We start from the raw sequence: 111,708 nt of genomic DNA on the forward strand, positions 1-111,708 counted from the left end.
GCTCCGGGGGTGCCGGCGCTTGGTGCACTGAGGTTGTCTTTCCGGGGATACGTCAGGCGGGCTGGACTCTGCTGCTGTGGGTAGAGCCCGTTGGCGACGGGTGACTCCTGCGCCTCGTAGTGGGTGGGCAGGGGCCCGTCCAAGAGTCCTTTGGGCGCGAACAGCCAGCCCTTGCCGTCGGCCTGCATGATGAACGGATCGTCTCCGCTGAGGGCGGCCGGACCACCGAGCGAAGGGTCAGGTCTTGTGCCCGGCGCGAGGTTGAGCGGGAAGTCGGGCACGTCGTCGCCGATCCATTTGCCCTGTTCCTCATCCCACCAGATGTACTTCTTCCGTTCACTCCACGGCTTGCCGGCCGGGTCGGCCGACGCACGGTTGTAGAGGATCCGGCGGTTGGCAGGCCAGGCCCAGCCCCATTCCGGGGCCGCGGGTCCCTGCTCCTGACCCGGTTTGCGGTTGGCGGCGTGGTTGGTGCCGTCGGCGTAGACGCCGGTGTAAATCCAGCAGCCCGCGGTCGTGGACCCGTCGGCGCGCAGCTCCGTATACGCGGAGAGGGGTTTGCCGGCATCCGGGCCCTCCAGGTGGCGGCCGTTGATCTCGGCCAGGACCGCCTCGGGATCCGGATCGCCGTGTTCATCGGTGGGATAGTCCCATGTCAGGTCCAGCAGCGGACGGTCCCGCTCTTCCTCGGAACCGGCCAGCTTCTCCCGGATCCGCTGGCCCAGTTCGAAGAAGAACTGCAGCTCGCTTTGGCACTCACCGGGCGGTGCCACCGCCTGGTGCCGCCACTGCAGCAGCCGCTGGGTCTGCGTGAACGACCCGGCCTTCTCCACGTGGGTTGCTGCCGGCAGGAAGAACACCTCGGTTTCAATGTCCTCCGTGCGCAGTTCCCCGGATTCGATCTCCGGGCCGTCCTTCCACCAGGTGGCCGATTCGATCATGTTCAGGTCACGCACCACCAGCCACTTCAGATGCGACATGCCAAGTCGCTGCATCCGGCCGTTGGCCGAGCCCACGGCGGGGTTCTGCCCGAGCAGGAAGTATCCCTCCACCTCGTCCTCGAGCATGCTCATGACCGTCTCGTAGGTGCCGTGCGCTCCCGTCAGTCTCGGGAGGTAGTCGTAGGCCCAGTCGTTGTCGGCGGTCGCGGCGTCACCCCACCACGCCTTCAGCAGGCTGATCGTGTAGGCGTCGGCGTCGGCCCAGAAACCCTTCTGCTGCTTCGACGCGTTGGCCTCCAGGTACTCCCGCAGCGTGTCGTGCCGGCCGGCGCTGGGCATGGGCAGGTAGCCGGGCAGCAAGTTGAAGAGGGTCGGGATGTCCGTGGAGCCCTGAATGCTGGCGTGGCCGCGCAGGGCCATGATGCCGCCGCCGGGGCGTCCCACGTTCCCCAGCAGCAGCTGCAGGATGGCCGCAGCCCGAATGAACTGCGCCCCCAGGGTGTGCTGGGTCCAGCCCACGGCGTAGGCAAAACAGGTGGTCCGGTCACGTCCGGAGTTTTCCGTAATGGTTTTGGCCAGGTACTCGAAGTCGGCGACGCTGATGCCGCACATGTCCCGGACCATTTCCGGGGTATACCGCGCGTAGTGCCGCTTGACGATCTGGAAGACGGTCCGGGGGTCCTGGAGCGTGTCGTCCCGCTGCACTTCTGCGTGCTCCAGGGACGGCCCGCCGCTGCCGAAGAGGTCTCCGGCAGCCCGGGCGCCGGCATCGGCGCCGTGTTCCGGTCCCGCGGGCTCACCAATGGTGCCGCCCCCTTTTTCCGCGTAAGACCACGACGACGTGTCATAGGCTCCCGTTTCCGGGTCGAACCCGGAGAACAGACCGCCCAGGTCTTCGGCGTCCCGATAGTCGGTATGGACCAACGTGGCGGCGTTGGTGTACGCGCCGACGTACTCCTTGAACCAGAGGTCATTGCCGATGACGTAGTTGATAAGGGCACCCAGCAGCACGACGTCGGAACCGGCCCGAACGGGAATGTGCTTGTCAGCTACCGCCGAAGTCCGCGTGAACCTGGGGTCGATGTGGATGACCTTCGCGCCGCGCGCCTTGGCTTCCGCCACCCACTGGTATCCGACGGGATGGCATTCGGCCATGTTGGAGCCTTGAATGACGATGCAGTCGGCGTTGGCCATGTCCTGCAGTGATTGCGTTGCACCACCGCGTCCAAACGAGGCTCCCAAACTGGGAACCGTGGCGGAGTGTCAAATGCGGGCCTGGTTCTCGGTCTGCACCGCCCCGGCTGCCGTGAAGAGCTTTTTGATCAGGTAGTTCTCTTCGTTGTCGAGGGTCGCCCCGCCCAACGACGCGATGCCCATGGTGCGCCGCAACAGGCGTCCCTTGTCGTCTTCCTGCTGCCAGGTCCTGCGGCGGGTTTCGATGAACCGGTCCGCCACCATGTCGACGGCGGTTGCCAGGTCCAGACGTTGCCATTCCGTGGAGCGCGGCGCGCGGTATAACACCTTCGTCTGCCGGCCCGGAGAATTGACCAGCTGTTCGCTGGCGGAGCCCTTCGGGCACAGCCGGCCGCGGGAGATGGGCGAATCAGGATCGCCCTCGATCTGGACTACTTTCTCGTCCTTGACGTAGACCCGTTGACCACATCCGACGGCGCAGTAGGGACACACACTCTGAACGACGCGGTCTGCCGTCGCCGTCCGCGGGACGATGGCCTGGGTCTTGGCCGAGGTGACCGACGGACCACGGCCCAGCAGATCGCCGGTGCTCAGCTGCCGGACGACCGGCCATTGAAGAAAACTTCGCGGTGCCATCTTCGGAGCATATCCCAGATCACATCGGGCGCAACAGGACGGCACTCCGCGTTTTGCCGCTCGCTCATCCCGGGCCGGTGCTCCCGGTTCGGGGCAGTAGGAACCAGGCAGCGCGGTGCGCGGCAACTAGCGGGGGCGGAGGTTCAGCGTTCTTTGCGGTCTGTGAATTCGTCGTCCATCACGTAGTGGCGGAACTCTGTTTCGCTATTCGGTTCGCCGTCGACGATGATCTCGCGGTCGAGCTGGCGCTGGACCTTGCTGTCCAGTACCTGCAATTCGTTGTCGGACATCCCGTTCAGGTCCTCCGGGAACGATTCCTCCGGGGTGAGATACAGGTTTTCTGACATGCGGCCGTCGTCCTTCTCATGCAGTGTCTTCAGAATTGATGGGCCCATCATAACGGCGGTGGGTCTGTTGACATCCGTGCAACCGTCGGGGACGTTCTGAACAAACTAGAGCCCGGTACCCGGGGTTCACCGGACCGCGCCCGCCGTTAGCAGCACTCGTGTCGCCTTCGCCGCCGTCGGGCGTTCTTTCACTTTGCCACCTACCCCATCCGTCGCCTCCGGTACATAGTTGGAGTATGGAGTCGATGACGTACGAGGGGTGTGCCCGATGAAGGAGATCCAGGCGGAACCGATCATTGCCGAAGTGCAGGATCTGCTCCTCGAGACCCAGGATGTGGCGGACTTTCTCGACGAGCTGGCCTGCTACGCCGCAGCGAACCTATCGTCGGAAACGAGCGAGGTATTCTGCGGGATTACGCTGCTTCACCACGGCTCTGCGGGCACTGTGGCGAGTAGCGGCCACAAGGCACTGATTCTGGACGAACTGCAATACGAATTTGATGAAGGTCCGTGTCTGATGGCGAGCAGGCGGCAACTACTCGTACATATTCCTGACCTCACTGGGGATGACACCTTCCCCGAGTACAACGACATTGCGGTAGCCCATGGCATCCGCTCCGTGCTTGCCGTGCCCTTCCATTTGCCGGACAACTCCACCCAGGCTTGCTTCAACTTGTACTCGGAGAAGGCCAGGTCCTTCGATGCCGTGGCATTGGAGCGGGCGCAGACGTTCGTCTCCCAAGCTTCCAAAGGCCTGAGGCTTGCCATTGTTCGCACACTATTCGGCAATCGCATCCAGCGGTTACAAGTCCCTGGACGAAAACCAGAAGGTTCAGTTCGACATCACCCAGGGCCCCAAGGGCCCCCAGGCTGAGAACATCCAGCCGCTCTAGCAGTCCCCGAGAGACTGGTCAGCCGATGCGGCCGGCCAGTCTCTCGCTGTGTCCGGGGCGAGGGTAAACATGTGGCACGGACGTTAATCCGGGCGGTAGCCGCCTCACAGCCTTCGGACACGTTGCGACAAATCAGTCGACACTAGGCTGATGCGGTGAATCGGCATTCAGCACCACATCCTCGAGCTGCTGGAAGACTCCGGGAATCCCGCCATTAGGCTGTTCTCGAGGACCGACGTCTGCTGATACGGACCAGGCTGATGACCTTTGCCACGAGCCAAACCGCCGCTCCTATCCATCCGAGGACCGGGATCAGACTCAGAATGAGGAGGCCAAGAATGCCGAAAAGCCATCAGCAGACCACACTCACCCAATTCCTGTCGACGCTTGCGCGACCGTCCGCCCACAAGGGTGCCGAATCCAGGCCATAGGCATGGACAATGGACTCTGCCTGCCCGATCGTTAGATGTTTGATGCCCGGTCGGATCCCCGTTTCGTAGGCCACCTCGCTCCGGACGTACCGGCGCTGGGTGGTGAGGGCTTTCGCTGTTCCATCGGCCAGCAGCTCCCGTCAACGGGCATCCGGAACTGCCTGGCGATTCTTCTTTGCGTCGCGAGACGGGCCGCTGACAGGACATCACGGTGTGCCTGCTTGGCCGCCCTCTCCGCAATGAGGAGTGCCGCCTTTTCAGCCTGTCTGGCCCTCCCCAGGTTGCATTGCGCGCAGCGGAGGGTGGCGCCGCTGGCACCAATTTCAGCATCAGACTGTGGGCGGTCTTGAGAGGAGGGGTCCATGCTCCGAAGCCTAACCGCAACATCGCCTGACCGAGGACGGGGGAAGGCGGATCGTCGTCGGTTGAGAGTCACCAACGGTCTAGTGGTCTTCGTTCGGACCACACGGCCGTAGGGTGGTTATCGGGGGAAGGAAGAAGGTTTAGGTGAATACCGCACTCTGGACAACCAGCCGCCTGCTAACTACTGCCGCCCGAATGAACCAACAGCGTCAAAACCTACGGTTGAAGACATTGAATGTCACCCATAGTGGTGCGACCACGCTGAGAGCGCTCTCCGACAGTGGCCCCATCAACCAAACCCGCCTTGCCGCCCTGGTTCATATCCAGACTCAAACCATGGGAAAAGTCCTCGAGAATCTCGAGCGCAAAGGGCTGGTGTCCAGACGCTGTACTACCCACGACGGGCGATCAAAGCGCACCCGCATCACGGAGCGTGGAAACAAGGTACTCCGGCGCATTGAGCACCTAGCCGGACCGCCAGTCGAACCTGCAGATCAGCTTCTACGGAATGCACTCATCTCCATCATCGCTCGTCTTGAAGCTGCTCCGGCCTAACCACTAGTCCAGCACACGGGCCGCCGCCTCAGCATGCAGGAAACTCCGCCGTACAACGCCGCCGCTACACCTTGCTGCTCACACGTGTTCCGGAACTGCGGTTCGCAATAGCCATTGCTGCCAGAGCCATCTGAGAACGGATGCCGTTCCTGAGGGATTCCCTTGCCTCTGACCAGAGTTCGCCCAAGGGCTCAACCCTGTCAGTAGTTCGCGTCTGTGAACGTGGGCCCGTCCATGACGGTGGCCGTGGGAGGTCCGGTATCTTGTTTCCGAGCTGACCGCCGCTGCCAGCCGCTCCAGCGGCCCCTGCCGGATGGAAGTCAGCTTCAGGGACGGTCAGCGGGAATCAGCGGCGGCCAAAAGACTTCCGCGCTGCTGCGAGGACGAGCTCAGAGTGATCAAGGAGGTCCACGGGACGGGCCTGGTCCAGATTCACTGAAGGAGTAATCAACCACTTGATCATGGACTGATCTGCCCCCGCCGACCCGGCTGTCTGCCGCAGATCCCGGATGACGGTGTACACAGCGCCGGTGCCGCGCTGGACCTGGAAACCAGGGAATAGCATCTGGCCTGCCCGGTGCATGGCAATCAACTGCCCTTCCCGGTACAGTCCGTGGACGAGCACGGGATCCTCAATCCCTGGTCCGATCCGCAGTGAGAGCTCGGTCGCAGTCAACAAACCGAATTCAGCCCTGACGTCACCCCAAAGGATTTCGGTCGCCTGCAGCGACCATGCTTTCGGGCGGGGAACGCCCGATGCGGCCGTATGTTCCGTCTGGTTCATGGTCTGTCTCCCTTGGGTTCTAGTAGCCAGATTACGGCCATGATTCCCCGACCTCGGGGACCGCACCCGCTGAAACTGACTTACATCAGCGCGCTTATCGCTCTTGAGTCCCCCGGTAGCAGGAACCGGTCGGTAACCCCCCGCCTTCGCGGCTACTCTGAGTCATGACCGACCACCAAAAAACCTGGCACGAGGCGCACAGAGCCACCCTCACCAGAGGCCAGCGCGCCGCCGACGTCATGCGAAACGGGATGGGAAGCTGGCCTTTCGTGGGTAGCTTCATCGGTTTTATGCTTATCTGGGCCGCCATCAACACCTGGGCCCTGGCCACAAATTCGTGGGATCCGTATCCCTACATCCTTCTGAACCTCCTGCTATCGATGCTGGCCGGGCTCCAGGGCGCCATCTTGTTGATTGCCGCCAAACGGCAGGACGCCATTGCCGCCGCGATGGCCCAGCACGATTACGACACGAATGTGAAAGCCAAGGAAGAGATCGAGCTGCTGATGGCGATCAACAGCCAGCAGCTGCAGATTCTGAAGGAGCTAAAACAAATGGCGACCATTGGACGTCGCGGCGTGGTCGACGGGGACCGCTGACGGTTCAGTGGTCACAAAGATGTGAACGCCGACAGCGCATTAGTCCCAAGAGGGGGTTCCTACACGAAATGCACGGCGTTCCACTCGAGTATCCGCGGGTCCGCAAGCCCTTCGGTGGTGAACGGGTCACCGGCAATGAAGCGCTCGGCATCTTCCCGCGAGGTGAAGATCCCCATCGACCCGGCGGCCGGATCGGGGGTCTGAAACGGCCCTAGAGCGACAAGGCCACCGCCGGAGGCACGGAAGGCCTCGTAATAATCCTTGTGGCGGGGGTACGTCTGCAGAATGCGCGAGCGGTCAACGTCTTCGCGCAGGCTGTATAACACGACAAATTCCATGCCCCCGAGCATATCGGCCGGCGGTGGAAGGGGTAGTCGATGATTGCACCGATGAGTCTCATCCCGCCGTGCAGTGGGATGGGCCTCGGAACAGTCGTCCGGCAGCCGGGCTTACGACCACACCCCGTTGTTGGATGTCCTTACTCAAGTCAGAGGACTCTTTGAGCACCTGCTCAATGAGCCGGCCCATTGTTGGGCAGCGATGTAGCTGCTGGTTGTGATTTAGTCGATAGGTACGGGCACGGATGCCTCCGCGTGGACGTATCATCCTGGGCCCAACTAGATCTCTCCCTTACCTTCAAACGCAGCGTTTTCGCCTTTCAATGAGTGAAGCATTCGGGAGGGATTCATGAGAGAGTCAGCAAATTGACGCGTAGGAAATATCCTACGTATCATATGCCTGTGCCAGTCAGAACGAAGGATTCCCCCGCGGACCAGCTCTTCGGAGCGTTGGCTAACCCCACCAGGCGAGACATTCTCATGCTTCTCCTGGACGGTCCCCGAACCGCCGGTGAGATTGCGGAACGATACGAGATGGCCCGGCCCAGCGTCTCCGAGCATTTGAAGGTGCTGCTCGACCGGAACCTCGTCTCGGAGGAGCGGCGGGGACGGACAATTCGATACCAACTGGCTCCCCAGCCTCTTGCCGCCGTCGCCTCGTGGCTGTCGCCGTTTGAGAAGTACTGGCGCGCACGCCTGAAAGACCTGAACCATACTCTCGAGAACATGAAGGACACCTGATGCCACTAACGTTGACCGCTATAAAGCTCGACGAATTCCTCCCCCACCCGCCCGCAATGGTGTGGCGGGCACTCACCGAACCCGCCCTCATCGCGACCTGGTTGATGGAAAACAACTTTGAACCCGTCGTTGGGCACCGCTACACCATGCGCGGGACTCCGGTTCCGGCCGTGGGGTTCAGCGGTCTTGTCGCCAGTGAAGTGCTCGAAATCGTTCCAGAACGGCTTCTGCGGATCTCCTGGCGGGACGCAAACGCCGGAAACAACTTGAGCAGCACCGTCACTTGGACTCTGGTTCAGGAGGGCACGGGCACGCGGCTTTTCCTGACCCACGAAGGCTTCGACCCGGAGGAGCCAAGCCACGTAGTTGCCCACCGCATCATGGGCGGCGGCTGGCGCGGACAGATCCTCAAGAAACTAACGGAAATGTTGACCCGGCTCGGGGAGTAAGTACTCATCAGGGTGGACCTTGGCTCTGATCACCCTGTTCACGCCACCTCGTGGGAGGTGGGCGGCTGCTGCCGGCCGTCAAGGAGCCAGGCCAAACTGCAGGCAAAGCGCCTCAAGACCCGACTGAGTCAAACGTCTCAAGTTCTACCCGAAGACCCCTGCTTCCGGGTGGCCATGACCCCAAAAGCCACAGCCCCTCGAGCTGGCAGCCAGTTGTGGTCCTGACTTGTGATTGGGAGCGACACCTCCAACGGACGGTCAAAACGCTCCCCCATGCCTCCAGACCAACATTGATATCGATCTCGAATTGTGACAGTGATGCTGCCAACGGTCCCTATGGGAGCGTTGGGGGTGCTTGGCGCGGATCGCACCAGGGATTGTGCCGCACGGAAAGTCCGGCGCGACGCGGCCCGTATCTAGCCATGACAGCAGGGGCCGGACGAGCCCCTCCTGCTTTTGGAGCTAGCGGTTCCCGGCGTCGGCCATGATGAGCACGATTACCAACAGCCGGATGAGTTCGCGAGACTCCGGGGGTCCACCGGGAACGTATGGACGCGGGTTGCGCCCGGGTGTATACCAGCCTTCAACAGCGACTTGAAGGTGGGATCCGATGATTCAGCGGAAACCTGTACGTTTCATTGCGCTCATGCTTGCCGGCTTCCTGTGCGTCGGCACTTCCTGCAGCGGCGGCGGGGAGACTGGCAGCGCCGTCACCGCACTAAAGAGCGCGGCAGAGGAGGCCATGGGGCTCCTGGCCGGCGAGGGCAAGCCCGCCGAATACTCCGCCCTCTCCGGCCGGCTGAAGCAGATGGCCGCCGAGGTGCCGAACCCGGGCAGCCTGAAAGCCGACGACAAGGTAATTTTCGACACGGCCGCCCAACGCGCTCAGGCCCTTCAGGAGGTCGTCGACCTGTTTGGCGCCACGGCGGAGATCAAAGCGCTGTTCACCTCTGACTCGGTCGCTCTGGTTCGCGGTTCGTTCCTTCGCCAGCGCAGCCCGGAGCTTGAGGCAAAGCTTGATACGGTGGCCGAGAAGATCCTCAAAGACACCGAGTGCGGCCAGTTTTCCGACGAGATGAACAGGCTGACCGCCACGCCCCGGTGCGGTACCGGTGCTGCCCCCCGCCAGTGTCTACAGTGCTCTCACCAACGCCATCACAGCAGCCAACCTCAACCTGAGCGCGGTCCAGCAGTACGCGAACCTCAGCGGACTGTCGAGCCAGATCCTGTCTAAAGCCACCACTTATGTCGGCAAAGCCAAGAAGACGGTCACTGCAGCCTCCTGGCAAAACGGCGCGGCCGCGCGCGCCTACCTCCAGGTCTGCGTCTACCAATAGGCCACCGGCCGGCCCCTGACGTCTCAGCCCAGCAGGAACTCGCAGCAGGGCGGCGGGTGGGGTCCGAGGTCCGCCAGGACACCTCGCTGCGGGTCAGGCCAGGGAAGACGTGCGGGACGAAGTCAAAGGTCCCGGCTCCGGATCGGTAGCCATGTCATGCCGTTCGCCCCATGCGATCGAAAGAACAATCAGCAATCATGTTGTACGCGGCCCCAACCACCATGAAGTGCTGATCGAGTAAATCCACCGGAAGGGACGAACGAGGATGAAAGCCCACCAAAGACACCACAGGGCGATACCGCCGTAAACGGCCGCTCCCACACACAACCAAATAGGCCGCCCGGGACACCACGCACCCGAGCCACAGATCAGAGGCGGGAGTGTGCACAATGTGCACACGAAAAAACACCAAGAAGCCCCTGAACAGGGAAAACACGTGCCCGAGGTGGGACTCGAACCGGGTTCCAGCCCCTGCAAACACTGGACTACCGCCTAAAAACAGGGAATCCGGGCCAGTCCGGCACCGGTACGGCCCAGTCCGTGACCCAAAGTGTGGACACTGTCCACACCCCAAATTCTCCCCACCAAAGGCCTCCCCCAAACCGCCGCACCCCGCATCGCCAGAGCGCGGCGCTCCCTTGCCCTGAAACACACCTGGTCCTGCCGTGAAACGTCCGCCTTTTCAGGCGTTGGCGTCCTCGTCGGTGGCCGGTTCCCCATTGGCCCGCTTTGTGGCCGAGACGTACAGGTTCTCTTCGTTGGCGTAGTGCCCTGCCTCCTCCACGATGGTCTTGCCCTGGGCTTCCCGATGGTCCATTTTCCTCGCTGGACGCCGGCCGCCTGGCGTGACTCGTCGCCCACCTGGCGCGTGTGAACGCTGTTTATTCCATAATGTGTCCACCGGTTCAGGACCAGCACCAAGCTCGTTGAGCCTGTCGATGTGTTCGCCCTGAGTCGTGTTGGACGCGCCGCCTAACCGCGTATCGCTGCACCGTCGGGGCTTTCAACAAATGACCCCTGGCCAGAGATGTTGCGCCGCCCACTACAGTGAAGTCATGCTGCACTCAACCCGGCAAGGCTCCGGTAAGCCACTCCTGCTGATCCACGGGCTCGGTTCCAGTATTGGCAACTGGAACCCGATAATCCCGGCGCTGGCCGCTGAACGCGACGTCATCGCCATCGACCTCCCCGGTTGCGGCGAATCCGCGCCGCTGACCGGCGAAACCACCATTGCCACGCTGACCGATGCCGTCGAAGCCTTTATCCGCGACCGGGAACTGGGTGACCTTGATCTGGTAGGCAGCTCCATGGGCGCCCGCATGGCGATGGAAATGGCACGGAGAGGGCACGCCGGCACGACAATCGCACTCGACCCTGGGGGATTCTGGAATAACCGCCAGGCAGCGATCTTTGGTGCAAGCATCAAAGCATCCGTCGCACTGGTGCGCCGCATCCAACCGGCGCTCCCCTTCCTCACGGGCAACCCCGTAGGCCGCACGGCCCTGTTGGCTCAGTTCTCCGCCCACCCATGGAAGCTGCCCCAGGACCTGGTCCTACATGAACTTCGCGGGTTCAAGACATCAACCAGTCTGGACCCGGCCCTCAACGCACTGATTCACGGACCCCGCCAGGAAGGAGCACCGGCCGGTTCACTCAAGGGCAAACTGGTCATCGGATGGGGGCGGAAGGACAAGGTCACCGCTCCCAGCGAGGCGGCGCGGGCCACGGAGCTGTTCCCGGATGCAACGCTCCACTGGTTCGAAAACTGCGGTCACTTCCCGCACTGGGACCAACCAACGGAGACGGCGCGGCTGATCCTCGATAGCACCGCCTGAGCTGCGGCTGAACGCCGGAGCGAGGCCATCTACGTTGAGCTGGCTTCAGAAAAGCGGAACCTGCAACGGCCGGGGATGATGCCCCAGTCTCGGGAGGCATCGACGTCGCCAGTCCCGAAGTGGGGAACCGGCTTCACCTGGACCGCCGCCGCTAGGGCGTGTCTCCCAATAGGGTGCTCCAGATGACGACGGCGTGCAGGGGGTCCCCCGGCACGCCGGCGGGGATGTCGAAGGAGAGCATGGTCGTTTCGGTGACCAGCATGTGACATTGGACGACTTTTGTAGTTCACATGGTCGACGTTTGTCGCGTAACTTCCGGACCGCAAGCGATGATCAGCTCATGCGGGTCCTTCTTACAGGAAGGGCCCGGATGCGTCGCGAAGCGCGGCAGAAAGCCGGAGGAGATCCCTTACGGGACCTCGCAGCAGCCCGCGACCCGCCGACACCGCCAGTAAGTGCACGAGGAAGAGACTTAAGCCCGAGCAATTTTCCCCGCCTCGCGCTGGAAACATACCCCTAGTCTTAATTCACCACCCCGCTGTTATCTCCGTCACATCCTCGACGGAGCCGCCTGGTCGGTGTCGCGGCGCCACGGTTACCGCCACACCGCCGGCCGTAAGAAGGAAAGAAGCTCATGTCTGAACGCACCATCTCGGAGACCAGGACCAGCGCCTCCGAACACAACCACGAACCACATCTCGCCCGTGCCCTGGGGAACCGCCATATCCAGTTGCTCGCCATCGGCGGCGCAATCGGCACCGGCCTGTTCATGGGGTCGGGTAAAACTATCTCCCTCGCCGGACCGTCCGTGATTTTCGTCTACATGATCATTGGTTCCATGTTGTTCTTCGTCATGCGGGCCATGGGCGAGATCCTGCTTTCGAACCTGAACTACAAGTCATTCAGCGACTTTGCCGGCGACCTTCTCGGTCCGTGGGCAAGCTTTTTCACCGGCTGGTCCTACTGGTTCTTCTGGGTGGTCACCGGAGTGGCCGACATCGTGGCTATTGCCGGTTACGTCGACAAGCTCGCGCCTGGCACCCCGCTCTGGATCCCGGCCCTGATCACACCCCTGGTCCTGATCCTGCTGAACGTGCCCGGCGTAAAAGCGTTTGGTGAAACGGAATTCTGGTTCGCCATCATCAAGGTGGTCGCGATCATCGCGTTGATAGCGACGGGCGTTGTCATGATCGCCACGCATTTCACGTCGCCCAGCGGCGCTGTGGCGAACCTGGCCAACATGTGGAACGACGGCGGGATGTTCCCGCACGGCGCATTCGGCTTTATCCTCGGCTTCCAGATCGCCATTTTCGCCTTCGCGGGCATCGAACTTGTGGGCACCGCGGCCGCGGAAACCAAGAGCCCGGAAAAGAACCTCCCGCGGGCCATCAACTCCATCCCCATCCGGGTATTGCTGTTCTATGTGGGCGCCCTCGTGGTCATCATGGCCGTCAACCCCTGGCGCAGCATCGATCCGGCCAGCAGCCCGTTCATCGGCATGTTTACCTTGGCCGGGCTGGGCATCGCCGCGGTGGTGGTCAACCTTGTGGTCCTGACCTCCGCGGCCTCCAGCGCCAACTCCGGGATCTACTCCACCTCCCGCATGGTCTACGGCCTCGCCCAGGACGGCAACGCGCCGAAGGTATTCGGGAAGCTGAGCGTCCGCAAGGTCCCGCAGAACGCCCTGCTGTTCTCCTGCATCTTCCTGCTGGCCGGATTGGTCCTGCTCTATGCCGGCGATTCCGTTATTGGCGCCTTTACGATCGTCACGTCCGTGGCCTCCGTCCTGACGATGTTCGTTTGGTCCATGATCCTCGTCAGCTACATCGTGTTCCGCCGGCGCCGCCCGGCCCTGCACGCCGCCTCAACGTTCAAGATGCCCGGCTCCGCCTTCATGCCCTATGTGGTGCTGACATTCTTCGGCTTCATGCTCGTGGCACTGGCCCAGGCAGATGACACCAGGATGGCTCTCGTGGTGGCACCTGCTTGGTTTCTTCTGCTCGGCGCAGCCTGGTACCTCAACCGCAAGGCGCCGCTACAGCAAGCCCGGATCGAGGAATGGAAAGCTTTGTCCATCTCCGAATAGGCGAACGTTGCCCGCTGGCCGGGTAAGTTCATCAACAAACTCGACGCATCCTCCGTCGGGCCACGACGGAAGCTCCCACACAGAGACCTCGACAACTTCGGCAGAGCCAATAGTGCCCGTCAGCCTGCGCCGCGCCGCCGCCAGCCGGCGGATCGCATGCGGGGCACCGTCGTTACCGGTCCAAGGGATTTTCCACCTCCGGCGAAGCTTCTGTAGGATCGATCACATCCACACGGGTGCCCTTGCAGGGGCTGAGATCGGGCTGATGCAGTCTGCGACCGTTGAACCTGTCCGGGTCATGCCGGCGAAGGAAGTAGGAAACCACCGATGAGCTCCATGAATTCGCATTCCCTCGCGTACGCCCGCGACCCGGAACACGGCATTAGCGTCCCTGTCACGGCGATCGCCTTGGAGGACTCCCCGAACGGGGTGAAGAATCCACCGTTCACGGTGTACCGCACCGCCGGTCCGGGCAGTGACCCGGTGGTCGGGCTGGAGCCTTTCCGGTCTGCATGGATAGAAGCCCGGGGCGATACCGAGCCCTACGGCGGCCGGGAACGGAACCTGCTCGACGACGGGAAGTCCGCAGTGCGCCGGGGTGCCGCTTCTGCTGAATGGAAGGGTGCGCAGCCGGTGCCCCGCCGCGCCCTCGAGGGTAAGACCGTCACCCAGATGCACTACGCCCGCCAGGGCGTGATCACCCCCGAGATGCGGTTCGTCGCCGTGCGGGAAAACTGTGACGTCGAGCTGGTCCGCGCCGAGGTCGCTGCCGGGCGGGCCATCCTCCCCAACAACATCAACCACCCCGAATCTGAGCCGATGATCATCGGCAAGGCCTTCCTGGTGAAGATCAACGCCAACATCGGCAACTCGGCCGTGACCAGCTCCATTGCCGAGGAAGTGGACAAACTGCAGTGGGCGGCCCAGTGGGGAGCCGACACGGTGATGGACCTCTCCACCGGGGATGACATCCACACCACCCGCGAATGGATCATCCGCAACTCACCCGTACCGATCGGCACCGTGCCGATCTATCAGGCGCTGGAGAAAGTCAATGGTGAGGCCAATGACCTGACCTGGGAGATCTACCGGGACACCGTGATCGAGCAGTGCGAGCAGGGCGTCGACTACATGACCGTCCACGCCGGGGTGCTGCTGCGCTACGTGCCGCTGACCGCCAACCGGGTTACCGGGATCGTTTCCCGCGGAGGGTCGATCATGGCCGGCTGGTGCCTGGCCCACCACCAGGAGAACTTCCTTTACACGCACTTCGATGAACTCTGCGAGATCTTCGCCAAGTACGACGTCGCGTTCTCCCTCGGTGACGGCCTGCGGCCAGGCGCGACGGCCGATGCCAACGACGCCGCCCAGTTCGCCGAACTTGACACCCTCGCCGAACTTACCAAGCGTGCTTGGAAGTACGACGTGCAAGTCATGGTCGAAGGCCCCGGGCACATCCCCTTCCACCTCGTCCGCGAAAACGTCGAACGCCAGCAGGAACTCTGCGACGGCGCCCCCTTCTACACTCTGGGGCCGCTGGTGACCGACATCGCACCGGGCTATGACCACATCACCTCTGCCATCGGCGCCACCGAGATCGCCCGCTACGGCACCGCTATGCTCTGCTACGTCACGCCCAAGGAACACCTCGGGCTGCCGAACAAGGACGACGTCAAGACCGGAGTCATCACCTACAAGATCGCCGCCCACGCAGCCGACCTCGCCAAAGGCCACCCCGGCGCCCACGAACGCGACGACGCCCTGTCCAAGGCACGCTTCGAGTTCCGCTGGAGGGACCAGTTCGCCCTCTCCCTGGACCCGGAAACAGCCGAATCCTTCCACGACGAGACCCTGCCCGCCGAACCGGCCAAGACCGCGCACTTCTGCTCCATGTGCGGACCCAAGTTCTGCTCCATGCGGCTCTCCCAGGACATCCGCGACCAGTTCGGAGGCATGTCCGAACAGGAAGCGATCGCCGGAATGAACACCAAGTCCGCCGAATTCCGTGAATCCGGTGGGAAGGTCTACCTCCCCGAACCCGTCCGCCTCAACCCCTAGAAACCCCCGGGCCTGCAGTCACCGCAGCAGGCCCGGGCACCACCCCCGCCCCTAACACAGCCTGGCTGAGGGCTCAACAGTGGCAAGGCGCAGCAGAGCCGTGGGGGAACATGCCCACCAGGCGACCTCACAATGGCCGCACAGGATCGATTGTCTCCACCGTGCTGCGGTCACGAGAAGACGGCGCGGGCAAACGTCGTGCCCAGGGCCGCACGGCCGCCGAGCCGGTAGCCCCGTCCCCCAGCTCGAGTCGAACCTGTCATTGCCGTTGGCGTCCTGAAGCCGCTGATGCTGCCAAAATGTCAATCCAAACGCACTCCGGTGCACCGGCTCACCGCGCCGGATGTACCGCATCCAATCAAGGTCCGACACTGACAAGCAACGGACGCGCGCGAGTGCACGACTGCCCCGAGAGAAGCAACATGAAGCCAGCCCGCCACGACGCGATTGACATCCCGGACGTCACCTCGCATCTCGCTGGCTCCTCAGCCTCCCCCGGACCATTCCCGCCGGAACCGTTCAGCGGGCCAGGCCACCGGCAGGTGAACGCCCGTGTGCTCCGGGACCGCGAACTCACCCGGGTTCGCCCCCTCTCCGCCCTGGCCCTGCCCTCGAGGATCACCAATGCCCTCCTGCGGAGCGGCATCAATTCCGTTGGACAGCTGATCAGCCGGTCAAGGGAAGACCTCATAACCGAAATCACCGGCCTCGGCGAAAAATCGTTAAAGATCATCGAAACCGCCCTCGCCCTGGAAAACCTCGCGCTCGCCCCACCGGAGACCCTGCCCTCCGCGTTCACCCGCGCATCAACCAGCCGAGCCCTGAGCAGCGCCAAGAACCACCGCCATATCAAGAACCACAACACTTGGGTTACCTCCACTGACGCCAGTCCCGGCCCGTAACGAACCCAACCCTGTCCTCCGTAGAGTGAGCACGCGACACCAACAGCCGCATCGGACCCGGCGCCCCAGCGACCACATCTCACTGGCGGATAATCCGAGGGACGGCTCAGGATCCGGCAGTTTCCCGGGCGACGGGTTCGTCCGCCAGAAAGGCCAGGCCGGGGCAGGCAGAAGCCCGTTGCCGGCCGAGTAGCCGGCCGCCCCGTGTCCGGAAATTCCCATGGCGGCTCCGCCCGAGACATACAGCCCAATGATGGGGTCCCCGGATTCCTGAAGGACACATGCGTCCCCGTTTACCCGCAGCTCACCTTGGATGCGGAAGAGGGCAGTGCGAACGGCGATGGCTCCCACCCTGCCGGCCAACAGCGCTCCCCAGAACGTGCGTCCACGGACATCCTTGGCCTCGCCGTTGGCATAGCGGCGTGTTTCGGTCAGTGTGCCCTCAAGGCCCGCGGGGTCGATACCGGTGGCGGCGGCCAGCTCTGCCACGCTGTCAGCCCAACGAACCCCGCCGGAAGCCTCCGTGTCGCGGAAACCCTGAACGCTCATTCCGGCCCGTATTTCAATACGCCAGCCCAAACGGCTCGGGGCCGAGATCTGCTTCCTGCGGGTCGACCACGCGGAATCCGTTCGCTTTGAACGTCTCGTAATCGAAGTTTTCGCACTCGATATAACCGATCTTGTGGTACTCGTGGAATCCTTCCCAACTCTCGTAGCCGTCACCAAGCGTATGTTCAAGAAACGCGTCCGCCATCGCGCTGGCCAGCCGCGGCGCCGTGAAAAACGCTCCTATGGCGAGCACGTTGGCGTTGTTCGCGGTTGCGGCTCGAAGTGCAGTGGGCACGCTCTCGCACACGGCCGCGTGTACATGGGGGCACTTGCTCGCCGCGATGTGAATACCCATGCCCGAGCCGCAAAAGATAACGCCCTTTTCGAACTCCCGTTCCGAGATCCGGGAGCCAACCAGGAAGCCGACCCGATGATACATGGGCAGGTCATCGTCTGTTGGAGTCAGATCGGTGACCGTCCAGCCACGCTCCTCGAGGTGGCGCTTCACCCCTTCTTTGAGTCGGAAGCCAGCGAAATCAGCCCCGACGACTACGTGCTTTTCGCCCGTGGTTTTCATGTCAATGCTCCTAGGAATCGTGAACGGTTGAAAGGCGGAACTTCGGCGTGAGAGTGTGCCTCGTGTTCGGAAGGAAGTGGTAGGAGCGCGAGCCCACCCTGCATCCCATCGAACCCGTTTGATACTCCGCAGCCCGGGCCGAGCCCAGCAAACGTTTGCCCCCGGGCTTTGCGCGACTTCAGCGCTACCCCTTCGATATCCGCGTTTCTTAGGTGGAAGCCGTCCATGGGGACTACTGCTGCGTAACGAACTGACACTTCAGAAGGATCTCGTTCGTCCTCGAAGCCCAGATCGTTTCTGTGCGTACGCACCTGTGCACGCCCAACGGGGAGAACTGCCTCAGCCGCGCGGAAGAGCGTTGCCGTCGGAATCTAGGTAGTCGCGCCAGGACCGCTTCGGCGTCCAGCCGAGCATGCGCTGGGCCTTCGCGCTGGAAATTCCTGAGGAGTCCGCGCGCGCGGTGGGGCGGAGCTCGATCTTGTCGCCGTAGTAGGTTTGCACGATCTCACCGAAGTCTCGTCCACCAACGTTGTCCGGCGATGCGATGTAGAACACCTCATGTCCGGGCAGCTCAGACTCCGTTGCCAGCACAATTGAGTCCGCAAGGTCATAGGCGTCAATGTAGCTCCAAAGGTTCGGGCTGAGGACCGAGGCGTCGCGAATCTGTGGGCCGAGGTTCTGCTCATAGTTTCCCTCGTACTGGACCCAGCTTGGCCGCAGCGAGATGCAGCGGATGTCGGATCGCCGGATTGCCGCGTCCATCAGCTGCTCGCCGAAGTGCTTTGAAAGTGCGTACGGATCCTGTGGGTGGATTGGGTGTGCCTCGTCTACGGGAGCGTACTCCGGTAGGAAGTCGCGCTCCGGGAAGAAGAAGCCGGGGACGGTCTCGCTCGAGATATTGACAAAACGCTTCACGTCGAATCTGACGGCTGCCTCGATAACGTTGAAAGTTGCCATCATGTTCGTCTGGAACACAACTTGAGCTGGGTTTCCGGTGGGCTCGGGAATCGCGGCAGCGTGCACAACCGCGTCTGCGCCACGTACAACGGCGTATGCTTCTCCGGCGTCTGTGAGGTCTGCCTTCTGGTAGCTGGCGGTTCCGTTAGCACGACGTTCAAACCCCGGAAGGGTCAGGTCCACTGCGAGCACATCGTGGCCTGCATCCAGTAGAGCCCGGGTCGCTGGGCGACCGACTTTACCGTGGGCTCCAGTAATTACGACCCTCATGATTACTCCTTTTGTTGTTCGCCCCCAACGAGGCGCCGGTTTCGCGTACTAGTTACGTCGTCTTCGCCATGTTTTTAGTCCAGCGGCTCGGAAAATGATGAAGCCGCTGAATGCTAGCCTCCACTATGTGGACCGTTAGAAGAATTAGCGGCTGGTTTGGTCCACTAGGCTGATGGAGTGCATGAATAGGAAGACCAACGAAACGGCCATATTTGCAGTGTGACTCCAGTCCTGCGCAACTGCCGCACCTGCCGGCGCGATCGTGCAACGACAATGGGATGCTGGGGAACGCCCCCTTTATCTTCGAAGCATCGATACAGGAACTTGACGAACCCGGCACGCCCCCTGCCGTGTACGTAGAGGGGCTGGTTAATGCCGAACTGGCTGCCGACTCATCGAAACCAAACCCGAGCGATGTCCAGAAACTCCCCCAGTCAGTGCGATGCGACTCCAACGAATCTGGTCGGGCTGATTATGGGAGGGCGTTCAACCTTGTCATGGCGGGTTGCTCGTCTTCCATGTGGTGGCTCATTTTTGCGGTGAATTGTCGCCGGCATTCGGAGGTGATGTGGGATTCGAAGGCCTGCTCATCCAAATACCTCTCGAAGATAAGGTATTTCTGCGGCGCATGGTCGAGAGTGTAGGCAGCGCAGAGGAGTATTCCTGGTTCTAAGATGGCGGCCAAGGTGAGTTCGTTTATCATTGCAGTTACTTGTTGCTCGTGTCCGGGTAGCGCCGTGTACTCCGTATAAATGTCTTTGGGCATGATTCCTCCTGAGCTGTTCTTACTGCTCCTCGGGCCAGACAAAGTGGCTTTTTTGGTTTAGCGACAGGCGATTGTGGTGTCGGCTCAGGGTGCAGGAAACCCAGCGTACCGCCGCGCATAAACGTTTTGCTTGGACCGGGCCGGCAAAGCTCTGTTACACGGCTCCATCGCCTCGGCAAACGTGTCATCGGACCGGACGCTTTCACCGTCGACGTGCGTGCCGGCACTACCGCCTGCAACATCACACCGTCCCCAGCAGCATCACCGGCGTATGTGCCTAGAGCGCCACGTCGCCGCAGAGGTGGACCTCCACCCCCAGCTCAGCGAAGAAAGCGGCCTTGGCTTCCAGCGCCTTGTCTGCCGTGCCAGCGTCCGGAGCGTAAACCACCTGGGCGTGGTTGGCCTTGTGGCGGGCCATCATCTGGTCTCGGCTGACGCCGTCGAGGACGGCGTGCATGATCGGCCACTGCGAGTCGGTCGCGTCCAGCCGCCGTTGGGTCTCCTCCGTCGGGAGTTCGACGACGTGGCCGCGGCCCAGGTCCACGTGCAGCCGGTCGTCCATGATGAAGACCCGGGACCAGACGATCTCCCCCGGCTTGGAGACACCGCTGAGGGTGCCGCCGCCCAGCGGAAAGAACATCTCGGGCTGGCGCATGGAGTAGGACTTGTCGTAGCCGCCGTTGTGGGAGGCCGGCACGGAGCCGGAGATCTCGAAGACCCAGACGAACTCGCCGTCGTAGTCGGCGCCCCAGCGCACATCGTGCAGCGTGGTGGCAGGATCGAGCCCCATCGCGGTCCAGATCCGGTTGGTGATGAGGGCGTCGACGGCGACCCCCTCGTCCACCTCGTTGAAGTGCGGGAGCGCCTTTCCGGCGAAAAGTTCGCGGCCGCCGTCGCGGGAGTAGACCGGCGGGCGCTGGACGTTATTGAGCAGGCCTTCGGCCAGGTCGGACGCCGGGACGGTGTCCTTGAGGCCTTGCTGGTACTGGATGCCGACGGCGTCGACGCCGTAATCGTCCGAGATCCTCAGTGCGGCGATGTACATCTTGAGCTGGCTGTGGACCTGGTCGGGGGTCAGCTCCCTCGCCGGATCGGTGCCGAAGTGGAAGGTCAGGCCGGCCTCGTCGAGCCAGCTCTTCACCCCGTCCGCCTCGGCGTCCGGGACCTTCAGCATCTCGGCCACGAGGGCGCTCTGCGAGAGCCTCTCCTTGTAGATGCCCAGCGGATTGAGCATTTCGTCGTCGATTATGGCGTTGTACATGCCCATGCAGCCCTCGTCGAAGACGCCGATGATGGCCTTTTCGGCCATCAGCTGCTGCGCCAGCGCGCGTCCCAGCCGGACCTCCTCCGTATCCGCCAGCGGTGGCAGTTCGCGGACGTGGCTCGTGTCGTGGGTGATGCTGCCGGAGGTAAGCCAGGACTTGAGCTTGCCCACCGCCCATTCGTCGGTGAAGTCCTCGCTCCACAGCGCGGAGTAGTCGACCTTGGCCTTGGTCAGGCTTCCGGTGAGATTAAGCAGCCCCACCAGCCCCGGGAAGTCGCCCGCCCAGTTCGCCACAACCAGGATCGGGCCGCGGTGGGTGCGCAGGCCGGCCAGGACGTGGTGGCTGTACTGCCAGACGGCCTCGACAACCACCACCGGTGCCGTCGGCGGAATGTTCTTGAAGACCTCCATGCCCATCCGCTGGCTGTCGATGAAGCCGTGCCCGGTGTCCGGGTTGATGCCGTGCGCGCGGACCACCTGGTAGCCAAGGGACTCGACGGCGGCCGCGAAGTGCCCTTCGAGCTGCTGCTGGGTGGGCCAGCACTTGGTGTTGGCGGCAAGCCGCAGGTCGCCGCTGCTGATGGTGTAGACCGTGTTGGCCTCGGCGTCGGGGGTTTCCGCGACGGCCGGGAAGGTGTAGCTGCTCATGGTGTGGTTTCCCTTTCAAGGTTTTGGGGGCTCAGACGTTCCTCGCGTCCCGCGAGGGCGTGGGCAATGTCCTGGGTGGCCGGGTAAAGGCGTAAGTAGAGGTCGTACAGCTCCTCATAGTCCGCGCTCACGGCAGGGTTGGGGTGGACGGTCCGGGCCGGCGGATTCCACTCGCTGATCCGGACCTCGGCAACCGTGCCCGCGGCCAGATACGCGGCGCCGTAGCTGGCGCCGATGGTCTGGCTCGGGATGAGCTGCGGCTGCCCGGTCACGTCGGAAACGATCTGGGTCCACAGCTCGCCCTGGGTTCCGCCGCCGACGGCCACGATGCGCCGGATGTTTCCGCCGGCGAGTTCCATGGATTCGATGTTGTGCCGGACGCCCAGTGCCGTGGCCTCCAGGGCGGCTCGGTACAGGTCGCCGCGGGTGTGCGAGAGGCTCAGCCCGGCAATGATGCCGCGGGCCTGGGGATCCGCCACCGGGGTCCGTTCGCCGGCGAAGTAGGGCAGCATCAGGAGTCCGCGGGCGCCGGGGCCGGAGGCGGCAGCCAGCTCCAGCAGTTCCGGGAAGTCGAGGGAGCCGAAGAGTTCCTTGAGCCAGGAAGTGACCGCCCCGGAGGTGGCCATCCCGCCGGCCAAGTTGCGGGTTCCCTCGAACGCGCCGACCGTCCCCCACAGCTGGGGTGAGGTGACCCGGTCCGGGACGGTATTCACCAGGAACATGGTGGTGCCGTACATCAGCATCAAGTCGCCGTTGTTCTGGCTGTCCACGCTGACGGCTTCGCTCCAGGCGTCGATGGTTCCGGCAATCACCGGGACTCCGGCCGGAAGCCCGGTGGCGGCGGCGGCCTCCGTACTGACGTACCCGGCGGTGTCGCCGGGCCAGAGCAGCGGCGGGAGTTCCAGCCCGGGAGCGATCTTGCTCGCGAAGGGCGGGTACCATTCCAGCGTCCGGGTGTCGTACAACGGTGTGCACTGGCTGGCGGAGTGGTGGTCCAGTACGTACGCGCCGGTGAGCTGGTAGGCGAGCCAGGACGAGGGCATAAAAAGCCGGCGGCTCCTGGCGAAGGTGTCCGGCTCGTGCCGGGCCAGCCACGCCAGCTTGGGCCCGACGGCCTGGGTGGACAGCACGGAGCCGCAGTGCTCCATGATGACCTCGTCGCCGCCCAGCTCAACGGTGAGGGACTCGATCTGCTCGGTAGCCCGGGAGTCGATGCCGTAAAGGATAGCCGGGCGCAGTGGGGTGCCGCCCTGGTCCGTGACGAGGACGCAGGGGCCCATGCCGCTGACGCCGACGGCGACGATTTGTTCGTCCGCGTCCGCGCCGGCCAGCAGTTCGCGGCTGATCGCGGTGAACTCCTCCCACCACAGGTCCCCGTCCATCTCGGCCCAGCCCGGCCGGGGCCGGCTTACCTTGTGGCTGCGCGCGGCGGAACGGAGCACCCTGCCCTCCAGGTCCACGACGACGCCCTTGCTGCTGCTGGTGCCGATATCGACGCCGAGCACCGCCCGGACTGGCTGATCCGTCATTGTGCCGGCCTCAGGCGCAGGCCCTGCATGCCGCCGTCGACCGCCAATGAGGTTCCGGTCGTGGAGCCGGCGGCCGGTGAGGCGAGGTAGGCGATGGCGGCTGCCACCTCGTCCGCGGTGACCAGCCGGCCGTGGGGCTGGCGGGCGTTGAGGGCGGCGCGTTCGGCCTGCGGATCGTCGCTTTGGGCCATCAGGCGGCCGATCCACGGGGTGTCAGCGGTGCCCGGGTTTACGCAGTTGACCCGGATGCCTTCGCAGATATGGTCCGCGGCCATCGCCAGCGTCAGAGACAGGACCGCGCCTTTGCTGGCGCCGTACAGCGCCCGCTGCGGCAGACCCGCCGTAGCCGCGATGGAACACGTATTAACGATCGCGGCGGCCGGCGAGCGGCGCAGATGCGGCAGTGCGGCCCGGCTGACGCGCACCATGCCGAGGACGTTGATGTCGAGGACGCGGTGCCATTCATCGTCGTCGTTGTCCGCGATGGTGCCCTGGGCGCCGATCCCGGCGTTGTTGACGACGACGTCGATCCGGCCAAAGTGTTCGGCGACCCCCTGGACTGCCGCGACCACGGAGGCATCGTCGGCCACGTCGCAGGGCACCGCGAAGTGCCCCTCGGCGGCGTCCTCCGGGTTCAGGTCCAGGACCGCCACCGAGGCTCCGGCGGCGGCGAGCCGGGCGGCTGCCGCGGCGCCGATGCCGGAAGCACCTCCGGTCACAATCGCGACCAGCCCATCCATCTCCGTTGTCATGTTTGTCCTTTCCAAAGAAATTTACTTGCTTTCTCGCCGCCTGCGGGGCCGGGCCGGCCCGGTGAGGCAGGCAGGCTGGCGCGGCCGGCTGTTCAGGACTGCGCGAAGACCTGCCGCTGTCGGCCAAGACCCTCGATCTCGACCTCCACGACGTCACCGGCTTTGAGGTACGGGAACTTGCCGGAGAGCGCCACGCCCTGCGGGGTGCCGGTGAGGACGACGTCTCCGGGCTCGAGGGTCAGGTACTGGCTCAGGTGGTGGATCAGGAAGTCGACCGGGAAGACCATGTCGGCCGTGCTGGAATCCTGGCGGGGCTCGCCGTTGACCCAGCTGCGGAGCCGGAGACTGCCCGGATCGACCTCGTCGGCGGGCACGAGCCACGGCCCGAGCGGGGAGAATCCGGGCGCACACTTGCCCTTGGACCACTGCCCGCCGGACTCCTCGATCTGGAAGGCGCGCTCGGACAGATCGTTGGCAACCAGATAGCCCGCGATGTGCGCGGCGGAGTCTGACGGCGAGCCGAGGTAGCTGGCGCGCCGGCCGATCACGACCCCGAGTTCGACCTCCCAGTCGGTCTTGGTGGAATTGCGCGGGATGAACGCCCCATCATCCGGTCCAGCGACCGTGTTGGGCGTCTTGAGGAAGATGATGGGGACCTCCGGCGGGAGCGCCCCGGATTCGGCGGCATGCGCGGCGTAGTTCATCCCCACGCAGATGACCGCGGACGGACGGGTAATCGGGGCGCCGATCCGGAGGCCGGCGGGATCCAGCGGCTCGAGCTCCCCGCGCTCCAGGGCGCTCCGCGCGGCGGCAATTCCCCCGCCGGCAAGGAACTCACCGGTGATGTCCGAAGTCAGGGGAGATAGATCATATGTCTCTTCCGTACCTGCGTCATTTGCAGCAATCACGGCGGGGCGTTCCGCACCAGCGGCGCCCAAGCGAACCAACTTCACACTTCCTCCAATCGGGCAACTCTGCCCGCCGCTAAACCGGCGGCCGGACCGGCCGCGCGGAAAGGTGTCGCACACCACAATACAGACCACACCGTCGTTGACAAGCCATACATCCGATGTTTACTGTCGAACTCACCGCCCGACCGGGCGACGCGAGATCCCGGGGCTGCCCGGAGCATGAGGAGTTCCCACGTGAGTACCATCACCGCCATCACGGTCAGTGACGTCCGCTTTCCGACGTCGTCGTCCCTGGACGGCTCGGATGCCATGAATCCCGACCCGGACTACTCAGCGGCCTATCTGGTGATCGGCACCGACGCCGGCGACGACCTCGAGGGCCACGGCTTCGTCTTCACCATCGGGCGCGGCACCGAAGTGGTGGCCAGCGCCCTCACGGCCCTCGTCCCCTATCTCCAGGACCGGAACGCCGAGGAGCTCCTCGCTGACATGGGCGGCACCTGGCGCTCTATGGTGCACGACTCGCAGCTGCGCTGGCTGGGGCCGGAGAAGGGGATCATGCACATGGCCATTGGGGCGGCCATCAACGCCCTGTGGGACTTGAAGGCAAAACGCGCCGGGTTGCCGCTGTGGCAGCTACTGTCCCGACTGTCGCCCGAAGAGCTGGTTGACCTGGTGGACTTCCGCTACCTCAGCGATGCCCTCACCCCGGAAGAGGCCCTCGCTATCCTGCGCGGCGCAGAAACGGGCCGTCCGGGCCGCGAGTCGGAGCTGCTCCGTGCAGGCTATCCGGCGTACACCACCACCCCCGGATGGCTCGGCTACGACGATGCCAAGCTCGCCCGGCTGTGCCGCGAGGCCGTCGCGGACGGCTTCCCGCTGGTCAAACTCAAGGTTGGCGCCAGCCTGGCGGATGACGTCCGGCGTCTGCGCGTCGCTCGGGACGCCTGCGGACCGGGCATCAAGATCGCCGTGGACGCGAACCAGCGCTGGGACACCGCCGAGGCCATCGAATGGATCCGCGGCCTCGGCGACCCCGACCTCGCCTGGGTGGAGGAACCGACGAGCCCGGACGACATCCTGGCCCATGCCGCGATCGCCCGCGCCATCGCCCCGATTCCGGTGGCGACCGGGGAGCACGTCCAGAACCGGGTGGTGTTCAAGCAGATGCTGCAGGCCGGGTCCCTCGAGGTGCTGCAGCTCGACGCGGCGCGCGTGGCCGGCGTGAACGAAAACATCGCCATCCTGCTCCTCGCGGCCAAGTTCGGGGTCCGGGTCTGCCCGCACGCCGGCGGCGTAGGCCTCTGCGAAGCCGTCCAGCACCTCTCGATGTTCGACTACGTGGCGGTTTCCGGGCAGCTCGAGGGCAGGATGATCGAATTCGTCGACCATCTCCATGAGCACTTCGTCGTCCCTGTCGACGTCCATGCCGGGCGCTACTGGCCGCCGGACGCCCCGGGCGGCGGCAGCGAAATGAAAGCGCACTCGCTCGCCGAGTTCTCCTTCCCGGCCGGTCCGGTGTGGTCCGCTCCGGCTGAAGCTGTGGCAGGCTAATGCGATGAGCACAACCCCGGAACGCATCGCCCTGCACACCCGGCTCAAGCCCGGCCGCGAGGCCGACTACGACCGGATCCATGCGCGGATTCCCGCCGAGCTCGCGGCGGCCATGCGCGGGATCGGCGTCCACAGCTGGCGGATCTGGCGGAGCGGACGCGAACTTTTCCACGTCGTGGAGGTCAAGGACTACGCCACCATGCGCAAGTTCCTGGCCGACCACCCTGCGAACGTTCCCTGGCAGGCGGAAATGGCCGAGCTCCTCGAGGTCGAGGACGACTATTCGGGCGAGGACCGCGGCATCCCGATGGTGTGGGAGCTTGCTCGGCAATGACGCAACTGCCCCTCGGCCGGCTGGGCTACGGTGCCGCCGCTCTCGGGAACCTGTATTCGAGCATGGACGACGACGACGCCCGCCGCACCCTGGAGGCCGCCTGGCTTGGCGGGATCCGCTATTTCGATACGGCGCCGCACTATGGACTCGGGCTCTCGGAACGGCGGCTCGGCGACTTCCTCCGAACCTGCCCCCGGGAAGACTTCGTCATCTCCACCAAAGCCGGCCGCCTGCTGGAGCCCAATCCGGCCTTCCGGCCCGGCGAACGGGACACCGAGGGTTTCGCCGTCCCGGCCCGGAGCACCCGGCGGTGGGACTTCACCGAGCGTGGCATCCGGCAAAGCCTGGAGGACTCCCTGGACCGCCTGGGCATCTCCCGGGTGGACATCCTCTACCTGCACGACCCTGATGCCTACGACATGGCCGCCGCACTCAGTGAGGCCCTGCCGGCCCTGCAGCGGTTGAAGGCCGAGAGCCTCGTCCGGGCCATCGGGGTGGGATCCAACTCCGCGGACGCTCTGCACACGCTCGTCGACCGCACCGAACTGGACCTGGTCATGCTCGCCGGCCGCTTCACCTTGCTCGAGCAGCCCGCCCTGAGCGGCCTGCTGCCGCGGTGCGTCGAACGCGGCGTCGGCGTCGTCGCCGCCGGAGTATTCAACTCGGGCATCCTTGCCACGGCCGAGGTCCCGGCGGACGCCCACTACAACTACGGACCGGCGCCGCAAGAGCTGCTGGCCCGGGCACGGCGGCTCGCCGCTGTCTGCGCCTCGTTCGGGGTGGAACTGCCCGACGCCGCCATCCAGTACCCGCTGCGGCACCCGGCCGTGTGCAACGTGGTCATCGGGGCGCGGGGCGCGGAGCAGATCAGTGCCAACATTGCCGGCATGGACCGGCCGCTCCCCCGGGACCTCTGGGACGCGCTCGAAGCGGAGGGGCTGATTCCCCGGTGAGCGGGCTGCCCACGGTGGACTCGCACCTGCACCTGTGGCGGCTGGGCCGCAGCCGGTACGGCTGGCTGGATTCGGTGCCGGAGCTGAAGCGGGACTTCACCGCCGCGCAGGCCCGTACGGAGCTCGATGCGGCCGGCGTGGCGGAGGCGATCCTCGTCCAGGCCGACGACGCGCTGGAGGACACCGGGTTCCTACTGGAAACGGCGGCCGCGGAGCCGTGGATCCGCGGTGTGGTCGGCTGGATCCAGCTAGACTCACCCGCCCGCGCCGGGGCCCAGCTGGACCGGTGGCTGGAATCGGACAAGTTCTGCGGGGTCCGGCACCTGGTCCACGACGACCCGCGGGACGGCTTCCTCGCCCTCGCCCCGGTCCGCGAATCGCTCTCCCTGCTCGCCGCAGCCGGCCTGCCCTTCGACGTCCCCGACGCATTCCCGCGCCATCTGGGGGCCGCCGCCGACCTGGCCGGCGCCCTGCCGGAGCTCACCGTCGTCGTGGACCACTTGGGCAAACCGCCGCTCACCGACCCGGACGCGATGGCGCGATGGCGCCGCGAACTGACCGTGTGTGCGGACCGCCCCAACACGGTGGCGAAGCTCTCCGGCCTTCATATTCCCGGTGCTGAATATAACGCTTCCGCCCTGGCGCCGGTGTTCCACGCGGCCCTTGAGCTGTTCGGACCGGAACGGCTCATGTACGGCGGCGACTGGCCCGTGTCGGTCCTCTCCGGCGGCTATCAGCAGACCTGGCGCGTGCTGAAAGATTTAATCGCAACCCTTAGCCCGGCCGAACAGGATGATGTCCTGGCCGCCACGGCACACCGGGTATACGGCCGCAGCACGGTAGCCTGATTCCTCCTGCGCAGGGCCTGTAATGACGGGGTCTAAGATGTCTTTCAGGCGTGCCGACGCCGGATGCACAGAATGGCGCTTTCCATGACAAACCCCCCAGCCCCAACCACCGCGGACACTGCGGTGCTGAGCGACACCGCCCCGGCCAAAATGGTCAAAGACGCGTCGCTGCCGATGTACAAGCAGCTGTGCGACCAGCTGATCCTGGAAATCTCGACCCGCAAGCTGGCCCCGGGGCACCGCCTTCCCGGCGAGCATGGAATGTGCGAGCTCTACGGGGTTTCCCGCACCGTGGTCCGGCAGGCGCTCGGGCAGCTCGAGCACGACGGCGTGATCGAACGGGTCAAGGGCAAGGGCACTTTCGTGGCCCCGCGCAAGGTCTCCGAAAGCCTGGTCCATACCCTGCGGGGCCTCTACGCGGACGTGGAATCCCGCGGCGGCAGCGTCTACAGCGATGTGCGCCGGCAGGAGCTGGTCCCGGCCGACGACACGGTGGCCGAGGCGCTTCGGATCCCGGCGGGCGAACCCGTCGTCGTCCTTGAGCGGCTCCGCTACGTGGAGGACTCCCCGTGGTCGCTGACCACCACCTACCTTCCGGGCGGCATGGCCGAGATCGTGCTTGGGGCCGACTTGCGCAACCAGTCGCTTTACGCCTTGCTGGCCAGCAAGGGCATCCGGGCACACCACGGCATCCGCTCGGTCGAGGCCACGGTGGCGAACAGGACGCAGGCCGTGGCGCTGGGCATCGTGAAGGGCGCCCCGCTCATGCAGTTGCGGAGCATCGTCTACGACGCGGCGGACCGGCCGCTGGAATTCTTCGTGGCCCACCACCGCGGGGACCAGAGCCGTTTTGAGGTGGTCATCGACGCCGCCTCGGCCGGCTCCGGCACGGCCGGCTTCCACCGCGTCACCACCGGCTGAGCTCCGCGGGGCGAGCAGGCCCGCTTCACCTGATGATTCCCAAGGACCGGCCGGGCATGTAACCTGTAATTACAGGTTGCCGCTTCGGCAACGGATCATTTTTTGATTTTCAGGAGACTTCTGCCCGTGAGCGAGTTCATCGCACCCCCCGTTCCGCCCATGTCCATCCGCTTCGACGCGCAGGCAGGCACCTTGTCGCCGCAGGGCCCCGCGCTGGAACGCCGCATGTCGGACCTTGAAGGACTGTTCGCGGACAAGGACGCCTGGAACGAAGCCGTCGCCAACGGCAACCCCGTGGTCTACTCGGTGGTTTCCACGCCGGTTCCAGAAGCGGACCGGGAACTCCCGCAGTCCATCACCACGATCGAGCCCGGCACCACTGCCGGGGAGTTATGGATGACCAAGGGACACCAGCACCCGAACCACCAGGGCGAAATCTACCTGGGCATTTCCGGGCAGGGCGGGCTGCTGATGTTCGACGGCGAGAATACCTCCTGGGTGGACATGGCCCCCGGCGTGATCGGCTACATCCCGCCGGGCTGGGCGCACCGCAGCATCAATGTAGGCTCCGAGCCCTACAAGTTCCTCGCGGTCTACCCCGGCTGCGCGGGCCACGACTACGGCTGGGTCCTTGAATACGGCATGGGCCAGCGCGTCTACTCCGCGGAGTCCGGCCACGAGTTCGCACCCTTCTTCGCAGCACAGGCCTAGGACGGAAGGACCGGTCCCATGATCATCGCTCACGATCTCGGCACGACGGGCAACAAGGCATCCCTGCACGAGGCTGACGGAACCCTCCTGAAGGCCGTCACCATCGGCTACGAGCCGCACTTCGCTGCCGGCGGCCACGCCGAGCAGGACCCCGACGTCTGGTGGAACGCGGTGGTCCAGGCCACGCAAAAACTGCTGGCCGACACCGGCGTCGATCCGTCGTCGGTGCAGGGCCTGGTGGTCGGCGGGCAGATGATGGGGGCCGTGCTCCTCGACGGCAACTACGCGCCGGTCCGGCCCGCCCTGATCTGGGCCGACCACCGGAGCGTCGCCCAGTCCGACGAACTGGCCGGGGCCTTCGACGAGCAGGAGGCCTACGCCATGCTCGGCCACCGGATCAACCCCACCTATTCGCTGAGCAAGGTCATGTGGGTCCGGGACAACGAGCCGGAGGTCTTCAGCCGGGTCCGCCACGTCTGCCTTGCCAAGGACTACGTGGTGCACCGCCTCACCGGGCGGCTCGCGACGGACCACTCCGACGCCTCAGCCACGAACGCCTACGACCAGACCACCGGAACCTGGTCCGAGCGGATGCTGACCGCCGCCCGGATCGACCCGGCACTGTTTCCCAAAATCCTCAAGTCCACCGACGTCGTCGGCCCGCTCACCGCCGCCGCTGCGGCGGCCACCGGCCTGGGGACCGCGACATCGGTGGTGATGGGCGGCGGTGACGGCCCGGTCGCGGCCGTGGGCGCCGGCGTCGTCTCCGAGGACGACCAGGCGTACGTCTACCTTGGCTCCTCCTCGTGGGTTCAAATCGTCACGGCCGCGCCTCTGATCGACCCGCTCCGCCGGACCATGACGTTCGACCATGTCATCGACGGGAAGTACGTTCCGACCGCGACCATGCAGGCCGGCGGGGCGTCCCTCCAGTGGGCCGTCGGGCTATTCTCCGACCGCGGCGAGAAGGGCCGCTTTGACCGGCTCATTGCCGAAGCGGCCGGGGCAACCGCGAGCGAGTCGGGGCTGTACTTCCTGCCGCACCTGCTCGGCGAGCGCTCCCCCTACTGGAACCCCCAGGCGGCCGGCGCTTTCGTCGGCCTCGAGATGCACCACAGCCGTGCGAACATGATCCGCTCCGTCCTTGAGTGTGTGGCCTTCAACCTGGGGACGTGCGTCAACGCCTTCAACGACGCCGGGGCGGCCATCAGCCGCATCGACGCCATTGGCGGCGGTGCGGCCAGCGACACCTGGCTGCAGATCATGGCCGACGTCTGGGGCGTAACTGTCCGGCGCCGGAGCATCGTCGAAGAGGCCAACAGCCTCGGCGCCGCGGTGACCGCCAGCGTGGGACTCGGACTCGTGGACGACTTCAGCGTCGCCCGGGGTTTGTCCCGGGTGACGGCCGAGTTCCAGCCCGACCGCGAAGCGCACGAGCGCTACACGGCCGGCCACCAGATATTTCTCGACGCCTACGGCCAACTGGAACCGTGGTTCCCCACCCGCCGGGGGAAGCACTGATGCCGGTCATCCTCGTCACCTCCCGCTCCTTCTCCTCCGGCGAACAAGATCTGGTCTCCCGCCTGGAAAGTCGCGGCCACACCGTTCGGCGTGGCCGCGCGGACCACTCCTTGGACGCCATCGGCGCCGATCTGGCGGTGGCGGACGGGTGGATCGCCGGAACCGGCGAGGTCACTGCGGCCCACCTGGACGCGGCCCCGCGGCTGAAGGTCCTGGCCCGCTACGGGGTGGGTTTCGAAGCCGTGGACGTCGGGGCCGCAGCCGAGCGGGGCGTGGTGGTCACGAACACCCCCGGCGCCAATTCCAATGCCGTCGCCGAGCACGCCCTGGCTCTCATGCTCGCGGTCCTGCGCACCGTACCGGAGGGCGACCGCCGGGTGCGGAACCGGGACTGGTCGGTCATCCGGGGCCGCGAACTGGGCTCGCTGACCGTGGGCCTGGTGGGCTTCGGCCGGATCGGGCAGATCGTGGCCCGCCTGCTCTCCGGATTCGGTTCCACCGTGTACGCCTCGGACCCGTTTATGGGACCCCAGCTGATCCGGAGCCTCGGTGCCGAACCGCTGGACCTGGCGGAGCTCTCGGCCACCTGCGACGTGATCTCCTTGCACGCCCCGGGTGGCCAGCAGCTCATCGACGCGGCCTGGCTGGCCGGCGCGGCGAAACCGCTCGTCCTGGTCAACACCGCCCGCCCGGAACTCGTGGATGAGGAGGCGGTCGCCGAGGCCCTGCGCACCGGACTGCTCGCCGCCTTCGCCGCGGACACCCTGCGCGGAGACACAAGCGGGCAGGACTCCCCCGTGCTCGATCCGCAGCTCGCGGCCCGGGTGGTCATCACACCGCACTTCGGCGCGCAGACTGTCCAGGCCGTCGACGGCATGGGATCCATCGCCATGGACAACCTGCTTGCCGTCTTGGAAGGGCGGACGCCGCCCAACCCCGTCAGCCCGACTCCAATGAAAGTGAACTAATGGCCGACCTTCTTAAGCTCAGGCAGGCCGGGATTCTCGCCGTCGTGCGCGCCCCAAGCACCGAGAGCGCCATCCGCGGCGCCGCCGCCCTCCTGGAAGGGGGCGTGACCGGACTGGAGATCACCTACTCCACCCCCGACGCCCCCGCCGTCATCCGGGCCCTGCGGGCCGAATACGGCGACAAGGTCTACCTTGGCGCCGGCACCGTGCTCACCCGAGGTCAGGCCGAGGACGCCGTCGACGCCGGTGCGGAGTTCCTGGTCAGCCCCGGGACCGTCGCCGAGACCGTCACGGCAATGAAGTCCACCGGATCCCTCGTTATGGCCGGCGCCCTCACGCCCACCGAAGTTCTTACCGCGGTGGGCCTCGGCGCCGACGTCGTCAAGATCTTCCCTGCCTCGCTCGGCGGACCCTCCTATTTCCGGGCGCTCCGCGGCCCGCTGCCGGACGTTCCCCTGATGCCCACCGGAGGGGTCACCCCCGGCAACATCGGTGAGTGGTTCGACGCCGGAGCCGTCGCCGTGGGGGCCGGCGGCGACCTCTGCTCCACCGCAGACCTCGCTGCCGGACGCTATGACGTGGTCCGCGAGAAGGCCCTCAACTTCAGCGCCGCCTTGGAAAGGACGCTTGCATGAACGGCTACATGGGATTTGTCGGTGTGACCACCTCGGGGTCCTCGATCATGAAGATCTTTCCGGAGTGGGCGCGGATCCTCCAGCTGCCCACCGACCGGCTCACCGGCCACGACCTCCCCCTGGGGGCCAGCCGGGAACAGTACCGGGAGCTCGTCACCCGGATCCGCGACGACAAGGACCACCGTGGCGCCCTAGTCACCACCCACAAGATGGACCTGTACCAGTCCGCCCAGGACCTTTTCGACGAGGTTGACGAGTTCGGCCGGCTCTGCGGGGAGATCTCCAGCATCTCCAAACGGGACGGGCGGCTGATCGGACACGCCAAGGACCCCATCACCGCCGGCCTGGCGCTCGGGGAATTCCTGCCGCCGGGCCACTTCAAGGAGACCGGCGCCCACGTCATCTGCCTGGGCGCCGGCGGCGCCGGAACCGCCCTGAGCTGGTGCCTGGCCGGGCACGCCGACGCGCCGGAGAGGATTGTCTGCACCGACACCAGCCCGGTCCGCCTCCAGCACCTCGCCGACGTCCACGCCCGGGGCCAGCTCCCCGCCGGCCTCTTCGACTACCGGCTGATCGAGGGCCCCGAAGACACCGCGCGGGTGATGGCCGAAGCCCCGGCCGGCAGCCTCGTGGTCAACGCCAGCGGCCTCGGCAAGGACCGGCCGGGATCCCCCCTCCCGGTCGGCGTCGACTTCCCCCGGGACGCGATCGTGTGGGAGTTCAACTACCGCGGCTCCCTCGAGTTCCTCGCCCAGGCCCGCGAACAGGCGGAACGGCGCCAGCTGACCGTCGTAGACGGCTGGCGCTACTTCATCCACGGCTGGAGCCAGGTCATCGCCGAGGTGTTCGACGTCGAACTCACCGACCAACTGCTGGACCAGCTGGCCGAAGCCGCAGCCAGCGCAAGATGAACTTCGTCCGCACCGTCCTCGGCGACATCGAACCGGCGTCGCTCGGGCCGACGAACTACCACGAGCACCTGTTCCAGTCCTCTCCCCTGTTGCCCGGGGACGAGCTGGACGACGAGACGTTGTCCGGCCGGGAAGCAGCCCTGCTGCGCGGAGCCGGCATGGCGGCGATGGTGGAGGCGACCCCGCTCGGGCTGGGGCGCAATCCCGCGGCGACGGCACGCATCGCCACCGCCGCCGGGCTGCACATTGTCGCCACCACGGGTGCCCACCGGGAGGCACACTACCCCGAAGGGCACTGGTTGCGCGGGGAACGGGAAGACGATCTAGCCCGGCGGTTCACCATTGAGCTCACGGCCGGCTGCGGATCACCCGACGAATCCGCGGAGCCATCGGCGGACTCTTCCGGGCCAGAGGCCGGCGCGCCCGTCTCCGGCCAGGCGCCGATGCGCGCGGGGCTACTGAAGGCCGGGATCGGCTACTGGTCCATCACGGCCTTCGAACGCCGCGTGCTGGCGGCCGTGGCGGTGGCCCACGCCGTCACCGGCGCCCCGGTCATGGTCCACCTGGAGTTCTGCACGGCAGCGCACAAACTGCTCGACCTCCTGGCCGCCGCCGGGGTCCCGGAGTCCCGAGTGGTCCTGGCCCACGCCGACCGGAACCCCGACGCCGGGCTGCACCTCGAGCTGGCCTCCCGTGGCGCCTACCTGGGCTACGACGGCATGGCCCGGCCCAAGGGCCGCACGGACGCAGAGATCATCACCCTCGCCGAGCAGGTCATCGCCGGCGGCGGCGGAAGCCGCCTGCTCCTAGGCGGCGACGTCGCCCGGCGCACCCGGTACGTCTCCTATGGCGGGATGCCCGGCCTGGCCTACCTCTCCGAGCGCTTCGTTCCGCGGCTCGCGGACCGCGTCGGCGCTGCCGCGGTGGACCGGATCCTGGTCGGCAACGCCGCCCGGGTGCTGCAGTGGCGCACCGGCCCCGAGCCCGACTAGGCAACGCCGGCCCTCCGGCCGGCCGCAGCACCCACAGAGAGAGGCCCCGGACGGATCCGGGGCCTCTCTCTGTGTCTCCCAGCCAGGCGCAGCGGCCGCTGCTTACTCGTGGAGCAGCTTACTGGTAAAGCACGGCTGCGATCTTGGCGTCGTCCATGTTTTTCTTGTCGTACCAGTAGAACGGGGTGTCGGTAACCTTCGCCATGGACTTGCCCTTGGAGGCGTCAATCGCGGCCTGCACCGTGGCGGCACCCATGCCGATCGGATCCTGCGTAATGGCGCCTGCCATCAGACCGCTGCGGATCGCGTCGAGCTGGGCCTTGCCGGAGTCGAAGCCGATGACGGTGAGCTTGCCCGGCTTGAGGCCGAGTTCGGTGACGGCGTTGACGATGCCGACGGCCGATCCCTCATTGGTGCCGTAGAGGCCCTTGAGGTTCGGGTGGCCCTGGATCATCGCCTTGGCGATGTCCGCGGACTTCAGGTGGTCACCGTCGCCGTACTGGACGTCGACAACCTTTATGTCCGGATACTTGGCCTTCATCTCGTTCAGGAAGCCGTCGCGGCGTTCCACGCCGGTGCTGTTGATCTGGCTGTGGCCGACGACGGCGATCTCGCCGCTCTTGCCGATCAGTTCAGCCATGTGGTCGGCCGCCATAGCGCCGGCATCCATGCTGTTGGTCTTGGCCAGGTTGACCGGGTAGTCGCTCTTGCAGCCGGCGTCGAACTGGACCACGGGGATGTTGGCTGCCTTGGCCTGCTCAATCGCCGGGACACAGGCCTCCGGGTCCAGTGCGGCGTAGGCGATCGCCGTCGGCTTCTTGTCGATGGCCGCCTGGAGCATCTGCAGCTGCGAATCGACTTCGGTTTCGGCAGCCGGGCCCTCGAAGGTGATCTTGACGTTAAGTTCCTTGGCCTTATCCTCGGCACCCTTCTTCACAGCCTGCCAGAACTGGTGCTGGAAGCCCTTGGAAATCATGGCCACGTACGGGGTACCGCCATCGCCCCCGCCGCTGGGGGTTGCGCTGCCGGAGCCGCCGCAGGCGGTCAAGGAAAGAGCTGCGGCGAGGACGCCCGCCGCGAGGGTCTTTTTACCGAGTTTCATGTAGATCTCCATCCAGTGAGCGGGCCGGCAACATTGCGGGCCCTTGATCATTGTTGTTGGTTTCGAAGGTTAAGTACAGGTAGATACATGTTGTTTTTGGAACTAATTTACTTCGCCCGGTCGCCGGCCTGGTGGGCTGCGGCGGGCCCCCGCCTAGGCCTCCCGGCGGCGGCGCAGCGAGTCGGTGAACACGGCGACGAGGATCACGATGCCGACCACGACGGTCTGCCACTCGGTCTGCACCGACATGATGCGCAGGCCGTTGATCAGCACGCTCATGATGAGGGCGCCGATGAGGGTGCCGAGGACCGAGCCCCGGCCGCCGAGGAGGGAGGTTCCACCGATGATGACGGCTGCGATGGCCTGCAGTTCGTAGCCGGATCCCAGCTGCGGCTGCGCGGAGTCGAGGCGGGCGGCGATGACGACGCCGGCCACGCCGGTGAAGATGCCCGCGACCGTGTAGACGAGGATCTTCCACTTGCCGGTGTTGACGCCGGAAATCTTGGTGGCTTCTTCGTTGCTGCCGATCGCGAAGATGTAGCGGCCCAGCAGGGTCTTGCCAAGCACCAGGTACGCCGCGATGCCGGCCAGGACCAGGATCAAGACGGCGTTGGGCAGCCCCGGGATGAACTGGCCGAGGGCGATGTCCTTGAAGCCCTGCACCTTGCTGAAGTAGATCGGCCGTACGCCCGAGAGGACCAGGGCAAGGCCCTGGGCGATCAGCATCATGGCCAGGGTGGCGATGAACGGCGGAAGCTTCAGGATGGAAACATTCAGTCCGTTGATCAGGCCCATCAAGGCACCCGTCGCGATGCCGCCCACCACGCCGACGTACAGGGGGAGCTGCAGGTTCACCAGCAACAGGCCAGTGACCACCGAGCACAGCGTCATGCCCGTTCCGATCGAGAGGTCGATTCCGGAAGTAATGATCACGAGTGTGGTGCCGAACGCCAGGATGCCGATCACCGCGGTGGACAGCAGGATTCCGGAGATGTTCGTCCACGTGAAGAAGTTGCCGCTGGCCAAGGAGAAGAAGGCAAGCAGGACGATCAGGGTTCCGAAGGCCAGCGACTGCTGCAGCCGCTGGCGCAGGAAGGATCCCCTGGGTGAGTCGCGCTTGATCGCGCCCATGGGCGCCTCCGTGCGCGGTTCAGACTTTACTTCGCTCATTTTTCCGCTCCCTGCTGCTCCACACGTGTGGCGTAGTCCATGATTGTTGCTTGATCAGCACCGTCGCTGTCGATTTCCCCGGTGATGCGGCCTCCGGCCATGACCATGATCCGGTGGGAAAGCCGGAGGACCTCCGGCAGTTCCGAGGAGATCATGATGATCGACTTGCCCCGCGCCACCAGGTCGTTGAGCAACCGGTAGATTTCTTCCTTCGCACCGACGTCGATGCCGCGCGTCGGCTCATCGAAGATGAGGATGTCGCAGTCGCGGGCCAGCCATTTGGCGATGACGACCTTCTGCTGGTTGCCGCCCGAGAGGTTCTTCGTGGTCGCAAACATCGACGGCGTCTTGATCCGGAGCGAGTCAATGTACTTCTGCGAGGTGCCCTTGCCCGAACCCGACTTCATGAACCCGACGGGATTCGTGTAGTTGCCCAGCGAGGACAGCAGGATGTTGGTGTTCACGTCCCGGTCCAGCAGCAGGCCCAGGCTCTTGCGGTCCTCGGACAGGTAGCCGATCCCGTGCTTGACGGCGTCGGCGGGCTGGCCGATCTTGACTTCCTTGCCGTTGACGAAGATCCGCCCCTCGGTCATCCGGTCCGCGCCGATGATGGCCCGGGCCAGTTCGGTCCGGCCCGCGCCCATCAGTCCGGAGAATCCCAGGATCTCGCCGCGCCGCAGTTCGAAGCTGACATCCTTGAGCAGTTTCCGGGTGCTGAGGTTTTCCACCCGCAGAACGACGTCGTCCACGTTGTCCCGGCGGACGTTCTCCGGTCGGGCGTTCTCGTCGATCTCCCGGCCGACCATCAGCTTGATCACTTCGTGCTGGCTGGCCGTGGCGGTGTCCATGGTCGCGATGTATTTCCCGTCGCGCAGGATGGTGATGCGGTCGGTGATCCGCTTCAACTCCTCCATCCGGTGCGAAATGTAAATCACGCCGACGCCGCGGTCGCGGAGGTCCCCGATCAGGCGGAACAGGGTCTCGGTTTCCGAGCTGGTGAGGGCCGACGTCGGTTCGTCCATGATGACGACCTTCGCGTCGAAGGACAGCGCCTTGGCGATCTCCACCATCTGCTGCTTCGCGACGGTGAGGTTCTCGACCAGGTCGGTCGGGGCGAATTCCTTGATCCCAAGCCGGCTAAGCAGTTCGGCGGTCTGCCGGTTCAGCTTCTTTTCGTCCAGCAGGAGGCCGCCGAGGCGCCGCGGCTCGCGGCCGATGTAGATGTTCTGTGCCACCGTGAGGTGGGACATCAGGTTCATTTCCTGATGGACGATGATGATGCCGAGTTCCTGGGCATGGCGCGGGCCGTCGATCTGAACCGGAACGCCTTCGAGGTAGATGGTCCCGGCATCCTTTTGGTAGATGCCGGACAGGATCTTCATCAGGCTGGACTTTCCCGCGCCGTTCTCGCCGACGAGGGCAATAACCTCGCCCTTATGGACGTCGAAGTGGACATCACTCAGAGCCTGGACGCCGGGAAAGCTTTTGCTGATCCCTTCGACCTTCAGTAGTGGTTCACCCACTGTCTCACCTACTTCTTCGGAGATAACGCTGGCGCCTTGCGGCCGGTACTCGGTGGATTTCGGGCGACGGCCGGCAACACTGTCGACCCTCAACTTGTATCTCGATGTATCTATCCTTGGTCCATAACTAGAGTAAGGTCAAATATGACCTAAAACACACCCTTTGGTCGGATGTTTAGAAATCGTTATGGGAGAAACATATGATGATTGGCTGCCACAGCCTAGTCTGGAACGGCTCGCTGGACCCGATTTCTTTCGCGGAGTCAGCACGGATGACATCCGAGGCCGGCTTCGACTTACTGGAAATCCCGCTCATGGACCCCTGGTCCTTCGACCCGAAGCAGGCCTCCCGCTCCCTCAAGGAACAGGGGCTGGCCGCCACCGCATCGCTGGGCCTGACGGCGCAGACCGACCTCAGCAGCGAGGATCCGTCCGTGGTCGCCAGGGGCGAAGAGACCCTTAACAAGTGCCTGGAGATCGTGCACGATCTAGAAGCGGACTACCTGTGCGGTGTGATCTACAGTGCCATGCAGAAGTATTCCAGACCCGCCACTGAAGCAGGCCGGCGCAACAGCGCCGAGGCCTTGCGGCGGCTCGCGGAGCGCGCCGCCGGACTCGGCATCCGCCTCGGTCTGGAAGTAGTGAACCGTTACGAGAGCAACTTGCTCAACACCGGCAGGCAGGCCCTGGGGTTCATCGAGGAGATCGGCCACCCCAATGTCTACCTGCACCTGGACACTTACCACATGAACATCGAGGAGCCGGACCTGCTGAGCCCGGTGCTGGCGGCAGGTGACAAGCTGGGCTACGTGCACATCGGCGAGAGCCACCGCGGCTACCTCGGCTCCGGCAGCGTGGACTTCGGCGCCTTCTTCCGCGGCCTCGCCCTCGCCGGCTACGACGGACCCGTGGTCTTCGAATCCTTCTCCTCCGCCGTGGTGGACGACCACCTGAGTAACACCCTGGGCGTGTGGCGCAACCTGTGGGACGATTCGGCCGACCTGGGCGCCCACGCCAACGACTTCATCCGGAGCCAGTTGGCGTCGGTCGCCTCCATCGAAAAGCACTAAACATCTGATCTATAAGGACTGACATATGACAAACGACAGCGGACACGGCCGAGAAGGCGTCATCATCGTCGGCAGCATCACTGCGGACGTCACGACTTTTTCCAAACGACTGCCCAAAAGAGGGGAAACCATCCTCGGCGAGGAGTTCACCCTGCTGCTGGGAGGCAAGGGAGCCAACCAGGCCGTCGCGAGCGGCCTCGCCGGCGCACCCTCCTTCATGGTGGGGTGCGTGGGCAACGACCTCTTCCGGCCGCTGGTCACGGGAGGGCTGGAGGACCACGGCGTCGACACCAGCGAGCTGCGTGTGGTCGAGGCTCCCACCGGAATCGCCCACATCAGGGTGGACGACTCCGGCGAAAACGACATTGTGATGGTGCCGCTCGCCAATGACTATCTGGGGCCGGAACAGATCACCGCCGCAATCACCCGGCTGGCGGCCCGGGCGTCGGTGCTGCTGACCCAGCTGGAGATCCCCCGGGAAGCGGCCGCGCACGCGGTCCGGGCGGCCCGGGCGGCCGGGCTGACGGTCATCCTGGACCCGGCGCCGGCCGCCGCGCTGGACCAGCAGACCTGGGCGAGCGTGGACTTCGTGACCCCCAACGAGACCGAGGCGAGCCTGATCACCGGGATTCCGGTCACGGACCAGGCCAGCGCCATCCGCGCCGGGGAGTGGTTCCTGGCCCAGGGAACCGGAGGCGCCATTATCACTCTCGCCTCCGCCGGCGCGGTCCTGGTCACCGCCGAACGGCAGGCCGCCTTCGAGTCCTTCCCCGTTACTGCGGTGGACACCACGGCCGCCGGGGACGCGTTCTCCGGCTACCTTGGCGCCTCGCTTGCCGCCGGCCTGCCCATTGACGACGCGATCCGGCGCGCCATGGCGGCCGGGGCACTGGCAGTGACCAAGAAGGGGGCGTCACCCAGCCTGCCCTCTGCGGCAGATGTCGAGCTGTTCCTTTCCGACAACGTCCCGAGCTACTAGGAGTACCCGCATGAGAAAGAACCAAGGAATCCTGAACGGGCAGCTGTCGCGCATAGTTTCAGAAACCGGCCACACGGACACTCTGGTGGTCACCGACGCGGGCCTGCCCATCCCGGCCGGCGTCGAGCGCGTGGATCTGGCCTACTTCCCCTCCGAACCGCCCTTCCTCAACGTCCTCGATGCCGTGCTGGCGGAAGTGGTGATCGAGGGTGCGACCCTGGCCGAGGAGCTCCGCGAGGCGAGCCCGGCGATGCTGGCGCAGGTCCTGGAACGCCTCGAAACGGCGGGCGTCGTGCCGGAGTTCGTGCCGCACACCGAGTTCAAGGAACAGACGTCCGGAGCCCGCGCGGCCGTGCGCTCGGGCGAGTTCACCCCTTACGCAAACGTGATCCTGCATGCCGGCGTTGCCTACGGCCCGGGCCAGGACTAGGGGGGCCATGCACTTCTACTTGGACACGGCCACGCGGGCCGAGGCCGAACCGCTCTTGCGCAGCGGCCTGTTCGCGGGACTGACCACGAACCCCAGCATCCTCGCCGGCGCGGGGGTGGTGAACCGACAGATCCCCGAGCTGGTCGACTGGGCGGGGGCGGCCGGTGCCGGCACGGTATTCGTCCAGGCCTGGGGTTCCACCCTGGCCGAACTGGAGGACCGCGGCGACTGGATCCACTCGCTCGGCGACCACCTCGTGGTGAAGGTTCCCGCTACCGCAGAGGGCGTCGCGGCGGCCAGGGCGCTGGCGGTCCGGGGCGTGCGGGTGCTGGTCACGGCCGTCTATGCGCGGGAACAGGCGCTGCCCGCCATGGCCGCCGGCGCAGAGTTCCTGGCCCCGTACCTCGGCCGAATGAACGACGCCGGCCGCGACGGGACCGGAGAGATCGCCGCCATCCAGCAGTGCATCACCGCCGGAGCCTCGCCGCTGAAGCTCTTGGTGGCAAGCCTGCGCGAGACGGCCCAGATCTCGGCGCTGGCGCAGCTGGGGGTCTCCCATTTCACTTTCGGCCCGGCCACGTGGCATAAGTTCTTTGCCGACCCGCTGACGGCCGCCGCGGTGGAGGTTTTCGAAGCCGAATCCGCGCGGATGGAGGGGGGCGGCTAGGACCCGGGCTGTTGCGGTTGGGCCGGCAGGGAGCGCTTGAGCCAGTGCTCGACGCCGCTGACGTGGACGATCGTCAGCGCCCGGGCCAGATCGGCATCGTGGTTCGCCAGCGCGTCCGCGATCGCCAGGTGTTCTGCGAGGGTCCGGGGGACGGCGTCCTGCTCCGTGAGTGCGCGCCACACTCGGGCCCGCACAGTGCGGCTGTTGAGGCCGGACAGCAGGCTCGCCAGGTAGGAGTTGCCCGAGGCCTCGGCTATCAGCGCATGGAAGTTCAGGTCGTGTTCGACGAGGTTTTCCGCAGACTCGACGTCGACGTCGTCGATCTCCTTGTGCAGCAGCGCCAACTGCTCCGGCGAGATCGCCTGCGCCGCGAGCGAGGCCGCCGAGGCTTCCAGGATCCGCCGCACCTCAAGCAGTTCCAGGACCGAGGAGTCACGGCTGAGGTCGACCATGAACGCCACGGATTCCTTCAGCAGGGCCGGCTCGAGGCTCGTGACATAGGTCCCGTCACCGCGCCTGACATCCAGCACCCTGATGGTTTCGAGGGCCTTCACAGCTTCCCGCAGGGAACTGCGGGAGAGCCCCAGCTTTTCACTCAGTTCATTTTCCGGAGGGAGTTTGTCACCGGGCGACAACTCGCCGGTGAGAATCATGTCCTTAATTCTAGCGATCGCATCATCCGTTAGGGCCATTGGCCCAGCATAGTTCACCGCCGGAACGACCCGATGCCGCCAATCCGGACCGGTCACAGAGGCAAGGAGCCGCGTGGAACCCATCCGCTGCCAGGGGATTGAACGCGAGGCGGTCCTCTGGGATCTCGACGGCACGCTGGTGGACACCGAATACCACTGGACCGCGGTACAGACAGAACTGGTCGGGAGCTTCGGCGGAACCTCTACCGAGTCCCAGGCCCTGTCGATCATGGGCCGGTCCCAGACGGATTCGATCAAGGTCCTGCAACGCGCGGGCGTCCGCCTGTCCTTCGAAGAGATCGCCCGGCAGGTCACGGAAGGCGTCCGGGACAGTATCAGCGAAAGCGTTCATTGGCGTCCCGGTGCCGCAGAACTTCCGGCCGGCCTCCGGGCGCGCGGCTGGCCATGCGTGCTCGTGACCATGTCCCCTCGCCACATCGTTGGCGACATCCTGAACGACTTTCCGGCGAACAGCTTCGAACTCGCGGTGACCCGGGACATGGTTAGCAAGGGCAAGCCGCATCCCGAGGCCCACCAGATCGCGTTCCGCCACCTCGAACGCACCGGCCGCGGCTCTCCAGCCGGACCACCCCCGCGCTGGGAGCGCCTAGGACAGGGAACGCCTAGGATTCGATTGCCGCCACCGGGGTCAGCCAGCTGAGCTGCGAGCCGTCTTCCTCGATCAGGCCGCCCAGTTCGGCATTGAAGACCTTGCTGTGGTCCGCGGCGATGTGCGCCTGGAACGCCTCCTCGTCGCGGTAGATCTCATAGACAACGTAGGCGTTCGGGTTTTCACGCCGCGTGTGCGGGTCGAACAAAATGTTTCCGCTCTCCCCGCGGACCCTGGCTGTCAGCTCAGCGACCATTTCGGCGACCCGGTCCTCCGAACCGCTCTTGACCGTAAATTCAGCGTACAGAGCTACAGACAATGCCTCTCCTCTCCCGTTGTGGGTCCGACTCTAGCCCTCCCGACGGTCAGACTGAAGCACTAACACTGCAGTCGGGCTGGCCTTCCGCGCCACCACGTCGGCCACGGGCTTATTCCGCTGCCGCTGGGCATCGTCGGCTGCTTTGCTCGGCCACCCGATCTATCCAACGGGGTCAAATAACGGGCTGGTAGTCCGCAATGAACTGGCGTGATCAAAACGCGCGGTCAATGAGCCGAAGACTCATCGTTCCGGAATCGTGTCGTGTAATGCGGTTCAAAAGCCGCCTTGAACTTGTAGTTCAGCACACCGGCATCCACCCAGAGGAGAAAACCCCGGCCACCGCCAGCAACAGAAACGCCCCATTATCCACACCCCGGCGGCATCGGTCGCCTAATCCAACTGGCCCCGGCGGGCCCGGAGACCGCGCCCGTGGGCAACTAGAACACCAACAGGACCCCCTCCACCAAATTCTTGCTAGGCGCGTCTCCGGCGGCTGAGTCACTTGGGCCGGGTGTCATCCAAATTGCCTGTGAGGTAGCGCTGAACGTTCGGTGCAATCATCCGGACGATGTCGTCGGGCGGTGCGGAGGCCAGTGGCTCCAGACGCACCACGTAGCGCATCAGCATCAGCCCTGTCATTTGGGTGGCGATCAGGTTTCCGCGCATCCTGACTTCTTCCGCCGGTCCCGTCGCCCCGGCCATGATCCGGGGCAGGATGGTCCGGGCAACCATCTCGCGGAGCAGGGCGGTTTTGGCTTTCGAGCCGATGGTGCCGCGGATGAATGCCACGAGACCGTGCTGGGCCGGCCCGTCCCAGAGTCGGAGCACGGCCCGAACGATTGCCTCGGCACGCTCCGCGGGGTCCAGGTCTTCCACCCCGGCCATGACTTCGTCCGGGTCTGCGGGAAGTTCCACACACAAGGCGAAGAGCTCGTCCTTGCCTTTGAAGAAGTGGTGGACCATGGCCGGGTCGACTTGGGCTTCGCGGGCCACTTGCCGCAGGCTGGTGCCGTCGAATCCGTGTTCGGCGAACAGACGCCGGGCCGCGGCCAGGATCAGTTCCCTCGAATCCGTTCCGCCGCTCCGCCTCCCGCGCCGCAACGGCTGAGAGTCGCTACTCACTAGGTCCGCCGTCGCAAGGTCAGCGACGCCAGCACCAGAACCCCCAGCACGATGGCCGCCATGACAGCCGCGTCGTTCCACATGGCGGGTGTGGCCTCGGGCTTACCCGCGATCTCCTGGAGCGCGTCGACCGAGAACGTCAGGGGCAGCACATTGGAGATCGCTTCGAGGACCCCGTTCATCCGGTCCCGGGCCACGAAGAGCCCGCACAGCAGGATTTGCGGTATCACGACGACGGGCATGAACTGGACGGCCTGGAATTCCGTTCGGGCAAACGCCGAGCACAGCAACCCCAGGGCCACGCCCAGCACTGCGTTAAGGACCCCGATCAGTACCACCAGCCACGGGCCGCCTTTGATGTCCAGGCCGAAGGCCCAGTAAGCCACGGCGGTGGCCACGATTGATTGCAGCGCTGCCATGATGGAAAAGGCCAGGGCATAGCCGAACAGCAGGTCCGCTATATGGATAGGCGTGGTCAGCAGCCGTTCCAGCGTCCCGGACGTCCGCTCGCGCAGCATCGTGACCGAGGTGACCAGGAACATGACCACAAACGGGAAGATGGCCAGCATCATCAGTCCCACACGGTCGAAGGTCCGCGGGTACCCCGAGGGCAGGGCTTCATTCTCGAACAGAAAATAGACGGCGGCCAGCAGCAGCGCCGGCACCACCATGATCAGCGCCACGCTGCGGTGGTCGTGACGCAGCTGATCTAGCACACGTGCCGTCGTGGCGAGCATCATCCGCGGGTTCATTGTGGCCCCTGGGTGTCCGGTTCCGCCGGACCCGAATCCGGGCCGGACTCTGCCACCTGGATGAGACGCAGGAACGCCAGTTCAAGGTCGCTACTGTGTCCGCGTTCTGCGAGCTCGGCCGGGGTGAGCTGTGCCAGCAGCAGGCCGTCCCGCAACAGCAGCAGCGACGAACAATGCGAGGCTTCCTCCATCACATGGCTGGACACCAACAGCGTGGTTCCAGCCGCGGCCATCCTGGCAAAGCGTTGCCAAAGCTCGGCCCGCAGGACCGGGTCAAGACCCACTGTCGGCTCGTCCAGCACCAGCAGCTTCGGAGACGCGACGAGCGCGCAGGCAAGCGACACCCGACTAAGCTGCCCGCCGGATAAGTCCGCCGCCTTCTGCCGCGCGAACTGTTGAAGCCCGACAGCGGCAATTGCCTCCTCGGTGTCAGCCGCCGTCACGCCGTACATGGCCCCGAAATACCGGACGTTCGCCGCAACACTCAAGTCCGTGTATACGCTGGCGGCCTGGGTGACATATCCGACGTCATGCCTCAAGGAGGGCTCACCGGCCGGCCGGCCGAGCACGCGGACGGACCCGCTGCTGAGTTTCTGCACACCGACGATTGCGCGCATCAAAGTGGTCTTTCCACTGCCGGACGGTCCCAGCAACCCGGTGATACGGCCGGCCTCAACCGTGAAATCCAAGCCTCGCAAGATCTTGGTTCGCCCCCTGGAGACGTGCAACTTCAACGCCTCGACGGACGGGTCCCCTGCAGAAGCAGGACTCGCATCTTCGCTCCTGCGGGCGGTGTTATCAGTTGCGACGTGGGACACGAGGACCTCCAGCCGTCCTTACAATTCATCACTTGACGAAATAACGTTAGCCCCGGTCACCGACTGCCGTCAACGGCCGGTGAAGAAGCGCACGCCCATACCTCTCGGGGATGCCCAACCCGAGACCCGTGTACGCACCGGCGACGACTGCCCTGAGACCGGCTGGTTACACCTTGTCGCATCGCAAAACCAGGATCAGATTTCTTCATTTGGCGGTCATAGTCGACCATCCTGATGAACCACAACGATCGCGCGGCGCCCCATGCCCTCGGACTGGGCTTAGCCGCAACGTCGGCCGCGGCGGCCGCCGCCATGATCGCAGGCTGTGTGATCTTCCGAGCACGTGACCTGGCCGGTACCAGCGCAGCCCCACCGGCGCTGCTGCTCCGGACAGCCTTCGGAGCAGTCCTCCTCCTCGCCACCTCCGTCACTGCCGCCATCATCCTCTCTGCCTGAGCGCCCGTTCGGTGGCGGGTGGAACATGGCTCAGGATTGGGCCGTGCCACGGGCTGCGGACAAGACCCGTCGGGCTGCTCAGTGCCGCGTGCAAGGTCGTGGGCGTCGCATACGCCGGTGGGGGCGGCCAATCCGTGTTTGTGCCGATGGACAACCCTCGTCTAAGCCCTTAGGAACCCGTCGGGGTACTCGAACGGTTCCAACTGCGACGGCGTAAGCTGACCACGGATCACAGGCCGCTGACCCCAGTCAGAGGCCGCTGAATGGCGCGGTTCCGTGACCCCTGAACGGCGCTCTGGTTGGACAGAACTACACCGCGAATCTAAATTCCACCAGGTTTCGTCACTAATAATCTTTCCGCAACTCTGCGCGGCGGCATCTGAGGTCATGGGAGCAAAGCCCACTGGTTCCTGCAAATCGCCCTAGTGGCCGGCCGCGCCTACTCAGTGGCCAGGCTCAGCGAGCAAATGATCCGCTCCCGATCAGTTTCCACGTCATGCCGTCCCGACGCATTCCTGCATGAGCAGGTATCAGGGCGGAAATTTCGGACCGGCCCCAACACGAGCCCGAAAGAATAGTCAGAATCATGTTGTACGCGGCCTCGGCCACCATGAAGTTGTGAACGCGAAAATCCAACGGGAGGACGGACGAGGATGAACACCCAGTAGGTGCCCCACAGGGCGGTACACGGTCCGCCGTAGTCAGCCGCTCCCCCACACAACCGAATGGGTCTATCGGGGGACCCCGCACCCGGAACTTCAGATCAGAGGCGACGGTGTGCACGATGTGCACACGAAAACACCAAAAATGCCCCTGAACAGGGAAAACACGTGCCCGAGGTGGGACTCGAACCCACACACCTTTCGATACCGCATTTTGAGTGCGGCGCGTCTGCCAATTCCGCCACTCGGGCGCGGAGTACACCGGCTGTTATATTGCGTGCCCCAGGGGTGCTGTGAGCAACGCGATGGCTTCCGGTGCGCGAAATTACTCTACATGCAGATAGGCTGAATTCCAGAATCGCGCCAGTGACGCCGCATCGATCCCAACCGGCCCCCAGTACACCAGCGGACGCGCCACAGAATGGCTCACCGCCCGCCGTACCTTTACAAGGAGTTCCCGTGTCAGAACAGACGGAGTCAACCCCCACTTCCCAGCCGGCGCGCCGCGTCGTGGTCGCCGAGGATGAGACCCTCATCCGCCTGGACATCATCGAGATCCTGCGCGGTGAGGGCTACGACGTCGTCGGCGAAGCGGACAACGGTGAGAAGGCCGTTCAGCTCGCCGAGGAATTGAAGCCGGACCTGGTCCTGATGGACGTCAAGATGCCCGTGATGGACGGCATTTCCGCCGCCGAAAAGATCGTCAAGGCCCGGATCGCCCCCGTGGTGCTGCTGACCGCCTTCAGCCAGAAAGAACTCGTCGAGCGGGCCCGCGACGCCGGCGCCATGGCCTACGTGGTCAAGCCCTTCACCCCGGCGGACCTGATCCCGGCCCTGGAGATCGCCCTGTCCCGGCACGAGGAGATCAAGGCCCTCGAAAGCGAAGTCAGCGACCTGCAGGAACAGTTCGCCACCCGCAAGCTCGTGGAGCGCGCCAAGAGCCTGCTCACCACCAAGATGGGCCTGACCGAGCCGGAGGCCTTCCGCTGGATCCAGAAGACCTCGATGGACCGCCGCCTGAGCATGCGCGAGGTCGCCGAGACCATCATCAACCAGGTCAACTAAGCACCAAGCAGAGAAACCAACAAAGGGAAGGTCCCCGCCGCAGTGGCGAGTTCTAGCGGTCGTTGCAACACCCAGAATTTTGGGAGTTGCAACGACCGTGGTTCGTTTAAGCGGGGATTCATCCCTGCCCGTCCGGCATGGGCAGGATCAGAAAGAGGCGTTTTTCAAGGTCTTTGACCGCGTGGGGAGCACGACGGCGGCCGCTAGGGAACTGGATTTCAACGCCGCGACATGTGCCGGATGGGTCCGCAAGGCCGGATTCAAGAGCCGCGGGAAAACGGGGATCGGACCACACCCGGGCCGGGAGGAATTCTTCCGGCTGCGCAGGGCCGGCGTCGGTCGCGGAGAGGCCGCCAAGACGGTGGGCGTACACATCCGTACGGCGCGGGACTGGGACAGAGGCATCCGGGCGTCGAATAACCGCCGTTTTTACCCGGATGGGCGGGTGATCGATTACAAACGGGGAGTGACCACATTCCACTCGCCGGCCGCGGGCTCCCGGCCCGCGGAGAAGCCCATCGACCCGCGCTTCCTGTCGATGCAGGAGCGGGAACTGATCCGGGACCTGTCCGCTGCCGGTACCTCCCTAAGAGCGATCGCACAGGCGATGGGGCGAGCGCCCTCAACCATCAGCCGCGAACTGGGCCGCAACAGCGATCCCCGCTTCGGATACCTGCCTCACAGCGCACAACGGCAAGCCGCCGACCGCCGGACACGTCCCAAACCGGCCAAACTGGTCGCCCACTCGGCGCTGCGGGAGTACGTGCAGGACAAACTGGGCTTGGAGTGGTCTCCGGAGCAAATATCGCACAGGCTGGTCACGGACTTCCCCGATGACCAGGAGATGCGCGAGAGCCACGAGACGATCTACCAGAGCCTCTACCTGCAGGCCCGGGGCGGACTCAAACGCGAAATCCAGGCCGCTCTCCGCTCCGGCCGAGCCCGCCGCCGGCCCCGCCAAGAACCGGGCCAACGCCAGTCCCGGTTCACAGACCCCATGGTCATGATCTCCGAACGCCCGCCCGAAATAGAGGACCGGGCAGTGCCCGGGCATTGGGAAGGAGACCTGATCACCGGGACGCTGAACCAGTCCGCGATCGCCACCCTGGTCGAGCGCACCACCCGGTATGTGATCCTCGTGCACCTGAACCCGGACCATGGTGCCGAGGCGGTCCGGGACGGGTTGGTCGCCGCGATGAAAGACCTTCCAGCGCACTTGCGAGGATCCCTCACCTGGGACCAGGGAGCGGAAATGGCGGCCCACAAATCTTTCAGCCTCGCCACGGACATGGACGTCTACTTCTGCGATCCCGCCAGCCCCTGGCAGCGCGGCTCCAACGAAAACACCAACGGCCTACTGCGCCAGTACTTTCCCAAAGGCACTGACCTGTCCGTCCACGGACCCGAAGACCTCGAGCTCGTCGCCCAGAAACTCAACGCGCGCCCACGCAAAACGCTCGGCTGGGAAACCCCAGCCGAGCGTCTGCGTGATTTACTACTAACCACCTAACCAACAGGTGTTGCAACGACCCCTAGAAACCGCCAGTTCCTGCGGCGGGGACCCTCCCTTTTGCCATAGCCGGGAAGAACTAGATCTTGCTGTTCTTCTTCTTCTTTTCCGGCCAGGGTCCGAGCTTGTCCTTGGCTCCGGCGTTCTCGCCGTGGCTGCCGGCGTCGGCGAGGTCGCCCACCTTGTGCACCTTCAGCATGTTCGTGGAACCGGCCTTGCCGGGAGGCGAACCGGCCGCGATGACCACCATGTCGCCGTCGTCGACGAGGTCCATCTCGAGCAGGCTGCGGTCAACCTGGGCGGTCATCTCGTCGGTGTGGCCCACCATCGGGACCAGTACCGGCTGGATGCCCCAGGTCAGCGCGAGCTGGTTCCAGACGTGCTCTACCGGGGTGAAGGCGAAGACCGGGCGGATCGGGCGCAGCCTGGATAGGCGGCGTGCGGAGTCGCCGGACTGGGTGAAGGTACAGATGTACTTCGCTTCCAGCTGGTCGGCTATTTCGACGGCGGCCCGGGTGATGGCGCCGCCGCGGGTCTTGGGCTTGGTGCCCAGCGGGGGGACGCGCTCCAGGCCGTGGACCTCGGTGGATTCGATGATCCGGGCCATGGTTTTGACGGTCTCGATCGGGTACTTGCCCACGCTAGTCTCGCCCGAGAGCATCACGGCGTCGGCGCCGTCGAGCACGGCATTGGCGCAGTCGGAGGCCTCGGCGCGCGTCGGGCGCGGGTTGTCGATCATGGATTCGAGCACCTGGGTGGCCACGATGACCGGCTTCGCCCAGCGGCGGGCGAGCTCGACGGCGCGCTTCTGCACGATCGGCACTTCCTCCAGCGGCAGCTCCACACCGAGGTCGCCGCGGGCCACCATGATGGCGTCGAAGGCGTCGATGATTTCCGGGAGCTGCTCCACGGCCTGCGGCTTTTCGATCTTGGCGATCACCGGCACGCGGCGGCCTTCTTCGTCCATGATTTCGTGGACGCGCTTGATGTCCGAGGCGTCGCGGACGAACGACAGGGCCACCATGTCCACACCGCGGCGCATGGCCCAGCGCAGGTCGTCCTCGTCCTTTTCGCTCAGCGCGGGGACGTTGACGGCGACGCCGGGCAGGTTGATGCCCTTGTTGTTGGACACGTAGCCGCCCACGGTCACGGTGGCGACGACCTTGACGTCGTCGACCTCGACGGCGCGCAGGGCAACCTTGCCGTCGTCGATCAGCAGCGCATCCCCGGGGTTGACGTCCTCGGTGAGGCTCTTGAGCGTCGTGGAGCAGATGTCCTTGGTGCCGGGAACGTCCTCGGTGGTGATCGTGAAGGTGTCACCGACGGCGAGCAGGTGCGGGCCGTCCACGAAACGGCCGAGGCGGATCTTCGGGCCCTGCAGGTCGGCCATGATGGCGACGGCCTTGCCGAGCTGCCCGGCGGCCTTGCGGACGTTGTCGTAGGTGTTGTCGTGCACGGAGTAGTCTCCGTGGCTCATGTTCATTCGGGCCACGTCGACCCCGGCTTCCAGCACGGCGAGTGTGTTCTCGAAGCTCGCAATCGCCGGTCCGAAGGTGGCCACAATTTTAGCGCGTCTCATATACCTACCCTAGTTGTCTCTTGGTTGTTTTAAGTTGTCGCGGGGGCGAACGGCCGGTGGCCGGCCCGGGCCCGGCAGGGGCCGGGACCGGACTACAGAACGGCGATCGCCCGGTCGGTCGGCGCCACGGGCGCCGGGAGAATGGTGCTGCCCATCAGGAACTTGTCCACGGCGGCGGCGCAGGCGCGGCCCTCGGCGATCGCCCAGACAATCAGGGACTGGCCGCGGCCGGCGTCCCCGGCGACGAAGACCCCTTCGGTGTTGGTCATGTAGTAGCCGTCCCGGGCCACGTTGCCGCGGCCGTCGAATTCGGCGTGGACCTGCTCGGTGATCCCGGCCGGTTCGGCGCCCGTGAAGCCCAGGGACAGGAAGACGAGGTCCGCGGGGATGATCCGCTCGGTGCCGGCCTTGGGCAGCCGCTTGCCGTCGACGAATTCGGTTTCCGCGACCTTTACGCCGGTCAGCTTGCCGTTCTCGCCGACGAACTCGACCGTGGACGCCAGGTAGGTGCGTTCGCCGCCTTCCTCGTGGGCGCTGGCCACCTCGAACAGGGTGGGGAACGTCGGCCAGGGCTGGTGCGCGGCCCGCTCGGCGGACGGCTGCTTGCCGATCGCCAGCGTGGTCACGGACGCGGCCTGGTGCCGGTGCGCGGTGCCGAGGCAGTCCGCGCCAGTGTCGCCGCCGCCGAGGATCACCACGTGCTTGCCGGCGGCGTTGATCTGGTTCTCCACGGTCTCGCCGGCCACCACCCGGTTCGCGGGGACCAGGTAGTCCATTGCGAAGTGCACGCCCTCGAGCTCTCGGCCCGGGATGGGCAGGTCCCGCGGGACGGTGGCGCCGGTGGCGACCACGACGGCGTCGTAGCGGCGGCGCAGCTGCTCCCAGGTGACGTCGGTGCCGACGGAGACGCCGGTCCGGAAGCGGGTGCCCTCGGCCTTCATCTGCTCCAGGCGGCGGTCCACGTGCTCTTTTTCCATCTTGAAGTCGGGGATGCCGTAGCGGAGCAGCCCGCCGATCTTGTCGTCACGTTCGTAGACGGCGACGGTGTGGCCCACCCGGGTCAGCTGCTGGGCGACGGCCAGACCGGCGGGGCCGGAGCCCACGACGGCGACCGTCTTGCCGGAGAGCCTGGCCGGCGGCAGCGGGGTGACCCAGCCGTTGTCGAAGGCCTGGTCCACGATCGAAACCTCGACCTGCTTGATGGTCACAGCCGGCTGGTTGATGCCCAGCACGCAGGATGCCTCGCAGGGGGCCGGGCAGAGCCGTCCGGTGAACTCGGGGAAGTTGTTGGTTGCGTGCAGCCGCTCCATCGCTTCCTCGCCTTTATCCCGCCAGACGAGGTCGTTCCACTCCGGGATGAGGTTCCCCAGCGGGCAGCCCTGGTGGCAGAACGGGACGCCGCAGTCCATGCAGCGGCCGGCCTGGCTCTTCAGGACACCCTTTTCCTGGGCTTCGTAGACCTCTTTCCAGTCCATGATGCGGACCGGGACAGGACGGCGCGGCTGGGTTTCACGCTGGCGTACTTTCAGAAATCCGCGTGGATCAGCCACCGGTCACCTCCAGGATTCGAGACCAAACTTCTTCGCCGTCGGGGTCAAGGCCCTCTTCGATGGCGTCAAGACGGGTTTGCAGCACTGCCGCGTAGTCGCGCGGCAGCACCTTGGTAATGCGGGCTGCGGTGTCGTCGAAGTCCTCGAGCAGCCGGGCCGCGTGCTGCGACTCGGTTTCCTCAACGTGCTTCACGAGCAGTCCGTGGACAATGTCGCGGTCCTCGGCGTCGAGTTCGCGCAGCTGCAGTTCGCCGGCGTCGAGGGCCTGCTTATTGACCCGTTCGGTCTGCAGGTCCAGGACGTAGGCGGTGCCGCCGGACATGCCGGCGCCGAAGTTGCGCCCGGTGCGGCCGATCACAAGGGCCTGGCCGCCGGTCATGTACTCGCAGCCGTGGTCGCCGATGCCTTCGACCACCGCGGTGGCGCCGGAGTTGCGCACCATAAAGCGCTCCCCCACCTGGCCGCGGAGGAACAGCTCGCCGCTCGTGGCGCCGTAGCCGATCACGTTGCCCGCGATCACGTTCCGCTCCGCCGCGAACACGTTGGTGCGGTCCGGACGGACGATGATCCGCCCGCCGGAGAGGCCCTTACCGACGTAGTCGTTGGAGTCGCCGAACATCCGCAGCGTAATACCGGCCGGCAGGAACGCGCCGAGCGACTGCCCGGCGGTGCCGGTCAGCGTGATGTCGATCGTGTCGGTGGCCAGCACGTCCGTGCTGAAGGTTTTGGTGACGACGTGGCCGAGCATGGTGCCGACGGAGCGGTCCGTGTTGATCACGTCGACGGCGATCTTCACCGGGGTGCGGTCGCTCAGCGCCTCGGCGGCCATCGCGATCAGGCGCTGGTCGAAGTGCTTGTCCAGCTCGTGGTTCTGGCCGGTGAGGTTGCGCAGCGGGGCGTCGTCGTCGAACTCGAGCCCGTGCAGGATCGGGTCCAGGTCCAGCCCTTCGGCCTTCCAGTGGCTGATCGCCTCGCGGGTGTCGAGCATTTCGGCGTGCCCGATCGCTTCCTCGAGGCTCCGGAAGCCAAGTTCCGCGAGGATTTCGCGGACCTCCTCGGCGAGGAACTCGAAGAAGTTGACCACGAATTCGGGCTTGCCGGTGAAGCGTGAGCGCAGCTCCGGGTTCTGCGTGGCGACGCCCACCGGGCAGGTGTCCAGGTGGCAGACGCGCATCATGATGCAGCCGGAGACCACCAGCGGCGCGGTGGCGAAGCCGTACTCCTCGCCGCCGAGCAGGGCAGCGATCACCACGTCGCGGCCGGTCTTGAGCTGGCCGTCAACCTGCACCACCACGCGGTCGCGCAGGCCGTTGAGCATCAGGGTCTGCTGCGTCTCGGCGAGGCCGAGCTCCCACGGGACACCGGCGTGCTTGAGCGAGTTCAGCGGCGAGGCGCCGGTGCCGCCGTCGTGGCCGGACACCAGCACGACGTCGGCCTTCGCCTTCGTGACGCCGGCGGCAACGGTGCCGATGCCCACCTCGGAGACGAGTTTGACGTGCACCCGGGCCGAGGGGTTGGCGCGCTTGGCGTCGTAGATCAGCTGCGCCAGGTCCTCGATCGAGTAGATGTCGTGGTGCGGGGGCGGGGAAATGAGGCCGACGCCGGGCGTGGAGTGCCGGGTCCGGGCCACCCAGGGGTAGACCTTCTGGGCCATCAGCTGGCCGCCCTCGCCGGGCTTCGCGCCCTGCGCCATCTTGATCTGGATGTCGTCGGCGTTGGTCAGGTACAGGCTGGTGACGCCGAAGCGGCCCGAGGCGATCTGCTTGACCGCCGAGCGGCGGGTCGGGTCCAGCAGCCGGTCCACGTCCTCGCCGCCTTCGCCGGTGTTGGACTTGCCGCCGAGGCGGTTCATCGCGATTGCAAGCGTCTCGTGCGCTTCCTGCGAGATGGAGCCGTAGCTCATGGCGCCGGTGGAGAAGCGCTTGACGATGCTGGAGACCGGCTCGACTTCCTCGAGCGGGACTGCCGGGCGCAGGCCGTCCTTGAACTTCAGCAGCCCGCGCAGGGTCATAAGGTTCGTGGACTGGTCGTCCACGCCCCGTGTGTAGGACTTGAAGATGTCGTAGCGGCGCTCCCGCGTGGCGTGCTGCAGCCGGAACACCGTCTCCGGGTTGAACAGGTGCGGTTCGCCGTCGCGGCGCCACTGGTACTCGCCGCCGCCCAGCAGGGGCTGGTGCGGCAGTTCGATGCCGTTCTCGGGATAGGCCATCCGGTGCCGCGCCGCGACCTCCGCCGCGATCACGTCGAGGCCGACGCCGCCGAGCTGGGAGTGCGTGCCGGAGAAGTACTCGTCCACCAGGTCCTGGCCGAGGCCGAGGGCCTCGAAGGTCTGGGCGCCGGTGTACGAGGCCACCGTGGAGATGCCCATCTTGGACATGATCTTCAGGACGCCCTTGCCCAGGCCCTTGATCAGGTTGTCGACGCCGTCCTGCGGGGTGACCCCGGTGACGTCGCCGGAGGCAATGAGCTGCTCCACCGATTCCATCGCCAGGTACGGGTTCACCGCGGAGGCGCCGTAGCCGATCAGAACGGCCACGTGGTGGGTTTCGCGCACGTCGCCGGCCTCGACCACAAGCGCGGTCTTGGTGCGGTTGGCGCTGCGGAGCAGGTGGTGGTGCACGGCGCTGACCAGCAGCAGGGACGGGATGGGCGCCCACTGGGCGTTCGAGTCGCGGTCCGAGAGCACCACGTACTGGACGCCGCGGTTGATCGCGCCGGAGACCTGCTCGCAGATTTCGGTCAGCCGGGCGCGCAGGGCGTGTTCGCCGCCGTCGGGCCGGTACAGGCCGCGGACCTTCATGGCGACCCGGTCGCCATCGGCGTTCTCGATGTTCGCGATCTTGGCGAGCTGGTCGTTGTTGATCACCGGGAACGGCAGCGAGACCTGCGGCTGGCGGACCTGCTTCGTGTCCAGCAGGTTGCCGTTGGGTCCGATCGCGCAGGTCAGGGACGTGACCAGTTCCTCGCGGATGGCGTCCAGCGGCGGGTTGGTGACCTGTGCAAAGGACTGAACAAAGTAATCGAAGAGCAGCCGGGGACGCTTGGAGAGCACGGCCACCGGGGTGTCCGAACCCATGGCGCCGAGCGGCTCGGCGCCTGTCCGGGCCATCGGGCCGAGCAGGATCTTCAGTTCTTCGGTGGTGTAGCCGAAGGTGCGCTGGCGGATGTTGACCGAGGCCGCGGTGTGCACCACGTGCTCGCGCTCGGGCAGGTTCTTGAGGTCTATCAGGTTGTCCTTGAGCCACTCGGCCCAGGGGTTGGCCGCGGCGACCTCGGCCTTGACCTCGGAGTCGTCGATGATCCGACCGGCTTCGGTGTCCACGAGGAACATCTTGCCGGGCGAGACGCGGCCCTTCTTGACCACCTTGGCGGGTTCGACGTCGATCACGCCGACCTCGGAGGCGAAGACCACCAGGCCGTCCTCGGTGATCCAGTACCGGCCCGGGCGCAGCCCGTTGCGGTCCAGGGTGGCGCCGACGAGGTTGCCGTCGGTGAAGGAGACGGCGGCGGGGCCGTCCCACGGCTCCATCAGCAGCGAGTGGTACTCGTAGAACGCGCGGCGGGCGGGGTCCATCGTGGCGTGGTTTTCCCAGGCCTCGGGGATCATCATCATGATCGAGTGCGTGATGGGCCGGCCGGAGAGCCAGAGCAGTTCTGCGACCTCGTCGAAGGAGGCCGAGTCCGAGGCGCCCGGGGTGCAGATCGGGTACAGCTCTTCGGGGCTGTCCCCCAGCAGCGGGTTGGCCAGCTGCGACTGCCGGGCGCGCATCCAGTTGCGGTTGCCCTTGACCGTGTTGATCTCGCCGTTGTGCGCGATGGTGCGGAAAGGCTGGGCCAGCGGCCAGGACGGGAAGGTGTTGGTGGAGAAGCGCGAGTGGACGATCGCAAGCTTGGTCTTGAAGCGGGTGTCGGAGAGGTCCGGGTAGAACGGCTCCAGCTGCGCGGTGGTCAGCATGCCCTTGTACACGATGGTGCGGGAGGACAGCGAGGGGAAGTAGACACCGAACTTGTTCTGCGCGCGCTTGCGGATCCGCCAGGCCCGGGAGTCGAGTTCGCTGCGGGTGAGCGTCTCGCCGGTGCTGGAGGCGAAGAACGGCTGCGCGAAGTAGGGCATGCAGGCCCGTGCCATGGCGCCGACGAGGTCGGCCACGATCGGGACCTCGCGCCAGCCCAGGACGGTCAGGCCCTCATCGGCCGCGAGGCCCTCGATGCCCGCCTTTGCGGCGTCGGACTCGCGCTGTTCGGCCGGAAGGAACGCGGTGCCGACCACGTATTGGCCGGCAGCGGGGAGCTCGAAATCGGTGACCGCGCGGAAGAACTCGTCGGGGACCTGCATGAGGAGGCCGGCGCCGTCGCCGGTTCCCTCATCGGCGCCGACGGCACCGCGGTGCTCGAGGTTGCGCAGGGCGGTCAGGGCGGCGTCCACAATGTCGTAGCCGGGTTCGCCGCGCAGCGTGGCGATGATGGCGAGTCCGCAGGCGTCCTTCTCCTGCTCCGGGTTGTAGAGACCGGCGGCATCGGGCAGCGCCGCGAACCGCTTGAACGGCGAGATGGCCGTGGCGGGCTGTTCCGGACCGGACCAGCTGGGGCTGTGCAGGGTTTGGGTCATGGGAGACGTCCTTCCTCCTGATCGTGCGTATGGGAGGGACAACATTGGCCCGAATCGGTGCGCCGGTGTGACGGGCACAACAACGTGATTTTCCTACTCGAATTGTAGGCCAGCGCCGCTTCCTGCACTAACAGTTACGCGGGCCGCCGGCCCGGGTTTGCATAGCGTCCAGCTGTCTGCTGTCCGTTGCCACCCTGGTGCCACGACGCTGTGGACTCGGGCCCAGCCGGCGGTCGCCCTGCAGCCCGATTTCCGGTGCTGAGCTACTTGGTGCCCTCAGCCTCCGGTGCGGTTCCGGAGGCCCGGCGGCCGGGTGCTCCGGCTTCGGGTTCTCCCTGGGCGGCTTTGCTGCCGCCGGTGGATTCCGCGGCGGCAACGGCCGGGGCCGGAGCGCGGCGCGGACCGCTTTGGTTCTCCGGGAGATTATCACGCGACTCATTATCTGAGACAGCAGAGTCCGAATGGCGGACAGGAACCGCGACCTTCTCGTCGTCGTGTTCGACGGCGTCCTCCTTGGCTTCCGCCTTCACGTCGTCGTGTTCGACGTCGTCGGCCTGGGCGGCGTCCCGCTCGTCTACGTCCGCGTCGTCGTCGTCAACCTTATCGGCGTCGGCGTCGCTGTCCTCCGCCACGGCTGCCGGCTCCGGCTCACGGCCCGGCAGGTAGGGGCTGTCCGGAACGTCGCGCTTGCGCAGGCCCAGGACAATGAACGCCACCAGGGCCGCGAGGAGCACAAAGATGCTGGTCCAGACGTTGAGGCGGGTGGTGATGCCGAAGAGGTTGATCTGCTCGGCGTCATCGATCCGCATGGCCTCGATCCAGACGCGGCCCAGCGTGTAGTAGATGGCGTAGAGCCAGAAGAGGCGGCCGCGGCGGAAGTTGAAGCGGCGGTCCAGCAGGAGCAGGATGCCGACGCCCACGAGGTTCCAGACGGACTCGTAGAGGAACGTGGGGTGGAACAGGGTGTCGGCGGGCATGCCGGCCGGGAAGTTGGGGTTGTCGGCGTCGATCTGCAGTCCCCAGGGCAGTGTGGTGGGGCCGCCGAAAAGTTCCTGGTTGAAATAGTTGCCCCAGCGGCCGATCGCCTGCGCCAGCAGCAGCCCGGGGGCCGCGGCGTCCACGAACGCGCTGAGCTTCACCCCGGCCCGGCGGCAGCCGATCCAGGCGCCGAAGGCGCCGAGTACCACGGCGCCCCAGATGCCGAGGCCGCCGCGCTGGATCTGCGGAATCAGGGACAGGTCGCCGGTGCCGTCGAAGCCGGGGCCGAAGTAGGCGTCCGGCGACGACACGACGTGGTAGAGCCGGCCGCCGATGATGCCGAAGGGGATTGCCCAGATGGCGATGTCCCAGACGCTGCCTTCAGGCGCGCCGCGGCGGGCCCAGCGCACCGAGGTGAGCCAGAGCCCGGCGATGATGCCGGCCAGGATGCACAGCGCGTAGGCATGGATGCGCAGGGACCCCCAGGGCAGCGGGATGTCGAAGCCGGACCAGTCCGGGCTCGGAATGCTCGCGGGAACCATCGCTGCCGCGTGGAGGACTGACTGCATTGCTTACGCTTCTTCCTTGGTAAGGCCGGTGCTGAGCTCTTTCGTCAAGGACGCTACCGCATCCACGCCGCCCTCACCGATTGCCGCGACGAGGGCCGTGCCGACGATTACTCCGTCCGCGTAGGCCGCGATTTCGCGGACGTGGCCGGCGTTGGAGACGCCCAGGCCGACGCAGACCCGCTCGGCGCCCGCGGCGTGGGCTGCGGCGACGACGTCTTTGGCGGCGGAGCTGACGGAGGTGCGGGCGCCGGTGACGCCCATGATGGAGACGGCGTAGACGAAGCCGCGGCTGGCGTCCACGGTGCGCTTCATCCGTTCCGGCGAGGAGGACGGTGCCACGAGGAACACGCGGTCCAGGCCGTACTTATCCGAGGCGGCCATCCATTCCGCGGCCTCGTCCGGGATCAGGTCCGGGGTGATGAGTCCCGCTCCCCCGGCTTCGGCGAGCCGGCGGGAAAACTCGTCGACGCCCATCCGGACCACGGGGTTCCAGTAGGTCATGACCAGGACCGCGGCCTCGGTCTTGCTGGTGATGCCGCGGACGACGTCGAACACCTGGCTGACGTGGAAGCCCTTGGAGAGGGCCTCGGTGGTGGCGGCCTGGATGACCTGGCCGTCCATCACCGGGTCGGAGTAGGGGATGCCGATCTCGATCAGGTCGGCGCCGTTTTCGGCCAGGGCAATGCCCGCGGCGATGGTGTCTTCGACACTGGGGTAGCCGGCGGGCAGGTAGCCGATGAGGGCGGACCGGCCCTGGGCCTTGGCCCGGTCGATGGCGGCCGCGGACTTGCTGGCGCCGGGAGCCGTGCTCCCGGTGCTGGTTTCGGGGCTGTTGTCGGTGCTCACAGCTGCTCCCCTTCCTGGGCGATCTCGGCTTCGGGCGAATCCTTGTCCAGCAGGTTGAACCATTCCGCGGCGGTGGCCACGTCCTTGTCGCCGCGGCCGGAGAGGTTCACGACCACGATCTTGTCTGCGGCGGGGCCTTCCGCGGCGAGCCGCTGGCCCACCTTCATGGCGCCGGCCAGGGCGTGCGCGGATTCGATGGCCGGGATGATGCCTTCGGTGCGGCAGAGCAGCCGGAAGGCTTCCATGGCTTCGCTGTCCGTGATGGGCGCGTAGCTGACCCGGCCGATGTCGGCGAGGTAGGAGTGCTCGGGTCCGACGCCCGGGTAGTCCAGGCCGGCCGAGATGGAGTGCGACTCGATGGTCTGGCCGTCGTCGTCCTGCATGAGGTAGGAGCGGGCTCCGTGCAGCACGCCGGGCTTGCCCAGGGTGATTGTGGCCGCGTGCCGGCCGGTTTCAACGCCCTCGCCGCCGGCCTCGAAGCCGTAGATCTTCACCGAGGGATCGTCCAGGAAGCCGTGGAAGATGCCGATGGCGTTGGAGCCGCCGCCAATGCAGGCACAGACGGCGTCCGGCAGCCGGCCGGTCTGCTCCAGGATCTGGGCGCGGGCCTCCTCGCCGATCACTTCGTGGAAGTAGCGGACCATGGCCGGGAACGGGTGCGCCCCGGCGGCCGTGCCGAGCAGGTAGTGGGTGTTGCCGACGTTGGCCACCCAGTCCCGGAGCGCCTCGTTGATGGCGTCCTTGAGCGTCTGCGACCCGTTGGTCACCGGAATAACGGTGGCCCCGAGGAGCTCCATCCGGGCCACGTTGAGGGCCTGGCGGCGGCAGTCCTCGGCGCCCATGTAGACCACGCACTCCAGGCCCAGCAGGGCGGCGGCGGTGGCGCTGGCGACGCCGTGCTGGCCGGCGCCGGTCTCGGCGATGACCCGGGTCTTGCCCATGCGCTTGGCGAGCAGAGCCTGGCCCAGCACGTTGTTGATCTTGTGCGAGCCGGTGTGGTTCAGGTCCTCGCGCTTGAGGAAGATGCGGACTCCCCCGGCGTGCTCGGCGAAGCGCTTGGCCTCAGTCAGCAGGGAGGGCCGGCCGGAATAGTTCTTGTTCAGGTCCGCGATCTGGGCGGTGAATTCGGGGTCCGCCTTGGCCTTCTCGAAGGTGTCCTCGAGCTCGTCCAGCGCGGCGATCAGGGACTCGGGCATCCAGCGGCCGCCGTAGGAGCCGAAGTAGGGTCCCGGGGCGTGGCGCAGGGAGGGCGCGCTCTGCGGTCCGTCCTCATCCGGCCGGCTGCCCTCCAGGAAGGCGTCCACGGGGTTTTCGTCTGAGCCGGCTGCTGGCGCATCGACCATCAGTCTCACCATCCTGTTCCACTGCTATCTAGGTCTTAGGTTCCGCACGGACGTACCGCGGTCTGCGGCCGGTTCCCCGGCCCGGCCGCGGGTCAGGAGCGTGCGGCGATTTCTTCGGCTCCGGCGGCCATGAATTCGGCGATCCGTTCGCGCGGGGTTGCGTCGCTGACCAGTGCCTCGCCCACCAGGACGGCGTTGGCGCCGCTGGCCGCGTAGTGCCGGACGTCGTCGACGCCGCGGACCCCGGATTCGCCCACAACGAGGGCTCCCGCGGGGATGCCGGCGGCGATCTCCGCGAAGACGGAGCGGTCGACGTCGAGCGTCTTGAGGTTCCGGACGTTGACGCCAATGATCCGGGCCCCGGCGGCCACGGCACGTTCGACTTCGCCGGCGGTGTGGGTCTCGACGAGTACGTTCATTCCCAGCTCGCGGCTGAGGGCGCTGTACTCGTGCAGCTGCGCGTCGGAAAGCGAGGCGACGATCAGCAGGATCAGGTCGGCGCCGTGGGCACGGGCCTCCCAGATCTGGTATTCGTCGATCATAAAGTCCTTGCGCAGCAGCGGGATGTCCACGGCTGCCCGGACGGCGTCGAGGTCGGCGAGTGAGCCGTTGAACCGGCGCTGTTCGGTCAGGACGCTGATCACGGCCGCGCCGCCGTCGGCGTACTGCACGGCAAGGGAGGCAGGGTCCGCGATGCTCGCCAGCGCGCCCTTGGAGGGGCTGCGCCGCTTGATTTCGGCGATCACCTTGAGCTGGTTCCGGTCCGAGGGCCCGCCCAGGGCGGCCCAGGCGTCTCGCGCCGGGGCTGCTGCCGCGGCACGGTCCTTCAGCTCGGCGAGCGTTACGAGGCGCTGGCGGGCCTCCATATCCTCCCTGACACCGGCATTGATGTCATCGAGAACGCTCACTCCTAGTGGCCGGAGTTCTTCAGCTTGCTGCCGCCGACGCCGTAACCGGCCTTGCGCATGGCAAAGCCCACCACGAGGCCGACCAGCATGACGACGGCACCGGCGATGAAGATCGGGGTGTTGGCTATCACGAAGGCGATGCAGGCGATGAGGGCGCCGACCAGCATGATGATCACGGTGGTCCAGGCCGCCGGGCTGTTGCCGTGGCCGGTGGGCTCGCTGTGGTCGACGCCGTCGTAGACGCCGGTGCCGGCGGCGGGCTTGGGTGCGGAAACAGGGGCTTTGCTCATGGAATTCTCCTCAGGATCAATACTGCTTACATTCTGCCATTTTTTGGCGGCGTCATTGGCCGCGTTACCGGGCGGGCTGCCGGGCCGCGCCAGCGGGCGCGGCTCAGGTGGGGTCGTCGCCACGGGAGAGCCGGTCCCAGCTGTCGATCTCGTCGGCCGGCTGCGCGGGGCCGGTCACGGCGCCGGTGGCGGCGGCGTCGTACTTCGTCCGGCTCTTCCAGTACCGTCCGGCGGGCACAATCGCGAGGGCGCTGACCCCCAGCAGGGCACCGGCGGCGACGGCGAGGACCGGGAACGCAGTGAGCGCCACCTGGACGTTGCTGCCGCTGATGCCGGTGGCGGCGGCGATGGATCCCTGCGCCGCGGCCAGCGGGTCGGACAGCACGGTCACGGCCGCGGCCACAATGCCGGCGGCGGCCAGCAGGATGATCGCCGTGATGACCCAGCGGGCGATGCGCCCCGCGATCGACGCGGCGAGTCCGCCGGCCAGGGCCACCAGGGCCAGGGCGGTGACCGTGGTGGCGGCCTTGCTGCCCTGGACCTGCAGGCCGTTCTGGCTGACGCCCTGGCCCAGCTGGCCGGGATCGAGCTGGACCGTCAGCCAGGTCTGGGTGGTGGTGCCGAAGACGGCCAGCGCCAGCGCGGCGATGACCAGGACCAGGGTGGACTTCCGGGCCCAGCGCGGAACGGCCGGGCTGGTGCTCTTGATGGTGCCGGCGGCGCCGGTCATGGCTGCTCCGTCCCGGCGTCGGGAACAGTGTCCGCGGTGATGTTCCGCAATGACTGCGCCGTGTGCACGGCCCGCATCGGGGCGGCGGCCTTGTTGACGGTCTCGAGCGCCTCGGTGGCGTTGACGGAGTCGGCCACGATGCCGCCGCCGGCCTGCACGTAGGCGCGGCCGTCGCGGAGCAGCGCGGAGCGGATGGCTATGGCCATGTCCATGTCGCCGGCGAAGTCGAGGTAGCCGACCACGCCGCCGTAGATGCCGCGGCGGTGGGGTTCCAGTTCGTCCAGCAGGCGCAGCGCGCGCGGTTTGGGGGCGCCGGAGAGCGTGCCGGCCGGGAAGGTGGCCTTGAGCACGTCGTAGGCGGTGGCCGTCGGCGCGAGTTTGCCCACCACCGTGGAGACCAGGTGCATGATGTGGCTGAAGCGCTCCACTTCCATGAACTGGGTGACGTCAACGGTTCCGGCCACACAGACCTTGGAGAGGTCGTTGCGGGACAGGTCCACCAGCATGAGGTGCTCGGCGCGTTCCTTCTGGTCAGCGAGGAGTTCCTCGGCGAGGGCCTTGTCCGCCTCAATGGTCTTGCCGCGCGGCCGGGAGCCGGCGATCGGGTGGGTGATGACCTCCTCGCCGGTGACCGTCACGAGGGCCTCCGGGGAGGAACCCACGATCGAGTACTGGCGTCCGCCCGCGTCCTCGAGGCTGAAGATGTACATGTAGGGGCTGGGGTTGGTGTTCCGCAGGACCCGGTAGACGTCCAGCGGGTCGGCACCGCAGTCCATTTCGAAGCGGCGCGAGATCACCACCTGGAAGACCTCGCCGTCGACGATCGCCTCCTTGCCGCGGTCCAGGGCGGCGAGGTAGTCGTTTTCGTCCCAGCGTTCCTGCACGCTGGAGGCGAAGTCGAGCGCGGCGGGCTGCAGCACGGAGACGGGCTGCTCGGTGGGGGTGCTGATCTTTGCCAGCAGCGCCTTCACCCGGGCGACGGCGTCGTGCCAGGCTTCGTCGACGCGTTCGGAGCTGTTGTCGAAGTTGATCGCGTTGGCGATCAGCAGCACCGTGCCGTCCATGTTGTCGTGCACGGCCATGTCGGTGACGAGGTTCAGCGCCATTTCCGGCAGGTCCAGGTCATCCTCGGGCGGGCTGGTGAGTTTTTCCCAGTGCCGGACGGTTTCCCAGCCCAGGAACCCCACCAGGCCGGAGGTGAACGGCGGCAGGCCGTCGAAGCGCTCGGTGTGCAACGCCTTCACGGTGTCCCGGATGGCGTCGACCGGGCTGCCGTCCAGCGGGACGCCGACGGGCGGCTGGCCGAGCCAGTGTGCCTGCCCGTCCTTGGTGGTGAGGGTGGCGCGGGACCGCGCGCCGATGAAGGAATAGCGGGACCAGGCACCGCCCACCGCGGCGGACTCCAGCAGGAAGGTCCCGGGCTGGCCCTGGGCGAGTTTGCGGTACAGCCCGATCGGGGTTTCGGCGTCAGCCAGCACCTTCAGCCGGACCGGGATGACGCGGCTGTGGCCGGCGAGTTCCCGGAACTCGTCCAGGCCGGGGCTGATGATTCCAAGGTCCTGCATGGCTGTTGTGTTCCGCCTGTTCTCTTGGTCTGTTGCTTGGGAAATGCCGGGGCGCGGGGTGGCCCGGGCCTGCACCGGGTTAACGAGGGGGCGCCGGGTTAGTCCGCGTTGCCGACGACGGCGTCCAGCGCGCGCCCGTCGAAGCACGTCCGGGTTCCGGTGTGGCAGGCCGCGCCCACCTGGTCGACCCGGACCAGCAGCGCGTCGCCGTCGCAGTCCAGGGCGAGGGACTTCACCCACTGCACGTGGCCGGAGGTGTCGCCCTTGCGCCAGTATTCCTGCCGCGAGCGGGAGTAGAAGGTGACCCGCCCGGTGGTCATGGTGCGATGCAGCGCCTCGTCATCCATCCAGCCGAGCATCAGCACCTCGTTGGTATCGAACTGCTGGACGATCGCGGCCACCAGGCCGGCGCTGTCCCGTTTCAGGGATGCGGCCAGGCCGGCAGGGAGCGGAGTTTCGCTGACGGGGGCGGGGGCAGGCTGCTCAGACATCAGCTCAAGTCTAGTGCCTCCGGGCCGGTGGCCGCCCGGCGCCGGCGGCCCCGCGCTTAACATGCGTGCCAATAGCCCGCTGCGGCCAAAACGGCGGGGCTTCCTGTGCACACCGGCGGGCGTCTCGTGCTAGTTTCACAAGTGATGCATTTCGTCGATCCGTCCCGAGAAGTCCTGGCCGAAACCCTGCTGGCGGCCGGTCCTGACTCCCCCACGCTCTGCAAGGGCTGGCAGACGCGTGATCTTGCCGCGCACCTGTACCTGCGGGAGCGAAAGGCCCGCGTCGGGCTCGGGCTGCTGATCATGCGACTCTCCAAGGCCTCGGACCAGGCCACGGCCGAGCTCGCCGCCACGATCAAGACCCCGGAAGCCTACGCCCGGCTGGTCAACACCTTCCGCGCCGGGCCGCCCGCGCTCTCGCCGATGCGGATCAAGGCCCTGGACGAGAGCTCCAACCTGATCGAATACTTCGTCCACACCGAAGACGTCCGCCGCGCGGTCGACCGCTGGGCGCCGCGCGCCCTGGACGAGGCTTACTCCGACGCTCTCTGGGACGAACTGGTCAAGCGCGCGGCCATCCTCTACCGCGGCGTGGACCTGGGCATTGTGCTGGTGAGCCCGTCCGGCCCCCGGCATGTGGCCAAGCGCGCCCCCGTCTCTGTGGCGATCGTCGGCGAACCGGGCGAACTACTGATGCACGCCCACGGCCGGACCCGGCACGCGCTGGTGACTTTCGAGGGCCAGCCCGACGCCGTCGCGCTGCTGCAGTCAGCCGAAGTCGGGCTCTAGTCGCCTCCCGCTCCCCCAAACACAGCAACGCGGGGTCACTTAACGCCCATATTCCCCTTCGGGATGGGCGCCCAGTGACCCCGCGTTGCTTTAATCAGGGTGGGGTCAGCGGACTTCGAAGCCTGCCTCGCGGATCGCGGCCTTGACCTGGGCGATCATGTCCAGCGGGCCGAAGTGGAAGACCGAGGCTGCCAGCACGGCGTCGGCGCCGGCAGCCACGGCCGGCGGGAAGTGTTCGGGACGGCCGGCGCCGCCGGAGGCGATCAGCGGCACCTTCACCGCGGCACGGGCCAGCCGGATGAGTTCGAGATCGAAGCCGTCCTTGGTGCCGTCGGCGTCGATCGAATTGAGCAGGATCTCACCGACGCCGCGGTCGGCAGCCTCACGGGCCCAGGCGAGGGCATCGATGCCGGTGCCCTGGCGGCCGCCGTGGGTGGTGACTTCGAAGCCGGAGGGCGTCGGCTGGGCGCCCGGGCGGGTGCGCCGGGCGTCGAGGGAGAGCACCAGGACCTGGGAGCCGAAGTGCCGGGTGATCTCGTCGATCACCTCGGGCCGGGCCACGGCCGCGGTGTTGATCGCAGCCTTGTCCGCGCCGCAGCGCAGCAGCTTGTCCACCTCGGCCACGCCGCGGACGCCGCCGCCGACGGTCAGTGGAATGAAGACTTCCTCTGCGGTGCGCCGGACGACGTCGAAGGTGGTTTCGCGATTGCCCGAGGAGGCGGTGACGTCGAGGAAGGTCAGTTCGTCGGCGCCGCCGTTGTCGTAGCGGTGCGCGAGCTCCACCGGGTCACCGGCGTCGCGCAGGCCCTCGAAGTTGATCCCCTTGACCACACGGCCGGCGTCGACGTCCAGGCACGGGATAACGCGGACGGCGACGGTCATGGCTGGTCCTGGCGGTTGCTGGCGGCTGAAGTCTTCACGGCCGCCCTAGATCCGGCAGGCGTGGATGCTGCTGACCAGGATGGCGCGGGCGCCGAGGTCGTAGAGCTCGTCCATGATCCGGTTGGTGTCCTTCTTGGGCACCATCGAGCGGACGGCCACCCAGTCCGAGTCCCGCAGCGGCGAGATGGTGGGCGACTCCAGCCCGGGCGTCAGGGCGGCGGCCTGCTCCACGAGCTCATTGCGGATGTCGTAGTCCATCAGGACGTACTGGCGGGCCACCAGGACGCCCTGGAGTCGGCGGATGAGGACCTCGGTGGCCGGGTTCTGCTCGCCCTTGCGGCCGATCAGGACCGACTCGGAGTTCAGGATCGGCTCGCCAAAGATTTCCATCCCGGCGGCCTTGAGGGTGGTGCCGGTTTCGACGACGTCGGCGATCGCGTCCGCGACGCCGAGGCGGACGGAGGATTCGACGGCGCCGTCGAGCCGGACCACCTTCGCGTTAATGCCGCGCTGGGCGAGGTAGCCGCGGAGCAGTCCGTCGTAGCTGGTGGCGAGGCGCTTGCCTTCAAGCTGTTCGATGGCGGTGAAGTCGCCCACCGGGCCGGCGAACCGGAAGGTGGAGGCGGCGAAGCCCAGGGGCAGCAGCTCCTCGGCATCCACCTCGGCGTCGAGCAGCAGGTCGCGGCCGGTGATACCCACGTCCAGGGTGCCCTGGCCGACGTAGACAGCGATGTCGCGGGGGCGGAGGAAGAAGAACTCGATGTCGTTGTCCGGGTCCACCATAACCAGCTCGCGGCTGTCGCGGCGCTGGCGGTAGCCGGCCTCGGCGAGCATGGCCGAGGCGGCTTCGGACAGGGATCCCTTGTTCGGGACGGCAACTCTCAGCATGGGGAAGGTCTTTCTGGTTAGGAAGTCATCGGTGCAGGCACAGCGGGCCACGTGGTGCTCCGGGGTCCGCGCGGATTCGCTTCCGCGGCGGGCGGCGCGACGTGGCTAGAGATGCTTGTAGACGTCTTCCAGGCTGAGTCCTTTGGCGAGCATCAGAACCTGCAGGTGATAGAGCAGCTGCGAAATTTCTTCCGCGGCGGCTTCGTCGGATTCGTACTCGGCAGCCATCCAGACCTCGGCGGCTTCCTCCACGACTTTCTTGCCGATGCCGTGGACTCCGGAATCCAGTTCGGCGACGGTGCGGGAGCCCTCCGGGCGGGTGGCTGCCTTCTCACTCAGTTCTGCGAACAGCGACTCGAAATTCTTCACGCCCTCCAGCCTACTTGCTCACGGCAAGACGCCGCCTGCCGGGCCGCCGGATGACGGCCCGGATGTGAGGGAATACACAGGCTAGGAATACTGCTGGAGCGTGACGGCGGTGGCCAGGGCGGCCGTGACGGCCTCGTGTCCCTTGTCCTCGGTGGAGCCCGGGAGGCCGGCCCGGTCGATGCCCTGCTGTTCGGTGTCGCAGGTCAGCACACCGAAGCCCACTGGCAGACCGGTACGGACGCTGACCTCGGTCAGGCCGAGCGTGGCGGCTTCGCAGACGTACTCAAAGTGCGGCGTTCCGCCGCGGATCACAACACCGAGCGCGACGACGGCGTCGAAGTGCGGCGCCAGCCGGGCCGCGGCGACGGGGAGTTCAAAGGTTCCGGGGACACGCAGCACGGTCGGTTCGCCGATGCCGGCCTCCTTGGCGGCGCGCAGCGCGCCGTCGAGCAGTCCGTCCATGATCTGGGTGTGCCAGCTCGCGGCAACGATGGCGAGTTTCAGCCGGGAGGTGTCCTCGGGGTTGAAGGTGGTGAGGTCGATCTGGGGGGCGCCGTGGCCGCTCATGCGTTGTCCTTGCTGTGGAGTGTGTGGGAGGGGGTGGTGCTGTGGCAGATACCGGGGTGCTCAGTCTTGTTCGTGCTCGAACCCGCGCTGGCCGGCGGCTGGTGCTGCCGGCTCCATGTCCAGGACCAGCCGATGGTCCATCCGGTCCTTTTTCGTCTGCAGGTAGCGCAGGTTTTGTTCGCGGGACGGCACCTCGGTGGGGACCATCTCGACGACGCGCACGCCGGCCTGGGCCAGCCGGTCCTGCTTGTCCGGGTTGTTGCTCAGCAGGCGGATCTCGTGCAGGCCCAGCTCGGCGAGGATCTGCGCCGCGGCCTTGTAGCAGCGGGCGTCCACCGGCAGGCCGAGCTGCTCGTTGGCCTCGACCGTGTCGAAGCCGGCCTCCTGCAGGGCGTAGGCCTTGATCTTGTTGGCCAGGCCGATGCCTCGGCCTTCCTGGCCGCGCAGGTAGAGCAGGGTGCCGCCGAATTCGTGGATCATCTCCAGCGCGTAGGCCAGCTGCTCGCCGCAGTCGCAGCGGTAGGAGCCAAACACGTCCCCGGTGAGGCATTCGGAGTGCAGCCGGACCAGGGGCGCCTGGCCGTCGGCGGCCGGCAGCGGGGAACTGACGGCGAGGTGTTCGGCGCCGGTGGCCAGATCGGTCCAGGCCTGCGCCACGAAGTCGCCATAGGCGGTGGGCAGCTGGACGATCGGTCCGCCGCTGACCGGATGCGGCTGCTGCGCCGGGGTGGCCGGCTGCGCTTCAGAAGTCGTCATTGTTTCTCCTCAGTCCAGGGTGTCAGGCGGATTCCGCCGCGGCGCTGCCGGTGTGACCGGCCTCCAGGTAGGCCACCAGGTCGGCGATCGAGATCAGCGGGCAGCCGTGTTCGAGGGCAAAGCCGCGAAGTCCGTCCAGCCGCATCATTTCTCCGTCGTCGTGCACCAGTTCTGCAATCACGCCCACGGGTTCGAGTCCGGCCAGCCGGCACAGCTCCACTGCTGCCTCGGTGTGGCCGGGACGCTCCCGCACACCCCCCTTAACGGCGCGCAGCGGGAAAACATGCCCGGGACGGGTCAGGGAATTCGGCCGGCTGGTCGGATCGGCCAGGATCCGGGCCGTCAGGGCCCGGTCCGTCGCCGAGATTCCGGTGCTCACGCCAATGGCGGCGTCGCAGGACACGGTGTAGGCGGTGCCCTTGGCGTCCTGGTTGATGGCCACCATGGGCGGCAGTTCCAGCGCGTCGGCCTGCTCGCTGGTCAGCGGCACGCAGATCACCCCGGAGCTGTACCGGATGGTCCAGCCCATCAGGGCGGGGGTGGCGTGCTGCGCCGCGAAGATGATGTCGCCTTCGTTTTCGCGGTCCTCGTTGTCGACCACCAGCACGGGCCGTCCGGCCGCCATGGCGCGGATGGCGTCCTCGATCGGGTCCAGCGCCGGTGCGTCGACGGCGGTTCCGGGGGTGTCCTGCAGCCGGTTCATGATGCGGCCGCCTGGGTCTGTGCGGCGGGGGCGAAGGCCAGGAGCCGCTCGGTGTACTTGGCCAGGACGTCCACCTCAAGGTTGACGCGGCCACCCACGGCCTTGGCGCCCAGCCCGGTCTCGGCCAGGGTGGTGGGGATCAGGCCGACCTCGAACCACGGGGCCGGCTCCGGCGCCGGGCTGACGGCGGTGACGGTCAGGGACACACCGTCGACGGCGATGGAGCCCTTCTCGGCGATGTAGCGTGCCAGCGGTGCGGGTACGGCGAAGCGCAGCCTGTCCCAGTTCCCGAGCGCCTCGCGTTCGAGCAGTTCGCCGACGCCGTCGACGTGCCCCTGCACGACGTGGCCGTCGAGCCGGCCGCCGGCCGGGACGCAGCGTTCCAGGTTGACGGGGTCCCCCGCGGCCAGTGCGCCGATGGTGCTGCGGACCAGGGTTTCGCCCATCACGTCGACGCTGAAGTCCGTGCCATTGATGTCCGTGGCCGTCAGGCAGACGCCGTTGACGGCGATCGAGCCGCCGTGGGCCAGCCCGGCGGTGCTTTCGGGGGCGTGCAGGCGCAGCGTGGCGCTAGTGTCGCCGTCGCGCTCGACGGACAGCACCTTCCCCTGTTCGGCGATAATTCCGGTAAACATCAGTTGCCTCCTGCGGCGGTGTCCGCGTCACTGCGCGGGGTGGAATCGGATGAAGTGTTAGTGGCGGGCCGAAGGTGCAGCCGCAGGTCGCGGCCCAGCATCTGCACGGCGCCGCCCGAGGCGTGATCCCAGTCCCAGTGCTGGGCGTCGGCGAGGGTGCCGATGCCGAGGTCGTCCAGGGCGGGCGTGCCGGAGCCGAGCAGCGTGGGGGCCAGGTAGACGATCAGCTCGTCGACCAGGCCGGCGGCCAGGAATGCGCTGATGATCCGGGATCCGCCTTCGACCATGAGGTGCCGGACGCCGGCGTCGAACAACCGGTCCAGAGCCTCGCGGGGTGCGCGGGTGGGCAGGTGCAGCACCTTGCCGTCGTCGCCGTTGACCGCGGCGTCCCCGGGAATCCCCCGCAGGCCCATCACGGCGCGCAGCGGCTGCTTGTCCGCGGGTTCGCCGCCGGGGTTGCGGGCGGTGAGCCGCGGGTTGTCGACCAGGACGGTTTGGGTGCCCACCAGGATCGCGTCGATCCGGCCCCTCAGGGCGTGGTTGTCCGCGAGGGACTCCGGACTGGAAATCCACTGGCTGGTCCCGTCACTGGCCGCGATCCTGCTGTCCAGGGTCTGGGCGATGTGCAGGGTGACGAACGGCCGTTTGGCGGCGACGGCGTCGAACCAGCGGCGGTTGAGGTCCAGGGCGGCGACGGCGCCGAGGCCGGAACGGACCCGGACGCCGGCGGCGCGCAGGGTGGCGGCTCCCCCGGCGGCCGGGTCGTGCGGGTCGTCGATGGCGTAGACGACGTCGGCCACGCCGGCGTCGATGATGGCCTGGGCGCAGGGGCCGGTGCGGCCGCAGTGGTTGCACGGCTCCAGGGTGACCACCATGGTGGTGCCCGTGAGGTCCAGCCCGGCGGCTGCCGCCTGCGCGATCGCGTCGGCCTCGGCATGCGGGGTGCCGGCGCCGCGGTGGTACCCGGTGACCAGCGGTGCGCCGTCGGTTCCGATCACGACGGCGCCCACCAGCGGGTTCGCCCCGCGCGGGCCCTGCGCCGCGGCTGCGAGGGCAACGTTCATGGCGGCCGTCTCGGCCGCGCTGAAACCGGCGGCGTCGAAGTCTTCCTGGGCCGGGTGTTCCTGCGGCCCGGCGGCCGGTTGCTGGAGGCTCATGTGCCGTCCGCCGCGGCCCGTTGGGCCGCCGAGCCGGCGAAGAGCCATCGCAAGGGGTTCATGTGTGTGTGTCGTTCCTTCCCTCAAGAACCGCGATGGCTCCGGGGGTATACGACAGCGCAATTCCGCGGCGCCGGGAGGGCGCCGCAGTAACAGCTGTACGTGCTTCTCTCATCCAGACTTTAACTGTCGGTACCGGAGTTCCACCGGTTCAACCGTCCGCCGGCAGCCTTCCTTGCGGAAAGTTCCGGCTCGCGGGTCGCGGACTATAACCGCCGGTTCGGACTTACACCGACCCCGGAGCACGTATGTGTGTAGCTATTCTGACACAACCGCGGGTACCGTCCGGCTATTCCCGCCGGCCGGAGAGCGCAGTTTGCGTCATGTTTCGGCCGGTTAGCGCCGGCCCGCGGCCCGCAGCCGCTCGATCGCGTCGGCCGGGTCATCGGCGCCGTAGACGGCGGAGCCCGCGACAAAGACGTCGGCGCCGGCCTCGGCGGCACGCCAGATGGTCTCCTCGGTGATGCCGCCGTCGACCTGCAGCCTGACGTCCAGCCCGGAGGCGTCGATGGCCGCCCGGGCCCGGCGGATCTTCGGCAGCGTGAGGTCCAGGAACTCCTGGCCGCCGAAGCCGGGCTCCACGGTCATGATGAGGATCATGTCCAGCTCCCCGAGCATGTCCAGGAACGGCTCCACCGCGCTGCCGGGGCGCAGCGCGATCCCCGCCTTCGCCCCGCGGGCCCGCAGTTCGCGGGCCAGCTTCACCGGCGCGATCGACGCCTCGGCGTGGAAGGTCACCGACGCGACGCCGGCGTCGGCGTAGGCCGGGGCCCAGCGGTCGGCGTGCTCGATCATGAGGTGGGCGTCCAGCGGGATCGGGCTGACTTCCTGGATGCGCTGGACCACCGGCAGGCCGAGCGAGAGGTTCGGCACGAAGTGGTTGTCCATCACGTCCACGTGCACGGCGTCGGCGGTGCTGATCTTGTGCAGCTCGGACTGGAGGTTCGCGAAGTCCGCCGAAAGGATGCTGGGGTTGATGCAGCAGTAGGCCATGGGTGTCCTTTGTGGTTGCGCCGGTCGGAAGATCAGGTAGCTGGTGCCAGTATGGCCCGAGGCTCAGGCTTTCTTGTGGATCAGCGCCAGGAACATGGCGTCGGTCCGGTGCCGGTGCGGCCAGAGCTGGGCGGTGAGTTCGTGGCCGGCCTCGAGGTGCCCGGTGAGGCTGACGGCGTCGAGGGCGGCGCCGGCGTCGAGCAGTTCAAGGTCGTCGCGCTTGCGCAGCGCGTCGCTGACGACGGCGGTGGTCTCGGCCGGGTGCGGCGAGCAGGTCACGTAGGCCACCACACCGCCGGGCTTGACGGCGTCGAGCGCCGACTTGAGCAGTTCGCGCTGCAGGGGGCCGAGGTCCACGAGGTCCTTGGGGGTGCGCCGCCAGCGGGATTCCGGGCGGCGGCGCAGCGCGCCCAGGCCGGTGCACGGCACGTCCGCCAGCACCCGGTCGAAGCTTTCGGCCATCTCGGATCCGACCTCGCGGCCGTCGCCGGTGCGGACGTGCCAGACCTCGTGCGGCACCGCGGAGAGGGCCTGCCGGACCAGTTTGGCGCGGTGCGGTGCGGGTTCGTTGGCGAGCAGGGTGGCGCCGTGCTGGCGCGCGAGGGCGCCCAGGAGGGCTGCCTTGCCGCCCGGGCCGGCGCAGAGGTCCAGCCAGCGTTCGCCGCCGGCCGTGGTGGCGTCGTCGGACGCGGAGGCGCCGTCGGACGCGGAGGCGCCGTCGCCGCCGTCGCCCGCGGTGGCGTCGGACAAGTCCACCGACGCCAGGGCCCGGGCCACCAGCTGCGAGCCGACATCTTGGACGCGGGTGCTGCCGTCCCGCACGGAGGCGAGCCGGCCCAGGTCCCCGCCGCTGGAGAGGGCCGATCCCTCGACCAGCTCCCCCGGAGTGGCGCCGCTTTCCACGGCTTCGTCGAGGCTGCCGAGGCCCGGCAGCGCAACGAGGTTCACCACGGGTGCCGCGTTGTCCGCTTCCAGGAGCTCGTCAATCTCCGTGACCGGGCGCCCGTGCGCCACGAGGGACTGCCGGAAGGCCCGGACGATCCACTCGGGGTGGGCGTAGCGGACGGACGCCACCTTGGTCTGGTCCTGCTCGTCGCTGAGCAGCAGGTCCAGCCATTCCTCGAGGGTGTGCGCGGAGACCTTGCGCAGGACGGCGTTGATCAGCCCGGACGGTCCGGCGCCGATCACGGCGCGGGCCAGGCCCACGGTCTCGTCGAGGGCGGCGTGCGCAGGCACCCGCATGGCGAGCAGCTGGTGCGCGCCGATCCGCAGCGCGTCCAGGATGGCCGGGTCCAACTGCTCGAGCGGGCGGTCCACGCAGCGGGCGAGGATCGCATCGTAGGTGCCCTGGCCGCGGAGGGCCCCGTAGCTCAGTTCGGTGGCGAACCCGGCGTCGCGCTTGTCCAGTCCGTGGTGCCGGATCCGGGCCGGCAACACAAGGTTCGCGTAGGCGTCCTCGGCGGCCACGGCGCGCAGCACCTCGAAGGCCACCAGCCGGGCCGGGTCGGCGCGCCGGGTGCGCTGGGAGGGGGCGTTTTCGCTGAAGCCGCGCTGCGGACCGCGGTTCCGTTCCCGGCCCTGCGCGTTCCGCTTCACCCCGCCCCGGGGGCCCCGGTGGCCTTCGCCGCCGCGGCCGCCGTGCCCCTGTCCACGGTTGCCGTTGGATCCGGTTTCGCTCATTCGAAGACCACGCTTTCCAGTGTTGCCTGTCCGCGCGCCCAGTCAGCGGCGGTCATCATTTTCTTGCCCGCGGGCTGGACCCGGGTGAGTTCCACGGGGTGCGAGCCGGTCCCGACCAGGACAGCTTTCCCGTCCAGGGCCAGCTGGCCCGGGCGCAGCGGCTGCGCCCCGGGCCGGAGCAGCACCGGTTCGAGCTTCACGCGCTGGCCGCCAAGGGTGGTCCAGGCTCCGGGTTCCGGCGTGACTCCGCGGGACCGGCGGCCAAGCGCGAGGGCCGGCTGCTGCCAGTCGAGGCGGCCGTCCTCGAGGGTGAGTTTGGGGGCCAGGCTGACGTCGCCCTGCTGCGGGACGGCGGTGGCCTTGCCGGCGTCGACGGCCGAAAGAGTCTGGGTCAGCAGCACGGCGCCGCTGTGCGCGAGGCGCTCCAGCAGCTCCCCCGCGGTGTCCTCAGGTCCCACGGCCTCGGTCAGGGTGCCGAACACCGGTCCCGTGTCCAGGCCTTCTTCGAGCCGGAAGGTCACGGCGCCGGTGATGTCGTCACCGGCGATCAGGGCGCGCTGCACCGGCGCCGCCCCGCGCCAGGCCGGCAGCAGCGAAAAGTGCAGGTTGATCCAGCCGTGCCGGGGAATGTCCAGGGCCGCCCGCGGGATGAGCCCGCCGTAGGCCACGATCGCGGCGACGTCGGGCGCGGCCGCCTCAATCCGGGCCGTTACGGCGGCGTCGACCTTGGCGGCGTGGATGACGTCGATGCCGAGTTCCGCGGCGCGGGCGGCGACCGGCGAGGGTGTCAGCACGCGTTTGCGTCCCAGCGGGGCGTCCGGCCGGGTCAGCACGGCGACGACGTCGAACCCGGCGGCGACGAGGGCGTCCAGCGACGGTACCGCGACGGCCGGGGTTCCCGCGAAGAGAACCCTCACTGGCCGGTTCCGAAGGAGGAGCCGGCGCCGAAGCTGCCGCCTCCGAAGCTGGTGCCGACCGTCTTGGCCCGCTTCGACGTCGTCTGTTCGGTGATGGAGTCGTAGTTGGCGTTGCGGATGGCGCGCAGCGCCGCTTTGCGGTCCTCGCCCTCGAGCCGGTCGGTGAACAGGATTCCGTCCAGGTGGTCGGTCTCGTGCTGGAAGACACGGGCGAGCATTCCCTCGCCCTCCAGTTCCACGGGGTTGCCGTGCACGTCGACGCCGGTGACCCGGGTGGTGCGGTGCCGGCGGACCGGGAAGCCCAGGCCGGGGATGGACAGGCAACCTTCCACCTCGTCCGGCTGGAAGTCCTCGCTGTTTTCCAGCACCGGATTGATGATGTGTCCCTCGACGCCGCGGATGCGGTAGGTGAAGACCCGCTGGCTGATGCCGACCTGCGGCGCGGCCAGGCCGGCGCCCTCCACGTCCTCCATGGTTTCGGTCATGTCGGCAACGAGCTTCGCCAGCTCAGGCCCGAATTCCGTCACGGGATCGGCAACTGTGCGCAGCACAGGGTCCCCGATGATGCGGATATTCAAAATGGCCATGGGTAATCGGTCCTCACGGTGGGCGGCTACAGGATTCCGTCCAGTTTAGTGGCAGGCTCCGGTTTCCGGCTCAGCGGGCCGCCGGCGGCGCGATCGGCAGCAGGGCCGGTCCGGCGGCCACCGTATCGGCGGACATCTCCCAGACGCGGCGCAGTGCGCAGAACTTCCACCAGTGGTGCTTCAGAACGTCCGGGTTGGCCCGCTGCGGCCGGACTTCCGTCTCGCCGATGGCGACGGCGAGGAGAATCGGGGAGTCCCCGTGCTGCCAGGGTTCCCACTCCCCTGCCACGGGATCCACGAGGCTTTCCTCGGCCTTCATTCCGGCCACCAACTGCATCACCACCTTGTCATCGAGCGGCTTGACCGTGCCGTCGCGGCTGGTTCCCTTGGTCTTGTAGTCGATGAGGCAGGTTCGGCCGTTGATCCTGGCGACGAGGTCCAGGGTCCCCGCGTAGCCGACGGTTTTGTTCCACACAGTGATTTCCGGGGCAAGCGGTTCCACCTGGAACAGCTCCCACCACTCGTCAAAGCGGGCGGCGAAGGCCTCCTCGCCGTTGGCCGCCAGGGCCTCCCGGGTTTCCTTCATCAGGTGCGGCCGGCCCAGGGCACGGAGGGCCACCTGCTCGCAGTAGTTGTGCACCCGGTCGCCGCGCGCGGCGGCGTCGTCGCGGTAGGTTTCGGCGGCCTTGGCGGCACGGCTGACCGCCTGGCGCACCTTGGCCGGGCTACCGAGGATGGCCGGCAGCGTGGGATCCGCGGCCAGGCTGTTCGCGCCCATGTAGCCGAACCATCCGTCCAGGCCGTGGGGCTGCTGGCCGATCACGGTGGTGATGGAGGGGACGGAAAACTGCTCGGACGTGGATCGTGCGTACATCCGGCCGTAGTCGGTGGCGTGGGCGAGGAGCGGGGCGGTCATAAAAAGACTCTTTCACGGGGGTCGGACGCTGGCGGAAAACAAAATGGCCCGCCCCGCTCTGTGAGCGGAACGGACCATCTTCCAGGTGGGCGATACTGGGTTCGAACCAGTGACGCCTAGGTGCTGGCACTACTGGTTAGTACCGGCATAAGATGGCTCTGAACTGCGGATTCGTCCACCAGTATCGCCTGACTTGAATAGTCACAAACGGACATCGATTTACACTGGTATTGCACGTATGTTGCACGAACGGAGAATCATGGCCCCCTCAAGGCGAGGTTTCGGAGCTATCCGCAAGCTACCTTCCAAGCGTTACCAAGCTCACTATGTGGGCCCAGACACAGTAAAGCATCTCGCTTCGACCACTTTTGATACGAAAGAGGACGCGGAGGCGTGGCTGTCCGATCGTCGCCGCGAGATCAGCAACGGGACATGGGGAACCGCGCAAGCGGGGAAGGAGAAGAAGAACGGTACCTTCGGCGCCTTCGCTGAAAAGTGGATTGCGGAACGTGAACTGAAACCGCGCACCCGGGCGCACTATCGGTCGATGCTGGACGCCAAGATCCTCCCGACCTTCACGGACATCAAACTGACGGCGATTACAGCCCCACTAGTCCGGGAATGGCACTCGAGCCTAGGTTCAGCCCATCCAACGTCCAGGGCGCATGCCTACGGCCTCCTGCGGACCATCCTCGCCACTGCCGTTGAGGACGAACTGATCCCCGCGAACCCCTGCCACATCCGCGGCGCCGGAACTTCCAAGCGGGTGCACAAGATCAAGCCGGCGACGTTGGATGAAATCGCACTGCTGGTCCAGGCGATGCCGTCGAAGTACAAGGCCATGACGCTGCTGGCCGCATGGTGCGGCCTAAGGTTCGGGGAGCTGGTCGAGTTGCGCCGGGACGATGTCGACGTGAAGAACGGCGTTCTCCATGTCCGCCGCGGCGTCGTCAGGGCGGATGGCGAAGTCATTGTCGGCAAACCCAAATCGGATGCGGGTGTCCGCGACGTCGCGGTGCCCCCGCACCTGATGGAGATGCTCAAGGCCCATATTGCCGAGTACGCCCAGCCCGGGCGTAAGGGCTTGTTGTTCCCGACCGTCACGGGCGGGCACCTATCCCCCAGCACCCTCTACAAGAGCTTCTACAAGGCCCGCAAGGCTGCAGGCCGGGAAGATCTACGCTGGCACGATCTGCGCCACACCGGAGCCGTCCTGGCTGCCTCGACGGGGGCGACGCTGGCGGAACTCATGGCCCGGCTTGGCCACTCCACATCACAGGCCGCACTTCGGTATCAACATGCAGCGGCCGGGAGAGATGCCCAGATCGCGGCCAGGCTTTCAGAGATGGCCAGGGCAGAATAGGCGGTTGATCGTCCGCAAAGCACGATTGTTACGTTTTGTTACGGCGGGTTTCCGAGTTGCATCAGAAAAAATTCCTGGTGTCCACAAAATTGGAAGAACTTTTAGCACGCTCATCTAAAAATCGGCGAGATGACACGCCAGTATTACAAGCATGTAATTCGTCTTTTGTGGACACTCGTTTTGTACTCCACAGACCATCCACCGACTATCAACAACTTATCCACACAGGCGCCGCTCGGGCATGTTGCGTCCCCTCTGCCTAACGGCTCAAATGGTGAATGCCGGACACCCCCGGACATGAATACCCGCCAATAAGAAAGCGGGCCGCGTGATCTGAAAGTTTGGCGACAGAAGATCACGGGCCCGCGTAAACCCCAGTCAAGGACGTCTACGTGACCGATTCTAATCTCTCCAAGGGCCGCGAGCGCACCGCCGCACGCCGCTACGCAACACTTAGCGCCGGCTCCGCATACACGGGATTCTCTACCCGCACGCTGAGACGCTACATCGCTCAAGGCCGACTGACCGGCTACCGAGTCGGCCCCAGGCACATCCGAATTGACCTCAACGAGGTGGACGGCATGTTCTCTGCCATCCCGTCTGCGAACGATGCAGCCTAGGGAAATAGGCCGAGCGGATGAGCGAACGGTACTCGGATTGGGGCGGCCCGCTCATCAGCGTAGGCCGCTTCGAGTGGGAGCGCATCGTGCGCCAGTGCGTGTTCCCGAAGAAGTACACCAAGCTCGTGGCGTTCGTATTGGCAACCTACGCCGATACGAAAACTGGCGCGAATGTTCGTCCGGGTCAGAAGCGGCTGGCGATCCACACCGGCATCTCCGAGCGGGCAGTCCGTGACCACATCCGGGACTTGGAGGAATTCGGACTGATCATGTTGCTTATCGCCGGCAGTAGCTTCGGCCGGTCAGGCAAGGGCATGGCAACTCTTTACCAGCTCACCATTCCCGAGCAATTGGACGCCTGGTTCAAGACGGCCGAAGACAGCCTGGATATTTGGGATTTCGACATCGTCCATATCGCCAGGTCAGTCGAGGATCAGTGGAGGCAGGCGACCGCCGAAATGGTCGAACAGCGGAAGCTGGCTTCCGGTGTTAGTGACAGGGAATGGACGGTATCACCGGAAGTTGCCGACATATCACCGGAAGCTGACAGCACATCACCGGAAGCAGATGACAAGAACACCGGAAGCTGGCTTCCGCCTACCTCTGCATTACCTCTCCATGAAGTAAATCCCCAACCAACAAATCCTCAGGGCGGGTCGCTCACCTTAAGTGACGTAGGCACACGCGAGGCTCCGGACAACTCCCCAGACCCTTGGTTGGTCGATGAAAATCTCTCACTCGAAGACAACCGCCACAAGCAGATGGACGCCCTTCAGAAACTCATCGAGGCCGAAAGGAAAGCATCTTGACTACCGAACCCCCTTCGGTCCCGAGCGATTACGAGCCGAACAAATTTGTGCGTCAGTTCGCCAAGCACGAACTCCAGTGGCTCGCTGAACACCACATGCGGAAGGCACAGGAGGCCCACCAGGACGCCCGCGCATGGATGAACCGGGCATTAGTCGCAGAATCACAGCTCGCAGTCCTCAGGACCGCCTACGAGCCCACCAGCACTAAACGAAAGAACCCCACGCAATGAGAAATCAAGACATGAAAATCAGCCCGAAGCATTGGGGCGCCCGGTGAGCCGTGGATCACGCCGCCGCGCCATCCAAGGATCCCGCGCACAGGCCCGGACCGCGGACCAGGCCCGCCAACGGATCCAGGCGGCCGCGACGGACCGCGCCCGCTTGCGGGACAAAGCCCGCCGGCCACGCCGCCACGGAGGGCCTGCCGCATGAAAATCCTCGATCGGCTCCGCCGCAAACCCACCCCGGACACTAAGGAAATCCACCCCATGACCAATCCCACCACCGCGACCCCTCCCACCCCCGCCGAGCACCTCGACGCCGCACGCACCGACGCTGAGAGCGCCCAGATTCGCGCCGCCGGGCTCCGCGCCCGGCTTATCGACGGCGACCTGACCATCACCCCCGACGCCGTCGACGCCGCCGAGACACAAGCCAAGCACGCCGCCCTCGCCCTCGAAGCCGCAAACGCCGCATACCAAAAAGCCTGCGAACAGCAGCGTCGCGACGCATGGGCCGCCTTCCGCGATGAGCAACTTGGGCACCTGCTCGACAACCCGGCCTCCGAACTGTCCGCTGCGCTGGAGAAGCTCGCCCCCCGGGTCCGCGCCGCCGTGGCGGAACTCCATGCAGCCCTCACTGAGGCCCAGGAACCCGTGGTGCACCACAACGACGCCATTCGAGCTCTCACCCAGTACATGGCGGACGGTGGCTTCACGGATCCCGCCGACAACGCCGTCCAGCACGGCAGCAGCATCCACCTCAACGGCCGCGGTGGCGACCTGCTCGACCCGACAGTGACCGTGGACCTATGGCTCGCCACCGTCCTCCCAGACCGCAACGACATCGCGGCATGGCTGAGACGAGTTCGCGTGGCGCGCATCATCGCCGGCTTGAGCGAACCCGCATGACCGGCGGCCCGCGTTTGAACCCCATACATCACGGCCCCGATGGAGGACCCCATGCAAGCTCAATGTAGGGCGAATGCCCGCACCACCGGGGCGCAATGTTCGAACCCGCCCATGCAAGGCGGCACCGTCTGCAGAATGCACGGCGGCAGCAGCCCCGCCGTGAAGGCCGCGGCAGCCCGCAGGCTCGAGGTGGCGGCCGTAGAAGCGGACGTGGCTGCGGTGATCGCCTCCGAGGGATTGGAGGGCGTCACAGACCCGCTGGGGGCGTTGGCGCGGCTCGCTACAGAGTCGTTGGCCATGAAGACAGCTTTGGCGGCACGCGTGAACGCGCTTCAGGAAATCACGACGACGTCCAAGCTCGGAGTCGAGGGGCTGAAAGCGGAAGTGGCGTTGTACGAGAGAGCGCTCGACCGCACCGCGAAGTTCCTTGACCTACTGGCGAAGTCCGGGTTTGAGGAGCGGCGCCTCCGCCTCGATGAACGGACAGCCGGCATGTTTGTGACGGTCATGAAGAACGTCCTTAACCGGCTGGACCTCACGCCGACACAACAGTCGCTTGCCGGGACCGTCGTCCCGGCCGAACTGCGAGCCCTGGATGCCTGAGCCCGTGAAGGCCGCTCCCAATCGCCCCACTCAGCACAGCCAGTCCCTGAAGGAATCCACTTGGTAAACGCGATCCTCGGCTCGAACTACGACCTGACCCAGCTGCTCGCCCGCATGCAGGCGGACATCCGGCAGCTCGCAACCCAGCCTGTCCTCTCCCACGCCTCCACCGGCTCCGACCCGGGCACGCCCGGTATCTCCACGGACATCAACGGACTGCACGCCTTCGACTCGAGCGGAACTGAGACAGTGACGATCAGCGGGCAGGACGGGTCTGTAACCATCCGCGGGACATTGAACCTGCCCAATGGGTCTATCAACAATGCCGCGCTGGTGAATCCGATCCAGCCCGGCTCTGCTGGGCTTTCGGACCCAGGCCACGCCTACACGACGACATCCACGGTCTACGCTCAGCAGTCCATCGCCGTCCCCGCCGGTTTCACCCAAGCCCTGGTGTTTCTGGGCGTCTCCGGGGGCGCATGGAACAACACGGCAGCATACGACTACCTCTACGTGGCCGGTGATATCAACGGAAGCGCCGGGGGCAGTACTCCGCAGGGAGCCGCGGGCAGCAGCTATGGATCCGCGAGCGCCTTTGCGATCCGCACCCTGTCCGGTCTGTCGGGCGGTTCCATCACTGTCGGCTGCCGCATCTGGACCGGCGCGGCCGGATGGGCAGCGAACGGTTCGAACATCGCGAACACCAATGCGATCGTCCAGTTCCTCCGCTAGCTATGGGACGTGCGGGGCGCCGTTCATTCCGGGGTCGGCCGGGCGCGGCGTGGGCGGCCCCGGCGCTGGCTTGTTTGCGGAAGCGGGCGGCATCGGTGGAGCCACTGCCGGCGGCACTTCGCCTATCGCGGTGTTGTACGTCTTCGCTGGCACGGCTGCCGGTGCCAGGTCGACAGTCGCGGCCACTTCGGGCGCGGGAGCCACCACGACGGGCGGGCTTGCGAACTGCGGGGCCGGCTCGACGGCGGGCGCAGGGGCTACAGGTTCAGGCGTTGCGGTTGTCACTACAGGCTCCGGGGTCGGTGTGGGCGCGGCCGTGGTGGCCGGCGCCGAGGTGGTCACGGAAACAGCCGGTTCGGGTGCTGTCTGGGCATTTGCCGTGGCGATGAGGCCGAAGCCGAGTCCTACGGCAAGCAAGGTTGCCGCTCCGCCGAGTACAGCCGATTTCGTTTCCATACCCCCACCCTAGAGCGCACAATCGGAGATTAAAACCCCTTTCCACCATCGACTTGACGAAACCGGGCCCGCAGCGGGCCAGGACAATGAACAAAGTACGAGAGAGAACCCCCACATGAGCAATCAAGACGAGATCCTGAGCCAGCACTACGCCTTCATCCAGCAGATCAGCGCACAGCTGGAATTGGTCAAGGCTTCGCCGGAGGGGATCACACCGGAAGTCCTGACCTTCTTTGAGAACGCGATAGCGGCCCAGGTCGAGTGGCTGGCGTCCCACGACATCCTCTTTCCGGATCAGGTCATGGGACGATAAGGGACATGCAGGAGATCCAATCCGCACTTAGTCCGCTCACCAAGGCGCACGTGGCCACCGTCATGGCCCAGCTGGAGGCGCTGCTCGAAGCCCTCCCCACTGATGCCTCAAGTGACAAGGATGCACGTTTGAGGCACGACATCGAGGTGTTGCTCGCCGGATACAAGGCGGGTGCCCCTCGACGGCGGCCTAAGCCGCCAGCGACCGACTGACCCGCACTAACGCACGAAAGAGCCCTTCCCTACGGTTAGCAGCCGCGGGGAAGGGCTCTTTTTGGGTCTGCGGACTATTGCTGCCGCATGAGGTCAGCGCCGACCATCCCTGACTCGGCGCCGTGGTGCCCCACGTGGTATTCCTTCGGGATGAGGGACATGACCGCATCACGGGTTTCCTGAAGCGACAGGTCGGCGTCGATGATGGCTTGCACAGCCCTCCGCAGGGCCGCTGTGGGGCCCGCGGTCATTACTCTGCCGCCTGCTTGTTCAGGTAGGAAATGAGTTCGGCCCCGATCTTGGCGAAGAGGTCAGCGGCCGCGGCGATTTCTTCCCGCGTTCCCGTGAGTTCGAGAAGGTTGGATTCCGCGAGCACGTCCAGGCCAAGGCCCTCGAAGTCCTCCAGCGCGACCGTGAGATGCATCCCGATCGGGTGGCCGCCGGCGACCACGGTGGAAGCCGTCACGGTGGCTTCGTCACGGGCGTTCCGCACGAGGTGGTGAGCTTCGGTGCCATCCCACGGGGCGGTGAAGTTATACGCGTTGTCCTCGTTTGCCCGGTAGGTGCGGACCAGCTCCGACGGCGATGTCGCTTCGGCTTCATCCGCAGCGTACTGAAGCATGGCATCCAGACGCTCGAAAGCGTTTACAGCGGCAGGTGAATCCACTGCGCCAGTGTAAACGTCCGCATTCAGGACCGAGCAGAGTCCCCCATCAGGGGCCCAAGTCAGGATTGCAGCCGTCTCGGGAAGGCCGTTGACCAAGTAGGTCGCGTGGATCTTCGGGCCAACCCATCCCTCAGGGCGGTCGGTGAAGTCGGCGGCGGTTGCTCGTCTGAAACCTGCGGGAACGCGGACTGATGCTTCGTCTCGGATCGTCTCGGTGCTGGTGCTCATGATCTTCCCCCTATGGAGTGGACTGGCTGACATTCATGAGACTAGACGAGATTCCTCATTTACACAATGGGAACCCTTAATGTATATTCAAACAATGAACAGCAACCAGCCACTCAAGGTCATCGGGTACATCCGAGTTTCGACGTCGAAGCAGGACATCGGCCCAGAAGTGCAGCGAGCCGCACTGGAATCTGAGGCCAAGCGCAACGGCTGGGACCTCACGATTCGCAGGGAAGAAGCAGCATCGGGCAAGAGCCTGAAAAATCGGCCCGTGCTCGCCTCAGCGCTCGCGGACCTCAAGGCCGGCGCCTATGGGGCGCTGGCCGTTTCGAAGCTTGACCGCCTGTCCCGTAGCGTGGCCGACTTCGCCGGGATGCTGGAGACGGCGAACCGTCAGCGCTGGGCCCTCATCTGCCTTGACCTCGGTATCGATACTTCCACCATTACCGGGGCGGCTATGGCACAAGTTACTTGTACTTTCGCGGAGATGGAGCGCAAGAAAATTGCAGAGCGCACGCGGGACGGCATGGCTAAGATCAAGGCCACCACGGGCAAGCACATGGGGCGCCGGAGCACACTGCCTGAGGCAACCATCCGCCGGATCATGTCAGAGCGCGAGGGTGGCGCATCTCTGGCCGGGATTGCCCGGACCCTCAACGAGGGGGCTGTGCCGACTGCCGCGGGCGGGAAGTGGTACGCCTCGACAGTGCGACAAGTACTCGGGAGCGCGGCGGCGCGCTAGGCCCAGGACCCTGACGCTTGCAAGTCCTCGACTATGCGGACAGCCTGCCAAACCGCTGGCCGAATCCATCCAGCTTGGGCTGGAAGTAGTCAGTGAGACCCACCACCCTTGAGTATCCGCTGAGGGCTACATGGAATGCTACGGCCGCCTTCGCCGCCGTGTTGTCCACGGTCTCGGGCGTGTGTCGCAGACGGAATCCGGGTCCACGGGACTCGCCCTCCGGAATCGGCGAGTAGTAGGCGCTCGCGCTCTGGAGCGTAGCGTGCGACGTTTGCGTGTCATACAGCCACGCGGGGTAGAGATTGCCAATGTCATCTTTGAACAGCCGAGCCATGTGCGCAAGATTGCCGTACGTATCGAGCTCTGTGTGCTGCTTGTTGGCTTCCCGGATCAGCGCTTCGATTGTCTCTAGTGTCGGTGCGTCCAACGACCAGCCCACACTTTGCGCCTTCTTGATCTTTTCAAGGCTTTCTCCCTGACGTCGGCGAAGAACCTCAATCACTTTGCCCCTATCGGCCTGCAGCCACCACAGCCACATGGAGTGCTCAACGGCACTGCGAAGGAGCGGGGCGACCTCTTCCGCGAGTTCCATCTCCGCGAGGCGAATGGCTCCTTCTCCGGATCGGGCAACCCGGGCTGTCCACCCCCAAGCCACGGCCGAGACGGTCCACTCCGTGAAAGCGTCGCGTCCGCCGTCTCCGAACGGCGCCGGCGTCGGCTCAGGGCCGCTCCGCCAGGTTGCCTTCATGTCCCAAAACAGCCGGCGAAAGGCCTTGGCCCTTGTCTTCTCCATGCAGCTCCCGTCTTCCTCAGCCGGATCGTCAAACCATTGGCCTCTCGTTCTGTCCTAACCGACGCTGACGCTGCCATTCCACTGGTGGTCTGTCGAGCTGTACGTGAGAGAACACGTGTAGTTTGAGCGGATCTTAGCGCCGAAGCTATTCTGTGAGTCCACCGACCCGGCGACGTTCCAGCTAGTCCCCGAACCTGAGACCCTCTCGCTGTTGAAGTCCGCCGTCGACGGTGCCTTCAGTTTGTCTTGAACCATTCCGCGGCAGGCGACCTTTGCGTGGGCGCCGTCGCCCAAAGTTGCCGGGTCCACCTTGCCGGCGTTTGCCACGCAACTAGACATTATGCCGCCGATGATCAGCGAAAGGACCAGGAACACACCGCACCCGATGGCCGTTTGCTTCGGGGTGGTCTTCGGCTTTTCGACGACGGGGGCCGCCTGCTTAGCTCCTGCCGGGTTCGGTGCAGGGAACGCCCGCACTTCTTCCCTCCACGTCGCTCCGTCCCAAAACCGCTGCTGCGGTTGGCCTGCCGGATCCGGATACCAACCTGCTGGATTGCTCAATATTCCCCCCTTGAATTGGCCGCTGAACGTGCCGTCGTGATCGTAACAAGACTTTCCACGACCAACCTTGAAGTGGCGAACGGCGCGTCCACGAGCGCCGATGAGTTCAGCAGTACCGGGGCGGTTCGCCCCGCCTGCGGTGGAGGCGGGTCAAGCGCGGTGGCGCAGCAGCCTCGCTCCCTTTGAGGATTGAATCGAGGTGGGCTTCCGTGAAGCGGATCGTGCGGGGCCCAAAGTCAAGGTAGGGCCAGGCGCCGCTGCGGGCTTTGGCCCGGACGGTTACCGGAGAGAGTTGGAGAATGTCAGCAATTTCGGTGACGGAGTAGATGCGTGGCGCGTTCGGTGCGTCGTCGTTCAAGGGAATCCGATCGGTATGAGTAGCTAGTGCATTACCGACCGAAGATAGCCCGGATACGCCCAAAATTCCACTAAATCGTTGACACATCTCGGAATTGATGGTATGGGCACTAAATCTTCGTGTTTCAAACATGCGGGGGCGACGAGCGTGGAGGGTGACTCCCCCCAAAGTCGTTGCCTGGAGCCACCTTCGAGAGACATATTACAAGTGATATGCATCACAAAGCCAGGTTGACGCACACATTACCCGCCAGTACCGTTAACGACGGTTCTCAGGTTTCCCCCATGATCGGAGAGCCGTCCCTATGAAGCTCCCCCGCACCAAGGTCGCCCCCGACACGGTGCGGGGGCGTTTTTACGTGCCGGCCAACCTTGCGCGTCCTCGTGTGCTTGGTGGATGTCGGCCTGCCACTGACCATTGACCTGGATCGAGATCAGCCCCTATTTTATATATCGGCCATCCGACTCAACCCAGGAGGGCCACCTCCTGAAACGCCCCCGCGCACGATGCCGACCCCGGCTAGCGAGGGGGCGTTTCTTCGCGTTTGGCAGCCTCTGACCTACAAGCTCGCCAGTCGATCGGGTAATCCGGGTGCCGGCGGTATGCCGACGCGAGGATGGCCAGCATGGCGCTGCTTACTGCGGTGAGCCCTGACCCCGATTCGGCGGGTGACCGTAGACCCTCGGCGCCTGCGGAGGTCACCCACCGGTCCAAGATGGCGCGCTTCATTTCGCACTCGGCAAGCAGGCCACGAGCGAGGCCAGCCGTCGGTGAATCACGGACGTCGGCGTGGAGAAGCGCGCACTCCTCTTCCGAGATACGCGCTTCCAGGAATTCCACAATGTCCACGAGAGAAGTTTGCCACCCTTGACCCCGGCGTCGTTACACTCAACGGGCAACGGCTCCGGGGCAGCAGCAAAAGTGGTATCGCAGCAGTCCGCAGACAGTCCGCGAACGCAGCAGACCAGGCAACGGCAGCCATCTCCAGGAATCCATAGAATTCGGGGGTCTTTGAGGGGCGACGGAGGGGCCTATTGCACGTGTGTTGCACGAGAGGCGCCTTCCCTAGTGGGAAAGCGCCTCTGACCTGCGGTTTCATTGGTGGGCGATACTGGGTTCGAACCAGTGACCTCTTCGGTGTGAACGAAGCGCGCTACCACTGCGCCAATCGCCCCGGTGCCATTGAATGCTAGCCCACCCCGGCGGAAATCCGAAATCGGCGCTTTCGACGGCGGCACGGCGCCGGTGGGGCACCCCTGCGTCCCCGGCCGCCGCCGTCGGATTCGGGTACTTTCGGTGCCCACTGGCCACAAGTGGCCGCAATTCGGGTCGACTTAGCGGCCATCTTTGGTGAATCGATGGGCCCCTGCGCCCGCTGACCCTCCCGGAGCCGCCGAGCCGAGTGCTTTCGGCGCCAACTTGCCACAAATGGCCGCTAAGCGGGCCGGCAATGCGGCCATCTTTGGTGAATCGACGGACCGGGGTACCCTTTCCTCCCCGGCCGCCGCCATCGGAGTCGGCCGCTTTCGGTGCCCACTTGCCACACGTGGCCGCTTAACGGGCCGGCAATGCGGCCATCGTTGGTGAATCGATGGCCGGGGTGCCCCTGCGTCCCCGGCCGCCGCTGTCGGAGTCGGCCGCATTCGGCGCCCACTTGCCACAAGGGGCCGCTATACGGGCCGGCAATGCGGCCGCCCTTGGCGAATCGATGGAGCGGCTGGTCCGGGCAGGCCTGCGCCTCACCCACTTGCCACAAATGGCCGCAATCCGGGCCGACTTAGCGGCCGTCTCTGGCAAATGGCGGAACGGGCTCGCCCCGCCGAATCGCAGCCCTGCCCCGGCGCCGCTCCTGCACTGACGGCGCGTCTGCCGCCGTCGGCGTCGGACACCACGTCGGCCACCCCGCCCAGGCGACGCAAGAATGGAGGGCGAATTACACAGCTGTAATTAGCAAAATCCCCTAGATTGCAGGGAAGGGCGGGGGTGCGCCGGCGCGGATGGCGTCCCGATTTGTAGATTGCCTGAACCTCCTATAGAGTTCTTACTCGTTGGAACGCGAGGAATTGCCGATTACGGCAGCGAATCGCAAGCAACACTGCGGACGTAGCTCAGCTGGTAGAGCACCACCTTGCCAAGGTGGATGTCGCGAGTTCGAATCTCGTCGTCCGCTCGCAGGACACTGTCACGGCAACGGTTTCTTTTGGGAAGCCGGAGCTACACGGTGGGTTGGCCGAGAGGCGAGGCAGCGGCCTGCAAAGCCGTATACACGGGTTCGAATCCCGTACCCACCTCGGTGAAAACCCTGGTTTCCGGTTCCGGCCGGATCAAAAGGGGCGATTGGCGCAGCGGTAGCGCGCTTCCCTGACACGGAAGAGGTCACTGGTTCGATCCCAGTATCGCCCACCAAAGCAAGGAAACTTGCTTGATCCAGTACCGCCGGCACCGCCGGAACGGACTAAAAAATGCGGACGTAGCTCAGCTGGTAGAGCACCACCTTGCCAAGGTGGATGTCGCGAGTTCGAATCTCGTCGTCCGCTCTGTTGTTTCATCAGATTCACACAACTCCACTCCGGATCCTTCCGGTTGCGGGCGATTGGCGCAGCGGTAGCGCGCTTCCCTGACACGGAAGAGGTCACTGGTTCGATCCCAGTATCGCCCACCATACAAAGCAGCTCTCCCGGGGGCTGCTTTTCCGTTACCCTGGCCGGCCCTCCGGCACAGAGTCTTTCTCCTCTGGGCGTACACCCTTGGCACCTCCATGTCCGCCGGTTAGGATCGGAAGCGCTAGGAGCGATCTGGCTCCGCGACCGAAGGGAGGTGCCCGTGGGATTACTTGACGATCTAAAGGGCAAGGCTCAGCATCTGATTGGTGGCAACGAACAGGCCATCAAGGACGGTATCGAAAAGGCGGGTGATTTCGTCGACTCGAAGACCGGCGGAAAGTACGCCGACAAGGTCGATGCCGCTCAGCGAGGCGCCTCCGACTTCGTGGACAACGCGGACGGCCGGCCGGAAACGGCCCCCACCGCAGAGCCGCACGTCGCGGAAGTGCCGCCCGTCCCCGGGGAACCCCGGCAGCCGGGCCTCTGACCCAGGTACGTCAGCGAGGTGCCGGTCCCGCCGAGAGGCGGCGCCGGCACCTTTGTCGTTTCACGACCAACGCGGGGTCACTTACGGCCCACCCGAAGCCTCCGGATGGGCCGTAAGTGACCCCGCGCTGCCGTTACGAGCTAGGACGGCTCGTGGTTCTGGCCCTCCCGGGCCAGGGCAGTGAGCCGGGAGACAGCGCGGAAGTACTTCTTCATGTACCCGCCGGTCATCATTTCCTCGGTGAAGAGCTGGTCGAACGGCACGCCGCTGGCCAGGATCGGCACATCCTTGTCATACAGCCGGTCCGCCAGGACAACGAAGCGCAGCGCCACGGCCTGCTCGGTGATGGTTTCCACGTTGCGCCAAACGACGCCGTCGATCCCGTCGATCAGCTGCCGGTAGCGGCTCGGGTGGACGCCGGCGAGGTGGTTGATCAAGGTGCTGAATTCATCCTTGGCCACGGTCTGGCCGTCGAACTCCGCCTGCATGTGGTGCGTCAGCTCGTCGTTGCGCAGCGGTGCCGGGGCCTTCGGCAGGCCGCGGTGCCGGAAGTCCTCGCCGTCGATCCGGACGACGTCGAACTGGTCGGCCAGCACCTGGATCTCGCGAGCGAAGTCGACGGCGGCGAAGCGGCCGTCGCCCAGGGACCCGGGCAGGGTGTTGGACGTCGCGGCCAGCTTGACGCCGGCGTCGGCCAATTCGCGCATCAGCCGCGACATCAGGACCGTGTCGCCCGGATCGTCGAGCTCGAACTCATCGATGCAGACCAGCCTGTAGTGGCTGAGCGCCTCCACCGTTTTGCGGAAGGACAGGGCTCCCACGAGGTTGGTGTACTCCACGAAGGTGCCGAAGGCCTTGGGGCCCGGGGCGGCGTGCCAGAGCGAGGCGAGCAGGTGGGTCTTGCCGACGCCGAAGCCGCCGTCGAGGTAGATGCCCGCCCGCGAGGTGTCCTTCTTGCCGAAGAGCCGCTTGAAGAGGCCGTCGCCGTCCCCGGCTCCGACGCCGGCCGCGAATTTTTGCAGGGCATGGACCGCGTGGGCCTGGCTGGGCTGGGCCGGGTCCGGCCGGTAGCTGGCAAAGGACACCTCACCGAAGCGCGGCGACGGATAAAACCCGTTGAGGAGTTCATCCACGGAAACCGCCGGTGTTCTGGCGGCGAGCTGTTCGATCTGTACCAAGGTGGTCCGTTCTGCTGGTCTCGTGTCCCCAGAAAGGATACCGGCAACTGCCCCATTCCCTTCCGGACGCCGGAACGGACGTGACCAAGGCCATATTTCCGACTATGTAGCCCGGGGAAGCAATCCTGCCGGGGCGTGGTTAGTGTGGAGGCAGGCCCGGCGCCGCGCACCACCACCGCCCGGCTTCCCGACCGCCCAGTGAAAGGCCATCTTCATGCCCTACCCCGTTGAGCAGAACGAGAAATTCGCCGCCTACGCCCATCCGGAGCGCCTCGTCTCCACCGAATGGCTCGCGGCGGCGATTGACGGCGGCGCCCTCGACGGCGGGAAACTGGTGGTCGTTGAATCCGACGAGGACGTGCTGCTGTACGAAACCGGCCACATCCCGGGCGCGGTCAAGATCGACTGGCACACGGACCTGAACGACGAGGTCACCCGCGACTACGTCGACGGCGCAGCCTTTGCTGCCCTCGCCGCGGCCAAGGGCATCTCCCGCGACAGCACCGTGGTGATCTACGGCGACAAGTCCAACTGGTGGGCCGCCTACGCCCTGTGGGTCTTCACGCTCTTTGGCCATGAGGACGTCCGGCTGCTCGACGGCGGCCGCGACAAGTGGATCGCCGAGGGCCTCGCCCTCACCACGGACAAGCCCGCCGTCACGCCGGGCGAGTACCCCGTGGTAGAGCGCAACGACGCCCCGATCCGCGCCTTCAAGGACGATGTGCTGGCCCACTTCGGCAAGCCGCTGATCGACGTCCGCTCCCCCGAGGAATACACCGGCCAGCGCACCCACATGCCGGCCTACCCGGAGGAGGGCGCCCTGCGCGGCGGCCACATCCCCACCGCGGCGTCCATCCCGTGGGCCCGCGCTGCCGCCGAGGACGGCACCTACCGCAGCCGCCCCGAACTGGAGGCGCTGTACCTGGACGAAGCGGGACTCAAGGAAGGCGACGACGTCGTGGCCTACTGCCGCATCGGCGAGCGGTCCAGCCACACCTGGTTCGCGCTCAAGTACCTGCTGGGCTTCGATTCTGTCCGCAACTACGACGGATCCTGGACCGAATGGGGCAACGCCGTCCGCGTCCCGATCGCCAAGGGCACCGACCGCGGCACCGTCCCCGCAGGCAAGTAAACTGGGAGCGATGACTACTTCTGCCCTGCCCCCCGCCCTGGCGGACATCGTTGACGATTTCCAGGCCCTCGAGGAAGCCGAGCGGCTGCAGCTGCTGCTGGAGTTTTCCCGCGAGCTGCCGGATCCGCCGGCCCGGCTCCAGGACCACCCGGAGCTGATGGAGCAGGTGGTTGAATGCCAGTCGCCGCTGTTCCTCACAATCGAGACGGAACCCGCCGGTGACGGGCAGCCCGACGGCGGCCCTGAGCGCGTGCGGCTGTTCTTCAAGGCCCCGCCGGAGGCACCCACCACCCGCGGCTTCGCCGGCGTGCTGCACGAGGGTCTCGACGGGCTGAGCCCGGCGGAGATCCTGGCCGTCCCGGACGACATGCCCGAACTCCTGGGCCTCACCCGGGCGATCACCCCGCTGCGGATGCGCGGCATGACGGCGATGCTCGGCCGGATCAAGCGCAAAGTCGTTGCCCTGCCGCAGCACGGCTAAGCAGCCCGGTGGCCCGTAAACAGGCGTCCCAGGGAACCCCGGCCACCGCGGCACTCGCGGCGGCCGGGGTTCCTTTCGTGGCGCACCCCTACAGCCACGACCCCGCCGCGGCCAGCTACGGCCTCGAGGCCGCCGAGATGCTTGGCATCGATCCGGCCCGGGTGTTCAAGACGCTGATGGTCGACGTCGACGGGCGCCTCGCCGTCGGCGTCGTGCCGGTCAGCGGAAACCTGGACCTGAAGGCGATGGCCGCCGCCCTGGGCGGCAAAAAGGCCGCCATGGCGGACCCCGCGACGGCGGAGCGCCGCACCGGCTACGTCCTCGGCGGCATTTCGCCGCTGGGACAGCGCCAGCCCTCCCCCACGGTGCTGGACGAGAGCGCGCTGGCGCTTGAGACCATCCTCGTGTCGGGCGGGCGCCGCGGCCTGGACCTGGAGCTCAGCCCGGCGGAGCTGGTCCGGCTGACCGGCGCCCGCACGGCCCGGATCGGCACCTCCCGAAGCTAGGGGCTTAGCCTGCCGGGGTTGGCCTGGGCGCCAGCTGCTGCCGGAGCCACGCGGTGACCAGGGACTCCCAGCGCTCGGGATCTACGTTCCATTCCTTGGTGTGCCGCGCCGTGCTGAACGTCTCGAACGTCACCATCTCCGGGTTCTTCTCGGCGAGGGCCGCGGACGGGCCGTAGGGGACGTATTCGTCGTCGACCGAGTGCAGGATCAGCGTTGGCGTCCGGAGCTCCACGGCACGGGACACCCAGTCCATCGCCTTGAGGTCCACCGGGGCGGCCAGCCCGGTGAGCCGGCGGCCCAGCCGGTGGCTCATCATCAGCTGCCCGTAGCGCCCGACGGCGGACGGGATCCGGTTCAGCTCGGCGTGGTGCGCCAGCACGTTGACCCAGTTGATCACCGGAGCGTCCAGCACCATCGCCCGGATCAGGTGGTGGTAGCGGGACAGGTCCGCCGTCTGCAGGCAGATCGCGCCGCCCATGGACCAGCCGAACAGCACCACTTCGCGGGCGCCCTGGTCGAGCGCGTAGGCGATCGCCGCCTCGACGTCGCGCCATTCGGTGGACCCCAGGCCGTACCGGCCGTCCTGCGCCGAGGGCGCCAGGCCGTCGTTGCGGTAGGAGATCAGCAGGCTGGACAGGCCCAGGTCGCGGGCCACCCGGACGGCCCGAAGGCCCTCCTGCCGGCTCGCGCCGCGCCCGTGCACCATGATCGCCCAGACGTCCGACGGCGGCGTTGCGCCCGCCGTCGCTGCCGGCATGTCCGCCGGCAGGCCAGCCTGCGGGGCGGCGCGGACCAGCCAGGCCGGCGCCGTGCCTCCGTCGACTTCGATCTGCACCTCTTCGGCCGGCAGCCCGAGGGCCGCGGGGTCAGGGTGCACGGCCCCGCTCCAGTAGCCGCGCCGCGCCGTCGTTAGGTCCCCGCTGTAAACGGCCTCGACCTCCCGCAGCACCGTCTGCTCGGCGGGCGAATAGGACAGGATCCGGCCGAGCCGGGCGTGCCCGCGGCCGCCGTCGAAGAAGAACCCGTAGACGCCCTCGACCGTTGAGTCCGGGGTCGCCTTGAGGATGACTTGCAGCTCGCGGCCGTCGCGGATCACCGCCAGCACTTCCTGGTCCTCCTCGCGGACCCGCACCGGCGTGATGACGCGCCGGGCGAAGTACAAGGCCAGCGCCGAGGAGCCCGCGGCGAGCAGGCCGGCCGCGGCGCTCCCGCCGATGATGCCGCCCACCGCCCACTTGGCGTTCCCGGCCGTCAGGGTCTCCGGCGCTCCGGTGTCCCGGAGGCCCGCCGGCAGGGCCCGGGGGGTCCTCCGGGCAGGGGGGATCCGGTGCGTTGGCGGGCGGAAGCGCAGGGTCGAGGCCATGGCACCATTCTTACCGAAGTCTTGGCCAACCCCGGCATCCGGCGCACCCGCGGCTCCGTCCGGCCGGGAGGGCGCCCCAATCCGTGCGGGGCGGTGGCCCTGGGGCTAGGCTGGGGGCATGAGCGACCCAATCGTCATCCTGACAGAAGAGCCCCTCGGCGCGGACGACCGCGTCAACATCGAAACCCTCGTGGCCGACGGCGATGCGCCGCTCGTGGTCCTGGTCCCGGCGAACACCGAGCGCCATTTGCTGGTGGACTTCCTGGAGAACCTGTCCATGCTGGAGATCGCCAAGGCCTTCCGCGAGCTGAGCACCAGGCACCCCGATCCGGCCGTGGAACGGGCGGCGGCCGCCGAAACCCTGGCGGCCTCCCTCGCCGCACTGGGCGGACTTGGCGGCGGCGTGACCGGCGAAATCGTCGAGGGCAAGGCCGTCGACGGCCTCGTCGCCAAGGTCAGGGAACTCAACGCAGGACAGGCCGTTGTGATCACCCGCCCGCACGCCGTCGCGGACACCTTCCACACCGACTGGGCCAACGAGGCCCAGGACAAGCTCGGCCTCCCGGTGCTGCATCTGTACGCCGGATCGGGATTTATCGGCGACTCCTGAGCGTTGTGGACGTCATGAGCATCTTCAGCAATAAGCCCAAGGTCCAGCCCGTCTCCTCCCCCGCCGGCGGGGATACCGCAGGGAACACCGCAGCGGCCCGTCAAACCGGCACTACCGCTGGGGGCCCGGTGGAAAAGACCGATCAGCAGTGGCGCGAGGAGCTGAGCCCGGAGGAATACCGGGTGCTGCGCCAGGCCGGGACCGAGCGGCCGTACACCGGCGAGTACTGGGACACCCACACCGAGGGCGTGTACCAGTGCCGGGCCTGCGGCACCGAGCTGTTCACCAGCCGGGAAAAATTCGATTCGCACTGCGGCTGGCCGTCCTTTTGGGCACCGCTGGCGGAGGGCACGGTGCGCTACATCCACGACCGCACCCTCGGGATGGAACGCATTGAGGTGCGCTGCGCGGCCTGTGATTCGCACCTGGGCCACGTATTCGAGGGCGAGGGCTACGGCACCCCTACGGACCAGCGCTACTGCATCAACTCCGTCTCCCTGAAGCTCGTCCCTGCGGCCTCCGGCGACACCGACGACTCCGCCAGCGCGGCCCGCTAGGCGGAGCCCCTGCCCGGCTGGAGCTGGATGCCACCCGTTGGCCCGCTTGCCTCAGACATTCTTATGCTCGACCCAATTTTGAGTTAGCACTTCTGTTTGCTTGCTACGCTCGCCGTAGACGTTCCAGCAACCAGAAAGGCGAGCAACGATGACCGTAACCGCCCTCACCCTCCCTGCCCGGATCACTGCCGATTCCCCGGAATGGCAGCAGCTCAAGGCCGCCGCGACCGCCCTGCAGGCCCTCCAGATCAAAGACGGTTCCGTGCCGGACGCCGCCGATCACGAGGCCGCGGCCCAGTTGGTCGCCACCATCACGGCGTCGGTTGACGCGCTGGCACCGTCCTTCCCGCACGATGCCCGCTACCTGGACCTCCTGGCCGTGGACTTCCAGCGCTGGGCAGACGGCGGCTTCGGAGTCCCCGACTTCCTGGACTCGCTCCAGGCCTTCCAGCCTCAGCAGCACCGCATCAACGGCCTGCAGCACCTCGTGGTCTTCCCGATGTACACCCAGAACGGCAGCAGCAACCGCCTGGTCGAAGCCGTGCTGATCGAGGTCGTCTGGCCCGAGTTCATCGCCGGCCTGGAGGCGGGCGATTACTCCAACAAGCTCTTCGTCCCGATCCGTTTCCTCGACTTCACCCCCGGCTACGACACCAACTCCGCGGTGCTCTTCCCGGAGACCGTGGCCGTCCGGGAGACACCCACCTTCACCTGGGGCGCCATCTTCGCCGACCGCGAGGCCGCCCGTTTCCGCCGGGTGCTCCGCGCCGCCGCGGACATCACCTCGCTGCAGCTTCCCGAGGATGCTGCGGGCCTGCTCGAGGACCAGGAGCTGACACAGGCGACGTTCGTTATGTGGGACCTCGTCCACGACCGCACCCACATGCGCGGCGACCTGCCGTTCGACCCCTTTATGATCAAGCAGCGCATGCCGTTCTTCCTGTACTCGCTCGAGGAACTCCGCTGCGACCTCACCGCCTTCCGCGAATCCGTGAAGATCGAAAAGGACGAGGACGCGGATCCGGAGGCCCGCCGGCACGCCAAGCTGGTCCAGTACGCCGTCATCTTCGACCGCATCTTCCGCTTCGCGATCACCGGCAGCCGGGTCCGCAACTATGACGGGCTCGGCGGCCAGCTGCTCTTCGCCTGGATGCACCAGCACCACGTGCTGCACTGGACCGACAGCAAGCTCAGCATCGGCTGGGACGAGGTTGCCGACGTCGTTATTGAACTCGGCGCCAAGATCGAGGAACTCTACTGGCGCTCGATCGACCGCCCCAAGACGGCGCACTGGCTGGCCGCCTACGAGCTGATCTCCAGCACCGTCACGCCCAACCCGGCCTCGGTCTGGGCCAAGGGGCCGGACGCCCTGCCGCTGGACGGGCCGCCGCGCGGCCTGACCGACCAGGTGCTCGACGACGAGTTCCCGCTCTCCATGTTCTACGAGGCGCTGGAGAAGAAGATGCGCACCGTGATCGAATCCACCGCCGGAATCACGGGCGCCTCCGACACCGGGACAGACACCGTTCCCATGAACGCCGGATGAGCGCCGGCCGCACACTGAGTGTGCTGGTCGCGGGCGGCAGCAGTCCTTCGGGGATCGCCGTCGCCCGCGCCCTGCGCAACGCCGGACACACCGTTTTCACTGTGGGCTCGGACCGGGCCCGGATCGAGGCCGCCGCGGCCGAAGCCGGCGACGGCGTGGTGCCGCTGGTTTGCGACCTCGCCGACCCGGCCGCGGTCCAGGACCTCCACTCAACACTTACGGAGCGGGCCGGGCGGGTCGACGGCGTGATCCACCTGGTGGGCGGCTGGCGCGGCGCGAAGGGCATCACGGACCAGAGCGACGAGGACTGGGACTTCCTGGAACGCAACGCCGTCACCACGCTCCGCAACGTCAGCCGGACCTTCTTCGACGACCTTGCCGCCTCGGACGCCGGGCGCCTGGCCATCGTCTCGTCCACCGCGGTGGCCAGCCCGACGGCGGGCGGCGCCAGCTATGCGGCGGCCAAGGCCGCCGCGGAGGCCTGGACCCTTGCGGTGGCCGACGGGTTCCGCCGCGGTCAGTCGGCACGCAAGGAGGACCCCGAAGAACAGCGCAGCGCCGCCGTGATCTTCGTGGTGAAGGCCCTCGTGGACGCGGGCATGCGCGCGAAGTCCCCGGAACGCACTTTCCCCGGCTTCACCGACATCGAAGACCTGGCCGCTGCCGCAGTCGGGCTCTTCACCGCCCCCGCCGCGGAACTGAACGGCCGGCGGCTGCCTCTTAGCCGGTAGGCCGGCACCTCTAGACTGAAAGTGTGAGTAACGAGATGACCAGCACGGTCGAAACAAACACAGTTGATACTGCCCCGGCCAGCACCATGGAGCGGCTCCACGACCCTTCGGTCCGCGGCTTCGCCTCGGACAACTATTCCGGGGTGCACCCGGAGGTGCTGGCGGCGCTGGCCGCCGCCAACGAGGGCCACCAGGTTTCCTACGGCGAGGACGACTACACCGCCCGGCTGCAGCAGCTGATGGAGGAGCACTTCGGGACCGGCATCGAATGCTTCCCGGTCTTCAACGGCACCGGTGCCAACGTGCTCTCGCTGCAGTCCCTGCTGCCGCGCTGGGGTGCCGTCATTTGCGCCTCGACCGCCCACATCAACATGGACGAAAACGGTGCCCCCGAGCGGATCGGCGGCATCAAGCTGCTCCAGGTGCCCACGGAGGACGGCAAGCTCACCCCCGCCCTGATCGACCAGGAAGCCTGGGGCTGGGGCGACGAGCACCGCGCCCAGCCGCTGGCCGTGTCCATCACCCAGACCACCGAACTCGGCACCTGCTACACGGCCGAGGAGGTCCGCGCCATCGCGGAGCATGTCCATTCCAAGGGCATGAAACTGCACATGGACGGCGCCCGGCTGGCCAACGCCGCCGCCCACCTGGGCGTGCCGCTGCGGGCCTTCACCCGCGACGCCGACGTGGACATCCTCTCCTTCGGCGGCACCAAGAACGGCCTGCTCTTCGGCGAGGTCGTGGTGGCCCTTAACCCCGACGCCGCCCACGGCTTGGTCTACCTGCGCAAGATGAACATGCAGCTGGCCTCCAAGATGCGGTTTATGTCCGCCCAGTTCATCGCCCTGCTCGAGGGTGACCTGTGGCTGCGGTCGGCCTCACACGCCAACGCGATGGCGGCCCGGCTGCGCGCCGGGGTCGAGTCGATCCCCGGCGTCGAGTTGAGCCAGGAGACCGAGTCCAACGGCGTTTTCGCCGTCCTCCCCGCCGGTGTGGCAGACCGGCTGCGGAAGTCCTTCCGCTTCTACGACTGGAACGAGGCGGCCCGCGAGGTCCGCTGGATGTGTTCCTTCGACACCACCGAGGAAGACGTTGATTCCTTTATTGCCGCGATCAAGCGCGAGCTCGCGGCCGGCTAACCGCCCGTCCGGCCCGGCAGGGCGGCGAGCCTGCCGGGCCGGGACGGCGCCCGTGCATACCCTGTCACTGTGAACGCCCTCGACCAGGTTCCGGCGGATTTCCTCTTCGCTTTGGGAACCCTTCGAAAAGCACGGTGCCGCAGCGAGTTGCGCCTCGACGAGATCCCGGCGCCCGGCCGGCTCGCGCCCTTCGCTGTCGCGCTCGGCGCGGAAGTCGTCGTCCCGGGCGACGGCGCGTCCGGGGCGGTCCACGGTCCGGCGGCCGCCGCGCTGGCCCCCGCGGCCGGCAGCGACGACGTCGAACTCGCCACCGGCCGCTTTATCCTCCTGCACGACCCGGACGGCTCCGCGGTCTGGGACGGCGAATTCCGGGTCGTCACCTACATCCGCGCCCAGCTGGAACCGGACATGGGCAACGACGAGATGCTCGGTTCCGTCGCCTGGACCTGGCTGGTGGAAGCACTGGAGAACCACCAGGCCGACTACCGTTCCGCCGGCGGCACAGCCACCCGGGTGCTCTCCGAGAGCTTCGGCACGCTGGCGGACCGGCCCGGAACCATCGACATCGAACTGCGTGCCTCCTGGACTCCGGCCGGCCGCGATATCACCGCGCATCTGGAGGCTTGGTCGGACATGGTCTGCACGTTTGCCGGTCTGCCGCCGCTGCCTGACGGCGTCTCTGCGCTGCCGCGCCGGCGTCCGCGGCGGGCATGACCGGGCCCGGCCAGGCACCGCTTCGGCCTGCAACAATGGCGATGTCGGTAAACTGGAGTCATCATGACCCCTCATAATCCGGAAATCACCACCGCGGGCGCAGCCACCAACACAGCCGCAGCCACCGACTCTGCCGCCAGCACCGCCACGAACCCTCCCGCCGGCGCAGCGCAGGCTGCGGACACGGCAACCCACATCACGGTGGAAGGCTTCGACAGCCTGGTCCCCGAGGTCATTGACCTCGACGCACCGCGTGACGGCGTCCCGCTCGTCATCGAAACCCGGGCAGGACTGGAACGCTGCGCGGCAGCCTTGGCCGCGGGCCACGGCCCCGCGGGGGTCGACGCCGAACGGGCATCCGGATTCCGTTACGGCCAGCGCGCTTTCCTGGTCCAGATCCGCCGCGAAGGCGCCGGCACCTGGCTGATCGACCCGGAGCCGTTCGGTGACCTCAGCATCATCAACGACGCACTGCGCGGCGTCGAATGGATCCTGCACGCCGCCAGCCAGGACCTCCCCTGCCTCTCCGAACTCGGCATGTGGCCGGACAAACTCTTCGACACCGAGCTCGCCGCCCGGCTGGCCGGCCTGCCCCGGGTGGGCCTCGCCGCCGTGATCGAACAGCTCCTCGGCTTCGGACTGGCCAAGGAGCACTCCGCGGCCGACTGGTCCACCCGGCCGCTGCCCGAACCCTGGCTGCGCTACGCCGCGCTCGACGTCGAGGTCCTCACCGAACTGCGCGAGGAGCTGATCGAACTCCTCACCGCGGACGGCAAACTCGAGTACGCCGAGCAGGAATTCGCCGCGATCCTCGAGGCCGGCAAGGCCCCGCCGCGCGTCGACCCGTGGCGCAAAACCTCCGGGCTGCACCAGATCCGCGACCGCCGCCAGCTCGCGGCCGTCCGCGAACTCTGGCTGGAGCGCGACTCGCTCGCCCAGAAGCGCGACGTCGCCCCCGGCCGGCTGATCCCCGACTCCTCCCTCGTGGCCGCCGCGAAGGCCATGCCCAGCACCGTCCCGCAGCTGCTCGGCACCAAGGGCTTCCACGGCCGCGCCGCGCAGCGCGAGGCCCCGCGCTGGCTGCGCTGCATCAGCACCGCCCGCAGCCTCGAGGAACTGCCGCCGCTGCACCTTCCCACCAACGCTCCCCCGCCGCCGCGCGTCTGGGCCGACCGGGACCCGGAAGCCGCGGCACGCCTCGCCACCGCCAGGCCCCTGCTGCAGGCCCGGGCCGAGGAGCTGAACCTGCCGGTGGAGAACCTCCTCACCCCCGACTTCCTGCGCCGTGTGGCCTGGCGCCCGCCGGCGGAAATCAGTGAGGAAGGCATCGCCGAGGAGCTGCAGAACCTCGGTGCCCGCCAATGGCAGATCCAGCTCACCGCCCCGCTGATCGCCGAGGCGTTCCTGTACCCGCAGCCGCTGCCGCCGAAAGAGGCCAAGGCAGCCGCCCCGGGAACAGCCGACGCCCCGTCCGAAGCCGTTTCCTGACCCGCCGGCTCCGTCTCCTTGCCAGCTAAGTTACTGATGAGTAACATAGCTGGTGATGCCGCCTGGATCATTCCAGCCCGTCCTGCCCCCTTGGGCGCGCGCAACGATCCGGCACCCATGTCTCAATGAGGAGTAAAACGTGAGCCAAGCCAGCAGCGCCCAGCCGGCCACCGGAAGAAGGACCACTGTCCGCGACGTCGTTTTCGTCGACGGCGTCCGCACCCCGTTCGGCCGCGCCGGCGAGAAGGGCATTTACGCCGGAACCCGTGCCGATGACCTTGTGGTCAAATGCATCCGCGAACTCATGCGCCGCAACCCCTCCCTGCCGGCCGAGCGGATCGACGAGGTGGCCATCGCCGCCACCACCCAGACCGGCGACCAGGGCCTGACCATCGGCCGCACCGCGGCCCTGCTGGCCGGGCTGCCGCGCACCGTTCCCGGGTTCGCGATCGACCGGATGTGCGCCGGCGCCATGACCGCCGTCACCACGACGGCGAGCGGCATCGGCTTCGGCGCATACGACGTCGTGATCGCCGGCGGCGTCGAACACATGGGCAACCACCCGATGGGCGCCGGCGCGGACCCGAACCCGCGGTTTATGTCCGAGCGGATTGTGGATCCCGCGGCCCTGAACATGGGCAACACGGCCGAGAACCTGCACGACCGCTTCCCGGCCATCACCAAGGAGCGCACGGACGCCTACGCCGTGGCCTCCCAGGACAAGCTGGCCGCGGCCTACGCCAAGGAGCAGATCCAGCCGGACCTGGTCCCGGTGGCCACCATGAAGCCCGGCCAGGGCTGGACCGTCAACACCGTGGACGAGCCTCCGCGCCCGGGCACCTCGGTGGAGGACCTCGCCGCGCTGCGCACCCCGTTCCGCGCGCACGGCCGCGTCACCGCCGGCAACGCCGCCGGCCTCAACGACGGCGCCACCGCCGCGCTGCTGGCCTCGGCCGACGCCGCCGAGGAACTCGGCCTGCCGGTCAAGATGCGCCTGGTCAGCTACGCCTTCGCCGGCGTCGAACCCGAGGTCATGGGCATCGGCCCGGTCCCGGCCACCGAGAAAGCGCTCAAGAACGCCGGCCTCGGCATCGGGGACATCGGCCTGTTTGAGATCAACGAGGCCTTCGCCGTCCAGGTACTCAGCTTCCTGGACCACTTCGGCATCGCCGACGACGACCCCCGGGTCAACCGCTACGGCGGCGCGATCGCCGTCGGCCACCCGCTGGCCTCCTCCGGCGTGCGGCTGATGAACCAGCTGGCCCGGCAGTTCGAGGAGGACCACAGCGTCCGCTTCGGCATGACCACCATGTGCATCGGCCTGGGCATGGGCGCCACCGTCATCTGGGAAAACCCGCACCACGCCGACTACGGCACCGAGTACACCACCACCGAGACTGGAGCCGCAGCATGAGCGCCGCCGATTTCCGCAAACTCGCCGAACTCTTCCCGGGCGAGACCGTGACCCACTCCTACGTCCAGGACATCCAGCTGCCCGCCGTCAACGGCACCAGCCCCGGCACCTTCGCGCTGGTCACGCTGGACAACGGCCTGGACCACTCCAAGCCCACCACGCTGGGCCCGAACACCCTGATCGAGCTCGGCACCGTGCTGGAAGGGCTGCGGGAGCGTGCCGCGCGCGGCGAGATCGTCGGCGTCGGCGTGACCGGCAAGCCCTATTTCCTGGTCGCCGGTGCGGACCTGTCCACGGTCAAGTCCGTCAGCGGCCGCGAGCAGGGCCTCTGGATGGCCCAGCTCGGCCACGACGTCTACTCCACCCTGGCCAACCTCGGTGTCCCCAGCTTCGCGTTCATCAACGGCCTGGCCCTGGGCGGCGGGCTGGAGATCGCCCTGCAGTCCACCTACCGCACCGTCTCCACCGGGGCCGGCGCGCTGGCCCTGCCGGAGGCGTTCATCGGGCTGATCCCGGGCTGGGGCGGGGTCTACATCCTGCCGCGGCTCATCGGGCCCGAGAACGCCGTCAAGGTCATGATCGAAAACCCGCTGAGCAACAACCGCACCCTGACCGGCCCGCAGGCCTACGGCCTCGGCGTCGCGGACGCCATCTTCGAGCCCGCCGACTTCGTCGAGCAGTCCGTCGCCTGGGCCGCCCGGGTGATCGCCGGTGCCGAGACCCCGGCACGGGCCAACGCCGTCGATGCCGCCGCGCCCGACGTCGCCGAGCGCTGGGCGGCCGCCGTGGCCGCCGGCCGCGCCTTCGTCGAAGCCAAGACCTCCAACGCCTCCCCCGCCCCGGCCAAGGTGCTGGACGTGATGGAAGCCAACCGGACCCTCACCCAGGCGGAGTCGGCGGAGCTCGAGTGCCAGACCCTCGCGGACCTGATGCAGACCGACGAGTTCCGCTCCACCGTGTACGCCTTCCTGGACCTGGTGCAGCGCCGCTCCAAGCGCCCCGCGGGCGCCCCGGACCGCAAGCTCGCGCGCCCGGTCACGAAGATCGGCGTCGTCGGCGCCGGCCTGATGGCCAGCCAGCTCGCGCTGCTCTTCGCCCGCCAGCTCAAGGTGCCGGTGGTCATGACCGACATCGACCAGGCCCGCGTGGACAAGGGCGTGGACTACGTGCACGCCGAGGTGGACAAGCTGCTGGCGAAGAAGCGGATCAGCCCGGACGCCGCCAACCGGACCAAGGCCCTGGTCAGCGGCTCGGTGTCCAAGGAAGCCTTCGCGGACGCCGACTTTGTGATCGAGGCCGTGTTCGAGGAGCTCAACGTCAAAAAGCAGGTGTTCAAGGAGGTCGAGGCGATCGTCTCGCCCGAGTGCATCCTGGCGACCAACACCTCCTCGCTGTCCGTCACCGCCATGGCCGAGGACCTGCAGAACCCCGAGCGGCTGGTCGGTTTCCACTTCTTCAACCCGGTGGCCGTGATGCCGCTGCTGGAGATCGTCCGGGCGCCGAAAACCGACGACGCTGTGCTGGCCACCGCCTTCGAACTGGCCAAGGGCCTGAAGAAGTCCGCGGTGCTGGTCAAGGACGCCGCCGCGTTTGTGGTCAACCGGCTCCTGCTGCGCCTGATGGGCGAGGTCACCGCGGCCTTCGACGAGGGCACCCCGGCCGAGGTGGCGGACAACGCGCTGCGCCCCATGGGCCTGCCGATGACACCGTTCACCCTCGGCGCCATGGTGGGGCTGCCGGTCGCGCAGCACGTCCAGGAATCCCTGCACGCCGCCTTCGGGGACCGTTTCACGGTGTCGAAGAACCTGCAGGTGCTGATCGACAACGGCATCAAGTCGCTCTGGGACCCGGCCTCCGTCAAGGCCGGCAAGCCCGAGATCCCGGCCGAAACCCTAGCGCTGCTGTCCTTCGGCGATTCGCCGTCCACCGCGGAGGAAGTGCTGCGCCGCACGCAGGACGCCCTCGCCGAGGAAATCGGCCTGATGCTGGCCGAAGGTGTGGTCGCCGGGCCGGAGGACATCGACCTCTGCATGATCCTCGGCGCCGGCTGGCCGATGTTCCTTGGCGGCATCACCCCGTACCTGGACCGGGTGGGCGCCTCCGAGCGGGTCAACGGCAAGAAGTTCCTCGCACCGGGCGTGGCCTCCGAACCGGCCGCCTGAGCCGCCGGCTTCCCAGCCAAAGCGCCGCCGTCCCCGCCGTAAGGCAGGGGCGGCGGCGCTTTTTTGCGTCAGACTTCCCGCAGGCTCCCGCCGTCGAGCGCGAGGACGCGGTGGGCGCTGGCTTTGGCGTAGGCGAGGTCGTGGGTGACCATCACGACGCCGGCGCCGCGCGCTGCCGCGGCGGCCACGGCGTCGGCGAGGTGTTCGAGGCCGTGCCGGTCCAGTCCCACGGTGGGCTCATCCAGGGCCAGGAGGGCCGGCCTGCGGGCGAGCACCGTGGCCAGGGCCAGCAGCCGCTGCCGGGAGGAGGGCAGCTCGGCCGGGTGGTCCTGCGCAGCTTCGGAGAGCCCGACGGCGGCCAGCGCCTCGAGCGCCCGCCCGGGCGCCTCGGCGCCCGCCAGCCGGCGCAGTCCGAAGCCGACCTCCCGCAGCACCGTCCGTTCAAAGAGCTGCTCGCGCGGCTGCTGGAAGAGCAGGCCGACCGAGGCGGCGGTGTGTCCCGCCGGGGTCCGGCCAATGCTTCGTCCCAGCACCCGCACCTCGCCGGCGTGCGGCCGGAGCAGTCCGTTGAAGTGGCGCAGCAGCGTGGATTTTCCGGCGCCGTTGGGGCCGGTGATCGCGACAACTTCCCCCGGACGGACGGTGAGGTCCAGGTTCCGCAGCAACCCGTTGGTCCGGTAGCCGAAGCCGATTCCCCGCAGTTCGAGGACCGGCGCTGCGGCGTTTGCCGGGGCCGCGGTCAGTGTCCGCAGCACTGCGGCGGCGGCGCTCTCCGGCACGACGCCGGCGTCACGCAGGTGGGGGCCCGCGGCCAGTTCGGCGGGTGCGCCTTCCACCGTCGCCGTGCCGCCGTCCAGTACCAGCCAGTGCCCGGCGCGCCGGGCCAGGGAATCCGCGGACTGGCTCAACAACACGACGGCGGTGCCGGCGTCGACCAGCTGCTCCACCAGCGTCCGGAGCCGGCCGGCGCCGGCGGCATCGAGGGAGGCCAGCGGTTCGTCGAGGACCAGCACCTCCGGTTCGGCGATGACCGCGCACGCAACCGCCAGCCGGCGCAGCTCGCCGCCGGAAAGCTCGGCCGGGTTCCGTTCCATCAGCCCGGACAGGCCCGTCAGTTCCGCGGTCCGGGCCACCCGCCGCAGCATCTCCAGGCGCGGCACGCCCCGGTTCTCGAGGCCGAAGGCGAGTTCCTCGGCGACGGTGGAGCGCACCGTGGAGAGCATGGTGGCGGCATCCTGGGGCACGTAGCCCACCCTGCCGGACCAGGCGGCCGGGTCGATCCGGGGGTCGCCGCCGGCGCCGGCGAACTCCAGCGCGTCCGCGCCGAGCGCCAGGCTGCCGCGCAGGACCCCGGAGTGGCCGGCCCGCAGCCAGCCGGCGAGGACCTTGCCGAGCGTGGTTTTGCCGCTTCCGGAGCCACCCAGCACCGCGGTCAGGGAACCGGGCTGCACGCAGAGCCGCACGTTCCGCAGCGCCTCCCGGTTGTCGCCGTGGAAGCTGAAGCTGTCGATCCGTGCGGCGGCCGCCGGTAACGCCGGGGTCGCGCGTCCGGCCGCGTTTACGCCGGCCCCCTTCATGCCGTCACCGCCGCCGGCCAGGCCGTGACGAGCCGCAGCACAACGGCGGCCGCGGCGAGCAGGAGCGCCGCGGCACGGAAGATCCGCTGCCCGGGCGGGCCCTGCAGCTGCCGGTAGCTGGTCCGCGGACCCGGCGCGCCGAAACCGCGCGCGTCGAGGGCCTGCGCCCGGACCCCGGCGTCCTCGATCAGCCCCAGCACCAGCGGCACCGCCTGCAGCCGGGCCGCGGCCAGCCGCGACAGCAGCCCGCGCCGGACCACCAGGCCGCGCGCCTCCTGCGCCTGCCGGATCCGCTCCAGCCGGCCGGCCATGGCCGGGACCAGGGTAAGCGTGGAGGCGAGGACAAAGCTGAATTGCGGCGGGATCCGCCGCGCGGCCAGTGCTGCCAGGAGATCCGGGACGCTGACGGTGAAGGAGAACAGCAGGAGCACCAGGACGGACGCGGCCGTCCTGGACGCCAGCTCCAGGGCCAGGCCGAGCCCCTCGGCCGTCACGCGGGCCGGACCCCACTGCGCCAGCACCGTGTGGCCTTCAGGGAAGAACAGTCCGTGCAGCACCAGCAGGGACAGGCACAGCGGCACCAGGATGACCCCGGCCGCCGCCAGCACCCGCGGCCCCGCACCCGCGCGGAAGGCGAACAACACGGCGGCCAGGGCCACTGCGAGGGACAGCGGCCAGCTGCCGGCCGCCGTCGTGATGACCGCGGCGCAACCGGCCGCCGTCAGGGCCGTCAGCGGGTGCAGGCGCACGGTCCTAGGCAACTGGTCCTAGGCGGCGGGGGCCGCCGGGGCCTTGCCGGCGAGCACCCGGAAGCGGCGGACGAAGGCGAACTGGAACGTGGTGCGCCGCGGCAGGGCGTAGGCCAGCAGGGCGGCGATGGTGAAGACGATCGCCTTGTCCATCGGGTCCGAGATGAGGGCCTGCTTGGTGATCGCGGCCAGCAGGGTGTCGCCCATGGCGCGGAAGGCGCTGACGACGGCGCCGGTGCCCAGGCCGGCGGTTCCGCCGTAGACGAAGGCCGCAATCGGGGCGGACACAACGCCGGCCAGGATGCCGGTGAGGAAGCCGGCCACCGGGGCCAGGTAGAAGCGGCGGAACAGGCCGCCGCGGGCGGCGAGTCCGGCGAGGAAGCCGATCAGGGCCGCGCCGGCGGCGAAGGGCAGCACGGTGGGGTTGAAGAAGGACCAGACGATGCTACCGAGCACGCCGGTGGCGGCGCCGGCGGCCGGGCCGGCCAGGACGGCGATCAGGACCGTGCCGATCGCGTCGAGGTAGAACGGCAGGCCGGTGCTGCCCATCAACTGGCCGAGCACCACGTTGAGCACAATCGCCACGGGCATCAGGACCAGGGTGGACGTGGGGAGCACGGGCAGCACGGCGACCAGCAGCAGCACCGCGCCGAGCAGGAAGCCGCCGAGGGCGACGAGGGCGGAGAAGCTGGCCAGGCCGTCGGCGAGTTCCACCGGCTGGGTGAGGACCAGGAAGACGTAGGTGGCGGCGATGGCCGCGGCGCCTGCGATCTCGAGCAGCCGGCGGCGGCGCGGGGCTGTTCCGGGCCGGGCGTCGGCATCGGGGAGGGTCAGGGGCTGCTGTGACATGGGAAGGGTCCTTCGGCGTGGGTTTGGAACGTCCGCCTCATGTCACCTCGGCGCAGCTATCATCTTAGCGACCCTGCGCACCGCCGGGAACACTGCCGGCTATTGTGCCGCCAGGGACCGGTCCAGCGACCGGGCCAGGGCGCCCACCGAGGAAATGAGTTCGTCGAAGCACTGGCCCGGATCGTTGCCGGTGACGATCCTGGCGTTCGGCGGCAGGTCCCAGAGTCCGCGGAAGTCCGCCACCGTGGTGCCAACCAGCAGCGGCGAGACGGTTTCGACGTCGACCGTGGCCAGCCGGGCGGTGAACGGGGTGCGTGCGACGGCGGCGCAGGCGGCGAAGGCGTCGTGCATGTGTGCCACGTAGCCCTGGTCGTAGTGCCGGTGGAACTCCATGTAGAACCGGATCGCGTCGGACAGGCAGGCCACGAGCGGGCTGCTGGAGGTGCTGCGGAGGCCCTCCGGCTGCTCCGGCAGGACGAGTTCCGGTCCGGCCCCGGCGGCCTCCCCGAGGCGCCGCAGGTGCTCGGGAAGCATCTCGATCCGCTCCGTTGTTTCGAGCGCGCACACCAGCGGCAGTTTGTCTTCGGGCAGACCGCGGTAGGCCTCGTAGACCTCCTTGGCGGCGTGCGGGTCCACCGAGGTGTTCCACTCCGCCGTCGGCGTGGTGTTGCCTTGGTAGTAGAAGCTGCCGCCCATGATGACGAGTCCCTTGAGCAGCCGCGGCAGGTCCGGTTCGCGGCGCAGGGCGACGGCGAAGTTGGTCAGCGGCCCGGTGATCAGCCCGGTGATCTCCCCCGGATGCGCCCGGACTTCCTCCACCCAGACGTCGACGGCGTGGCGCGGGGAGATCTGCTGGGCGGGGGCGGGCAGCTCGGCGTAGCCGATCCCCTGCGGCCCGTGGGTTTCTTCGGTGGTGACCAGCGGGATTTCCAGCGGGACCTCGGCGCCGACAGCCACCTCGATCCCCTGCCGGCCGCACAGCTCCAGCAGGGACAGGCTGTTCCGCGCCACCTGGTGCGCCCCGACGTTGCCCGCGGTGCAGGTGATGGCCTGCAGGTGGACGTCGGGCCGTGACAGCAGGTAGACGATGGCCAAGGCGTCGTCGATGCCGGTATCGACATCCATCAGGATCCGCTGCACGGCGGCGTCGGTCTCAGGCACGGGTGCGCTCAACATAGTTCGGCTCGGATCAGTGCTACTCAGAACAGTGCGACCTTCGGCGTGCGCGGGAAGATCTCATCAAGTTCGGCGAGCTCCTTGGCATCCGGGACCCAGGCGACGGCCTCGGCGTTCTGCCGGACCTGCTCGGGCCGGGTGGCGCCCGCGATCACGCTGCTGACCGAGGGCTGGGCGGCGAGCCAGGAGAAGGCCACCTGGATCTCGGTCAGGCCCCGCTCGGCGGCGAAGGCGGAGAACGCGTCCAGCTGCTTCCAGTCGGCGTCGTGGACCAGGTTGGTGCGCGTGTGGCTCAGGCGCGATCCCTCCGGCGCCTGCCCAGCAGAGTACTTGCCCGTGAGCAGTCCGTTGGCCAGCGGGAAGTAGGGCAGCACGCCCAGGCCGTAGGCTTCGGCCGCCGGGGTGACCTCCAGCTCGGCGCGACGGTCCAGCAGGTTGTAGTGGTTCTGGCTGGAGATGAAGCGTTCGCCGCCTTGGGCGCGGGCCACGAATTCGGCCTCGGCGATCTGCCAGCCGGCCCGGTTGGAGTGGCCGATGTAGCGGACTTTGCCGCTGGCCACGAGCTCCTCGAGGGCCGCGAGGGTCTCGTCGATGGGCGTGAGCGGGTCCGGCGTGTGGAACTGGTACAGGTCGATCCAGTCGGTTCCGAGCCGGCGCAGGGACGCCTCGGCGGCCTTGACGATGTAGCGGCGGGATCCCCGGGCGCCGAAGTCGTTGCCGTTGGTCCCGCGCATGTCCATTCCGAACTTGGTGCCGATCACGGCGTCGCCGCGGCGGGACCCGAGCGCCTTGCCGAGCATCGTTTCGCTGAGCCCGGGCTCCCGGCCGTAGGCGTCCGCGACGTCGAAGAAGGTAATGCCGGCGTCCAGGGCCGCATGCACGACGGCGTCGGTCCCCTCGTGCGTCTCAGTGGCGGTATTGGCCCGGCCCAGGTTGTTGCAGCCAAGTCCCACGACGGAGACAGTCAGTCCGGAATTTCCTACGCGGCGGTATTCAGTCATGGGATTCAGCCTATAACGGCCGACGGCGCCACCGCGGCAGCCGCACGCGGTCTCCCGATGCTGGACCCCTGCCCCCTACCCTGCGGGCAGTTCCAGTCCGCGTTCGTCCAGGGCATCCTCAAGCTGGGCCAGGGTGCGAGGGCAGACCCCCGGCATCCCGGCAAGCCGGCGCCGGCCAAGCTGCACGAGGTGTTCGAGGGTTTCAACTCCCGCGTGCGCCAGGGACTTGCGGGCCGGGGCCGCCAGTCCGGCGGGAAGCGGGGTGCTGCCGGGTCGAGGGGTTTTGCGCGTCATTGCGTTGCCTTCCTGTCGCTTGCCCCCAAAACTGATGTGAGCCGTGCCCGGCTCCCCGCAGGTACTGTCCGGGCCGTGGGTGGCGGGCCCGGCGCCTAGAGCGTGAAGCTGTTGGCCGGTTTGGCCGAGTGCTTCAGTTTGAAGTCCGTCCCGCCGAACGGTGCGGCACCGATGCTGAGCTTGGTGAAGTCCAGGTCCTCGCCGCGGATGCAGACCTTGATCGCGTTGACCGTCTTGTTGACCTCCGGGGTGAGGCAAAAGATGTTGAGTTTGGCGTCGGAGAATTCGGAGCGGTCCACCACGCCGAGGCCGCGCCAGGCGAGGTGGCTGATCAGGGCGTCCTTGGCCTTCTCCTCGAGGTAGCGGTCGCGGCTGGTGCCGTCCTTGGTCTTGAGCGCGTACTGCGCCACCACCCAGAACTGCTCCTCGTCCGGGATCTCGGCGTAGCCGTCCTCGGTGCACTGCGCGGCGAAGGCCTCCATCAGGCCCTCCCCCGCGGCGGCGTCGGCGGCCTCGGTCTCCTCGGTGGTGCTCTGGTGCCCGACGACGCCGTGGTTCATCACGAACTCGTGGTACTCCTCGTCGATCCAGGCTTCCCTGAAGTGCAGGACTCCCTCGTCATCGCGCTTGTACACGCGGATAATGCCGCTCATGGCTGTCCCTTCGTAAACCGTCCGCGGCAGGTGCCGTCGAAGGGTGCTTGTTGTGCCTTGACGGCGTGGTCGTTCCGGCCCAACGTCGGGACCCTCACAGGATCGGCAGGCTGCCGGTGCTGGGGTGCTCCTGACCGGGCAGCGGCCGCGCGAACGGCACCTTGGTCCCGAGGACCTGGGCGACGACGTCGTGGGTGATCTGCTGGGCCGTCAGTCCGACGCGCTCCAGCACCTGGCTGCGGCTCCCGTGGTCCAGGAACTCCACCGGCAGGCCCACCTCGTTGAGCGCGGTGTCCACCCCGGCGGCCCGCATTTCCTGCCGGATCCGGGAGCCGACTCCGCCGGCC

The 111,708-nt window shown here is 66.9% G+C and carries 110 protein-coding genes, 7 tRNA genes, 2 pseudogenes and 2 riboswitches (2 of these 121 cut by a window edge); of the genes and pseudogenes, 58 read left to right on the forward strand and 61 right to left on the reverse strand.

From position 1 onward, the window contains the following. Both fdh and ABLI39_RS02250 read right to left on the reverse strand, forming a co-directional pair. Positions 1-2,771, reverse strand: the 5' portion of a protein-coding gene (fdh, locus tag ABLI39_RS02245) for a formate dehydrogenase (protein WP_349411744.1). 562 nt of this gene lie to the left of the window's left edge; the window shows 2,771 of its 3,333 coding nt (coding positions 1-2,771); the start codon lies at positions 2,769-2,771; its stop codon lies off the left edge, out of view. Between the two features lie 143 nt (positions 2,772-2,914). Beyond that, positions 2,915-3,118 carry a hypothetical protein gene (locus ABLI39_RS02250; RefSeq protein ID WP_349411745.1) on the reverse strand — a complete coding sequence of 68 codons (204 nt, stop codon included), beginning with the start codon at positions 3,116-3,118 and terminating at the stop codon, positions 2,915-2,917. 268 nt (positions 3,119-3,386) lie between these two features. On the opposite strand from ABLI39_RS02250, the pseudogene ABLI39_RS02255 reads away from it, so the two are divergent. From ABLI39_RS02255 to ABLI39_RS02265, 3 genes and pseudogenes are all read left to right on the forward strand, one after another. Further along, a pseudogene (locus ABLI39_RS02255) lies at positions 3,387-3,857 on the forward strand (GAF domain-containing protein); the annotation flags it as partial. Between the two features lie 28 nt (positions 3,858-3,885). After that, positions 3,886-4,011, forward strand: a pseudogene (locus ABLI39_RS02260) (cold shock domain-containing protein); the annotation flags it as partial. A gap of 938 nt (positions 4,012-4,949) precedes the next feature. Next, complete coding sequence (locus tag ABLI39_RS02265; protein ID WP_349411746.1) at positions 4,950-5,360, forward strand: MarR family winged helix-turn-helix transcriptional regulator; 411 nt, start codon at positions 4,950-4,952, stop codon at positions 5,358-5,360. A gap of 346 nt (positions 5,361-5,706) precedes the next feature. Here the strand turns inward: ABLI39_RS02265 and ABLI39_RS02270 are convergent, their stop codons facing one another. Continuing rightward, positions 5,707-6,144 carry a hypothetical protein gene (locus ABLI39_RS02270; protein WP_349411747.1) on the reverse strand — a complete coding sequence of 146 codons (438 nt, stop codon included), beginning with the start codon at positions 6,142-6,144 and terminating at the stop codon, positions 5,707-5,709. A 164-nt stretch (positions 6,145-6,308) separates the two neighbouring features. Between ABLI39_RS02270 and ABLI39_RS02275 the strand changes: the two genes are divergently transcribed. Continuing rightward, positions 6,309-6,743: a DUF1003 domain-containing protein gene (locus ABLI39_RS02275; RefSeq protein ID WP_349411748.1), complete on the forward strand. Its 435-nt coding sequence runs from the start codon at positions 6,309-6,311 to the stop codon at positions 6,741-6,743. Positions 6,744-6,802: 59 nt separating this feature from the next. Here the strand turns inward: ABLI39_RS02275 and ABLI39_RS02280 are convergent, their stop codons facing one another. Beyond that, the gene (locus ABLI39_RS02280; RefSeq protein ID WP_349411749.1) at positions 6,803-7,081 is read right to left on the reverse strand and encodes a YciI family protein; all 279 of its coding nucleotides are present in this window, start codon (positions 7,079-7,081) and stop codon (positions 6,803-6,805) included. Positions 7,082-7,483: 402 nt separating this feature from the next. Between ABLI39_RS02280 and ABLI39_RS02285 the strand changes: the two genes are divergently transcribed. The 3 genes from ABLI39_RS02285 to ABLI39_RS02295 all read left to right on the forward strand — a co-directional run bounded on the left by ABLI39_RS02285 (position 7,484) and on the right by ABLI39_RS02295 (position 9,505). Continuing rightward, the gene (locus ABLI39_RS02285; RefSeq protein ID WP_349411750.1) at positions 7,484-7,822 is read left to right on the forward strand and encodes an ArsR/SmtB family transcription factor; all 339 of its coding nucleotides are present in this window, start codon (positions 7,484-7,486) and stop codon (positions 7,820-7,822) included. Beyond that, positions 7,822-8,271, forward strand: coding sequence for an SRPBCC family protein (locus ABLI39_RS02290; protein WP_349411752.1), 450 nt, complete (start codon positions 7,822-7,824; stop codon positions 8,269-8,271). Before ABLI39_RS02285 ends, ABLI39_RS02290 begins: the two co-directional genes overlap by 1 nt. 646 nt (positions 8,272-8,917) lie before the next feature. Beyond that, positions 8,918-9,505, forward strand: a complete 588-nt coding sequence (locus tag ABLI39_RS02295) for a hypothetical protein (RefSeq protein WP_349411753.1) — start codon at positions 8,918-8,920, stop codon at positions 9,503-9,505. A 785-nt stretch (positions 9,506-10,290) separates the two neighbouring features. On the opposite strand, the gene ABLI39_RS02300 is transcribed toward ABLI39_RS02295, so the two are convergent. Further along, positions 10,291-10,425 (reverse strand): hypothetical protein, encoded by a 135-nt coding sequence (locus ABLI39_RS02300; protein ID WP_349411754.1) that lies wholly within the window; start codon positions 10,423-10,425, stop codon positions 10,291-10,293. Between the two features lie 238 nt (positions 10,426-10,663). On the opposite strand from ABLI39_RS02300, the gene ABLI39_RS02305 reads away from it, so the two are divergent. The 4 genes from ABLI39_RS02305 to ABLI39_RS02320 all read left to right on the forward strand — a co-directional run bounded on the left by ABLI39_RS02305 (position 10,664) and on the right by ABLI39_RS02320 (position 16,489). Next, positions 10,664-11,443, forward strand: a complete 780-nt coding sequence (locus ABLI39_RS02305; RefSeq protein ID WP_349411755.1) for an alpha/beta fold hydrolase — start codon at positions 10,664-10,666, stop codon at positions 11,441-11,443. Positions 11,444-12,077: 634 nt separating this feature from the next. Next, positions 12,078-13,529 carry an amino acid permease gene (locus ABLI39_RS02310; RefSeq protein WP_349411756.1) on the forward strand — a complete coding sequence of 484 codons (1,452 nt, stop codon included), beginning with the start codon at positions 12,078-12,080 and terminating at the stop codon, positions 13,527-13,529. Positions 13,530-13,751: 222 nt separating this feature from the next. Beyond that, a riboswitch (TPP riboswitch) is annotated at positions 13,752-13,859 on the forward strand. Next, positions 13,857-15,587, forward strand: a complete 1,731-nt coding sequence (gene thiC / locus ABLI39_RS02315; RefSeq protein WP_349411757.1) for a phosphomethylpyrimidine synthase ThiC — start codon at positions 13,857-13,859, stop codon at positions 15,585-15,587. Its footprint overlaps the riboswitch before it by 3 nt. A 422-nt stretch (positions 15,588-16,009) precedes the next feature. Then, positions 16,010-16,489: a DNA-directed RNA polymerase subunit alpha C-terminal domain-containing protein gene (locus ABLI39_RS02320; RefSeq protein ID WP_349411758.1), complete on the forward strand. Its 480-nt coding sequence runs from the start codon at positions 16,010-16,012 to the stop codon at positions 16,487-16,489. Positions 16,490-17,051: 562 nt separating this feature from the next. Here ABLI39_RS02320 and ABLI39_RS02325 read toward each other — a convergent pair. From ABLI39_RS02325 to ABLI39_RS02355, 7 genes are all read right to left on the reverse strand, one after another. Next, complete coding sequence (locus ABLI39_RS02325) at positions 17,052-17,615, reverse strand: RpiB/LacA/LacB family sugar-phosphate isomerase (protein ID WP_349411759.1); 564 nt, start codon at positions 17,613-17,615, stop codon at positions 17,052-17,054. A 339-nt stretch (positions 17,616-17,954) separates the two neighbouring features. Beyond that, entirely contained in the window at positions 17,955-18,842 is an 888-nt protein-coding gene (locus ABLI39_RS02330) for an NAD-dependent epimerase/dehydratase family protein (protein ID WP_349411760.1), read from the reverse strand. Positions 18,843-19,314: 472 nt separating this feature from the next. Further along, positions 19,315-19,608 carry a putative quinol monooxygenase gene (locus tag ABLI39_RS02335; protein ID WP_349411761.1) on the reverse strand — a complete coding sequence of 98 codons (294 nt, stop codon included), beginning with the start codon at positions 19,606-19,608 and terminating at the stop codon, positions 19,315-19,317. Positions 19,609-19,885: 277 nt separating this feature from the next. Then, the gene (locus ABLI39_RS02340) at positions 19,886-21,520 is read right to left on the reverse strand and encodes a fucose isomerase (RefSeq protein WP_349411762.1); all 1,635 of its coding nucleotides are present in this window, start codon (positions 21,518-21,520) and stop codon (positions 19,886-19,888) included. After that, on the reverse strand, positions 21,517-23,049 hold the full coding sequence (locus ABLI39_RS02345) for an FGGY-family carbohydrate kinase (RefSeq protein WP_349411763.1): 1,533 nt from the start codon (positions 23,047-23,049) through the stop codon (positions 21,517-21,519). The genes ABLI39_RS02340 and ABLI39_RS02345 overlap by 4 nt, the downstream gene beginning before the upstream one ends. After that, on the reverse strand, positions 23,046-23,801 hold the full coding sequence (locus ABLI39_RS02350) for an SDR family NAD(P)-dependent oxidoreductase (protein ID WP_349411764.1): 756 nt from the start codon (positions 23,799-23,801) through the stop codon (positions 23,046-23,048). Before ABLI39_RS02350 ends, ABLI39_RS02345 begins: the two co-directional genes overlap by 4 nt. 92 nt (positions 23,802-23,893) lie before the next feature. Continuing rightward, positions 23,894-24,754, reverse strand: coding sequence for a fumarylacetoacetate hydrolase family protein (locus ABLI39_RS02355; RefSeq protein WP_349411765.1), 861 nt, complete (start codon positions 24,752-24,754; stop codon positions 23,894-23,896). Between the two features lie 192 nt (positions 24,755-24,946). Here ABLI39_RS02355 and ABLI39_RS02360 point away from each other — a divergent pair, with 192 nt between their 5' ends. The 11 genes from ABLI39_RS02360 to ABLI39_RS02410 all read left to right on the forward strand — a co-directional run bounded on the left by ABLI39_RS02360 (position 24,947) and on the right by ABLI39_RS02410 (position 35,060). Next, a complete protein-coding gene (locus ABLI39_RS02360; RefSeq protein WP_349411766.1) occupies positions 24,947-26,266 on the forward strand; it encodes an enolase C-terminal domain-like protein in 1,320 nt (439 codons plus the stop codon). A 4-nt stretch (positions 26,267-26,270) separates the two neighbouring features. Next, on the forward strand, positions 26,271-26,600 hold the full coding sequence (locus ABLI39_RS02365) for an L-rhamnose mutarotase (protein ID WP_349411767.1): 330 nt from the start codon (positions 26,271-26,273) through the stop codon (positions 26,598-26,600). Continuing rightward, entirely contained in the window at positions 26,597-27,553 is a 957-nt protein-coding gene (locus ABLI39_RS02370; protein WP_349411768.1) for an aldo/keto reductase, read from the forward strand. Before ABLI39_RS02365 ends, ABLI39_RS02370 begins: the two co-directional genes overlap by 4 nt. Further along, entirely contained in the window at positions 27,550-28,401 is an 852-nt protein-coding gene (locus tag ABLI39_RS02375) for an amidohydrolase family protein (RefSeq protein WP_349411769.1), read from the forward strand. The genes ABLI39_RS02370 and ABLI39_RS02375 overlap by 4 nt, the downstream gene beginning before the upstream one ends. An 84-nt stretch (positions 28,402-28,485) precedes the next feature. Continuing rightward, the gene (locus tag ABLI39_RS02380) at positions 28,486-29,322 is read left to right on the forward strand and encodes a GntR family transcriptional regulator (protein ID WP_349411770.1); all 837 of its coding nucleotides are present in this window, start codon (positions 28,486-28,488) and stop codon (positions 29,320-29,322) included. A gap of 126 nt (positions 29,323-29,448) precedes the next feature. Further along, complete coding sequence (locus ABLI39_RS02385; RefSeq protein WP_349411771.1) at positions 29,449-30,033, forward strand: glucose-6-phosphate isomerase family protein; 585 nt, start codon at positions 29,449-29,451, stop codon at positions 30,031-30,033. A gap of 18 nt (positions 30,034-30,051) precedes the next feature. Next, complete coding sequence (locus ABLI39_RS02390) at positions 30,052-31,554, forward strand: xylulokinase (protein WP_349411772.1); 1,503 nt, start codon at positions 30,052-30,054, stop codon at positions 31,552-31,554. Next, positions 31,554-32,522 (forward strand): NAD(P)-dependent oxidoreductase, encoded by a 969-nt coding sequence (locus ABLI39_RS02395; protein ID WP_349411773.1) that lies wholly within the window; start codon positions 31,554-31,556, stop codon positions 32,520-32,522. The genes ABLI39_RS02390 and ABLI39_RS02395 overlap by 1 nt, the downstream gene beginning before the upstream one ends. Continuing rightward, positions 32,522-33,157 carry a bifunctional 4-hydroxy-2-oxoglutarate aldolase/2-dehydro-3-deoxy-phosphogluconate aldolase gene (locus tag ABLI39_RS02400; RefSeq protein WP_349411774.1) on the forward strand — a complete coding sequence of 212 codons (636 nt, stop codon included), beginning with the start codon at positions 32,522-32,524 and terminating at the stop codon, positions 33,155-33,157. The genes ABLI39_RS02395 and ABLI39_RS02400 overlap by 1 nt, the downstream gene beginning before the upstream one ends. Next, entirely contained in the window at positions 33,154-34,068 is a 915-nt protein-coding gene (locus ABLI39_RS02405; RefSeq protein WP_349411775.1) for a shikimate dehydrogenase family protein, read from the forward strand. Before ABLI39_RS02400 ends, ABLI39_RS02405 begins: the two co-directional genes overlap by 4 nt. Then, positions 34,065-35,060: a phosphotriesterase family protein gene (locus tag ABLI39_RS02410; protein WP_349411776.1), complete on the forward strand. Its 996-nt coding sequence runs from the start codon at positions 34,065-34,067 to the stop codon at positions 35,058-35,060. Before ABLI39_RS02405 ends, ABLI39_RS02410 begins: the two co-directional genes overlap by 4 nt. Positions 35,061-35,178: 118 nt before the next feature. Here the strand turns inward: ABLI39_RS02410 and ABLI39_RS02415 are convergent, their stop codons facing one another. From ABLI39_RS02415 to ABLI39_RS02425, 3 genes are all read right to left on the reverse strand, one after another. Next, on the reverse strand, positions 35,179-36,162 hold the full coding sequence (locus ABLI39_RS02415; RefSeq protein ID WP_349411777.1) for an ABC transporter substrate-binding protein: 984 nt from the start codon (positions 36,160-36,162) through the stop codon (positions 35,179-35,181). A gap of 153 nt (positions 36,163-36,315) precedes the next feature. After that, positions 36,316-37,332, reverse strand: coding sequence for an ABC transporter permease (locus tag ABLI39_RS02420; RefSeq protein WP_349411778.1), 1,017 nt, complete (start codon positions 37,330-37,332; stop codon positions 36,316-36,318). Continuing rightward, positions 37,329-38,855, reverse strand: coding sequence for a sugar ABC transporter ATP-binding protein (locus tag ABLI39_RS02425; protein WP_349411779.1), 1,527 nt, complete (start codon positions 38,853-38,855; stop codon positions 37,329-37,331). The genes ABLI39_RS02420 and ABLI39_RS02425 overlap by 4 nt, the downstream gene beginning before the upstream one ends. Before the next feature lie 272 nt (positions 38,856-39,127). On the opposite strand from ABLI39_RS02425, the gene ABLI39_RS02430 reads away from it, so the two are divergent. Genes ABLI39_RS02430 through ABLI39_RS02445 form a run of 4 tightly spaced genes read left to right on the forward strand, consistent with a single transcriptional unit; the run spans position 39,128 to position 42,001 of the window. After that, the gene (locus ABLI39_RS02430; RefSeq protein ID WP_349411780.1) at positions 39,128-39,925 is read left to right on the forward strand and encodes a sugar phosphate isomerase/epimerase family protein; all 798 of its coding nucleotides are present in this window, start codon (positions 39,128-39,130) and stop codon (positions 39,923-39,925) included. A 25-nt stretch (positions 39,926-39,950) separates the two neighbouring features. Next, positions 39,951-40,904 (forward strand): ribokinase, encoded by a 954-nt coding sequence (locus ABLI39_RS02435; RefSeq protein WP_349411781.1) that lies wholly within the window; start codon positions 39,951-39,953, stop codon positions 40,902-40,904. Between the two features lie 10 nt (positions 40,905-40,914). After that, positions 40,915-41,334, forward strand: a complete 420-nt coding sequence (rbsD, locus tag ABLI39_RS02440) for a D-ribose pyranase (RefSeq protein WP_349411782.1) — start codon at positions 40,915-40,917, stop codon at positions 41,332-41,334. A gap of 7 nt (positions 41,335-41,341) precedes the next feature. Continuing rightward, entirely contained in the window at positions 41,342-42,001 is a 660-nt protein-coding gene (locus ABLI39_RS02445; RefSeq protein WP_349411783.1) for a transaldolase family protein, read from the forward strand. On the opposite strand, the gene ABLI39_RS02450 is transcribed toward ABLI39_RS02445, so the two are convergent. After that, the gene (locus ABLI39_RS02450; RefSeq protein ID WP_349411784.1) at positions 41,998-42,693 is read right to left on the reverse strand and encodes a FadR/GntR family transcriptional regulator; all 696 of its coding nucleotides are present in this window, start codon (positions 42,691-42,693) and stop codon (positions 41,998-42,000) included. The genes ABLI39_RS02445 and ABLI39_RS02450 overlap by 4 nt on opposite strands. 73 nt (positions 42,694-42,766) lie before the next feature. Here ABLI39_RS02450 and ABLI39_RS02455 point away from each other — a divergent pair, with 73 nt between their 5' ends. Further along, positions 42,767-43,354, forward strand: coding sequence for an HAD family hydrolase (locus ABLI39_RS02455; RefSeq protein WP_349411785.1), 588 nt, complete (start codon positions 42,767-42,769; stop codon positions 43,352-43,354). On the opposite strand, the gene ABLI39_RS02460 is transcribed toward ABLI39_RS02455, so the two are convergent. The 4 genes from ABLI39_RS02460 to ABLI39_RS02475 form a co-directional block, all read right to left on the reverse strand. After that, on the reverse strand, positions 43,317-43,622 hold the full coding sequence (locus ABLI39_RS02460; RefSeq protein ID WP_349411786.1) for a putative quinol monooxygenase: 306 nt from the start codon (positions 43,620-43,622) through the stop codon (positions 43,317-43,319). The genes ABLI39_RS02455 and ABLI39_RS02460 overlap by 38 nt on opposite strands. Before the next feature lie 498 nt (positions 43,623-44,120). Then, positions 44,121-44,744, reverse strand: coding sequence for a TetR/AcrR family transcriptional regulator (locus ABLI39_RS02465; protein ID WP_349411787.1), 624 nt, complete (start codon positions 44,742-44,744; stop codon positions 44,121-44,123). Further along, positions 44,744-45,496, reverse strand: coding sequence for an ABC transporter permease (locus ABLI39_RS02470; RefSeq protein ID WP_502935172.1), 753 nt, complete (start codon positions 45,494-45,496; stop codon positions 44,744-44,746). The genes ABLI39_RS02465 and ABLI39_RS02470 overlap by 1 nt, the downstream gene beginning before the upstream one ends. After that, the gene (locus ABLI39_RS02475; RefSeq protein WP_502935173.1) at positions 45,493-46,185 is read right to left on the reverse strand and encodes an ABC transporter ATP-binding protein; all 693 of its coding nucleotides are present in this window, start codon (positions 46,183-46,185) and stop codon (positions 45,493-45,495) included. Before ABLI39_RS02475 ends, ABLI39_RS02470 begins: the two co-directional genes overlap by 4 nt. A gap of 363 nt (positions 46,186-46,548) precedes the next feature. Between ABLI39_RS02475 and ABLI39_RS02480 the strand changes: the two genes are divergently transcribed. Then, positions 46,549-46,770 (forward strand): hypothetical protein, encoded by a 222-nt coding sequence (locus ABLI39_RS02480; protein WP_349411788.1) that lies wholly within the window; start codon positions 46,549-46,551, stop codon positions 46,768-46,770. A gap of 831 nt (positions 46,771-47,601) precedes the next feature. On the opposite strand, the gene ABLI39_RS02485 is transcribed toward ABLI39_RS02480, so the two are convergent. Then, positions 47,602-47,683 (reverse strand) — tRNA-Leu (locus ABLI39_RS02485). A gap of 208 nt (positions 47,684-47,891) precedes the next feature. Here ABLI39_RS02485 and ABLI39_RS02490 point away from each other — a divergent pair. Then, entirely contained in the window at positions 47,892-48,497 is a 606-nt protein-coding gene (locus tag ABLI39_RS02490) for an ANTAR domain-containing response regulator (protein WP_056739732.1), read from the forward strand. 361 nt (positions 48,498-48,858) lie between these two features. Then, positions 48,859-50,007, forward strand: a complete 1,149-nt coding sequence (locus tag ABLI39_RS02495; protein ID WP_502935174.1) for an IS30 family transposase — start codon at positions 48,859-48,861, stop codon at positions 50,005-50,007. A gap of 79 nt (positions 50,008-50,086) precedes the next feature. Here the strand turns inward: ABLI39_RS02495 and pyk are convergent, their stop codons facing one another. The 11 genes from pyk to hisI all read right to left on the reverse strand — a co-directional run bounded on the left by pyk (position 50,087) and on the right by hisI (position 65,465). Beyond that, positions 50,087-51,586: a pyruvate kinase gene (gene pyk / locus ABLI39_RS02500; protein ID WP_146337748.1), complete on the reverse strand. Its 1,500-nt coding sequence runs from the start codon at positions 51,584-51,586 to the stop codon at positions 50,087-50,089. A gap of 92 nt (positions 51,587-51,678) precedes the next feature. Continuing rightward, positions 51,679-53,136, reverse strand: coding sequence for a glutamate synthase subunit beta (locus ABLI39_RS02505; protein WP_349411789.1), 1,458 nt, complete (start codon positions 53,134-53,136; stop codon positions 51,679-51,681). Then, the gene (gene gltB, locus ABLI39_RS02510) at positions 53,129-57,745 is read right to left on the reverse strand and encodes a glutamate synthase large subunit (protein ID WP_349411791.1); all 4,617 of its coding nucleotides are present in this window, start codon (positions 57,743-57,745) and stop codon (positions 53,129-53,131) included. Before gltB ends, ABLI39_RS02505 begins: the two co-directional genes overlap by 8 nt. A 263-nt stretch (positions 57,746-58,008) precedes the next feature. After that, positions 58,009-59,292, reverse strand: coding sequence for a prolipoprotein diacylglyceryl transferase (gene lgt / locus ABLI39_RS02515; protein WP_349411792.1), 1,284 nt, complete (start codon positions 59,290-59,292; stop codon positions 58,009-58,011). A gap of 3 nt (positions 59,293-59,295) precedes the next feature. After that, positions 59,296-60,138: a tryptophan synthase subunit alpha gene (gene trpA / locus ABLI39_RS02520; protein ID WP_349411793.1), complete on the reverse strand. Its 843-nt coding sequence runs from the start codon at positions 60,136-60,138 to the stop codon at positions 59,296-59,298. Next, complete coding sequence (gene trpB / locus ABLI39_RS02525) at positions 60,135-61,481, reverse strand: tryptophan synthase subunit beta (protein ID WP_349411794.1); 1,347 nt, start codon at positions 61,479-61,481, stop codon at positions 60,135-60,137. Before trpB ends, trpA begins: the two co-directional genes overlap by 4 nt. A gap of 92 nt (positions 61,482-61,573) precedes the next feature. After that, entirely contained in the window at positions 61,574-62,389 is an 816-nt protein-coding gene (gene trpC, locus ABLI39_RS02530; protein WP_349411795.1) for an indole-3-glycerol phosphate synthase TrpC, read from the reverse strand. A 2-nt stretch (positions 62,390-62,391) separates the two neighbouring features. Continuing rightward, entirely contained in the window at positions 62,392-62,679 is a 288-nt protein-coding gene (locus tag ABLI39_RS02535) for an HGxxPAAW family protein (RefSeq protein WP_349411796.1), read from the reverse strand. 103 nt (positions 62,680-62,782) lie between these two features. Beyond that, positions 62,783-63,409 carry a Trp biosynthesis-associated membrane protein gene (locus tag ABLI39_RS02540; RefSeq protein WP_349411797.1) on the reverse strand — a complete coding sequence of 209 codons (627 nt, stop codon included), beginning with the start codon at positions 63,407-63,409 and terminating at the stop codon, positions 62,783-62,785. Continuing rightward, on the reverse strand, positions 63,406-64,974 hold the full coding sequence (locus tag ABLI39_RS02545; RefSeq protein WP_349411799.1) for an anthranilate synthase component I: 1,569 nt from the start codon (positions 64,972-64,974) through the stop codon (positions 63,406-63,408). The genes ABLI39_RS02540 and ABLI39_RS02545 overlap by 4 nt, the downstream gene beginning before the upstream one ends. Positions 64,975-65,072: 98 nt before the next feature. Next, the gene (gene hisI / locus ABLI39_RS02550) at positions 65,073-65,465 is read right to left on the reverse strand and encodes a phosphoribosyl-AMP cyclohydrolase (RefSeq protein WP_349411800.1); all 393 of its coding nucleotides are present in this window, start codon (positions 65,463-65,465) and stop codon (positions 65,073-65,075) included. Positions 65,466-65,609: 144 nt separating this feature from the next. Here hisI and ABLI39_RS02555 point away from each other — a divergent pair, with 144 nt between their 5' ends. Further along, a complete protein-coding gene (locus ABLI39_RS02555; RefSeq protein ID WP_349411801.1) occupies positions 65,610-66,254 on the forward strand; it encodes a TIGR03085 family metal-binding protein in 645 nt (214 codons plus the stop codon). Positions 66,255-66,359: 105 nt separating this feature from the next. Here ABLI39_RS02555 and hisF read toward each other — a convergent pair whose 3' ends face one another. From hisF to ABLI39_RS02620, 13 genes are all read right to left on the reverse strand, one after another. Then, positions 66,360-67,136: an imidazole glycerol phosphate synthase subunit HisF gene (hisF, locus tag ABLI39_RS02560; protein WP_349411802.1), complete on the reverse strand. Its 777-nt coding sequence runs from the start codon at positions 67,134-67,136 to the stop codon at positions 66,360-66,362. Positions 67,137-67,181: 45 nt separating this feature from the next. Then, entirely contained in the window at positions 67,182-68,024 is an 843-nt protein-coding gene (gene hisG, locus ABLI39_RS02565; RefSeq protein ID WP_349411803.1) for an ATP phosphoribosyltransferase, read from the reverse strand. Positions 68,025-68,129: 105 nt separating this feature from the next. Next, on the reverse strand, positions 68,130-68,393 hold the full coding sequence (locus ABLI39_RS02570) for a phosphoribosyl-ATP diphosphatase (protein ID WP_349411804.1): 264 nt from the start codon (positions 68,391-68,393) through the stop codon (positions 68,130-68,132). An 81-nt stretch (positions 68,394-68,474) separates the two neighbouring features. Further along, a complete protein-coding gene (ribH, locus tag ABLI39_RS02575) occupies positions 68,475-68,960 on the reverse strand; it encodes a 6,7-dimethyl-8-ribityllumazine synthase (protein ID WP_349411805.1) in 486 nt (161 codons plus the stop codon). Between the two features lie 60 nt (positions 68,961-69,020). After that, positions 69,021-69,716, reverse strand: a complete 696-nt coding sequence (ribA, locus tag ABLI39_RS02580) for a GTP cyclohydrolase II (RefSeq protein WP_349411806.1) — start codon at positions 69,714-69,716, stop codon at positions 69,021-69,023. 22 nt (positions 69,717-69,738) lie between these two features. Beyond that, positions 69,739-70,419 carry a 3,4-dihydroxy-2-butanone-4-phosphate synthase gene (gene ribB, locus ABLI39_RS02585; RefSeq protein WP_349411807.1) on the reverse strand — a complete coding sequence of 227 codons (681 nt, stop codon included), beginning with the start codon at positions 70,417-70,419 and terminating at the stop codon, positions 69,739-69,741. After that, a complete protein-coding gene (locus ABLI39_RS02590) occupies positions 70,416-71,054 on the reverse strand; it encodes a riboflavin synthase (RefSeq protein WP_349411808.1) in 639 nt (212 codons plus the stop codon). The genes ribB and ABLI39_RS02590 overlap by 4 nt, the downstream gene beginning before the upstream one ends. Continuing rightward, complete coding sequence (gene ribD / locus ABLI39_RS02595; protein WP_502935175.1) at positions 71,054-72,211, reverse strand: bifunctional diaminohydroxyphosphoribosylaminopyrimidine deaminase/5-amino-6-(5-phosphoribosylamino)uracil reductase RibD; 1,158 nt, start codon at positions 72,209-72,211, stop codon at positions 71,054-71,056. The genes ABLI39_RS02590 and ribD overlap by 1 nt, the downstream gene beginning before the upstream one ends. Positions 72,212-72,369: 158 nt before the next feature. Beyond that, a riboswitch (FMN riboswitch) is annotated at positions 72,370-72,521 on the reverse strand. 86 nt (positions 72,522-72,607) lie between these two features. Then, the gene (rpe, locus tag ABLI39_RS02600; protein ID WP_349411809.1) at positions 72,608-73,264 is read right to left on the reverse strand and encodes a ribulose-phosphate 3-epimerase; all 657 of its coding nucleotides are present in this window, start codon (positions 73,262-73,264) and stop codon (positions 72,608-72,610) included. 63 nt (positions 73,265-73,327) lie between these two features. Then, entirely contained in the window at positions 73,328-74,944 is a 1,617-nt protein-coding gene (locus ABLI39_RS02605; protein WP_349411810.1) for an RsmB/NOP family class I SAM-dependent RNA methyltransferase, read from the reverse strand. Beyond that, a complete protein-coding gene (gene fmt, locus ABLI39_RS02610; RefSeq protein WP_349411811.1) occupies positions 74,941-75,861 on the reverse strand; it encodes a methionyl-tRNA formyltransferase in 921 nt (306 codons plus the stop codon). Before fmt ends, ABLI39_RS02605 begins: the two co-directional genes overlap by 4 nt. Further along, positions 75,858-76,448, reverse strand: a complete 591-nt coding sequence (def, locus tag ABLI39_RS02615) for a peptide deformylase (RefSeq protein WP_349411812.1) — start codon at positions 76,446-76,448, stop codon at positions 75,858-75,860. The genes fmt and def overlap by 4 nt, the downstream gene beginning before the upstream one ends. A gap of 70 nt (positions 76,449-76,518) precedes the next feature. Then, entirely contained in the window at positions 76,519-77,364 is an 846-nt protein-coding gene (locus ABLI39_RS02620) for a cytochrome (protein WP_349411813.1), read from the reverse strand. 259 nt (positions 77,365-77,623) lie between these two features. Between ABLI39_RS02620 and ABLI39_RS02625 the strand changes: the two genes are divergently transcribed. From ABLI39_RS02625 to ABLI39_RS02660, 8 genes are all read left to right on the forward strand, one after another. Beyond that, a complete protein-coding gene (locus ABLI39_RS02625; RefSeq protein WP_502935178.1) occupies positions 77,624-78,727 on the forward strand; it encodes a tyrosine-type recombinase/integrase in 1,104 nt (367 codons plus the stop codon). A gap of 392 nt (positions 78,728-79,119) precedes the next feature. Beyond that, positions 79,120-79,347, forward strand: a complete 228-nt coding sequence (locus tag ABLI39_RS02630; RefSeq protein WP_349411815.1) for a helix-turn-helix transcriptional regulator — start codon at positions 79,120-79,122, stop codon at positions 79,345-79,347. A gap of 17 nt (positions 79,348-79,364) precedes the next feature. Beyond that, positions 79,365-80,156 (forward strand): helix-turn-helix domain-containing protein, encoded by a 792-nt coding sequence (locus ABLI39_RS02635; protein ID WP_349411816.1) that lies wholly within the window; start codon positions 79,365-79,367, stop codon positions 80,154-80,156. Positions 80,157-80,584: 428 nt separating this feature from the next. Then, the gene (locus ABLI39_RS02640; RefSeq protein ID WP_349411817.1) at positions 80,585-81,286 is read left to right on the forward strand and encodes a hypothetical protein; all 702 of its coding nucleotides are present in this window, start codon (positions 80,585-80,587) and stop codon (positions 81,284-81,286) included. A 51-nt stretch (positions 81,287-81,337) separates the two neighbouring features. Next, positions 81,338-81,889, forward strand: a complete 552-nt coding sequence (locus ABLI39_RS02645; protein ID WP_349411818.1) for an HGGxSTG domain-containing protein — start codon at positions 81,338-81,340, stop codon at positions 81,887-81,889. A 60-nt stretch (positions 81,890-81,949) separates the two neighbouring features. Next, on the forward strand, positions 81,950-82,621 hold the full coding sequence (locus ABLI39_RS02650) for a hypothetical protein (RefSeq protein ID WP_349411819.1): 672 nt from the start codon (positions 81,950-81,952) through the stop codon (positions 82,619-82,621). Between the two features lie 571 nt (positions 82,622-83,192). Continuing rightward, positions 83,193-83,390, forward strand: coding sequence for a hypothetical protein (locus ABLI39_RS02655; RefSeq protein WP_349411820.1), 198 nt, complete (start codon positions 83,193-83,195; stop codon positions 83,388-83,390). A gap of 5 nt (positions 83,391-83,395) precedes the next feature. Further along, positions 83,396-83,602 carry a hypothetical protein gene (locus ABLI39_RS02660; RefSeq protein WP_349411821.1) on the forward strand — a complete coding sequence of 69 codons (207 nt, stop codon included), beginning with the start codon at positions 83,396-83,398 and terminating at the stop codon, positions 83,600-83,602. Between the two features lie 74 nt (positions 83,603-83,676). Here the strand turns inward: ABLI39_RS02660 and ABLI39_RS02665 are convergent, their stop codons facing one another. Together ABLI39_RS02665 and ABLI39_RS02670 are read right to left on the reverse strand one after the other, a co-directional pair. Then, complete coding sequence (locus tag ABLI39_RS02665; protein ID WP_349411822.1) at positions 83,677-83,817, reverse strand: hypothetical protein; 141 nt, start codon at positions 83,815-83,817, stop codon at positions 83,677-83,679. A gap of 35 nt (positions 83,818-83,852) precedes the next feature. Then, complete coding sequence (locus ABLI39_RS02670; protein WP_349411823.1) at positions 83,853-84,224, reverse strand: hypothetical protein; 372 nt, start codon at positions 84,222-84,224, stop codon at positions 83,853-83,855. Positions 84,225-84,591: 367 nt separating this feature from the next. Between ABLI39_RS02670 and ABLI39_RS02675 the strand changes: the two genes are divergently transcribed. Next, the gene (locus tag ABLI39_RS02675) at positions 84,592-85,239 is read left to right on the forward strand and encodes a recombinase family protein (RefSeq protein WP_349411824.1); all 648 of its coding nucleotides are present in this window, start codon (positions 84,592-84,594) and stop codon (positions 85,237-85,239) included. A 31-nt stretch (positions 85,240-85,270) separates the two neighbouring features. Here ABLI39_RS02675 and ABLI39_RS02680 read toward each other — a convergent pair whose 3' ends face one another. The 4 genes from ABLI39_RS02680 to ABLI39_RS02690 form a co-directional block, all read right to left on the reverse strand. Then, complete coding sequence (locus ABLI39_RS02680) at positions 85,271-86,032, reverse strand: DUF5677 domain-containing protein (RefSeq protein WP_349411826.1); 762 nt, start codon at positions 86,030-86,032, stop codon at positions 85,271-85,273. A gap of 54 nt (positions 86,033-86,086) precedes the next feature. Then, positions 86,087-86,593, reverse strand: coding sequence for a DUF2510 domain-containing protein (locus tag ABLI39_RS02685; protein WP_349411827.1), 507 nt, complete (start codon positions 86,591-86,593; stop codon positions 86,087-86,089). Positions 86,594-87,470: 877 nt separating this feature from the next. Beyond that, positions 87,471-87,800, reverse strand: coding sequence for a DUF6221 family protein (locus ABLI39_RS17380; protein ID WP_502935176.1), 330 nt, complete (start codon positions 87,798-87,800; stop codon positions 87,471-87,473). Positions 87,801-88,050: 250 nt separating this feature from the next. Then, a tRNA-Val gene (locus tag ABLI39_RS02690) sits at positions 88,051-88,125 on the reverse strand. 923 nt (positions 88,126-89,048) lie between these two features. On the opposite strand from ABLI39_RS02690, the gene ABLI39_RS02695 reads away from it, so the two are divergent. The 6 genes from ABLI39_RS02695 (at position 89,049) to ABLI39_RS02720 (ending at position 90,041) form a co-directional block, all read left to right on the forward strand. Further along, positions 89,049-89,121, forward strand: a tRNA-Gly gene (locus ABLI39_RS02695). A gap of 50 nt (positions 89,122-89,171) precedes the next feature. Then, a tRNA-Cys gene (locus ABLI39_RS02700) sits at positions 89,172-89,242 on the forward strand. Positions 89,243-89,282: 40 nt separating this feature from the next. Continuing rightward, positions 89,283-89,357, forward strand: a tRNA-Val gene (locus ABLI39_RS02705). A 58-nt stretch (positions 89,358-89,415) separates the two neighbouring features. Next, positions 89,416-89,488: transfer RNA gene (locus ABLI39_RS02710), tRNA-Gly, on the forward strand. Between the two features lie 50 nt (positions 89,489-89,538). Further along, positions 89,539-89,613, forward strand: a tRNA-Val gene (locus ABLI39_RS02715). A gap of 161 nt (positions 89,614-89,774) precedes the next feature. After that, positions 89,775-90,041 carry an antitoxin gene (locus ABLI39_RS02720; protein ID WP_349411829.1) on the forward strand — a complete coding sequence of 89 codons (267 nt, stop codon included), beginning with the start codon at positions 89,775-89,777 and terminating at the stop codon, positions 90,039-90,041. 140 nt (positions 90,042-90,181) lie between these two features. On the opposite strand, the gene zapE is transcribed toward ABLI39_RS02720, so the two are convergent. Beyond that, on the reverse strand, positions 90,182-91,219 hold the full coding sequence (gene zapE, locus ABLI39_RS02725) for a cell division protein ZapE (RefSeq protein ID WP_349411830.1): 1,038 nt from the start codon (positions 91,217-91,219) through the stop codon (positions 90,182-90,184). Between the two features lie 214 nt (positions 91,220-91,433). Between zapE and ABLI39_RS02730 the strand changes: the two genes are divergently transcribed. Genes ABLI39_RS02730 through ybaK form a run of 3 tightly spaced genes read left to right on the forward strand, consistent with a single transcriptional unit; the run spans position 91,434 to position 93,338 of the window. Beyond that, positions 91,434-92,351, forward strand: coding sequence for a sulfurtransferase (locus ABLI39_RS02730; RefSeq protein ID WP_349411831.1), 918 nt, complete (start codon positions 91,434-91,436; stop codon positions 92,349-92,351). A 10-nt stretch (positions 92,352-92,361) separates the two neighbouring features. Beyond that, positions 92,362-92,832 (forward strand): SufE family protein, encoded by a 471-nt coding sequence (locus tag ABLI39_RS02735; protein WP_349411832.1) that lies wholly within the window; start codon positions 92,362-92,364, stop codon positions 92,830-92,832. An 8-nt stretch (positions 92,833-92,840) separates the two neighbouring features. Further along, positions 92,841-93,338, forward strand: a complete 498-nt coding sequence (gene ybaK / locus ABLI39_RS02740; RefSeq protein ID WP_349411834.1) for a Cys-tRNA(Pro) deacylase — start codon at positions 92,841-92,843, stop codon at positions 93,336-93,338. 4 nt (positions 93,339-93,342) lie between these two features. Here the strand turns inward: ybaK and ABLI39_RS02745 are convergent, their stop codons facing one another. After that, positions 93,343-94,701, reverse strand: coding sequence for an alpha/beta hydrolase family protein (locus tag ABLI39_RS02745; protein ID WP_349411835.1), 1,359 nt, complete (start codon positions 94,699-94,701; stop codon positions 93,343-93,345). A 118-nt stretch (positions 94,702-94,819) separates the two neighbouring features. On the opposite strand from ABLI39_RS02745, the gene ABLI39_RS02750 reads away from it, so the two are divergent. From ABLI39_RS02750 to ABLI39_RS02790, 9 genes are all read left to right on the forward strand, one after another. Further along, positions 94,820-95,311 (forward strand): hypothetical protein, encoded by a 492-nt coding sequence (locus tag ABLI39_RS02750; RefSeq protein ID WP_349411836.1) that lies wholly within the window; start codon positions 94,820-94,822, stop codon positions 95,309-95,311. Positions 95,312-95,325: 14 nt separating this feature from the next. Further along, positions 95,326-95,868, forward strand: coding sequence for a peptide-methionine (R)-S-oxide reductase MsrB (msrB, locus tag ABLI39_RS02755; RefSeq protein WP_349411838.1), 543 nt, complete (start codon positions 95,326-95,328; stop codon positions 95,866-95,868). A 148-nt stretch (positions 95,869-96,016) separates the two neighbouring features. Continuing rightward, complete coding sequence (locus ABLI39_RS02760) at positions 96,017-97,414, forward strand: DUF6421 family protein (protein ID WP_349411839.1); 1,398 nt, start codon at positions 96,017-96,019, stop codon at positions 97,412-97,414. Next, positions 97,411-98,145, forward strand: a complete 735-nt coding sequence (locus ABLI39_RS02765) for an SDR family NAD(P)-dependent oxidoreductase (RefSeq protein ID WP_349411840.1) — start codon at positions 97,411-97,413, stop codon at positions 98,143-98,145. Before ABLI39_RS02760 ends, ABLI39_RS02765 begins: the two co-directional genes overlap by 4 nt. A 35-nt stretch (positions 98,146-98,180) precedes the next feature. Continuing rightward, the gene (locus ABLI39_RS02770; RefSeq protein ID WP_349411905.1) at positions 98,181-99,284 is read left to right on the forward strand and encodes a threonine aldolase family protein; all 1,104 of its coding nucleotides are present in this window, start codon (positions 98,181-98,183) and stop codon (positions 99,282-99,284) included. Positions 99,285-99,353: 69 nt separating this feature from the next. Further along, the gene (locus ABLI39_RS02775) at positions 99,354-99,998 is read left to right on the forward strand and encodes a DUF3000 domain-containing protein (protein WP_349411842.1); all 645 of its coding nucleotides are present in this window, start codon (positions 99,354-99,356) and stop codon (positions 99,996-99,998) included. 63 nt (positions 99,999-100,061) lie between these two features. Further along, the gene (locus ABLI39_RS02780; RefSeq protein ID WP_349411843.1) at positions 100,062-101,486 is read left to right on the forward strand and encodes an HRDC domain-containing protein; all 1,425 of its coding nucleotides are present in this window, start codon (positions 100,062-100,064) and stop codon (positions 101,484-101,486) included. Between the two features lie 139 nt (positions 101,487-101,625). Then, on the forward strand, positions 101,626-102,900 hold the full coding sequence (locus ABLI39_RS02785; RefSeq protein WP_349411844.1) for a thiolase family protein: 1,275 nt from the start codon (positions 101,626-101,628) through the stop codon (positions 102,898-102,900). After that, the gene (locus ABLI39_RS02790; protein WP_349411845.1) at positions 102,897-105,062 is read left to right on the forward strand and encodes a 3-hydroxyacyl-CoA dehydrogenase NAD-binding domain-containing protein; all 2,166 of its coding nucleotides are present in this window, start codon (positions 102,897-102,899) and stop codon (positions 105,060-105,062) included. Before ABLI39_RS02785 ends, ABLI39_RS02790 begins: the two co-directional genes overlap by 4 nt. Positions 105,063-105,130: 68 nt before the next feature. Here the strand turns inward: ABLI39_RS02790 and ABLI39_RS02795 are convergent, their stop codons facing one another. The 8 genes from ABLI39_RS02795 to dxs all read right to left on the reverse strand — a co-directional run. Beyond that, positions 105,131-106,639 carry an ABC transporter ATP-binding protein gene (locus ABLI39_RS02795; RefSeq protein ID WP_349411846.1) on the reverse strand — a complete coding sequence of 503 codons (1,509 nt, stop codon included), beginning with the start codon at positions 106,637-106,639 and terminating at the stop codon, positions 105,131-105,133. Beyond that, the gene (locus ABLI39_RS02800; RefSeq protein WP_349411847.1) at positions 106,636-107,388 is read right to left on the reverse strand and encodes an energy-coupling factor transporter transmembrane component T; all 753 of its coding nucleotides are present in this window, start codon (positions 107,386-107,388) and stop codon (positions 106,636-106,638) included. Before ABLI39_RS02800 ends, ABLI39_RS02795 begins: the two co-directional genes overlap by 4 nt. 18 nt (positions 107,389-107,406) lie before the next feature. Further along, complete coding sequence (locus tag ABLI39_RS02805; protein WP_349411848.1) at positions 107,407-108,237, reverse strand: ECF transporter S component; 831 nt, start codon at positions 108,235-108,237, stop codon at positions 107,407-107,409. A gap of 99 nt (positions 108,238-108,336) precedes the next feature. Next, complete coding sequence (locus tag ABLI39_RS02810) at positions 108,337-109,362, reverse strand: nucleoside hydrolase (RefSeq protein WP_502935179.1); 1,026 nt, start codon at positions 109,360-109,362, stop codon at positions 108,337-108,339. A 74-nt stretch (positions 109,363-109,436) separates the two neighbouring features. Continuing rightward, positions 109,437-110,414: an aldo/keto reductase gene (locus tag ABLI39_RS02815; RefSeq protein WP_349411849.1), complete on the reverse strand. Its 978-nt coding sequence runs from the start codon at positions 110,412-110,414 to the stop codon at positions 109,437-109,439. Between the two features lie 75 nt (positions 110,415-110,489). After that, on the reverse strand, positions 110,490-110,708 hold the full coding sequence (locus ABLI39_RS02820; protein ID WP_349411850.1) for a helix-hairpin-helix domain-containing protein: 219 nt from the start codon (positions 110,706-110,708) through the stop codon (positions 110,490-110,492). A 95-nt stretch (positions 110,709-110,803) separates the two neighbouring features. Further along, the gene (locus ABLI39_RS02825; protein WP_146337792.1) at positions 110,804-111,361 is read right to left on the reverse strand and encodes a hypothetical protein; all 558 of its coding nucleotides are present in this window, start codon (positions 111,359-111,361) and stop codon (positions 110,804-110,806) included. A 94-nt stretch (positions 111,362-111,455) separates the two neighbouring features. Continuing rightward, positions 111,456-111,708 carry the 3' end of a 1-deoxy-D-xylulose-5-phosphate synthase gene (gene dxs / locus ABLI39_RS02830; RefSeq protein ID WP_349411851.1) on the reverse strand. Its footprint extends 1,721 nt past the window's final position, so 253 of the gene's 1,974 nt are visible here — the last part of the coding sequence; the start codon falls outside the window, past its right edge; it ends in the stop codon at positions 111,456-111,458.

Origin of the sequence: Pseudarthrobacter sp. B907, assembly GCF_040137805.1 — a bacterium.
GTDB lineage: Bacteria > Actinomycetota > Actinomycetes > Actinomycetales > Micrococcaceae > Arthrobacter.

What these genes read in the sequence shown, in the direction of transcription:
- ABLI39_RS02250 (WP_349411745.1), bottom strand. Translation starts at nt 3,118, where the DNA reads ATGTCAGAAAACCTGTATCTCACCCCGGAGGAATCGTTCCCGGAGGAC.
- ABLI39_RS02270 (WP_349411747.1), bottom strand. Translation starts at nt 6,144, where the DNA reads ATGAACCAGACGGAACATACGGCCGCATCGGGCGTTCCCCGCCCGAAA.
- ABLI39_RS02275 (WP_349411748.1), top strand. Translation starts at nt 6,309, where the DNA reads ATGACCGACCACCAAAAAACCTGGCACGAGGCGCACAGAGCCACCCTC.
- ABLI39_RS02280 (WP_349411749.1), bottom strand. Translation starts at nt 7,081, where the DNA reads ATGGAATTTGTCGTGTTATACAGCCTGCGCGAAGACGTTGACCGCTCG.
- ABLI39_RS02290 (WP_349411752.1), top strand. Translation starts at nt 7,822, where the DNA reads ATGCCACTAACGTTGACCGCTATAAAGCTCGACGAATTCCTCCCCCAC.
- ABLI39_RS02295 (WP_349411753.1), top strand. Translation starts at nt 8,918, where the DNA reads ATGCTTGCCGGCTTCCTGTGCGTCGGCACTTCCTGCAGCGGCGGCGGG.
- ABLI39_RS02300 (WP_349411754.1), bottom strand. Translation starts at nt 10,425, where the DNA reads ATGGACCATCGGGAAGCCCAGGGCAAGACCATCGTGGAGGAGGCAGGG.
- ABLI39_RS02305 (WP_349411755.1), top strand. Translation starts at nt 10,664, where the DNA reads ATGCTGCACTCAACCCGGCAAGGCTCCGGTAAGCCACTCCTGCTGATC.
- ABLI39_RS02310 (WP_349411756.1), top strand. Translation starts at nt 12,078, where the DNA reads ATGTCTGAACGCACCATCTCGGAGACCAGGACCAGCGCCTCCGAACAC.
- thiC (WP_349411757.1), top strand. Translation starts at nt 13,857, where the DNA reads ATGAGCTCCATGAATTCGCATTCCCTCGCGTACGCCCGCGACCCGGAA.
- ABLI39_RS02320 (WP_349411758.1), top strand. Translation starts at nt 16,010, where the DNA reads ATGAAGCCAGCCCGCCACGACGCGATTGACATCCCGGACGTCACCTCG.
- ABLI39_RS02325 (WP_349411759.1), bottom strand. Translation starts at nt 17,615, where the DNA reads ATGAAAACCACGGGCGAAAAGCACGTAGTCGTCGGGGCTGATTTCGCT.
- ABLI39_RS02330 (WP_349411760.1), bottom strand. Translation starts at nt 18,842, where the DNA reads ATGAGGGTCGTAATTACTGGAGCCCACGGTAAAGTCGGTCGCCCAGCG.
- ABLI39_RS02335 (WP_349411761.1), bottom strand. Translation starts at nt 19,608, where the DNA reads ATGCCCAAAGACATTTATACGGAGTACACGGCGCTACCCGGACACGAG.
- ABLI39_RS02340 (WP_349411762.1), bottom strand. Translation starts at nt 21,520, where the DNA reads ATGAGCAGCTACACCTTCCCGGCCGTCGCGGAAACCCCCGACGCCGAG.
- ABLI39_RS02345 (WP_349411763.1), bottom strand. Translation starts at nt 23,049, where the DNA reads ATGACGGATCAGCCAGTCCGGGCGGTGCTCGGCGTCGATATCGGCACC.
- ABLI39_RS02350 (WP_349411764.1), bottom strand. Translation starts at nt 23,801, where the DNA reads ATGACAACGGAGATGGATGGGCTGGTCGCGATTGTGACCGGAGGTGCT.
- ABLI39_RS02365 (WP_349411767.1), top strand. Translation starts at nt 26,271, where the DNA reads ATGAGCACAACCCCGGAACGCATCGCCCTGCACACCCGGCTCAAGCCC.
- ABLI39_RS02370 (WP_349411768.1), top strand. Translation starts at nt 26,597, where the DNA reads ATGACGCAACTGCCCCTCGGCCGGCTGGGCTACGGTGCCGCCGCTCTC.
- ABLI39_RS02380 (WP_349411770.1), top strand. Translation starts at nt 28,486, where the DNA reads ATGACAAACCCCCCAGCCCCAACCACCGCGGACACTGCGGTGCTGAGC.
- ABLI39_RS02390 (WP_349411772.1), top strand. Translation starts at nt 30,052, where the DNA reads ATGATCATCGCTCACGATCTCGGCACGACGGGCAACAAGGCATCCCTG.
- ABLI39_RS02395 (WP_349411773.1), top strand. Translation starts at nt 31,554, where the DNA reads ATGCCGGTCATCCTCGTCACCTCCCGCTCCTTCTCCTCCGGCGAACAA.
- ABLI39_RS02400 (WP_349411774.1), top strand. Translation starts at nt 32,522, where the DNA reads ATGGCCGACCTTCTTAAGCTCAGGCAGGCCGGGATTCTCGCCGTCGTG.
- ABLI39_RS02405 (WP_349411775.1), top strand. Translation starts at nt 33,154, where the DNA reads ATGAACGGCTACATGGGATTTGTCGGTGTGACCACCTCGGGGTCCTCG.
- ABLI39_RS02410 (WP_349411776.1), top strand. Translation starts at nt 34,065, where the DNA reads ATGAACTTCGTCCGCACCGTCCTCGGCGACATCGAACCGGCGTCGCTC.
- ABLI39_RS02415 (WP_349411777.1), bottom strand. Translation starts at nt 36,162, where the DNA reads ATGAAACTCGGTAAAAAGACCCTCGCGGCGGGCGTCCTCGCCGCAGCT.
- ABLI39_RS02420 (WP_349411778.1), bottom strand. Translation starts at nt 37,332, where the DNA reads ATGAGCGAAGTAAAGTCTGAACCGCGCACGGAGGCGCCCATGGGCGCG.
- ABLI39_RS02430 (WP_349411780.1), top strand. Translation starts at nt 39,128, where the DNA reads ATGACATCCGAGGCCGGCTTCGACTTACTGGAAATCCCGCTCATGGAC.
- ABLI39_RS02435 (WP_349411781.1), top strand. Translation starts at nt 39,951, where the DNA reads ATGACAAACGACAGCGGACACGGCCGAGAAGGCGTCATCATCGTCGGC.
- rbsD (WP_349411782.1), top strand. Translation starts at nt 40,915, where the DNA reads ATGAGAAAGAACCAAGGAATCCTGAACGGGCAGCTGTCGCGCATAGTT.
- ABLI39_RS02445 (WP_349411783.1), top strand. Translation starts at nt 41,342, where the DNA reads ATGCACTTCTACTTGGACACGGCCACGCGGGCCGAGGCCGAACCGCTC.
- ABLI39_RS02450 (WP_349411784.1), bottom strand. Translation starts at nt 42,693, where the DNA reads ATGGCCCTAACGGATGATGCGATCGCTAGAATTAAGGACATGATTCTC.
- ABLI39_RS02470 (WP_502935172.1), bottom strand. Translation starts at nt 45,496, where the DNA reads ATGAACCCGCGGATGATGCTCGCCACGACGGCACGTGTGCTAGATCAG.
- ABLI39_RS02480 (WP_349411788.1), top strand. Translation starts at nt 46,549, where the DNA reads ATGAACCACAACGATCGCGCGGCGCCCCATGCCCTCGGACTGGGCTTA.
- pyk (WP_146337748.1), bottom strand. Translation starts at nt 51,586, where the DNA reads ATGAGACGCGCTAAAATTGTGGCCACCTTCGGACCGGCGATTGCGAGC.
- gltB (WP_349411791.1), bottom strand. Translation starts at nt 57,745, where the DNA reads ATGACCCAAACCCTGCACAGCCCCAGCTGGTCCGGTCCGGAACAGCCC.
- lgt (WP_349411792.1), bottom strand. Translation starts at nt 59,292, where the DNA reads ATGCAGTCAGTCCTCCACGCGGCAGCGATGGTTCCCGCGAGCATTCCG.
- trpB (WP_349411794.1), bottom strand. Translation starts at nt 61,481, where the DNA reads ATGGTCGATGCGCCAGCAGCCGGCTCAGACGAAAACCCCGTGGACGCC.
- ABLI39_RS02535 (WP_349411796.1), bottom strand. Translation starts at nt 62,679, where the DNA reads ATGAGCAAAGCCCCTGTTTCCGCACCCAAGCCCGCCGCCGGCACCGGC.
- ABLI39_RS02540 (WP_349411797.1), bottom strand. Translation starts at nt 63,409, where the DNA reads ATGACCGGCGCCGCCGGCACCATCAAGAGCACCAGCCCGGCCGTTCCG.
- ABLI39_RS02545 (WP_349411799.1), bottom strand. Translation starts at nt 64,974, where the DNA reads ATGCAGGACCTTGGAATCATCAGCCCCGGCCTGGACGAGTTCCGGGAA.
- hisI (WP_349411800.1), bottom strand. Translation starts at nt 65,465, where the DNA reads ATGTCTGAGCAGCCTGCCCCCGCCCCCGTCAGCGAAACTCCGCTCCCT.
- ABLI39_RS02555 (WP_349411801.1), top strand. Translation starts at nt 65,610, where the DNA reads ATGCATTTCGTCGATCCGTCCCGAGAAGTCCTGGCCGAAACCCTGCTG.
- hisF (WP_349411802.1), bottom strand. Translation starts at nt 67,136, where the DNA reads ATGACCGTCGCCGTCCGCGTTATCCCGTGCCTGGACGTCGACGCCGGC.
- hisG (WP_349411803.1), bottom strand. Translation starts at nt 68,024, where the DNA reads ATGCTGAGAGTTGCCGTCCCGAACAAGGGATCCCTGTCCGAAGCCGCC.
- ribH (WP_349411805.1), bottom strand. Translation starts at nt 68,960, where the DNA reads ATGAGCGGCCACGGCGCCCCCCAGATCGACCTCACCACCTTCAACCCC.
- ribA (WP_349411806.1), bottom strand. Translation starts at nt 69,716, where the DNA reads ATGACGACTTCTGAAGCGCAGCCGGCCACCCCGGCGCAGCAGCCGCAT.
- ribB (WP_349411807.1), bottom strand. Translation starts at nt 70,419, where the DNA reads ATGAACCGGCTGCAGGACACCCCCGGAACCGCCGTCGACGCACCGGCG.
- ABLI39_RS02590 (WP_349411808.1), bottom strand. Translation starts at nt 71,054, where the DNA reads ATGTTTACCGGAATTATCGCCGAACAGGGGAAGGTGCTGTCCGTCGAG.
- ribD (WP_502935175.1), bottom strand. Translation starts at nt 72,211, where the DNA reads ATGAGCCTCCAGCAACCGGCCGCCGGGCCGCAGGAACACCCGGCCCAG.
- rpe (WP_349411809.1), bottom strand. Translation starts at nt 73,264, where the DNA reads ATGGCCTACTGCTGCATCAACCCCAGCATCCTTTCGGCGGACTTCGCG.
- ABLI39_RS02605 (WP_349411810.1), bottom strand. Translation starts at nt 74,944, where the DNA reads ATGAGCGAAACCGGATCCAACGGCAACCGTGGACAGGGGCACGGCGGC.
- def (WP_349411812.1), bottom strand. Translation starts at nt 76,448, where the DNA reads ATGGCCATTTTGAATATCCGCATCATCGGGGACCCTGTGCTGCGCACA.
- ABLI39_RS02620 (WP_349411813.1), bottom strand. Translation starts at nt 77,364, where the DNA reads ATGACCGCCCCGCTCCTCGCCCACGCCACCGACTACGGCCGGATGTAC.
- ABLI39_RS02625 (WP_502935178.1), top strand. Translation starts at nt 77,624, where the DNA reads ATGGCCCCCTCAAGGCGAGGTTTCGGAGCTATCCGCAAGCTACCTTCC.
- ABLI39_RS02635 (WP_349411816.1), top strand. Translation starts at nt 79,365, where the DNA reads ATGAGCGAACGGTACTCGGATTGGGGCGGCCCGCTCATCAGCGTAGGC.
- ABLI39_RS02640 (WP_349411817.1), top strand. Translation starts at nt 80,585, where the DNA reads ATGAAAATCCTCGATCGGCTCCGCCGCAAACCCACCCCGGACACTAAG.
- ABLI39_RS02645 (WP_349411818.1), top strand. Translation starts at nt 81,338, where the DNA reads ATGCAAGCTCAATGTAGGGCGAATGCCCGCACCACCGGGGCGCAATGT.
- ABLI39_RS02655 (WP_349411820.1), top strand. Translation starts at nt 83,193, where the DNA reads ATGAGCAATCAAGACGAGATCCTGAGCCAGCACTACGCCTTCATCCAG.
- ABLI39_RS02660 (WP_349411821.1), top strand. Translation starts at nt 83,396, where the DNA reads ATGCAGGAGATCCAATCCGCACTTAGTCCGCTCACCAAGGCGCACGTG.
- ABLI39_RS02670 (WP_349411823.1), bottom strand. Translation starts at nt 84,224, where the DNA reads ATGCTTCAGTACGCTGCGGATGAAGCCGAAGCGACATCGCCGTCGGAG.
- ABLI39_RS02675 (WP_349411824.1), top strand. Translation starts at nt 84,592, where the DNA reads ATGAACAGCAACCAGCCACTCAAGGTCATCGGGTACATCCGAGTTTCG.
- ABLI39_RS02680 (WP_349411826.1), bottom strand. Translation starts at nt 86,032, where the DNA reads ATGGAGAAGACAAGGGCCAAGGCCTTTCGCCGGCTGTTTTGGGACATG.
- ABLI39_RS02730 (WP_349411831.1), top strand. Translation starts at nt 91,434, where the DNA reads ATGCCCTACCCCGTTGAGCAGAACGAGAAATTCGCCGCCTACGCCCAT.
- ABLI39_RS02735 (WP_349411832.1), top strand. Translation starts at nt 92,362, where the DNA reads ATGACTACTTCTGCCCTGCCCCCCGCCCTGGCGGACATCGTTGACGAT.
- ABLI39_RS02745 (WP_349411835.1), bottom strand. Translation starts at nt 94,701, where the DNA reads ATGGCCTCGACCCTGCGCTTCCGCCCGCCAACGCACCGGATCCCCCCT.
- ABLI39_RS02750 (WP_349411836.1), top strand. Translation starts at nt 94,820, where the DNA reads ATGAGCGACCCAATCGTCATCCTGACAGAAGAGCCCCTCGGCGCGGAC.
- msrB (WP_349411838.1), top strand. Translation starts at nt 95,326, where the DNA reads ATGAGCATCTTCAGCAATAAGCCCAAGGTCCAGCCCGTCTCCTCCCCC.
- ABLI39_RS02760 (WP_349411839.1), top strand. Translation starts at nt 96,017, where the DNA reads ATGACCGTAACCGCCCTCACCCTCCCTGCCCGGATCACTGCCGATTCC.
- ABLI39_RS02765 (WP_349411840.1), top strand. Translation starts at nt 97,411, where the DNA reads ATGAGCGCCGGCCGCACACTGAGTGTGCTGGTCGCGGGCGGCAGCAGT.
- ABLI39_RS02770 (WP_349411905.1), top strand. Translation starts at nt 98,181, where the DNA reads ATGACCAGCACGGTCGAAACAAACACAGTTGATACTGCCCCGGCCAGC.
- ABLI39_RS02780 (WP_349411843.1), top strand. Translation starts at nt 100,062, where the DNA reads ATGACCCCTCATAATCCGGAAATCACCACCGCGGGCGCAGCCACCAAC.
- ABLI39_RS02790 (WP_349411845.1), top strand. Translation starts at nt 102,897, where the DNA reads ATGAGCGCCGCCGATTTCCGCAAACTCGCCGAACTCTTCCCGGGCGAG.
- ABLI39_RS02795 (WP_349411846.1), bottom strand. Translation starts at nt 106,639, where the DNA reads ATGAAGGGGGCCGGCGTAAACGCGGCCGGACGCGCGACCCCGGCGTTA.
- ABLI39_RS02805 (WP_349411848.1), bottom strand. Translation starts at nt 108,237, where the DNA reads ATGTCACAGCAGCCCCTGACCCTCCCCGATGCCGACGCCCGGCCCGGA.
- ABLI39_RS02810 (WP_502935179.1), bottom strand. Translation starts at nt 109,362, where the DNA reads ATGGATGTCGATACCGGCATCGACGACGCCTTGGCCATCGTCTACCTG.
- ABLI39_RS02815 (WP_349411849.1), bottom strand. Translation starts at nt 110,414, where the DNA reads ATGACTGAATACCGCCGCGTAGGAAATTCCGGACTGACTGTCTCCGTC.
- ABLI39_RS02820 (WP_349411850.1), bottom strand. Translation starts at nt 110,708, where the DNA reads ATGACGCGCAAAACCCCTCGACCCGGCAGCACCCCGCTTCCCGCCGGA.
- ABLI39_RS02825 (WP_146337792.1), bottom strand. Translation starts at nt 111,361, where the DNA reads ATGAGCGGCATTATCCGCGTGTACAAGCGCGATGACGAGGGAGTCCTG.